Source organism: Salinarimonas chemoclinalis, assembly GCF_041514305.1.
In the GTDB taxonomy this organism is placed as follows: Bacteria; Pseudomonadota; Alphaproteobacteria; order Rhizobiales; family Beijerinckiaceae; genus Salinarimonas; species Salinarimonas chemoclinalis.
On sequence record NZ_JBGMWH010000001.1, the window covers coordinates 673,991 to 784,782 of the forward strand.

The 110,792-nt window shown below is 71.1% G+C and carries 107 protein-coding genes, 2 tRNA genes and 1 pseudogene (1 of these 110 cut by a window edge); 72 read left to right on the forward strand and 38 right to left on the reverse strand.

What is annotated here, in order from left to right; genetic code table 11:
* Positions 1-122 precede the first annotated feature (122 nt).
* Positions 123-293, forward strand: a complete 171-nt coding sequence (locus tag AB9M23_RS03050; protein ID WP_372422352.1) for a hypothetical protein — start codon at positions 123-125, stop codon at positions 291-293.
* Positions 294-417: 124 nt separating this feature from the next.
* Here AB9M23_RS03050 and AB9M23_RS03055 read toward each other — a convergent pair whose 3' ends face one another.
* The 5 genes from AB9M23_RS03055 to AB9M23_RS03075 form a co-directional block, all read right to left on the reverse strand.
* On the reverse strand, positions 418-627 hold the full coding sequence (locus tag AB9M23_RS03055; RefSeq protein ID WP_029029258.1) for a cold-shock protein: 210 nt from the start codon (positions 625-627) through the stop codon (positions 418-420).
* A gap of 269 nt (positions 628-896) precedes the next feature.
* Complete coding sequence (locus AB9M23_RS03060; RefSeq protein ID WP_372422354.1) at positions 897-2,114, reverse strand: NADP-dependent isocitrate dehydrogenase; 1,218 nt, start codon at positions 2,112-2,114, stop codon at positions 897-899.
* Positions 2,115-2,233: 119 nt separating this feature from the next.
* Positions 2,234-2,929, reverse strand: a complete 696-nt coding sequence (locus AB9M23_RS03065) for a retropepsin-like aspartic protease family protein (protein ID WP_372422356.1) — start codon at positions 2,927-2,929, stop codon at positions 2,234-2,236.
* Entirely contained in the window at positions 2,929-3,153 is a 225-nt protein-coding gene (locus AB9M23_RS03070; protein WP_372422358.1) for a DUF1289 domain-containing protein, read from the reverse strand. Before AB9M23_RS03070 ends, AB9M23_RS03065 begins: the two co-directional genes overlap by 1 nt.
* A gap of 14 nt (positions 3,154-3,167) precedes the next feature.
* Positions 3,168-4,007, reverse strand: a complete 840-nt coding sequence (locus tag AB9M23_RS03075) for an adenosylcobinamide-GDP ribazoletransferase (protein ID WP_372422360.1) — start codon at positions 4,005-4,007, stop codon at positions 3,168-3,170.
* A 156-nt stretch (positions 4,008-4,163) separates the two neighbouring features.
* Between AB9M23_RS03075 and cobT the strand changes: the two genes are divergently transcribed.
* From cobT to AB9M23_RS03110, 7 genes are all read left to right on the forward strand, one after another.
* Positions 4,164-5,201, forward strand: coding sequence for a nicotinate-nucleotide--dimethylbenzimidazole phosphoribosyltransferase (cobT, locus tag AB9M23_RS03080; RefSeq protein ID WP_372422361.1), 1,038 nt, complete (start codon positions 4,164-4,166; stop codon positions 5,199-5,201).
* A gap of 269 nt (positions 5,202-5,470) precedes the next feature.
* Positions 5,471-5,905, forward strand: a complete 435-nt coding sequence (locus AB9M23_RS03085; RefSeq protein ID WP_372422363.1) for a hypothetical protein — start codon at positions 5,471-5,473, stop codon at positions 5,903-5,905.
* A gap of 101 nt (positions 5,906-6,006) precedes the next feature.
* On the forward strand, positions 6,007-8,010 hold the full coding sequence (locus AB9M23_RS03090; RefSeq protein ID WP_372422364.1) for an acetyl-CoA carboxylase biotin carboxylase subunit: 2,004 nt from the start codon (positions 6,007-6,009) through the stop codon (positions 8,008-8,010).
* A gap of 17 nt (positions 8,011-8,027) precedes the next feature.
* Positions 8,028-8,471 (forward strand): gamma-glutamylcyclotransferase family protein, encoded by a 444-nt coding sequence (locus AB9M23_RS03095; RefSeq protein ID WP_372422366.1) that lies wholly within the window; start codon positions 8,028-8,030, stop codon positions 8,469-8,471.
* Positions 8,472-8,589: 118 nt separating this feature from the next.
* On the forward strand, positions 8,590-9,444 hold the full coding sequence (locus AB9M23_RS03100; protein ID WP_372422368.1) for a beta-keto acid cleavage family enzyme: 855 nt from the start codon (positions 8,590-8,592) through the stop codon (positions 9,442-9,444).
* A 266-nt stretch (positions 9,445-9,710) separates the two neighbouring features.
* Positions 9,711-10,787, forward strand: a complete 1,077-nt coding sequence (locus tag AB9M23_RS03105; protein WP_372422370.1) for an AAA family ATPase — start codon at positions 9,711-9,713, stop codon at positions 10,785-10,787.
* Positions 10,693-13,209 carry a S8 family serine peptidase gene (locus AB9M23_RS03110; protein ID WP_372422371.1) on the forward strand — a complete coding sequence of 839 codons (2,517 nt, stop codon included), beginning with the start codon at positions 10,693-10,695 and terminating at the stop codon, positions 13,207-13,209. Before AB9M23_RS03105 ends, AB9M23_RS03110 begins: the two co-directional genes overlap by 95 nt.
* A gap of 23 nt (positions 13,210-13,232) precedes the next feature.
* On the opposite strand, the gene AB9M23_RS03115 is transcribed toward AB9M23_RS03110, so the two are convergent.
* The 3 genes from AB9M23_RS03115 to dnaK all read right to left on the reverse strand — a co-directional run bounded on the left by AB9M23_RS03115 (position 13,233) and on the right by dnaK (position 17,178).
* The gene (locus tag AB9M23_RS03115; protein ID WP_372422372.1) at positions 13,233-13,844 is read right to left on the reverse strand and encodes a class I SAM-dependent methyltransferase; all 612 of its coding nucleotides are present in this window, start codon (positions 13,842-13,844) and stop codon (positions 13,233-13,235) included.
* 70 nt (positions 13,845-13,914) lie between these two features.
* Entirely contained in the window at positions 13,915-15,069 is a 1,155-nt protein-coding gene (dnaJ, locus tag AB9M23_RS03120) for a molecular chaperone DnaJ (protein WP_372422374.1), read from the reverse strand.
* Between the two features lie 186 nt (positions 15,070-15,255).
* Positions 15,256-17,178 carry a molecular chaperone DnaK gene (dnaK, locus tag AB9M23_RS03125; RefSeq protein WP_372422376.1) on the reverse strand — a complete coding sequence of 641 codons (1,923 nt, stop codon included), beginning with the start codon at positions 17,176-17,178 and terminating at the stop codon, positions 15,256-15,258.
* 318 nt (positions 17,179-17,496) lie between these two features.
* Between dnaK and AB9M23_RS03130 the strand changes: the two genes are divergently transcribed.
* The gene (locus tag AB9M23_RS03130) at positions 17,497-18,441 is read left to right on the forward strand and encodes a hypothetical protein (RefSeq protein WP_372422378.1); all 945 of its coding nucleotides are present in this window, start codon (positions 17,497-17,499) and stop codon (positions 18,439-18,441) included.
* 9 nt (positions 18,442-18,450) lie between these two features.
* On the opposite strand, the gene AB9M23_RS03135 is transcribed toward AB9M23_RS03130, so the two are convergent.
* On the reverse strand, positions 18,451-18,948 hold the full coding sequence (locus tag AB9M23_RS03135) for a peptide deformylase (RefSeq protein WP_372422380.1): 498 nt from the start codon (positions 18,946-18,948) through the stop codon (positions 18,451-18,453).
* Positions 18,948-19,499, reverse strand: a complete 552-nt coding sequence (locus AB9M23_RS03140) for a hypothetical protein (protein ID WP_372422382.1) — start codon at positions 19,497-19,499, stop codon at positions 18,948-18,950. Before AB9M23_RS03140 ends, AB9M23_RS03135 begins: the two co-directional genes overlap by 1 nt.
* 85 nt (positions 19,500-19,584) lie before the next feature.
* On the opposite strand from AB9M23_RS03140, the gene AB9M23_RS03145 reads away from it, so the two are divergent.
* The 7 genes from AB9M23_RS03145 (at position 19,585) to AB9M23_RS03175 (ending at position 24,284) form a co-directional block, all read left to right on the forward strand.
* Positions 19,585-20,337, forward strand: a complete 753-nt coding sequence (locus AB9M23_RS03145; RefSeq protein WP_372422384.1) for an SOS response-associated peptidase — start codon at positions 19,585-19,587, stop codon at positions 20,335-20,337.
* 161 nt (positions 20,338-20,498) lie between these two features.
* Entirely contained in the window at positions 20,499-20,729 is a 231-nt protein-coding gene (locus AB9M23_RS03150; protein ID WP_372422386.1) for a hypothetical protein, read from the forward strand.
* A gap of 186 nt (positions 20,730-20,915) precedes the next feature.
* On the forward strand, positions 20,916-21,050 hold the full coding sequence (locus AB9M23_RS03155; RefSeq protein WP_372422388.1) for a hypothetical protein: 135 nt from the start codon (positions 20,916-20,918) through the stop codon (positions 21,048-21,050).
* Positions 21,051-21,134: 84 nt separating this feature from the next.
* Positions 21,135-21,944: a 4-hydroxy-tetrahydrodipicolinate reductase gene (dapB, locus tag AB9M23_RS03160; protein WP_372422390.1), complete on the forward strand. Its 810-nt coding sequence runs from the start codon at positions 21,135-21,137 to the stop codon at positions 21,942-21,944.
* Positions 21,945-21,991: 47 nt separating this feature from the next.
* Positions 21,992-22,612 (forward strand): 2,3-bisphosphoglycerate-dependent phosphoglycerate mutase, encoded by a 621-nt coding sequence (locus tag AB9M23_RS03165; protein ID WP_372422392.1) that lies wholly within the window; start codon positions 21,992-21,994, stop codon positions 22,610-22,612.
* Entirely contained in the window at positions 22,609-23,265 is a 657-nt protein-coding gene (locus AB9M23_RS03170; RefSeq protein WP_372422394.1) for an alpha-ketoglutarate-dependent dioxygenase AlkB family protein, read from the forward strand. The genes AB9M23_RS03165 and AB9M23_RS03170 overlap by 4 nt, the downstream gene beginning before the upstream one ends.
* Entirely contained in the window at positions 23,262-24,284 is a 1,023-nt protein-coding gene (locus tag AB9M23_RS03175) for a hypothetical protein (RefSeq protein WP_372422396.1), read from the forward strand. The genes AB9M23_RS03170 and AB9M23_RS03175 overlap by 4 nt, the downstream gene beginning before the upstream one ends.
* Before the next feature lie 10 nt (positions 24,285-24,294).
* On the opposite strand, the gene AB9M23_RS03180 is transcribed toward AB9M23_RS03175, so the two are convergent.
* Both AB9M23_RS03180 and map read right to left on the reverse strand, forming a co-directional pair.
* The gene (locus AB9M23_RS03180) at positions 24,295-25,014 is read right to left on the reverse strand and encodes a phosphatase PAP2 family protein (RefSeq protein WP_372422398.1); all 720 of its coding nucleotides are present in this window, start codon (positions 25,012-25,014) and stop codon (positions 24,295-24,297) included.
* A 52-nt stretch (positions 25,015-25,066) separates the two neighbouring features.
* The gene (map, locus tag AB9M23_RS03185; RefSeq protein ID WP_372422400.1) at positions 25,067-25,894 is read right to left on the reverse strand and encodes a type I methionyl aminopeptidase; all 828 of its coding nucleotides are present in this window, start codon (positions 25,892-25,894) and stop codon (positions 25,067-25,069) included.
* Between the two features lie 167 nt (positions 25,895-26,061).
* On the opposite strand from map, the gene AB9M23_RS03190 reads away from it, so the two are divergent.
* The gene (locus AB9M23_RS03190) at positions 26,062-26,898 is read left to right on the forward strand and encodes an FkbM family methyltransferase (protein WP_372422401.1); all 837 of its coding nucleotides are present in this window, start codon (positions 26,062-26,064) and stop codon (positions 26,896-26,898) included.
* Positions 26,899-26,955: 57 nt separating this feature from the next.
* Here the strand turns inward: AB9M23_RS03190 and mfd are convergent, their stop codons facing one another.
* From mfd to AB9M23_RS03225, 7 genes are all read right to left on the reverse strand, one after another.
* Positions 26,956-30,510, reverse strand: a complete 3,555-nt coding sequence (mfd, locus tag AB9M23_RS03195) for a transcription-repair coupling factor (protein ID WP_372422403.1) — start codon at positions 30,508-30,510, stop codon at positions 26,956-26,958.
* An 85-nt stretch (positions 30,511-30,595) separates the two neighbouring features.
* The gene (locus AB9M23_RS03200) at positions 30,596-30,892 is read right to left on the reverse strand and encodes an FAD assembly factor SdhE (RefSeq protein WP_372422404.1); all 297 of its coding nucleotides are present in this window, start codon (positions 30,890-30,892) and stop codon (positions 30,596-30,598) included.
* A gap of 251 nt (positions 30,893-31,143) precedes the next feature.
* The gene (locus AB9M23_RS03205; RefSeq protein ID WP_372422406.1) at positions 31,144-31,380 is read right to left on the reverse strand and encodes an Lrp/AsnC ligand binding domain-containing protein; all 237 of its coding nucleotides are present in this window, start codon (positions 31,378-31,380) and stop codon (positions 31,144-31,146) included.
* Positions 31,381-31,476: 96 nt separating this feature from the next.
* Positions 31,477-33,024, reverse strand: coding sequence for an alkaline phosphatase family protein (locus tag AB9M23_RS03210; RefSeq protein ID WP_372422408.1), 1,548 nt, complete (start codon positions 33,022-33,024; stop codon positions 31,477-31,479).
* A 44-nt stretch (positions 33,025-33,068) separates the two neighbouring features.
* Positions 33,069-34,337 carry a multidrug effflux MFS transporter gene (locus tag AB9M23_RS03215; protein WP_372422409.1) on the reverse strand — a complete coding sequence of 423 codons (1,269 nt, stop codon included), beginning with the start codon at positions 34,335-34,337 and terminating at the stop codon, positions 33,069-33,071.
* Between the two features lie 94 nt (positions 34,338-34,431).
* A complete protein-coding gene (locus AB9M23_RS03220; protein WP_372422411.1) occupies positions 34,432-35,289 on the reverse strand; it encodes a rhomboid family intramembrane serine protease in 858 nt (285 codons plus the stop codon).
* A 179-nt stretch (positions 35,290-35,468) separates the two neighbouring features.
* Entirely contained in the window at positions 35,469-36,746 is a 1,278-nt protein-coding gene (locus AB9M23_RS03225) for an O-acetylhomoserine aminocarboxypropyltransferase (protein WP_372422413.1), read from the reverse strand.
* A 296-nt stretch (positions 36,747-37,042) separates the two neighbouring features.
* Here AB9M23_RS03225 and AB9M23_RS03230 point away from each other — a divergent pair, with 296 nt between their 5' ends.
* The 3 genes from AB9M23_RS03230 (at position 37,043) to AB9M23_RS03240 (ending at position 41,490) form a co-directional block, all read left to right on the forward strand.
* The gene (locus AB9M23_RS03230) at positions 37,043-38,362 is read left to right on the forward strand and encodes a homoserine dehydrogenase (protein ID WP_372422416.1); all 1,320 of its coding nucleotides are present in this window, start codon (positions 37,043-37,045) and stop codon (positions 38,360-38,362) included.
* Between the two features lie 64 nt (positions 38,363-38,426).
* Positions 38,427-39,425: a class II fructose-bisphosphatase gene (gene glpX, locus AB9M23_RS03235; protein ID WP_372422417.1), complete on the forward strand. Its 999-nt coding sequence runs from the start codon at positions 38,427-38,429 to the stop codon at positions 39,423-39,425.
* Between the two features lie 379 nt (positions 39,426-39,804).
* Positions 39,805-41,490, forward strand: coding sequence for a lysine--tRNA ligase (locus AB9M23_RS03240; RefSeq protein WP_372422419.1), 1,686 nt, complete (start codon positions 39,805-39,807; stop codon positions 41,488-41,490).
* Positions 41,491-41,502: 12 nt separating this feature from the next.
* Here AB9M23_RS03240 and AB9M23_RS03245 read toward each other — a convergent pair whose 3' ends face one another.
* A complete protein-coding gene (locus tag AB9M23_RS03245; RefSeq protein ID WP_372422420.1) occupies positions 41,503-41,700 on the reverse strand; it encodes a hypothetical protein in 198 nt (65 codons plus the stop codon).
* A 159-nt stretch (positions 41,701-41,859) separates the two neighbouring features.
* On the opposite strand from AB9M23_RS03245, the gene AB9M23_RS03250 reads away from it, so the two are divergent.
* Positions 41,860-42,789, forward strand: a complete 930-nt coding sequence (locus tag AB9M23_RS03250) for a LysR substrate-binding domain-containing protein (RefSeq protein ID WP_372422422.1) — start codon at positions 41,860-41,862, stop codon at positions 42,787-42,789.
* A gap of 40 nt (positions 42,790-42,829) precedes the next feature.
* Here the strand turns inward: AB9M23_RS03250 and AB9M23_RS03255 are convergent, their stop codons facing one another.
* From AB9M23_RS03255 to AB9M23_RS03270, 4 genes are all read right to left on the reverse strand, one after another.
* On the reverse strand, positions 42,830-43,543 hold the full coding sequence (locus tag AB9M23_RS03255) for a DUF1013 domain-containing protein (protein ID WP_372422623.1): 714 nt from the start codon (positions 43,541-43,543) through the stop codon (positions 42,830-42,832).
* A 226-nt stretch (positions 43,544-43,769) separates the two neighbouring features.
* Positions 43,770-44,069 (reverse strand): type II toxin-antitoxin system RelE/ParE family toxin, encoded by a 300-nt coding sequence (locus AB9M23_RS03260; protein WP_372422424.1) that lies wholly within the window; start codon positions 44,067-44,069, stop codon positions 43,770-43,772.
* Positions 44,066-44,356, reverse strand: a complete 291-nt coding sequence (locus tag AB9M23_RS03265; protein ID WP_372422425.1) for a ribbon-helix-helix domain-containing protein — start codon at positions 44,354-44,356, stop codon at positions 44,066-44,068. The genes AB9M23_RS03260 and AB9M23_RS03265 overlap by 4 nt, the downstream gene beginning before the upstream one ends.
* Positions 44,357-44,419: 63 nt before the next feature.
* Positions 44,420-45,397 (reverse strand): NAD(P)H-quinone oxidoreductase, encoded by a 978-nt coding sequence (locus tag AB9M23_RS03270; protein ID WP_372422625.1) that lies wholly within the window; start codon positions 45,395-45,397, stop codon positions 44,420-44,422.
* A 186-nt stretch (positions 45,398-45,583) separates the two neighbouring features.
* Here AB9M23_RS03270 and AB9M23_RS03275 point away from each other — a divergent pair, with 186 nt between their 5' ends.
* The 3 genes from AB9M23_RS03275 (at position 45,584) to AB9M23_RS03285 (ending at position 47,137) form a co-directional block, all read left to right on the forward strand.
* Positions 45,584-45,790 carry a DUF1192 domain-containing protein gene (locus AB9M23_RS03275; RefSeq protein WP_372422427.1) on the forward strand — a complete coding sequence of 69 codons (207 nt, stop codon included), beginning with the start codon at positions 45,584-45,586 and terminating at the stop codon, positions 45,788-45,790.
* Positions 45,791-46,198: 408 nt separating this feature from the next.
* The gene (gene rcdA / locus AB9M23_RS03280) at positions 46,199-46,726 is read left to right on the forward strand and encodes a protease adaptor protein RcdA (protein WP_372422429.1); all 528 of its coding nucleotides are present in this window, start codon (positions 46,199-46,201) and stop codon (positions 46,724-46,726) included.
* A gap of 96 nt (positions 46,727-46,822) precedes the next feature.
* Positions 46,823-47,137, forward strand: coding sequence for a hypothetical protein (locus AB9M23_RS03285; protein ID WP_372422431.1), 315 nt, complete (start codon positions 46,823-46,825; stop codon positions 47,135-47,137).
* 12 nt (positions 47,138-47,149) lie between these two features.
* Here the strand turns inward: AB9M23_RS03285 and AB9M23_RS03290 are convergent, their stop codons facing one another.
* Positions 47,150-47,989 (reverse strand): TrmH family RNA methyltransferase, encoded by an 840-nt coding sequence (locus AB9M23_RS03290; protein ID WP_372422432.1) that lies wholly within the window; start codon positions 47,987-47,989, stop codon positions 47,150-47,152.
* Positions 47,990-48,201: 212 nt separating this feature from the next.
* Between AB9M23_RS03290 and AB9M23_RS03295 the strand changes: the two genes are divergently transcribed.
* The 3 genes from AB9M23_RS03295 (at position 48,202) to AB9M23_RS03305 (ending at position 49,192) form a co-directional block, all read left to right on the forward strand.
* Positions 48,202-48,287, forward strand: a tRNA-Tyr gene (locus AB9M23_RS03295).
* Between the two features lie 30 nt (positions 48,288-48,317).
* Positions 48,318-48,391, forward strand: a tRNA-Gly gene (locus tag AB9M23_RS03300).
* Positions 48,392-48,826: 435 nt separating this feature from the next.
* Complete coding sequence (locus tag AB9M23_RS03305; protein ID WP_372422434.1) at positions 48,827-49,192, forward strand: ArsR/SmtB family transcription factor; 366 nt, start codon at positions 48,827-48,829, stop codon at positions 49,190-49,192.
* Between the two features lie 40 nt (positions 49,193-49,232).
* Here AB9M23_RS03305 and AB9M23_RS03310 read toward each other — a convergent pair whose 3' ends face one another.
* Both AB9M23_RS03310 and AB9M23_RS03315 read right to left on the reverse strand, forming a co-directional pair.
* Positions 49,233-50,135 carry an EamA family transporter gene (locus AB9M23_RS03310; protein WP_372422436.1) on the reverse strand — a complete coding sequence of 301 codons (903 nt, stop codon included), beginning with the start codon at positions 50,133-50,135 and terminating at the stop codon, positions 49,233-49,235.
* A gap of 1 nt (position 50,136) precedes the next feature.
* Complete coding sequence (locus AB9M23_RS03315; RefSeq protein ID WP_372422438.1) at positions 50,137-50,577, reverse strand: hypothetical protein; 441 nt, start codon at positions 50,575-50,577, stop codon at positions 50,137-50,139.
* A gap of 512 nt (positions 50,578-51,089) precedes the next feature.
* On the opposite strand from AB9M23_RS03315, the gene AB9M23_RS03320 reads away from it, so the two are divergent.
* The 7 genes and pseudogenes from AB9M23_RS03320 (at position 51,090) to AB9M23_RS03350 (ending at position 59,246) form a co-directional block, all read left to right on the forward strand.
* The gene (locus AB9M23_RS03320; protein ID WP_372422440.1) at positions 51,090-52,994 is read left to right on the forward strand and encodes an amino acid adenylation domain-containing protein; all 1,905 of its coding nucleotides are present in this window, start codon (positions 51,090-51,092) and stop codon (positions 52,992-52,994) included.
* Positions 52,995-53,035: 41 nt separating this feature from the next.
* Positions 53,036-54,490, forward strand: a pseudogene (locus AB9M23_RS03325) (beta-ketoacyl synthase N-terminal-like domain-containing protein); the annotation flags it as partial.
* Positions 54,491-54,899: 409 nt separating this feature from the next.
* Positions 54,900-55,928: a glycine betaine ABC transporter substrate-binding protein gene (locus tag AB9M23_RS03330; protein WP_372422626.1), complete on the forward strand. Its 1,029-nt coding sequence runs from the start codon at positions 54,900-54,902 to the stop codon at positions 55,926-55,928.
* A gap of 158 nt (positions 55,929-56,086) precedes the next feature.
* Positions 56,087-56,950 (forward strand): EamA family transporter, encoded by an 864-nt coding sequence (locus AB9M23_RS03335; protein WP_372422442.1) that lies wholly within the window; start codon positions 56,087-56,089, stop codon positions 56,948-56,950.
* Positions 56,951-56,974: 24 nt separating this feature from the next.
* Complete coding sequence (locus tag AB9M23_RS03340; protein WP_372422444.1) at positions 56,975-57,619, forward strand: class I SAM-dependent DNA methyltransferase; 645 nt, start codon at positions 56,975-56,977, stop codon at positions 57,617-57,619.
* 342 nt (positions 57,620-57,961) lie between these two features.
* On the forward strand, positions 57,962-58,279 hold the full coding sequence (locus AB9M23_RS03345; RefSeq protein WP_372422445.1) for a GNAT family N-acetyltransferase: 318 nt from the start codon (positions 57,962-57,964) through the stop codon (positions 58,277-58,279).
* 28 nt (positions 58,280-58,307) lie between these two features.
* The gene (locus tag AB9M23_RS03350) at positions 58,308-59,246 is read left to right on the forward strand and encodes a DUF5996 family protein (RefSeq protein WP_372422446.1); all 939 of its coding nucleotides are present in this window, start codon (positions 58,308-58,310) and stop codon (positions 59,244-59,246) included.
* 27 nt (positions 59,247-59,273) lie between these two features.
* Here the strand turns inward: AB9M23_RS03350 and AB9M23_RS03355 are convergent, their stop codons facing one another.
* From AB9M23_RS03355 to AB9M23_RS03370, 4 genes are all read right to left on the reverse strand, one after another.
* Positions 59,274-60,026 carry an anti-sigma factor gene (locus tag AB9M23_RS03355; protein ID WP_372422447.1) on the reverse strand — a complete coding sequence of 251 codons (753 nt, stop codon included), beginning with the start codon at positions 60,024-60,026 and terminating at the stop codon, positions 59,274-59,276.
* Positions 60,023-60,592 (reverse strand): sigma-70 family RNA polymerase sigma factor, encoded by a 570-nt coding sequence (locus AB9M23_RS03360; RefSeq protein WP_372422449.1) that lies wholly within the window; start codon positions 60,590-60,592, stop codon positions 60,023-60,025. The genes AB9M23_RS03355 and AB9M23_RS03360 overlap by 4 nt, the downstream gene beginning before the upstream one ends.
* A 107-nt stretch (positions 60,593-60,699) precedes the next feature.
* A complete protein-coding gene (locus AB9M23_RS03365; protein ID WP_372422451.1) occupies positions 60,700-61,932 on the reverse strand; it encodes an RNA polymerase sigma factor in 1,233 nt (410 codons plus the stop codon).
* Positions 61,929-62,426: a YciI family protein gene (locus AB9M23_RS03370; protein ID WP_372422452.1), complete on the reverse strand. Its 498-nt coding sequence runs from the start codon at positions 62,424-62,426 to the stop codon at positions 61,929-61,931. The genes AB9M23_RS03365 and AB9M23_RS03370 overlap by 4 nt, the downstream gene beginning before the upstream one ends.
* Before the next feature lie 113 nt (positions 62,427-62,539).
* On the opposite strand from AB9M23_RS03370, the gene AB9M23_RS03375 reads away from it, so the two are divergent.
* On the forward strand, positions 62,540-63,121 hold the full coding sequence (locus AB9M23_RS03375; RefSeq protein ID WP_372422453.1) for a fasciclin domain-containing protein: 582 nt from the start codon (positions 62,540-62,542) through the stop codon (positions 63,119-63,121).
* A 43-nt stretch (positions 63,122-63,164) separates the two neighbouring features.
* Here the strand turns inward: AB9M23_RS03375 and AB9M23_RS03380 are convergent, their stop codons facing one another.
* Positions 63,165-63,521, reverse strand: coding sequence for a DUF190 domain-containing protein (locus tag AB9M23_RS03380; RefSeq protein ID WP_372422455.1), 357 nt, complete (start codon positions 63,519-63,521; stop codon positions 63,165-63,167).
* A complete protein-coding gene (locus AB9M23_RS03385) occupies positions 63,518-64,507 on the reverse strand; it encodes a sodium-dependent bicarbonate transport family permease (RefSeq protein WP_372422457.1) in 990 nt (329 codons plus the stop codon). The genes AB9M23_RS03380 and AB9M23_RS03385 overlap by 4 nt, the downstream gene beginning before the upstream one ends.
* A 186-nt stretch (positions 64,508-64,693) precedes the next feature.
* Between AB9M23_RS03385 and ppc the strand changes: the two genes are divergently transcribed.
* The 5 genes from ppc to AB9M23_RS03410 all read left to right on the forward strand — a co-directional run bounded on the left by ppc (position 64,694) and on the right by AB9M23_RS03410 (position 71,055).
* Positions 64,694-67,474 carry a phosphoenolpyruvate carboxylase gene (ppc, locus tag AB9M23_RS03390; protein ID WP_372422459.1) on the forward strand — a complete coding sequence of 927 codons (2,781 nt, stop codon included), beginning with the start codon at positions 64,694-64,696 and terminating at the stop codon, positions 67,472-67,474.
* 53 nt (positions 67,475-67,527) lie between these two features.
* A complete protein-coding gene (locus AB9M23_RS03395) occupies positions 67,528-67,929 on the forward strand; it encodes a carboxymuconolactone decarboxylase family protein (RefSeq protein WP_372422461.1) in 402 nt (133 codons plus the stop codon).
* 115 nt (positions 67,930-68,044) lie between these two features.
* Positions 68,045-69,106 (forward strand): TRAP transporter substrate-binding protein, encoded by a 1,062-nt coding sequence (locus AB9M23_RS03400; RefSeq protein WP_372422462.1) that lies wholly within the window; start codon positions 68,045-68,047, stop codon positions 69,104-69,106.
* 10 nt (positions 69,107-69,116) lie between these two features.
* Entirely contained in the window at positions 69,117-69,710 is a 594-nt protein-coding gene (locus tag AB9M23_RS03405) for a TRAP transporter small permease (RefSeq protein WP_372422464.1), read from the forward strand.
* 16 nt (positions 69,711-69,726) lie between these two features.
* Positions 69,727-71,055 carry a TRAP transporter large permease gene (locus AB9M23_RS03410; protein WP_372422466.1) on the forward strand — a complete coding sequence of 443 codons (1,329 nt, stop codon included), beginning with the start codon at positions 69,727-69,729 and terminating at the stop codon, positions 71,053-71,055.
* Positions 71,056-71,535: 480 nt separating this feature from the next.
* On the opposite strand, the gene AB9M23_RS03415 is transcribed toward AB9M23_RS03410, so the two are convergent.
* Entirely contained in the window at positions 71,536-72,318 is a 783-nt protein-coding gene (locus AB9M23_RS03415; protein WP_372422468.1) for a crotonase/enoyl-CoA hydratase family protein, read from the reverse strand.
* Between the two features lie 179 nt (positions 72,319-72,497).
* On the opposite strand from AB9M23_RS03415, the gene AB9M23_RS03420 reads away from it, so the two are divergent.
* The 13 genes from AB9M23_RS03420 (at position 72,498) to AB9M23_RS03480 (ending at position 86,265) form a co-directional block, all read left to right on the forward strand.
* Positions 72,498-73,712, forward strand: coding sequence for a thiolase family protein (locus AB9M23_RS03420; protein ID WP_372422470.1), 1,215 nt, complete (start codon positions 72,498-72,500; stop codon positions 73,710-73,712).
* Positions 73,709-75,229, forward strand: coding sequence for an AMP-binding protein (locus AB9M23_RS03425; RefSeq protein WP_372422472.1), 1,521 nt, complete (start codon positions 73,709-73,711; stop codon positions 75,227-75,229). Before AB9M23_RS03420 ends, AB9M23_RS03425 begins: the two co-directional genes overlap by 4 nt.
* A gap of 77 nt (positions 75,230-75,306) precedes the next feature.
* A complete protein-coding gene (gene dctP / locus AB9M23_RS03430) occupies positions 75,307-76,272 on the forward strand; it encodes a TRAP transporter substrate-binding protein DctP (protein ID WP_372422473.1) in 966 nt (321 codons plus the stop codon).
* A gap of 31 nt (positions 76,273-76,303) precedes the next feature.
* The gene (locus AB9M23_RS03435; RefSeq protein WP_372422475.1) at positions 76,304-76,834 is read left to right on the forward strand and encodes a TRAP transporter small permease; all 531 of its coding nucleotides are present in this window, start codon (positions 76,304-76,306) and stop codon (positions 76,832-76,834) included.
* Positions 76,831-78,153, forward strand: a complete 1,323-nt coding sequence (locus tag AB9M23_RS03440) for a TRAP transporter large permease (protein ID WP_372422476.1) — start codon at positions 76,831-76,833, stop codon at positions 78,151-78,153. The genes AB9M23_RS03435 and AB9M23_RS03440 overlap by 4 nt, the downstream gene beginning before the upstream one ends.
* A gap of 361 nt (positions 78,154-78,514) precedes the next feature.
* Positions 78,515-79,198 carry a TetR/AcrR family transcriptional regulator gene (locus AB9M23_RS03445; protein WP_372422478.1) on the forward strand — a complete coding sequence of 228 codons (684 nt, stop codon included), beginning with the start codon at positions 78,515-78,517 and terminating at the stop codon, positions 79,196-79,198.
* A gap of 253 nt (positions 79,199-79,451) precedes the next feature.
* Positions 79,452-79,961 (forward strand): OsmC family protein, encoded by a 510-nt coding sequence (locus AB9M23_RS03450; protein WP_372422480.1) that lies wholly within the window; start codon positions 79,452-79,454, stop codon positions 79,959-79,961.
* Positions 79,962-80,055: 94 nt separating this feature from the next.
* Positions 80,056-80,709 carry an MBL fold metallo-hydrolase gene (locus tag AB9M23_RS03455; RefSeq protein WP_372422482.1) on the forward strand — a complete coding sequence of 218 codons (654 nt, stop codon included), beginning with the start codon at positions 80,056-80,058 and terminating at the stop codon, positions 80,707-80,709.
* The gene (locus AB9M23_RS03460; RefSeq protein WP_372422484.1) at positions 80,709-81,947 is read left to right on the forward strand and encodes a threonine ammonia-lyase; all 1,239 of its coding nucleotides are present in this window, start codon (positions 80,709-80,711) and stop codon (positions 81,945-81,947) included. Before AB9M23_RS03455 ends, AB9M23_RS03460 begins: the two co-directional genes overlap by 1 nt.
* Before the next feature lie 28 nt (positions 81,948-81,975).
* Positions 81,976-82,482 (forward strand): RDD family protein, encoded by a 507-nt coding sequence (locus AB9M23_RS03465; RefSeq protein WP_372422486.1) that lies wholly within the window; start codon positions 81,976-81,978, stop codon positions 82,480-82,482.
* Positions 82,483-82,610: 128 nt separating this feature from the next.
* Positions 82,611-83,360 (forward strand): arginyltransferase, encoded by a 750-nt coding sequence (locus tag AB9M23_RS03470; RefSeq protein ID WP_372422488.1) that lies wholly within the window; start codon positions 82,611-82,613, stop codon positions 83,358-83,360.
* Positions 83,361-83,539: 179 nt separating this feature from the next.
* Positions 83,540-85,213, forward strand: coding sequence for a flagellar hook-associated protein FlgK (flgK, locus tag AB9M23_RS03475; RefSeq protein WP_372422489.1), 1,674 nt, complete (start codon positions 83,540-83,542; stop codon positions 85,211-85,213).
* 14 nt (positions 85,214-85,227) lie between these two features.
* Positions 85,228-86,265 carry a flagellin family protein gene (locus AB9M23_RS03480; RefSeq protein WP_372422491.1) on the forward strand — a complete coding sequence of 346 codons (1,038 nt, stop codon included), beginning with the start codon at positions 85,228-85,230 and terminating at the stop codon, positions 86,263-86,265.
* Positions 86,266-86,317: 52 nt separating this feature from the next.
* Here the strand turns inward: AB9M23_RS03480 and AB9M23_RS03485 are convergent, their stop codons facing one another.
* Positions 86,318-86,572, reverse strand: a complete 255-nt coding sequence (locus AB9M23_RS03485) for a FitA-like ribbon-helix-helix domain-containing protein (RefSeq protein ID WP_372422492.1) — start codon at positions 86,570-86,572, stop codon at positions 86,318-86,320.
* Positions 86,573-86,805: 233 nt separating this feature from the next.
* On the opposite strand from AB9M23_RS03485, the gene AB9M23_RS03490 reads away from it, so the two are divergent.
* The 9 genes from AB9M23_RS03490 to AB9M23_RS03530 all read left to right on the forward strand — a co-directional run bounded on the left by AB9M23_RS03490 (position 86,806) and on the right by AB9M23_RS03530 (position 95,032).
* Entirely contained in the window at positions 86,806-87,966 is a 1,161-nt protein-coding gene (locus AB9M23_RS03490; RefSeq protein WP_372422494.1) for an ABC transporter ATP-binding protein, read from the forward strand.
* Positions 87,967-87,978: 12 nt separating this feature from the next.
* Positions 87,979-88,932 carry an ABC transporter permease subunit gene (locus tag AB9M23_RS03495; protein WP_372422496.1) on the forward strand — a complete coding sequence of 318 codons (954 nt, stop codon included), beginning with the start codon at positions 87,979-87,981 and terminating at the stop codon, positions 88,930-88,932.
* 13 nt (positions 88,933-88,945) lie between these two features.
* Positions 88,946-89,743, forward strand: a complete 798-nt coding sequence (locus tag AB9M23_RS03500; protein WP_372422497.1) for an ABC transporter permease — start codon at positions 88,946-88,948, stop codon at positions 89,741-89,743.
* A gap of 159 nt (positions 89,744-89,902) precedes the next feature.
* Entirely contained in the window at positions 89,903-90,172 is a 270-nt protein-coding gene (locus AB9M23_RS03505) for an SEL1-like repeat protein (RefSeq protein ID WP_372422499.1), read from the forward strand.
* Between the two features lie 76 nt (positions 90,173-90,248).
* On the forward strand, positions 90,249-90,671 hold the full coding sequence (gene ndk, locus AB9M23_RS03510; RefSeq protein ID WP_372422501.1) for a nucleoside-diphosphate kinase: 423 nt from the start codon (positions 90,249-90,251) through the stop codon (positions 90,669-90,671).
* Positions 90,672-91,164: 493 nt separating this feature from the next.
* Positions 91,165-91,887: a protocatechuate 3,4-dioxygenase subunit beta gene (gene pcaH, locus AB9M23_RS03515; protein ID WP_372422503.1), complete on the forward strand. Its 723-nt coding sequence runs from the start codon at positions 91,165-91,167 to the stop codon at positions 91,885-91,887.
* A complete protein-coding gene (gene pcaG, locus AB9M23_RS03520) occupies positions 91,880-92,476 on the forward strand; it encodes a protocatechuate 3,4-dioxygenase subunit alpha (RefSeq protein WP_372422505.1) in 597 nt (198 codons plus the stop codon). The genes pcaH and pcaG overlap by 8 nt, the downstream gene beginning before the upstream one ends.
* A gap of 10 nt (positions 92,477-92,486) precedes the next feature.
* Positions 92,487-93,680 carry a 4-hydroxybenzoate 3-monooxygenase gene (gene pobA, locus AB9M23_RS03525; protein ID WP_372422506.1) on the forward strand — a complete coding sequence of 398 codons (1,194 nt, stop codon included), beginning with the start codon at positions 92,487-92,489 and terminating at the stop codon, positions 93,678-93,680.
* Entirely contained in the window at positions 93,677-95,032 is a 1,356-nt protein-coding gene (locus AB9M23_RS03530; protein ID WP_372422507.1) for a lyase family protein, read from the forward strand. The genes pobA and AB9M23_RS03530 overlap by 4 nt, the downstream gene beginning before the upstream one ends.
* 34 nt (positions 95,033-95,066) lie before the next feature.
* On the opposite strand, the gene AB9M23_RS03535 is transcribed toward AB9M23_RS03530, so the two are convergent.
* Complete coding sequence (locus AB9M23_RS03535) at positions 95,067-95,984, reverse strand: DMT family transporter (RefSeq protein ID WP_372422508.1); 918 nt, start codon at positions 95,982-95,984, stop codon at positions 95,067-95,069.
* Between the two features lie 258 nt (positions 95,985-96,242).
* On the opposite strand from AB9M23_RS03535, the gene AB9M23_RS03540 reads away from it, so the two are divergent.
* Both AB9M23_RS03540 and AB9M23_RS03545 read left to right on the forward strand, forming a co-directional pair.
* Positions 96,243-97,154, forward strand: a complete 912-nt coding sequence (locus AB9M23_RS03540) for a UDP-2,3-diacylglucosamine diphosphatase (protein WP_372422509.1) — start codon at positions 96,243-96,245, stop codon at positions 97,152-97,154.
* On the forward strand, positions 97,154-98,197 hold the full coding sequence (locus AB9M23_RS03545) for a glycosyltransferase family 4 protein (RefSeq protein ID WP_372422511.1): 1,044 nt from the start codon (positions 97,154-97,156) through the stop codon (positions 98,195-98,197). The genes AB9M23_RS03540 and AB9M23_RS03545 overlap by 1 nt, the downstream gene beginning before the upstream one ends.
* 14 nt (positions 98,198-98,211) lie before the next feature.
* Here the strand turns inward: AB9M23_RS03545 and AB9M23_RS03550 are convergent, their stop codons facing one another.
* Positions 98,212-99,321 carry a hypothetical protein gene (locus AB9M23_RS03550; RefSeq protein ID WP_372422512.1) on the reverse strand — a complete coding sequence of 370 codons (1,110 nt, stop codon included), beginning with the start codon at positions 99,319-99,321 and terminating at the stop codon, positions 98,212-98,214.
* A 277-nt stretch (positions 99,322-99,598) separates the two neighbouring features.
* On the opposite strand from AB9M23_RS03550, the gene AB9M23_RS03555 reads away from it, so the two are divergent.
* The 5 genes from AB9M23_RS03555 (at position 99,599) to AB9M23_RS03575 (ending at position 104,217) form a co-directional block, all read left to right on the forward strand.
* Positions 99,599-100,759, forward strand: a complete 1,161-nt coding sequence (locus AB9M23_RS03555; RefSeq protein WP_372422514.1) for an MFS transporter — start codon at positions 99,599-99,601, stop codon at positions 100,757-100,759.
* Positions 100,760-100,787: 28 nt separating this feature from the next.
* Positions 100,788-101,768, forward strand: a complete 981-nt coding sequence (locus AB9M23_RS03560; protein ID WP_372422516.1) for a hypothetical protein — start codon at positions 100,788-100,790, stop codon at positions 101,766-101,768.
* Between the two features lie 45 nt (positions 101,769-101,813).
* On the forward strand, positions 101,814-102,824 hold the full coding sequence (gene dusA, locus AB9M23_RS03565; RefSeq protein ID WP_372422518.1) for a tRNA dihydrouridine(20/20a) synthase DusA: 1,011 nt from the start codon (positions 101,814-101,816) through the stop codon (positions 102,822-102,824).
* Positions 102,821-103,297, forward strand: coding sequence for a PaaI family thioesterase (locus AB9M23_RS03570; RefSeq protein WP_372422519.1), 477 nt, complete (start codon positions 102,821-102,823; stop codon positions 103,295-103,297). Before dusA ends, AB9M23_RS03570 begins: the two co-directional genes overlap by 4 nt.
* A gap of 89 nt (positions 103,298-103,386) precedes the next feature.
* On the forward strand, positions 103,387-104,217 hold the full coding sequence (locus tag AB9M23_RS03575) for a sulfite exporter TauE/SafE family protein (RefSeq protein WP_372422520.1): 831 nt from the start codon (positions 103,387-103,389) through the stop codon (positions 104,215-104,217).
* 54 nt (positions 104,218-104,271) lie between these two features.
* On the opposite strand, the gene alaS is transcribed toward AB9M23_RS03575, so the two are convergent.
* Positions 104,272-106,932 (reverse strand): alanine--tRNA ligase, encoded by a 2,661-nt coding sequence (gene alaS / locus AB9M23_RS03580; RefSeq protein WP_372422521.1) that lies wholly within the window; start codon positions 106,930-106,932, stop codon positions 104,272-104,274.
* Between the two features lie 254 nt (positions 106,933-107,186).
* Here alaS and AB9M23_RS03585 point away from each other — a divergent pair, with 254 nt between their 5' ends.
* The 3 genes from AB9M23_RS03585 to crtI all read left to right on the forward strand — a co-directional run.
* On the forward strand, positions 107,187-108,230 hold the full coding sequence (locus AB9M23_RS03585; protein ID WP_372422522.1) for a GMP reductase: 1,044 nt from the start codon (positions 107,187-107,189) through the stop codon (positions 108,228-108,230).
* 112 nt (positions 108,231-108,342) lie between these two features.
* Positions 108,343-109,392, forward strand: a complete 1,050-nt coding sequence (locus AB9M23_RS03590; protein ID WP_372422523.1) for an alpha/beta fold hydrolase — start codon at positions 108,343-108,345, stop codon at positions 109,390-109,392.
* Positions 109,393-109,572: 180 nt separating this feature from the next.
* On the forward strand, positions 109,573-110,792 hold the 5' portion of the coding sequence (gene crtI / locus AB9M23_RS03595) for a phytoene desaturase family protein (RefSeq protein WP_372422627.1). It continues 328 nt past the right edge of the window; the window shows 1,220 of its 1,548 coding nt (coding positions 1-1,220); its start codon is at positions 109,573-109,575; the stop codon falls past the right edge of the window.

The following is a 110,792-nucleotide window of genomic DNA, read 5'->3' on the forward strand; positions in this document are numbered from 1 at the left end:
ACACCCGAAGCGGTCCAGGATCGACGCGATATTCTGAGCTACGTCTCGAGAGACAACCCGAGAGCGGCCACACGGCTCGACAAAAGTTCTCCCATGCCGCCTCACAATTGGTCGATCTTCCCTTGCTGGGGCACGCCGGCCACACCCCGGGGACAGGCGAGCCGTTCCCGCATCCGAGCTACCGCCTCGCCTACGAGGTCGACGGGCGGGTCGTCTCGATCCTGGCGCTCGTCCACGCGGCACGCGAGTGGCCGCCGGCTCGGCAGGCGCGCGACGACGAGCCGCGAGACTGATTTCGAGGGTTATTCGCGGGCACGAAATCGACCCGGGCACGAGAAAGGGCGCCTGGCCTCGCGGCCGGCGCCCTTCTCGCGTCTCATGGATGGCGGGCGCGCCGCAAGGCGGCCCCGCATCGGCTCACGCCACGGCGAGCTTGTCCGCCGAGGACTTGCCGGTGCGGCGGTCGGCGACGACCTCGTAGGACACCTTCTGGCCCTCGTCGAGGCCGCGCAGGCCCGCGCGCTCCACGGCGGAGATGTGCACGAACACGTCGCCACCGCCCTCGTCGGGCTGGATGAAGCCGTAGCCCTTGGTCGCGTTGAACCACTTCACGGTACCGGTCTGCATGGCGATCTCCTGTCGAGGCATGCGTGGGTTGTCGGACACGCGCGAACGCGCGCCCACGAATATCGATGTCTCGGAGAAGGTCGTCAGCCACGCACCGGAACTCTCTTCGAGGTGGCGCGCATCCTGGCCAAGTCGTCCGGCCTAAAACTCGATGATCTTCAGATACACCGGGATCGTGTCGATTCCAAGGTCGCGCGGGGCGAAACGGAGGCGGCGCAGTGAAAAAACACCGGCCCGGCCGCGCGGGCCGGGCCGGCGGACGCCCGCGTTCAGCCGGCGGCCATCGCCTTCTTCAGATTCTCGTCGACCTTGTCGAGGAAGCCCGTCGTCGTCAGCCAGCGCTGGTCGGGGCCGACGAGGAGGGCGAGGTCCTTCGTCATGTGGCCGGCCTCGACGGTGTCGATGCAGACCTTCTCCAGCGTGTCCGCGAAACGGTCGAGTTCGGCGTTGCCGTCGAGCTTGGCGCGGTGCTTGAGGCCGCGAGTCCAGGCGAAGATCGAGGCGATGGAGTTCGTCGAGGTCTCCTTGCCCTTCTGGTGCTCGCGGTAGTGGCGCGTCACCGTGCCGTGGGCGGCCTCGGCCTCCACCGTCTTGCCGTCGGGCGTCATCAGCACCGACGTCATCAGGCCGAGCGAGCCGAAGCCCTGGGCCACCGTGTCGGACTGCACGTCGCCGTCGTAGTTCTTGCAGGCCCAGACGTAGCCGCCCGACCACTTGAGCGCCGAGGCGACCATGTCGTCGATCAGGCGATGCTCGTAGGTGATCCCGGCCGCCTTGAACGCGTCCGCGAACTCGTTCTCGTAGACCTCCTGGAACAGGTCCTTGAAGCGGCCGTCATAGGCCTTGAGGATGGTGTTCTTGGTCGACAGGTAGACCGGGTACTTGCGGTTCAGCCCGTAGTTCAGCGAGGCGCGGGCGAAGTCGCGGATCGACTCGTCGAGATTGTACATCGCCATCGCGACGCCGGCGCCCGGGAACTGGAACACCTCCTTCTCGATGACGGTGCCGTCCTCGCCCTCGAACTTGATGGTCATGCGGCCCTTGCCGGGGATCTTGAAGTCGGTGGCGCGGTACTGGTCGCCGAAGGCGTGGCGGCCGACGATGATCGGCTGCGTCCAGCCCGGCACGAGGCGCGGCACGTTCTTGGCGATGATCGGCTCGCGGAAGATCACGCCGCCGAGGATGTTGCGGATCGTGCCGTTGGGCGAGCGCCACATCTGCTTGAGGCCGAACTCCTCGACGCGCTGCTCGTCCGGCGTGATGGTGGCGCACTTCACGCCCACGCCGTGCTTCTTGATGGCGTGGGCCGCGTCGATCGTCACCTGGTCGTCGGTGGCGTCGCGGTGCTCGACGCCGAGGTCGTAGTACTCGAGGTCGATGTCGAGATAGGGGTGGATCAGCTTGTCCTTGATGTAGGCCCAGATGATCCGGGTCATCTCGTCGCCGTCGAGCTCCACCACGGGGTTCGCGACCTTGATCTTCGCCATCGTTCGACCTCTTAGGCTCTCGCGTTCGGGACGCTGCGCGCCCCCCTTCCGGGCCGCGTCTTAGCCCGCCTTCGGCGACGGGGGAAGCCCGGCTTTCGCCGGAGTGGGGGGCGTCGAGCCTACCCCCGCCCCCGCAGCACCAGCACGTCGCGCCGCACCTCGTAGGAGTCCAGCCGGTCGAGGAAGCTCATGCCGAGCAGGTTGCCCGGCAGGGCGTCGGGCCGCGCGACGAGCGCGCGCACGTCGGTCTCGACGATGTCCCCCACCGCGAGCGTGTCGAGCACGATCGGCGCCGCCAGGGTGCGGCCGTTGGCGGTGAGCACGGGGACGCGGTAGGCGAGGTCGTCCGCGCCGTAGCCGAGCCGCGCGGCGGCGTCCGCCGTGAGCACGACGACATTCGCGCCGGTGTCGAAGATGAAGTCGAGCGGCGTCTCGTTGGCGGCGCCACGCACGACGAAGGCGCCGTCGAAGCCGCGGCGCACGCTGACCTCGCCCGGCGCGACGGTCACCGCCGCGCCCGGGCGCAGCTCCGCCATGACCCGCAGCGCGACCGATTCGAGCTCGACGCGGTGGGTGTAGAGCACGATCAGGCCGATGAAGATCACCACCCACGAGACGAGGTGGCCGACGAAGGCCGCGAAGCGTCCGCGATAGCGCGAGAACAGCGAGCCGGAGATGAAGAGCACCAGCGCGGTCAGCGCGGTCAGCCGCGCGAACTCCTCCGGCGGCAGCCCCAGGATCGCGCGCTCGCCGTGCGTCCAGACCAGGGCGGCGAGCCCGAAGGCGAGGAGCGCGAGGCCGATCGCCCCGGGCATCAGCCGGCCTCGCCCCGGGCCCCGACCTCGTCCCCCGCGACGTCCTCGCCCAGGAATGCGCGGCGCATGCGCCGCTCGAGCCCGGCCATGATCGTCAGTCGCTCGTCCTCGGGCATCCGCCCCCAGGTCGCGATCTCGGCGCGGGTACGCCCGCAGCCTTCGCACAGGCCGGTCTCCTCGTCGATGAGGCAGACCTTGATGCAGGGGGAGGAGATGGTGCTCATGCCTCCATATCTCGTCAGCGCGCGAGCGCGATCAAGAGGGCGAGCGCGGCGGCGATCTCCGCGACCTGCTGGGCGGCGCCGGCGACGTCCCCGGTCTGGCCGCCGATCTTCGCCACCGACCAGCGGGTGATCGCCCATCCGGCGAGCGCGGTGGCGAGGCAGGCGCCGAGCATGCCGGCGAGCGGGAGGCCTCCGGCGAGGGCGAGGGCGAGGGCGAGGGCCGCCGCGATCGCCCCCGCCTGCGCGAGGGTCGCCCGGGGCAGCCGCCCGACGGAGGCGGAGGCGCCGTCGGCGCGGGCGGGGTCGGCCAGCGCGAGCGGCACCAGCGTCGCGGTGCGCGAGAGCGTCGACAGCGCGCACAGCGCCGTCGCGGCGCCGAGCACGCCCGCGCCCTCGACGAGCGCCGCGAGCGCGCCGACGCGCAGGATCAGCGACAGCGCCAGCGCCGTCGCGCCGAAGGCGCCGACGCGGCTGTCCTTCATGATCTCGAGCCGCCGCGCGCGGGTGGTGGCGCCGGCGAAGGCGTCGGCGACGTCGGCGAGCCCGTCCTCGTGCAGGGCGCCGGTCGTCGCCGCGAGCGCGCCGATGGCGAGCGCCGCGGCGACCAGCGGCGGCAGGCCCGCGAGGCTCGCGCCGGCGAGAACGAGCGCGCCGATGGCGCCCAGGATCGCACCGGCGACGGGCAGCATGCGCGCCATGCGGGCGAAGTCGGGCAGGGCGTGCGGGTCCGCCTCCCAGGGCAGGGCCGGGACGGGCACGCGCGAGTAGAAGCGCAGCGCCCGCGCGACGTCGGTGAGCGGGCCGGTCACCGGCCCCTCGCGTCCCGCCGCCCGATTGTCCGGCGTCCCGTGCATGGTCCTCGCCCGCTCCGTCCGTACCGGTACCCGTGCCCTCGCGCCGCCTTCAAAGATGCGGCCCGCTCCTCTATACGTCGCGGCGCGACTCGTTTCACCCGGCGCGTGCGGCTCTCCCCGTCCTCCGCGCCCGTTTCCCGGGCCACGGAGGCCACCATGACCGACACGTCCGCTCCGAAGGACGGCACGCCCTTCGACGACATCCGCGCGCTCGTCGCCGCCATGCCGGGGCCGGACGAGGCGGCGGTCGCCGCCGTGCGCGCCCGCGACGCGGAGCTGACGAAGCCGGCTGGCTCGCTCGGGCGTCTGGAATGGCTCGCCGAGTGGCTCGCGGCCTGGCAGGGCAAGCCGAAGCCGACCGTGGCGCGCCCGCTCGTCGCCGTCTTCGCCGGCGCCCACGGCGTCACCGCCCGCGGCGTCTCGGCCTTCCCGGACGCGGTGAACCGGCAGATGCTGGAGAACTTCGCCGCCGGCGGGGCGGCGATCAACCAGATCTGCGCCGCCTACGGCATCGGCTTCAAGGTCTTCGACCTCGCGATCGACATCCCGACGAAGGACTTCACGGTCGAGCCGGCGATGGGCGAGAAGGACGCGGTGGCCACCATGGCCTTCGGCATGGAGGCGATCGCCGGCGGCACGGACCTGCTCGGCATCGGCGAGATGGGCATCGGCAACACGACGGCGGCTGCCGCGATCTACTGCGCGCTGTGGGGCGGCGAGCCCGCGCACTGGGTCGGCCGCGGCACGGGCGTCGACGACGCGGGTCTCGCGCGCAAGGTCTCCGCGATCGAGGACGCGCTCGCGCTGCACGGCGCGGCGCTCGCCGATCCGCTCGAGGTGCTGCGCCGGCTCGGCGGGCGCGAGATCTGCGCCATGGCCGGCGCCATCCTCGCGGCGCGCGCCGAGCGCGTCCCGGTCGTCGTCGACGGCTACGTCGCCACCGCCGCCGCCGCCGTGCTCCACGCGCTCGATCCGCGCACGCTCGAGCACTGCGTCGCCGGCCACCTCTCCGCGGAGGGCGCCCACCGCGAGGCGCTCGAGCGCATCGGCAAGACGCCGCTCCTCGCCCTGAACATGCGCCTGGGCGAGGGCTCCGGCGCGGCGCTGGCGATGGGCGTGATCAAGGCGGCCTGCGCCTGCCACGTCGACATGGCGACCTTCGACCAGGCGAACGTCTCGAAGAAGCAGGGCTGAAGGGGGACGTTCCGCGCCGGGTCGATCCGTTCCGCGTCGAGCCGGCGGACACCGCCCCCGCGCGCGGCAAGCATCGCTAAACCATCGTCGCGCACGCACGCTTAACCTGAACGCGTGTTGACGCTTTCGGATTAAGACTCCTCCAAGCCGAATCGATCAGGGTCATCGTACGAACCAACACACCGGTCACGACCACGAAGACCGGGGAGGCGTCGAACATGATCGATCAAGCTTTGCGCGAATTCGCCGATAATCTCTGCGAGAGGGGTATGATGACCATCGAGGACGTGGCGTGCCTGCGCGCCATCGCTCTCGAGGACGGCATCTCCACGCGGGAGGAGGCGGACGTCCTCATCGCGCTCGACCGCACCGTGAAACGGGCGGACGAGGCGGCCGCTCGAGCCTGGTCGGAGCTGTTCGCATCCCTGCTCGTCGACTTCGTCGTGTGGGGCGCGCGCCCCACCGGCGTCGTCGATCCCGGGCTCGCCCGCTGGCTCGTCACCTCGGTGAACGCCTGCGGCGGCCCCAGCGACAACGCCCGGCGCGCCATCGCGCAGATCGTGCGCGAGGCCCATCGGGTCGACGAGACGCTGCTCGTCTTCGTCATGCGCGGCGGCGTCATGCGCATGCGCGACGTCCTCGACGCGCCGGAGGTGCCCAAGCGCCTGAAGGACGCCGCGCGCAAGGCCGAGCGCGCGGCCTGAGGCACGCATCGCCGTCTCAGTCGAAAGAGGCGTGGACGAGACCGGGCGCGGGTCGCTAGAACCTCGAGGCGTCTCACCGACGACCAGCGAGGCCCGCGTTCATGTTCGACAAGATCCTCATCGCCAATCGGGGCGAGATCGCCTGCCGCGTGATCAAGACCGCGCGCAAGATGGGCATCGCCACGGTCGCCGTCTTCTCCGACGCCGATCGCGACGCGGTGCACGTCGACATGGCGGACGAGGCGGTGCACATCGGGCCCGCAGCCGCCTCCGAGAGCTACCTCGTCATCGACAAGATCGTCGAGGCCTGCAAGCGCACCGGCGCGCAGGCGGTGCATCCGGGCTACGGCTTCCTGTCCGAGCGCGAGGCCTTCCCGAAGGCGCTCGCCGCGGCGGGGATCGTGTTCATCGGCCCCAATCCCGGCGCCATCGCCGCGATGGGCGACAAGATCGAATCGAAGAAGGCGGCCGCAGCCGCGCAGGTCTCGACGGTGCCGGGCTACCTCGGCGTGATCGAGAGCCCCGAGCACGCGGTCGCCATCGCCGAGGAGATCGGCTTTCCCGTGATGCTCAAGGCGTCGGCCGGCGGCGGCGGCAAGGGCATGCGGATCGCCTGGTCGAAGGACGAGGTGGCCGAGGGCTTCGCGCGGGCGCGCTCGGAGGCGGCGAGTTCCTTCGGCGACGACCGCGTCTTCGTCGAGAAGTTCATCACCCAGCCGCGCCACATCGAGATCCAGGTGCTCGGCGACAAGCACGGCAACTGCATCTGGGTGTCCGAGCGCGAATGCTCGATCCAGCGCCGCAACCAGAAGGTCGTCGAGGAGGCGCCCTCGCCCCTGCTCGACCCGCAGACCCGCCGCCTCATGGGCGAGCAGGCGGTCGCGCTCGCGCGTGCGGTGGGCTACGACTCCGCCGGCACGGTCGAGTTCGTGGCGGGGCAGGACAAGTCCTTCTACTTCCTCGAGATGAACACCCGCCTCCAGGTCGAGCACCCGGTCACCGAGATGATCACCGGCATCGACCTCGTCGAGGAGATGATCCGCGTCGCCGCCGGCGAGCGGCTGCGCTACCGCCAGGACGACATCCGCCTCGACGGCTGGTCGATCGAGAGCCGCATCTACGCCGAGGACCCGACGCGCGGCTTCCTGCCCTCGACGGGTCGGCTGACCATCTACCGCCCGCCGGCGGAGGGCAGCGCGGACGGCGTCACCGTACGCAACGACACCGGCGTCGAGGAAGGCGGCGAGATCTCGATCTGGTACGATCCGATGATCGCCAAGCTCGTCACCCACGCGCCGACCCGCGAGGCGGCGATCGACGCGCAGTCGCGGGCCCTCGACGCATTCGCCATCGACGGCATCCGCCACAACATCCCCTTCCTCACCGCGATCATGCAGAATCCGCGCTGGCGCGAGGGGGCGCTGTCGACGGCCTTCATCGCCGAGGAATTCCCCGACGGCTTCCAGGCGCCGGAGCCCGCGGGCGTGGTCGCGACCCGCATGGCCGCCGTGGCCGCCTGGATCGACTACCTCGAGGCCAAGCGCAAGCGCACGATCTCCGGCCAGATGCTCGGGCGCGCGCTCCACGTCTCGCGCGAGCGCGTCGTGATGCTGGAGAAGCAGCGCTTCGACGTCACGGTGGACGAGCGGCCCGACGGTGTCGTGCTGATCGGTTTCTCGGACGGCGGCGCCGTGCCGGTGGCGAGCGACTGGCGGCCTGGCGAGCCGGTCTGGGGGGGCACCGTCGCGGACGTCGTGATCGCGGTGCAGGTTCGCCCGATCGTCAACGGCGTCTTCCTGCAGCACCAGGGCGCCTCGGCGAAGGCCAAGGCGTTCACGGCGGCGGAGGCGCGCTTCGTCGAGCTGATGCCCGAGAAGGTGCCGGCGGACACGTCCAAGCAGCTGCTGTGCCCGATGCCGGGCCTCGTCAAGGCGCTGATGGCCGGGGTCGGCCAGGAGGTGAAGGCCGGCGAGCCGCTCGCCATCGTCGAGGCCATGAAGATGGAGAACGTGCTGCGCGCCGAGCGCGACGGCACGGTGAAGGCGATCCACGCCGAGGAGGGCGACAGCCTCGCCGTCGACTCCGTGATCCTCGAGTTCGCCTGACCGCGCCCGGGACCGAGATGCCGCTCTACTTCGCCTACGGATCCAACATGGACCGCGCCCAGATGGCCGTGCGCTGCCCCGCCTCGCGGCCGGTCGGCCCCGCGCGGCTGATGCGCCATCGCATCGTCATCATGCGCGAGGGCTGGGCGAGCGTCGCGCGCGCCCAGGGGGGCGCGGTCTGGGGCGTCCTTTGGGACCTCGCGCTGCGCGACGTCCCGGCGCTCGATCGCTGGGAGAGCCTCCACACCGGCCTCTACGCGAAGCTCGTCCAGCCGGTGCTGACGCAGAGGGGCGCGCGCCGCGCCATCGTCTACGTGGGGCGCGCGAGCGAGGGCGGCACGCCCCAGCCGGGCTACCTCGAATCGGTCGTCGCCGCCGCGGAGCACGCCGGCCTGCCGCCGAGCTGGATCTCGACGCTGCGCGCGCTGCATCCGGACGCGGCGCAGAGGCGCAATTCGTGACGGGGATGCCGCCGAGCGGCGTTCCCGGGGGAACGAAGTCGCCTTTCTGTAACCAATGCCCTTCCGTGAAGGCGCGGCTTCGCGCATACTTCGGAAAAACACGGATGCGGGACCCGGGATGACCGAGAACGACCGACGCGGCGCCCTCTATGCGCCGACCTTCATCGCGGTGGCTCCGAACGGGGGCCGGCGCACGAAGGCGGACCATCCGGCCCTTCCGTTGACAGCCGGCGAGTGCGCCGCCGTCGCGCGGGCGGCGCAGAGCGTCGGCGCCGCCATGATCCACCTCCACGTACGCGACCGCGAGGGCCGCCACAGCCTCGACCCCGGCCTCTACCGCGAGGCGATCGCCGCCGTGCGCGACGCCGCCGGGCCGCGGATGGTGGTTCAGATCACGACGGAGTCGATCGGCCGGTACGCGCCGGACGAGCAGGTCGCGGTGGTCAAGGCGGTGAAGCCGGAGGCCGTCTCCATGGCGTTGCGCGAGATCGCGCCCGCCGAATCGGACGCCAAGCGCCTCTCCGACCTGCTCGCCTTCTGCGAGGCGGAGCGCATCGCGCCGCAGATCATCGCCTACGACCGAACGGACGCCGACCGGTTGGCCCGCTGGGCGCATGCGCGGGTGATCGATTCGCGACAGGTCTCGGTGCTCTTCGTCGGCGGGCGCTACGACCCGCCGACGCAGGCGCGGCCGACCGACTTCGTCCCGATGGTGGAGAGCTGCGCCGACATCTACCGCGACTTCATGGTCTGCGCCTTCGGCCCGCGGGAAGCCGGCTGCGGCGTGCTCGCGGGCCTGCTCGGCGGCCACGTCCGCTGCGGCTTCGAGAACAACCTCTCGCTCCCCGACGGCTCGCCCGCCGCCGACAACGCCGCCGTGGTGGCGGCCCAGGCGAAGGCGCTCACCGCGGCGGGGCTGACGATCGGGGATGCGATCGCGCTGCGCTCGCTGTGGGGGATCGAGGGGCGCTGAGGGTCGGCGCGCTGGGCGGGGCCTGCGCGAACGCCCGGGCCGGAAGCAGGCACGGGATCAGCGTGGCCCCCGCGGCCAGCACGAAGACGCCCTCGCGCCCGAGCGCCGGGGAGAGCACGCCGCCCAGGAGCGGCCCGATCATCGCGCCGAAGGTGAAGACGAGGAAGGCGATTTGGTGTTACGATCCATCGACGCGAGGGACACGAAACGTCACCACGGTCTCACCATTCTAGCGCTCGGGTCAGCGACGTATCGAAGGCATTTAGATGGCAAGAAGCGACCTACTGGTCTCTCTTGTGCGAGCGGCCGCGGCGGGTGATCGAACGGCGCTTCGGTCGACCACCGAAGCCCTTGCGGCGGACGAGCGTGCAAAAAAACACCACATCCTCGCCGATCGTCTCCAGCGCGCACTCGCTGCTGTTCCGGTGACGCCCCCGACGCTGACCTCCTCTGCCGCGCCGAGCAACTCCTCGGGGCGCGAAGCGATCATCGAGCTGGAGGCTCGGACACGGCTCGATGATCTTCTGCTGCCGTTACCCGCGCAGGAAAGCGGACGTCAACTCGTCGAGGAGCACAGACGCGCGGATGTCCTGAGAGCGCACGGATATGAGCCGCGCCATCGCGTCCTGCTGTCGGGTCCGCCTGGCAATGGGAAGACATCCTATGCAGAAGGTGTAGCCGAGGCGCTCGGACTGCCCTTCTTCGTGGTCCGATATGATGCGTTGATTGGCAGCTACCTCGGAGAGACCAACACGCGCCTGCGTCGCCTGTTCGACTACGTTCGTACACAGCCGAGCGTCCTGTTCTTCGACGAGTTCGACGCGATTGGAAAGGAGCGTGGTGACACACACGAAACCGGCGAAATTAAGCGAGTCGTTTCATTTCTCTTGATGCAGCTTGATCAGCTGCCGAGTTACGTTATTGTCATAGCCGCAACGAATCATGCCGAATTGCTCGACCGTGCAGTTTGGCGGCGATTTCAGCTGCGTCTTTCGTTTCCAGCCCCAGATCGAAGTCAGATTGAAGTTTTCCTAGATCGGCTGATGTCGAACTGGCCGAACACTCCAAAGATTTCGATGAAGGATCTGGCACGACGGCTCGGAGCGGCAAGTTATGCGGAAGTGCTTGAGTTGTGCAGGAATGTGCGCCGGCGAGAAATCCTGGGACTCGGAGAGGTGTCAGTTGATGATGCCCTCGACAAAGAGCTGTTCCTCTGGAAGTCTCGCGCGTCACCAGAGGCAGTATTGAATGGCCAGCGACCCGGACAAACCTCTTCTTCGACTGACGCCTCGCGCCGAACAAGACCGGCCGGTCGGAAGACAGGCGAACATACCTCGTCCTGAACCGTTCCCGGTTGATCGTCAGACGGGTGCCTTTTCGCCCAAGTTCGAGCGCTTGAATGAAGTACTATCTCGCGATCCAAGCGGCCTAGAACTCCGGAGAGATCCGACGGCGCTAGCTCCTGAGCGCCTTCTCGTTTTTGAGGTCCGAGGAACGCTGTCGTCATTTGCCGATGCGGTTCGCCGAGTGGATGGTCTGGAATTGATTGACGAGGAACAGCTTGTCGGCGATGATCTCGATAAAGATCCGGTTGCATACTTGATGGTGCCGGACCACCGCGCTCTCAAGAGCATCCAGGGTTTATGGCGGCAATGGCTCCGAAATGAACTTGGGCGGGGGTACGCACCCTGGCGGAATCTTTTCGCTACTCTTCGTGATATGCGCCCATGGGGGCCAGAAGACCGTGTGCATCAGAACGACGCATCGATCTTGCAACTTGCAGTTGAGGAGCGGGACGATGACGAACTATTCCGTTTGGAGATCGAACTTGTTTACCGAGCATCCAAGCAGAAGGTGATTGAAAGCGAACGAGAATTGACAGGTGTTGTTAGGGCGCTCGGAGGCGATGTACTGTCTCGCTCCCGCATTGAAGATATAGGTTATCACGGACTGTTAGTCGATTTGCCGGTTCATGCTGTCCGGCAGATCGCGTCTCGTGAACCTTCTGCGGTGTCAGCCCTTGATAGCGTGATGTATATTCGCGCGCAGAGTATTGCGAGTGATCTCGAAGTGGGAGATATAAGTGCCAGCTCGGTCGAGACTGTGCCGAGGCCATTGGGAGAGCCGATCCTCGCGTTGCTCGATGGTCCTGCAATTGCCGCGCACGCTCTTCTGTCGAATCATCTTGTTGTCGACGATCAGTTCGATTTGGAGCGGATTACGCCCGTCGGCTCGCGCGTGCACGGCACGGCGATGGCTTCGTTGCTGGTTCATGGAGATCGCAACAAGACCAGCACTGCGTTAGCGCGGCGCATCATTTTGGTCCCTGTGTTGGATGAAACAGGTCACTTTCCTGCCGATCGACTCATAATTGATCTGGTCTATTCGGCCGTCATGCGGATGAAGCAGGGGGCGGATGCTACCGCCGAGGGCGTCGTGATCATCAACCTTTCCCTGGGCAACCCGAGGCGACCATTTCACGGCCAACTCTCACCATGGGCACGGCTAATCGACCGACTGGCTTATCGTTTTGGAATTCTATTCATCGTAAGCGCTGGAAACGTCACAGATGGGTTCAGCCTCGATAGCTTTTCGACACGGACAAGCTTCGAAGACGCCGTTCCCGAGATCCGCGCGAAAGAGACGTTACGTTCGATAGGTAAAATCGTGGCCGAACGCCGGCTCTTCTCGCCTGCGGAGACCGTGAATGGTCTCACCGTAGGTGCGGTCAACGATGATGCCGTTTCCGCAACGGATCGGACGCTAGCGCGAACGGTCGTCGACCCTTACGGCGAACTTCGAATGACCAACCCCTCCTGTACTCTCGGACCCGGTTTTGCGCAGTCCACGAAGCCAGATATCTGCTTACCCGGCGCCAGAGAGCACCTCCTCGTCGTCGGCGGCAGCACGTCCATCGAAGTGCAGCCAGCCAAACCGGGGCGCGCAGCCGGGCTCAGGGTGGCCGCGCCTCCTCGGGACGGTCGGGAAAATTCGGAGGGATTCACCAACGGTACGAGCGCAGCCGCCGCGCTTGCCTCGCGAACCGCTCACCGCATCCATGATGCTCTCGAAGCGACCTATGGCGAGCGCTTTCTGGGCATTCCGCCGGCACAAAGGGCGGTGCTTTTGAAGGCGCTTGTTGCACACAGCGCAAGATGGCCGAACGAGGCTGCTGCACTAATTCGCGAGATCATCGGGCCGTCCGACGCGAAACAGCACGTTCGACAAAAGGACAATATTAGGCGGTTCTTCGGCTTCGGAATAGTCGATCAGGATGAAGCCGTGGCGTGCGCCGCTGACAGAGCAACGTTCTGGGCTGTCGGCCGCCTCGCAGCGAACAGAGTGGCGGCGATCGAGGTTCCGGTTCCAGCAGCTATCGGCGGCCGATCACAACCGCACGCGATGGCGGCAACACTTGCTTGGTTTACGCCAACCGCACCCGGGCGGAAGAGCTACCGATCCGTACGGTTAAAGCTCTTAGACCCTGATGGACTGGAGGCGCTGAGGGTGAAGTCACATGGCGATCAGCCCGACACCAACCAAGCGCGCCGCGGAACACTGATCCACCGGAGCTGGCGCGGTGACCGGGCACCCGTTGTCGGGCCGGATATGACTATCTCGCTCACTGCTCAGCGCGACCCTGATCAAGGCGCCGACATCGATGACCCAATCGATTTCGGCATCGCCGTGACGCTGTCGATGCCGGGAGTTGTTGAGCTTTACGACGAGGTCCGACAAAGGCTCGGCATCCCGCTTCCAGCATGATCGGCGCAATGCGCCCACCCCCCTCAAGCCTCCGGCCGGCGGTACACCCACACCCGTGCCGGCGGCAGGTTCAGCCAGATGCGCTGGGAGGGGGTCGCCGTGTACTCGCTCGGGTGCTTGGGGATCGGCGGCACCACGGCGTAGGTGAATTGGATGAAGGGCGCGCCCGGACGCGACAGGTCGTGCGCGGCGCGCAGGAGGGCGAGGCGCTGCTCGACGGGTTTGGTGAACAGCGGCAGCGAGGAGATCGTCGCCACCGCCGGCTCGGCGAGGAGCTCGCTCACGGTGGTGCGGATGTCGTAGGCGTCGCCCTGGATCACCGTCGCGCGCGGGAAGCGGTGGCGCAGCAGACGGCAGAAGTCCGGATTGAACTCGACGAGGACGAGCCGCTCCTGCTCGATGCCGCGGTCGACGAGCGCATCGGTCACGGGACCCGTGCCGGGCCCGAGCTCGATCACGGGGCCGGGGGCGTGGGCGTCGACGTAGGCGGCCATGGTGCGGGCGAGCAGCTTGCCCGAGGGGGTGACGGCGCCGGTGACGAGGGGCCGCTCGATCCAGGAGCGCAGGAACCGGGCCTCGTCGTCGAGATCGACCGGGACCTTCTTCTGCGTTTGCCGATGGGAGCTTGGCAGCACGCCTGATTCCTTTCCTGGCGGCGGCCCGAACGCGCGGGCGAGCCGTATAGACCAACCGTACCGACGCGCGTCAAGCCCGTCCGGTTCCGCCGAAGAACTCGCGAACCCTGTTCAGGAAGCCATGGCTCTCGGGATGCGTGTCCCGCGAGCATTCCGCCTCGAACTCCTGGAGGAGCTCCTTCTGCCTTTTCGTGAGATTCTGTGGCGTCTCGATGACGACCTGGATGTGGAGGTCGCCCACGTCGCGCGAACGCAGCACCGGCATGCCCTTGCCGCGCAGGCGGAACTGCTTGCCCGTCTGCGTCCCGGCGGGGACCGTCACGCGCGCGTCCGAGCCGTCGATCGTCGGCACCGTGACCTCGCCCCCGAGCGCCGCCTTGACCATCGGGATCGGCACGCGGGCGAACAGGTCGGCCCCGTCGCGCTGGAAGAAGGAGTGCGGAGCGATCGACAGGAATATGTACAGGTCGCCCGCAGGGCCGCCGCGCAGGCCGGCCTCGCCCTCGCCGGCGAGGCGGATGCGGGTGCCTTCCTCGACGCCCGCCGGGATGTTGACCGACAGCGTGCGCTCGCGGGTGACGCGGCCGGCGCCCTGGCAGATCTCGCAGGGGTCGTCGATCACCTCGCCGCGGCCCATGCAGGTGGGGCAGGTGCGCTCGATCGTGAAGAACCCCTGCGTCGCGCGCACGCGGCCGTAGCCGTTGCAGGTGCCGCAGGTCTTGGGCTTCGAGCCGGGCTTGGCGCCGGAGCCGCCGCAGGCCTCGCAGGCGATGGCGGTGGGGATCTTCAGGTCCTCGGTGCGGCCCTTGAAGGCGTCCTCGAGCGTGATCTCGAGGTTGTAGCGCAGGTCCGCCCCGCGCTCGCGACCCGCGCCGCCGGCACCGCCGCGCGCGCCACGGCGTGGTCCGCCTTCGCCGAAGAAGTTCTCGAAGATGTCCGACATGAAGTCGGAGAAGTCCGGCCCGAAGCCGGGACCGCCGGCCGGGCCGCCGCCCGCGCCTTGAAAGGCACCGTGGCCGAAGCGGTCGTAGGCCGCGCGCTTCTGCGGGTCGGAGAGGACCTGGTAGGCCTCGTTGAGCTCCTTGAACTTGAGCTCGGCCTCGGCGTTGCCGGGATTACGATCCGGGTGCCATTGCATGGCGAGCTTTCGGAAGGCGCTCTTGAGCACCTTCTCGTCCGCCGTCTTCTCGACGCCTAGGATCTCGTAATAGTCGCGCTTCGCCATCGGGGCTTCGTGCCTTCGGTGGGGACCGTGGGAGCGGTCGTCGGGTGCCCGGAGCCGGGATCCGGGCCGGTCGTCGATCGGTGTGTCTCGCTCGCGCGCGTCCCGTTCGTCGGGACACGCGGACGCCGCGCCCGCGGAGCGTTCCCGCTCCGACGGACGCGGCGCCGTCTCGTCAGCGCGTCGTCGTCACGCGCGCTTCTTCTTGTCCTCGTCGTCGACCTCCTGGAAGTCGGCGTCGATGACGTCCTCGTCGCTCTTCTGCTCGGCCCCGCCCTCGCCGGAGGCGCCGGCGTCGCCCCCCTCGGCCTGGGCCTTGTACATGGCCTCGCCGAGCTTCATCGAGGCCTGCATCAGGTCGTTGGTGCGCGACTTGATCGTCTCGACCTCCTCGCCGCCCAGCGCCTCGCGCAGCGCGTCGATCGCGGTCTGGATGCCCTGGCGGTCGTCCTCCGAGACCTTGTCGCCGTAATCCTTGAGCGACTTCTCGGTGGAGTGGACGAGCGCCTCGCCGTGGTTCCTGGCCTCGACGAGCTCGCGGCGCTTCTTGTCCTCGGCGGCGTGCGCCTCGGCGTCCTTGACCATCTTCTCGATGTCGGCGTCCGACAGCCCGCCCGAGGCCTGGATGCGGATCGCCTGCTCCTTGCCGGTCGCCTTGTCCTTGGCCTGGACGTTGACGATGCCGTTGGCGTCGATGTCGAAGGCGACCTCGATTTGCGGCACGCCGCGCGGCGCGGGCGGGATGCCGACGAGGTCGAACTGCCCGAGCAGCTTGTTGTCCGCCGCCATCTCGCGCTCGCCCTGGAAGACCCGGATCGTCACGGCGTTCTGGTTGTCCTCGGCCGTGGAGAAGACCTGCGCCTTCTTGGTCGGGATCGTGGTGTTGCGGTCGATCAGGCGCGTGAACACGCCGCCGAGCGTCTCGATGCCGAGCGACAGCGGGGTCACGTCGAGGAGCAGCACGTCCTTGACGTCGCCCTGGAGCACGCCGGCCTGGACCGCGGCGCCGATGGCGACGACCTCGTCGGGGTTGACGCCCTTGTGCGGCTCCTTGCCGAAGAAGGACTTCACCGTCTCCTGCACCTTGGGCATGCGGGTCATGCCGCCCACGAGCACGACCTCGTCGATCTGCCCGGCGTTGAGGCCCGCGTCCTTGAGCGCCTTCTTGCAGGGCTCGACGGTGCGCTGGATCAGGTCGTCGACGAGGCTCTCGAACTTGGCGCGCGAGAGCTTGAGCGCGAGGTGCTTCGGTCCCGACGCGTCGGCGGTGATGTAGGGCAGGTTGATCTCGGTCTGCGTCGTGGACGAGAGCTCGATCTTCGCCTTCTCGGCCGCCTCCTTGAGGCGCTGGAGCGCGAGCTTGTCCTTGGTCAGGTCGATGCCCTGCTCCTTCTTGAACTCCGCCGCGAGGTACTCGACCACGCGCATGTCGAAGTCCTCGCCGCCGAGGAAGGTGTCGCCGTTGGTCGACTTCACCTCGAACACGCCGTCGCCGATCTCGAGGATCGAGATGTCGAACGTACCGCCGCCGAGATCGTAGACCGCGATCGTGCCGGTCTGCTTCTTGTCGAGGCCGTAGGCGAGCGCGGCCGCCGTCGGCTCGTTGATGATGCGCAGCACCTCGAGTCCGGCGATCTTGCCGGCGTCCTTCGTCGCCTGACGCTGGGCGTCGTTGAAGTAGGCGGGGACGGTGATCACGGCCTGGGTGACCGGCTGCCCGAGATAGCTCTCGGCGGTCTCCTTCATCTTCTGCAGCGTGAAGGCGGAGATCTGCGAGGGCGAATACTGCTTGCCGTCCGACTCGACCCAGGCGTCGCCGTTGCCGCCGCGAACGATCTTGTAGGGGACGAGCTCCTGGTCCTTCTTCGTCGTCGGATCGTCGAAGGTGCGCCCGATCAGGCGCTTGATCGCGAAGAAGGTGCGCTCCGGATTGGTGACGGCCTGGCGCTTGGCCGGCTGGCCGACGAGGCGCTCGCCCTCGTCGGTGAACGCGACGATCGAGGGCGTGGTGCGCGCGCCCTCCGCGTTCTCGACGACCTTGGGCGTCGTGCCCTCCATCACCGCGACGCAGGAGTTCGTCGTGCCCAGATCGATACCGATGACCTTACCCATGGCGGGATCCCTCACTTTCAAGCAGACCGCCGAGCCCCGAGGCGACTCGGCCCATGGCTGACTTAACGTGCCTAGCAGGTTGCTTTCGCTTGCGATGTCGAGCCGTCCGCCCCCCAGGCATTCGGCCCCTCCGTGAACGCGGCTGATATAGGCGTGCCCAAATCACGCCGCAAGGCGGGACATGGGCGGGCGGGCGCGGCGGTTCAAGGGTGCTGGTGGTTTCGACGTCGTTCGTGCACGTCGTTATCGGACCGGCGATGGACACACGAACCCGCGTCGCCTAGGGTCGCGCCATCGCAACCGTCCGGGTGCCGGTACTTGCCTTCCAGAGCCCTCCGCGTCCTCGCGTTCCAGCTGCTCGTCGGCCCGATGGCGCTCTGCGCGGCGGCGCCCGCCGGGGCGCAGCCGCTGGAGCTGCCGGGCGCGCAGTTCTCGCAGCCGCCGGCGTCCGTGCCGCAGCCGGCGGCCCCGACCGTCCCGAGCCTGCCCACCGTCCCCGACCTGTCGATCGTCCCGGCCCCGGCCGCGCCGACGGGCGTCGCCGGCGATCGGGTGCCGTCGGCCCCGCCGCCGCCGGCGGCGGACGTCACCGAGCTGACGCTCCACCGCGACGCCCGCGAGGGCGCCCTCGACATCGCCCGAGCGGCGCAGGGCCTCGCCGCGACGCTGACGTTGGAGGGCCGCGGCGTCTCCGATCCGCAGGAGGCCTGCGCGGTCACCATCGCCGAGGGCGAGGGCGGCGTCGCGCTCTCCCCCCTGGCGCCGCTCGGGCGCTACGCCCGCTACCGCCTCGCGGCCTCCGCCTGCCCTGTCGTGGTGACGCTCTTCGCGGACGCCGCGCTCCTGTGGCACGAGGGCCTCTGCACGTTCGAGGCGGCCGATTGCCGGGTCGATCCCGCCGGCGTCTGGGGGCCGCGGCCGGACGCGCTGCCGACGGACCCCGCCCGGCTCGAGCGCGACCTCGTGGAGGCCGACGAGGCCGTGCGGGCCGCCTACCGCACGCTCGCCGAGCGCAGCGCGGGTGACGCGCTGCGCGCCGTGCTCGCGGAGCAGGCGGGCTTCTCCGCCGAGCGCGTCACGGCCTGCGCCCGCTACGAGGGCGAGGAGCGCCAGGGCCTGTGCGCGGCGCGCTGGACGCAGGCCCGTGCGGCGGGGCTACAGGAGCGCCTCGGCGCGACGCCGGCGCCCGCGCCTCGGGCCGACGCGCCTGCGGCCGCGCCGGCGGGGCCGGCGCCGCTGTCGATCCTGCCCACCGACAACTGAGCGACGGCGTCAGCCGCGCCGCGCCTTCTCCCAGCGCTTCACCGCCCGCTCGCGCCGCAGGCGCGTCAGGCGGCGCAGCCAGAAGATCCCGTCGAGCTGGTCGATCTCGTGCTGCAGGCAGGCGGCGCGGAAGCCCCCCGCCGTTTCCTCGCGGGCCGTGCCGTCGAGGCCGACGTATGCGACGCGAACGGATGCGGGGCGCTCCACCTCGTCGGTGATGCCGGGCATCGACACCGAACCCTCGGTGTAGCGCGCCGTCTCGGGCGAGGCCCACGCCACCCGCGGATCGCAGTAGACCGCGGGCGACGCGTCGCCGGGCAGCTCGAGCACGACGACGCGCAGCATGGCGCCGACATGCGGGCCGGTGATGCCGACGCCCGGGGCGGCGCGCATCGTCTCGAGGAGGTCGTCGGCGAGCGCGCGGGTCTCGGCGTCGGGCGTGCCGACGGGTGCGGCGGGCGTCGCGAGCAGCGGATCGGGCCAGCGCAGGATCGCGCGTACCGGCATCAGCCCGCCTCGGAGGGCGTGCGGTCGAGCAGGCGGTCGATCGCCTGCTGGGCGGCCTCGACCTCGGCCTCGTCGGGCAGCTCGCGGCCGCCGGAATTGAGGAAGGCGCTCGCCCGGGCGATCAGGCGCCTCAGCGCCGGGCCGGTCACGTCTGCGACGTGGGCGGCGTCCTGCGGCTCGCAGGGCGGGCGCAGCGCACGGATGGCGGTCGTCGCGAGCCGGTCCATGGCGCGGGTGAGGGTCTCGAACGCCTCCCGACGGTCCTCGGGGAGCGCCTCGTAGGCCGCCCGCGCGGCGGGCGCGCGGCGCAGGTGCGAGGCGGCGAAGTAGGCGGGGTAGTCCACCGGCCGCCAGGCGGCGAGATCGTCGAACGCGCCTTCGTCCTCGGCCGCCAGCTCGACGAGCATGAGGACCTCGCTGAAGTGATTGAGATAGTCGTTCGAGAGACCGCCCGCCGTCGCGTCGGCGCCCTCGGGCGCCGGCGCCGCTCGCGTCTCGTCGATCGGGCCGTGCATGGATGGTGCGCCGTCGGGATCGGGAAGGAGACGCATCCTCGCGCACGCGACCGAATAAAGTATTACCTTCGTTCCCGACACGGGCTCCCGGACCCCGGTTCCCGCGACCACGAGGTGCGACATGTGCGGCCGGTTCATCATCACCTCGACGCCGGAGGTTTTTCGCGACGGGTTCGGCTATGCGCAGACGCCGAACTTCCCCGCGCGCTACAACGTCGCGCCGACCCAGCCCGTGCCCATCGTCGTGCACGAGAACGGCGCGCCGCAGTTCCGGCTGGTGCGCTGGGGCTTCCTGCCCTCCTGGACGAAGGACCCGAAGGACTTCCCCCTCGTCATCAACGCCCGCGCGGAGACGCTGCTCGAGAAGCCGACCTTCAAGGCGGCGATGAAGCGTCGGCGCTGCGTCTTCCTCGCCGACGGCTTCTACGAGTGGCGCCGCGAGGGCCGCGTCAAGGCGCCCTACCTCGTCCGCATGGCATCCGGCGGGCCGATGCCGATGGCCGGCCTCTGGGAGACCTACAGCGATCCGAGCGGGGGCGAGATCGACACCGCCGCCATCGTCACCACCGACGCCAACGGCACGCTCTCGGCGATCCACCACCGCATGCCGGTGATCCTCTCGCGCGAGGACGTGCCGCGCTGGCTCGACGCGACCGGCACGAGCGACGTCGAGGCCCGAGCCCTCGCGCGCCCCTGCCCGGACCCGTGGATCGCCATGGTCCCGGTCTCGCCGCGGGTGAACAAGGTGGCGAACGACGACGCGCGGAACATCGTGCCGCTCGACGGGGAAGCCCCGGCCCCGGAGGAGCCCCGCGCGGCGCGCGGGCGTGCGACGCGGAACACGGACGAGGACGGGCAGGGGCGGTTGCTGTAGGGGTCGAGGAAGCTCGGGATGGCAACGAGCGTCCTCTTGATTGACAAGTTGTCGAAGCGTCGGTAGGCATACTCAGAAGGGCGGCGGATCGCCACGTATCCCCAAGCCCGGCGGAAACACCTCCCGGCTGCGTGCATTCAGCTGCCGGGCGACTGACGAGGATGGCGATGGTCACTCGGTTTCTGCACCGCGGCCCCGAGCAGCCGACGTCCGAAAGCCCTGCCGAGCGCGACGCACGTATCCAGCGCGAGCGCGAGCTGATCGAAGAGGCGCGGCGGGAGATCGCTGACGGTCTCGCGATCGAGGGCGAGGACGCCCGCGAGCTCCTCCGGGCGTTGAGAGAGGGGCGTCCTGTCTCCATCCCGGACACCTCTTCGCCGCGGCTGCGCTGACGACTGATGCCGGCACGACTGTCGCTCGCGCCCGCGGCGGCGCGCGATCTCGATTCCATTCGCGGATGGCGAACGCAGCCTGGTGCAGGGCGGGCAGCGGCGGAGGTGCTCTTCCAGGTACTCGACGCCGTCGACGACATTGCTCTCGCACCGGTCCGGTGGGCTCCGAGCAGGAACCATCAGGGCATGCGGGTGCGCTACGTGCGGGGACACGCGATCATCTACGAAGTCGAGCCGGACCTGCCAGGCACGCCGATCGAGAATATGGACGTGCTCTTCCTGCGCGTCTTCCAGCCGGGCCAGAACCGCACCGACCTGTGATGCCTCGGCAGCGCCGCGGTCCCCGCCACTTTCCTCCCGCGCCCGGCCGTCCTATACCCCCATGGCACGCGGGAGGAGAGCGGGATGAGCGACATGCGGCTCGCGGTGGTCGGCGCGTCCGGGCGGATGGGCCGGACACTGGTGCGGACGATCGCCGAGACGCCGGGCTGCGTCCTCTCCGGCGCCTTCGAGCGCCCGGGGGCGGACGGGGTCGGCGCGGACGCCGGCGTGCTCGCCGGGCTGCCGCCGCTCGGCGTCGCCGTCGGCGACGATCCCGAGCGCGCGCTCGAGGGCGCCGAAGCGGTGATCGACTTCACCGCCCCCGCCGCCACGACGGCGCTCGCCGGCCTGTGCGCCGCGCGCGGGATCGCGCACGTCGTCGGCACCACGGGCCTCTCCGCCGACGATCTTTCCGCCCTGCGCGAGGCCGCGCGGCGCTGCTGCGTCGTCCAGTCCGGCAACATGTCGCTCGGCGTGAACCTGCTCGCGAGCCTGGTGCGGCGGGCCGCGCGCGCGCTCGGGCCGGAGTTCGACGTCGAGATCGTCGAGATGCACCATCGCCACAAGGTCGACGCCCCCTCCGGCACCGCGCTGCTGCTGGGCTCGGCCGCGGCGGAGGGCCGCGGCGTGTCGCTCGACGAGAAGGCCGTGCGCAGCCGCGACGGGCACGTCGGCCCCCGGCGCGAGGGCGACATCGGTTTCGCCACCCTCCGCGGCGGCTCCGTCGTCGGCGAGCATGCAGTGATCCTCGCAGGGTCCGGCGAGCGCATCGAGCTGCGCCACGTCGCCGAGGACCGCGGCCTGTTCGCCCGCGGCGCGGTGCAGGCGGCGCTATGGGCGCGGGGACGCACGCCCGGCTTCCATTCCATGGCCGACGTGCTCGGCCTCGATTGACGACGTCCCCCTCACATCCCCTCACGAACGAGAAGGACCAGTCCCCCATGGAGCGTCTCCTCGTGCTCGCCCGCCACGGGCAGAGCGACTGGAACAAGAAGAACCTCTTCACCGGCTGGAAGGACCCCGACCTCACCGAGCTCGGCGTCGAGGAGGCCGAGCTCGGCGGGCGGCGGCTGAAGGAGCGCGGCTACGCGTTCGACGTCGCCTTCACCTCCGCGCTGTCGCGCGCGCAGCGCACCTGCGCGATCATGCTCGGCGAACTCGGCCAGCCGGGCCTCGAGACCATCGCCGACGCCGCCATCAACGAGCGCGACTACGGCGACCTCGCGGGCCTGAACAAGGACGACGCCCGCGCCAGGTGGGGCGAGGAGCAGGTCTTCCTGTGGCGGCGCTCCTACGACGTCCAGCCGCCGGGCGGGGAGAGCCTCAAGGACACGGTCGCGCGCGTGCTGCCCTACTACATCCGCGAGATCCTCCCCCGCGTGATGCGTGGGCAGAGGGTGCTCGTCGCAGCCCACGGCAATTCCCTGCGCGCGCTGATGATGGTGCTCGACGGGATGACGACGGAGGAGGTCTCCAAGCTCGAGCTGCCCACGGGCATCCCCTTCGTCTACCGCCTCGGGGAGGACACGCGCGTCGTCTCCAAGGAGACGATCGACACGTGAGCGCCCCGCGGCTCGCGCTGGCGCCGGGGCTGCTCCACGTCCCCGGCTACCTCGATCGGGACGCGCAGGCGCGCCTGCGCGACGCCGTGCGCGCCGTGGTGCGCGCCGCGCCGCTGTTCACGCCGCGCATGCCGCGCACGGGAAAGCCCTTCTCCGTGCGCATGACGAACTGCGGCGACCTCGGCTGGGTGTCCGACGAGGCGGGCTATCGCTACCAGCCGTTCCATCCGGCGACCGGCGCGCCCTGGCCGGCGATGCCCGACATCGTCCGCGAGGCCTGGGAGGCGCTCGCCGGCCATCCCCATCCGCCGCAGGCCTGCCTGATCAACTGGTACGAGCCGAGCGCGCGCATGGGCCTGCACCAGGATCGCGACGAGGCCGATCTCGAGGCGCCGGTGGTCTCGCTCTCGCTCGGCGACACGGCGGTGTTCCGGTTCGGCGGCACCGAGCGCAAGGCGCCCACGCGCTCGATCCGGCTGGCGTCGGGCGACGCGGTCGTGATCGGCGGCGCCTCGCGGCTCGCCTTCCACGGCGTCGACCGCATCCTGCCCGGCACCGCGACGCTGCTCGACGCGCCCGGGCGCATCAACCTCACCCTGCGCCGCGTGACCCCGCCCGGCCGCCCCGACGCCCCGATCGGAGGACCCCCATGACAGCACGCCCCCGCCGCATTCGCCGCGGCCTGCGCTCCGCCACCGCCGCCGTTCTCGCGCTCGCGACGCTCGCGAGCGGACCGGCCCTCTCCCAGCAGGGCGAGGCGTCCGCGGCGGCGCCGTCCGACACGCGTCCCGTGGACCGGCTCACCTTCCTCCCCGGAGCCTCGATCGGCGTCGCGCCGCTCCCGGGCATGCGGCCTTCGACGCGCTTCCTCGGTTTCGAGAACCCGCAGGACGGCACCTTCATCGCGCTCGTCACCGCGCCCCCCGAGGAGTGGGACGCGATCTCGCGGCGCTACGCGCTCGAGAACCTGCCTCCACAGGGCTACTCCGATCCGCAGCGCCAGGAGATCACGATCGAAGGCGCGTCCGAGGCGTTCCTGGTCTCGGGCGAGCAGCGGCTCCAGCAGAGCCTCTCGGTCGACAAGTGGGTCGTCGCGGCGCGCACGCCCGAGCAGGTCGCCCTCGTGATCGCCCAGCGGGTCCCGCTCCAGCCGGCCTACACCCGCCAGGCGATCGAGGCGGCGCTCGCGACGATCACGCTGCGCGCGCCGCCCGGGCTCGACGAGCAGATCGCCGCGCTCCCCTTCGCCATCGGGGATCGCGCGGGCTTCCGTCCGGTGCGCGTGACGGGCGGCAACTCCATCCTCCTCACCGAAGGCGAGAACAACGTCGTGGAGGCCGCGAACCAGCCGATCGTGATCGTCGCCGCCTCGCAGGAGATGTCGCCGCCGGAGGATCGCCGCGACGATTTCGCACGCCGCGCCGTCTTGGGCCTCGCCGGCCTCTCGGACGTGCGGATCGAGCGCTCGCAGGGCTTTCGCCAGGACAATTCCGATTGGCACGAGATCCAGGCGACGGCCACCGAGCGCTCCGGCGTGCCGGTCGTCGTGCAGCAGACCCTGCGCTTCACCGACGGGGGCTTCATCCGCGTGCTGGGCGTGGCGAAGGACGCCGAGCGCGAGACCTGGACGCCACGCTTCCGCGCCCTCGCCGATTCCCTGGCGCCGCGCTGAGGCGCCGTCGCTACTCGATCCGCGCCGCATCGGGCCGCTCGACGGCGCGGGTAACCTGCAGCCGAAGCATGATCACCGACGCGCCGAGCGCCCAGACCGCACCGATCGTCCAGCCGGCGAGGACGTCGGTCGGCCAGTGGACGCCGAGGTAGACCCGGCTCGCCCCGACGAGGAGCGTCAGAAGCACGGCCACCGTGACGAGGTAGATCCGCAGCCGCCGCCGCGTCAGCACCCGCGAGACCAGCGCCGACAGCGTCAGGTAGACCGTCGCCGACATCATCGAGTGCCCCGAGGGAAAACTCGCCGTGTAGACGATGCTGCCGTGGGGCACGAGGTCGGGCCGCGGCCGGTCGAAGCCGGACTTGAGCAGCGTCGAGAGCAGGATGCCCCCGCCGATCGCCAGCGCGACCGCGAGCGCGGCGCGCGGCAGCTTCGCCACGAGCAGGAACACGACGGCGATCGCGGTCAGGAGCGTCAGCACGCCGGTTCCGCCGAGCGCGGTGAAGTCGCGCATCATCTCCTCGAACCAGCCGGGGCCGATCGGGTCGGAGAGGTCGCCGGGCACGCGCAGAGCGACGAGGATCGCCTCGTCGATCGCATGCGTCTCGCCCTCCAGCACCTCGTCGGCCAGCGCGATGAAGCCCCACACGCCCCCGGCGAGGAGTGCGAGGACCAGGAGCGTCGCGCGGTTCTCGAGGACGGTGGCGAGGAGGAGGCGGCCATGCTTCATCGCCGTCGCAACGCGAAGCCCCCGCCGATCGATCCCGTCGCCGCTCATCGCCTCAGCCGCGGTAGGGCGGCTTGTCCCAGCCGCTGGGCGAGAGGGTGAAGATCTCGCAGCCCGTCTCGGTCACGCCGACCGTGTGCTCGAATTGTGCCGAGAGCGAGCGGTCCCGGGTCACCGCGGTCCAGCCGTCGCCCAGCACCTTCACGTGGGGGCGGCCGAGGTTGATCATGGGCTCGATCGTGAAGAGCATGCCGGGCTCGAGCGGCACGTCGTAGGCGGGCTCGACGAAGTGCAGGATCGTCGGCGCGTCGTGGAAGACGCGGCCGAGCCCGTGGCCGCAGAAGTCGCGCACGACCGAGCAGCGCTCGCCCTCGGCATAGGCCTGGATCGCCGCGCCGATGGCGTTCGTCGTGGCGCCGGGCTTCACCGCGGCGATGCCGCGCATCAGCGCTTCCCAGGTGATCTCGCACAGCCGCTCGGCCCTGCGTGGAACCGCGCCGACGTAGAACATCCGGCTCGAATCGCCGTGCCAGCCGTCGACGATGAGGGTGATGTCGATGTTGACGATGTCGCCGTCGCGCAGCGGCTTGTCGTTGGGGATGCCGTGGCAGACCACGTGGTTGATCGAGGTGCAGATCGCCTTCGGATAGCCGCGGTAGAACAGCGGCGCCGGATAGGCGCCGTGGTCCATGGCGAACTCGAAGGCGAGCTTGTCGAGCGCGTCGGTGGTGACGCCCGGCGCGACGTGCTCGACCATCAGATCGAGCGCCTTGGCCGTGAGCTGCCCGGCGCGGCGCATCGCCTCGAAGGCCTCCGGCCCGTGGATCGGCGGCGTCTTGCCGCCGGCGCGGCGTTCGATCTCGTCGGTCTCGTCGAGGGTCATCGCATCCTGTTCCTGTCGGGGGAGACCATAAGCCCCGCGGCCGCCCCGCGCAAAGGGCGGCGTGCCGTCACGCTTGCCCCGTCGCGCCGGGGATGGCAGGAAGGCGCGCCTCCGGTGCGCCGCCCCCGCTCGCGCCATCCGCCCGGCGGCAGACGAGGTCGAGATCCGTGACGAACGAGCCCGCGCCCTACGGCGCCCATTCCCCCGACGGCCTGGTGCGCTGGCTCATCGAGCGGACCCGCGCGGCCGGCGACGGCTGGCTGTCGAAGCGCGTCTCCTTCCTCCTGCGGCGTCTCGCCGTCAAGCGGCTGGCGGGACGTCCCGTCGACATCGAGACGCTGGGGGCGAAGTTCCGGCTCTGGCCCTACAACAATGTCTGCGAGAAGCGAATCCTGTTCACGCCGCAGTATTTCGACGGGCTGGAGCGGGAGATCCTGGCCGCGCGCATCGGGCCGGGGTTCACGTTCATCGACATCGGCGCGAACATCGGCGCCTACGCGCTCTTCGTCGCCGCCCGCGCCGGGCGGGACGCGCGCATCCTGTGCGTCGAGCCGCAGCCCGACGTGTTCGACCGGCTCGTCTACAACGTGCGCCTCAATCCCTTCGCCACGGTCAAGGCGATCGACTGCGCCGTGGCGGACAAGGCGGGCGAACTCACGCTCTTCCTCGAGCCGTCGAACTCCGGCGAGACCTCGATGAAGATCGTCGGCTCCGGCGGCGCGAGCGCCATCCGCGTGCCGGCGACGACACTGCTCGACCTCGTGCGGCGCGAGGGCTTCGAGCGCGTCGACGCGATCAAGCTCGACGTCGAGGGCGCCGAGGACGTGATCCTCGAGCCCTTCCTGCGCGAGGCGCCCCGCGACCTCTGGCCGAGCCTGATGATCGTCGAGGACGGCTCCGGCCGCTGGCAGGTCGACCTCGCCCGCATCGTCCAGGACGCGGGCTACCGCATCGTGGCGAAGACGAAGCTGAACTTCGTCTTCGAACGCGTCGGCTCCCCGTAGGAGCGGGCCGCCGCGCCCGTCCGGCCCGGGGCCGCGCGACGGAGCACCGCGGGAGGATCACGCAGCCGCCTTCCCCTCCGCGATCTTCACCAGGTTGCGCAGGATCGACTTCGTCACCTTCAGCCGTCGGTCGACCTCCTCGACGTCGCGGGAGAAGACGATCTTCATGTCCGGGCGCACCTTCGCCGCCGGGCCCTGCTCGGCGACATAGGCCACGAGCCCCTGCGGGTTCGCGAAGGAGTTGTCGCGGAAGGCGACGACGATGCCCTTCGCTCCCGCATCGATCTTCTCGATGTTGGCGCGCCGGCAGAGCAGCTTGATCGCCATCACCTCGAGCAATTGGTCCACCTCCGGCGGGCGCGCGCCGAAGCGGTCGACGAGCTCGGCGCCGAAGGCCTCGATGTCCTCCAGGACGTCGAGGGAGGCGAGCCGGCGGTAGAGGTTGAGGCGCACCTGCAGGTCGGCGATGTAGCTCTCCGGGATCATCACCGGCGCGCCCAGCGCGATGTTGGGCGACCACTGGTCCTCGACCGGCTCGTCCGCGCCCTCCTTGAGCTGGGCGACGGCGTCCTCCAGCATCTGCTGGTAGAGCTCGTAGCCCACTTCCTTGATGTGGCCGGACTGCTCGTCGCCCAGGAGGTTGCCCGCGCCGCGGATGTCGAGGTCGTGCGAGGCGAGCTGGAAGCCCGCGCCCAGCGTCTCCAGCGATTGCAGCACCTTGAGCCGACGCTCGGCCTGCACCGTGAGCGTGCGGTTCGCCGGCACGGTGAAGAGCGCGTAGGCGCGGGTCTTGGCGCGCCCGACGCGCCCGCGCAGCTGGTAGAGCTGGGCGAGCCCGAACATGTCGGCGCGGTGGACGATCAGCGTGTTGGCGGTGGGGATGTCGAGGCCCGATTCGACGATCGTGGTCGAGAGCAGGATGTCGAACTTGCCCTCGTAGAACGCCGTCATCACGTCCTCGAGCTGGGTCGCCGCCATCTGGCCGTGGGCGACCGCGACCTTCGCCTCCGGCATCTCGCGGTCGAGGAACTCCTTCACCTCGGCGATGTCCTCGATGCGCGGCACGACGTAGAAGGACTGCCCGCCGCGGTAGCGCTCGCGCAGCAGAGCCTCGCGCACCAGCAGCGGGTCGAAGGGCGTCACGAAGGTGCGCACGGCGAGGCGATCCACGGGGGGCGTCGCGATGATCGAGAGCTCGCGCACGCCCGTCAGAGCCAGCTGGAGCGTGCGCGGGATCGGCGTCGCCGACAAGGTCAGCATGTGCACCTCGGCGCGCAGCTCCTTCAGGCGCTCCTTGTGGACGACGCCGAAATGCTGCTCCTCGTCCACGACGACGAGGCCGAGATCGCGGAAGCTCACCGTCTTCCCGAGCAGCGCGTGGGTGCCGACCACGATGTCCATCGTGCCGTCGGCGAGGCCCTCCTTCACCCGCTTCGTCTCCGCCGTGCCGACGAAGCGCGAGGCGTGGCCGACCTGGACGGGCAGGCCCTTGAAGCGCTCGGAGAAGGTCTTGAAGTGCTGGCGCGCGAGCAGCGTGGTGGGTGCCACGACGGCCACCTGTTTGCCCGCCATGGCGCAGGCGAAGGCGGCGCGCAGCGCCACCTCCGTCTTGCCGAAGCCGACGTCGCCGCACACGAGCCGGTCCATCGGGCGGCCCGAGGCCATGTCGGTCAGCACCGCGTCGATGGCGGCGAGCTGGTCCTCGGTCTCCTCGAAGGGGAAGCGTGCGGCGAACTCGTCGTAGAGCCCCTCCGCGGGGGCGAGCTTCGGGGCCTCCTTGAGGATGCGGGCGGCCGCGATCTGGATGAGCTGCCCCGCCATCTCGCGGATGCGCTTCTTCATCTTGGCCTTGCGGGCCTGCCAGGCGCCGCCGCCGAGCTTGTCGAGCTGGACCTCGGTGTCCTCCGACCCGTAGCGGGTCAGGAGCTCGATGTTCTCCACGGGCAGGAACAGCCGGTCGCCGCCGGCATAGTGCAGCTCCAGGCAGTCGTGCGGCGCGCCCGCGGCCTCGATGGTCTTCAGCCCCACGAAGCGGCCGATGCCGTGGTCGGCATGGACCACGACATCGCCCATGGTGAGCGCGGAGACCTCCGAGAGCACGTCCTGCGGGCGCTTGGACCGCCGGCGCGGGCGCACCAGGCGGTCGCCCAGGATGTCCTGCTCGCCGATGACGGCGAGCCCGTCCGTCTCGAAGCCCGCCTCGATGCCGAGGACGGCGAGCGCCACCTCGTCGCGGGCGAGCTCCATCGTCTCGGCGAGGCGCCGCACCGGCTTCGTGCGGCCGATGCCGTGGTCGGCCACGACATGGCCGAGGCGCTCGCGCGAGCCCTCCGACCAGGCGGCGAGCACGACGATCTTGCCGGCCTGCTGGAGCGCGCGCACGTGCGCGGCGGCGGCCTCGAACACGTTCGTGCCCTCCGCCTCCCGCTCGGCGGTGAAGGCGCGCCCGCGCCGGGCGCCGCAATCGACGACGAGCCGGGTGTCGGTCGGCGGCAGCGCGAAGGGCGTGACACGCACGGTCGACCCGCCCTCGAGCCGCGCGGCCCATTCGGCGGGCGAGAGGTAGAGCGCGTCCGCGGCGAGCGGGTTGTAGGGCGCGACGCCGGGCTGGCGCTCGTGCGCCTGCTGCCGGCGCGCGTCGTGATAATCGCGGATCGTGGCGAGCCGCTCGGCGGCGGCGTCCTCGGCCTGGTGGTCGAGCACGATCGGCGCGCCCTCGACATAGGCGAACAGCGTGTCGAGCCGCTCGTAGAACAGCGGCATCCAGTGCTCGAGCCCGGCATAGCGCCGCCCTTCCGAGATCGCCTCGTAGAGCAGGTCGTCGCGCCCGGGCGCGCCGAACGCCGCCGCGTAGCCCTGGCGGAAGCGCTTGATGGAGGCCGAGGTGAGCTGCACCTCGGACATCGGCACGAAGTCGAGGCCGCGCATCGTCGTCGTGGTGCGCTGCGTCTCCGGGTCGAAGGCGCGGATCGACTCGAGTGAGTCCCCGAAGAAGTCGAGCCGCACCGGTGCCGCGAGGCCCGGCGCCCACAGGTCGATGATGCCCCCGCGCACGGCGTACTCGCCGGTCTCCTGCACCGTGCCGGTGCGCAGGAAGCCGTTGACCTCGAGCCATTGCACGATGGAGTCCATGGCGATGACGTTGCCGGGCTGGGCCGAGAACGTGTCCGCCAGGATGCGCGCCTTGGGCACGGTGCGCTGGAGGAGCGCGTTCACCGTCGTCGAGAGGATGCGCGGCCGCTCGGGGCTCGACTTCGTGCGCGCGAGCCGCGCCAGCGTCGTCATGCGCTGGGCGGAGACGGCGCCGGCGGGCGAGACGCGGTCGTAGGGCTGGCAATCCCAGGCGGGGAAGGAGAGCACCTCGAGGCGCGGCGCCACGAAGGCCAGCGCCCGCTCCAGCGCCTGCGCCCGCTGCCCGTCCCGCGCCACGTGGACGAGGATGGCCGAGCGCTCCGCCTTCTCCTTGAGCCCCAGCGCCAACGCGCCGAGCGCCATGGCGTCGAATCCGTCGGGCGCGCTCGCGAGCGTGAGGCTCTCCCCCGCGGCGACGAGTTCGACCGCGCGCTTGGGCAGGAGGGACAGGGACGCGCGGGGCGCGGGCGCTTTTGCCATGGGTCTCGGGTGTCGTAGCGGTGCGAGAACGCCCGCGCGCCCGCCGCGGGTTCCGGCGGGCGCCCGGGGGAGGAGAGGGCCGGGATCAGGCGTGGATCGGCGCGCCGTGGGTGTGGAAGTCCTTCAGCCGCCGGAACAGCGGCGTGTCGTAGTTCGCCGGCGTCTCGTCCTCGCCGGTGATCCAGCGGAACAGGTCGCGGTCGGGCACCTCGATCAGCGCCTCGAACGTGTCGAGCTCGGCCTCGGTGAAGCCCCCGATCTCGGCGTCGGCGAAGCGGCCCATGATCAGGTCCATCTCGCGGATGCCGCGATGCCAGGAGCGGAACAGGATCTTGCGCCTCCGCGGATCGAGGTCGGCGCTCGTGCGCATGGTGCCGGTCATGGGGGCGCTCCGGAGGTTCGGGTGGTCCGGGGCGGTATATAGCCGGTGGGGCGGGGATTGGAAGCGCGGTGGGGGTGGGGCAGGGCGATCGGGTGAAAGAACCACGGAGGTTCGTTCAGCGTGCGCGGGAGCGCGCGCGTCCTCGAAACGCCGATCGAGCCGTCTCACGCCGCGGCGTTCCACGCCGCGCGACGAGCACCTGTGGTTCCGGATCCCGGACTTGGCTATCGCAATCCGGGATGACAGCCCCCTCAGAACGCCTTGAACGTGATCACCGTCTTCGTATCGTCGATCTCGGGGATCGTCTGCACCTTCTGCGCCACGAAGTGGCCGATGTCGAGGTCGCGGTCGATGTGGAATTTGGCGATGATGTCGTAGTCGCCGGCGGTGGAGTAGATCTCGGACGCGATCTCGCGGTCGGCCAGCTCGCGGGCGACGTCGTAGGTCTTGCCGAGCTTGCACTTGATCTCGACGAAGAAGGTCTGCACGGCGCGGGCTCCCGGGGCTGTCGGACGACACGCCCTTGGTACGGCGGAGCGCGCGCCCGCGCAAGGCCGGACGATCCCCCGCCCGCCCGCGACGCCTCAGCGCGGCGCGCCGAGCGGCCCTCGCTCCGTCAGCAGCATGCCCGTGTAGCGCCGCTCCAGGTGGCGGGCGCGCCAGGAGAGGAGCGCCTCGGCCATGCGCAGGCGGATTCCGGCGCAGGCGGGGTCGTCGGCGCGGTCGATGGTCTCGTGCGGGTCCCCCGCGAGGTCGAACAGGAGCGGCGGCAGGCCGGCGAAGTGGACGTACTTCCAGTCCCGCTCCCGGCGCACGGCGAGCGAGCAGGCGTCGCGGTCGAGGCCCATCGGAGGCTCGGGCTCCTCGAGCGTGCGGAAGTCGTATTCCCAATGCACGGCGTCGCGCCATCCCTCGGGCGTCTCGCCCGCGAGGAAGGGGGTGAGCGCCCGCCCGTCGGCGCCGGGCAGCGCTTCGCCCAGGGCCTCGGCGATCGTCGGCATCACGTCGACGGCTTCGGTGAAGGCCTCGACGCGGCGGCCGTGCCCGGCGGGCCGGCGCGGGTCGCGCACGACGAGCGGCACGTGGAAGGCCGCATCGAAGAAGCCGAACTTGCCGAAGGCGTGGTGGTCGCCCAGCATCTCGCCGTGGTCGGCGGTGAAGACGATCAGCGTGCGCTCGTAGCGCCCGCGCCGCTTCAGGTCGGCGACGATCCGCCCGATCGCGGCGTCGACCTCCGCGACGAGGCCCCAGTAGGTCGCGCGCAGCACGCGGCGCTCGCGCTCGCCCCAGTCCGAGATCGGACCGCGCGCGCCGGCGACGAGGCTGCCCTTGCCGATGCGCGGCAGGTGCCACGCGAGGAAGGGGTGCAGCGCCGCCTCCGCCTGCGCGCTCTCGCGCCCGACGAAGGGCCCGCCTTCCGCCGGATCGTGCATCGAGGCATAGGGCTCGGGCGCGATCAGCGGCGGATGCGGACGCAGGAAGCTCACGTGGGCGAAGTACGGCGCCTCGCGTGGGATCTCGTCGAGCCAGCGCAGGTAGGCGTCCGCGACGAAGGCGGTCTCGGCCTCATCGGCCGCATAGACCGTCGGCGCGCCGGTCGGCGGGTCGGTGCGCCCGTCGCGGGGCAGGTGGACCGTGCGGATGTCGGCCGCCTGGGCGTAGCCCTTGGCGATGAGCGCCGCGCGCCAGGCGCCGGCGTCCTCCGGCATCGCGAGGCGCGGGAAGAAGCCGGGGAGGACGCCCTCGTAGCTGTGCAGCCGCGGGTCGGCGGGGGCGAGGCCCGCCGGGTCCTCCGCCTGGTCGGTGTAGCCGAACAGGGTGGGGCGGTAGCCATGGCGCAGCGCCAGCCTGGCGATCGTGTCGTGATGCGCCGCGAGCGGCGCGCCGTTGGCCACGACGCGGTTGCGCATCTGGTAGAGGCCCGTGTAGAGCGCCGCGCGCGCCGGCCCGCAGGGCGCGGCCTGCCCCCAATGTGCGAGGAACGCCGTCCCCTCCGCCGCGAGCGCGTCGAGGTGCGGCGTGCGCACGTGCGGATGGCCGGCATGGCCGAGGCAGTCGCCGCGCAGCTGGTCTGCGGTGATCAGGAGGACGTCGAGATCGGGCGCGGCGGAGGAGGAGGGGGCGAGCGTCATGCGGGGTTCCTGAGGCGCGACCGTGACGGACCGATGACGCGGGCTCAGGTCCCTCGGCCGTAGAGCCGCCCCTTCTCCGTCACGGCGATGGTGACGATCGCGACGAGACCCAGCAAGAGCCACGCGGCGAACAGCGGCACGACGGTCCCGTCGAAGGCGCGGCCCACCGCGCCGCCGATGATCGCCGCGAGCAGCGTCGTCACCGAGCCGAACACCGAGGAGGCCGTCCCCGCCATGTGCCCCATCGGCTCCATGGCGAGCGCGTTGAAGTTGGCGAAGATCAGCCCCACCAGCAGCATCGCGCCCGCGAGCAGCACGAGGAGCGGCCAGAGGGTCAGCAGGTCCGCGAGCGCGAGCGCGAGCGCGGTCGCCGCGATCAGCGCGAACAGCGTCACGCCGGCGTGCGAGAGCCGCCGCGCGCCCATGCGGCCCACGAGCCGCGCGTTGACGAGCGAGGAGACCGCCATGCCGCCCGCCATCACCGCGAAGGCGACGGGGAAGAGCGGCCCGAGCCCGTAGAGGTCGGCGAGGATCTGCTCGGCGCTGACGATGAAGCTGAACATCGCCCCGAACATCGTCCCCGCCGCGATGGCGTAGCCCAGCGTCTGGCGCGTGGTGAAGACCTCGCGGAACGCGGCCGCCAGCGCGCGCGGGCCGATGCCGCGGCGCCGCTCCGGCGCGAGCGTCTCGGGCAGGCGCAGGCCCGTCCACAGCATCATCGCGACGCCGTAGACGGCGAGCAGCACGAAGATCGCCCGCCAGGGCGCGACGAGCAGGATCGCCTGGCCGATGGAGGGCGCCACCACGGGAACCGCCATGAAGATCGTCATGGCGAGCGAGAGCACGCTCGCCATCCGCCGCCCGCCGTAGCAGTCGCGCACGATCGAGGCGGTGACGACCCGCGGTGCCGCCGAGGCGAGGCCCTGGACGACGCGTCCCACGATCAGCGCCGCGAAGGTCGGCGCGAAGGCGCACAGGATCGCCGCCGCGACGTAGAACACGAGCCCCGCGAGCAGCACCGGCCGGCGGCCGAAGCGATCGGACACCGAGCCCACCAGCAGCTGCCCCACCCCGAAGCCGGCGAGGTAGGCCGGCAGGATCGCCTGGCGCTCGTTCGGGTCGGCGACGGCGAGCGCCGCGCCGATGTCCTGGATCGCCGGCAACATGATGTCGATCGCGAGCGCGTTGAGCGCCATCAGCGCGGCCACCATCGCGACGAACTCGCGGAACGTCATCGGCGCGTGGCGGTGGGACTCGTCGACGGGCGGCGCGGGGGCGGCGGCGCGCGCGTCGAGGGGGCGCGGGTCGTTCATCGGGAGATCCTCGGGGTCCGCGTTGTGCGCCCGATCCCACGCCGGGGCAACCGGCGGGCACGCATGGCAGCCATCCCGCGCAAAGCCACGAGGATCAGGGGACGAAGAGCTCGACGACGAGCATGATCACGATGAAGAACACGAGCGCCTTCACCACCGCGACGACCCGCTCGCCCAGCGAGCGGCGCAGCCCCGTCGGCAGACCCCTGGGCGCCTTCGGCGTCAGGTCGATGACGAAGCGCCGCGCGAAGGCGAAGCGCCCGGTGCGCTCGGGGACGTCGTGGGCGGGCTGGAACAGCGCGACGTCGCGGTGGCGCAGCGGCACGACGAGGATCATGCCCGCCGCGAAGCCGCCGACGTGCGCCCACCACGCGACCATCGAGGCGGTATCGCCCGACAGCGCCATGGCGAGGTTGAGCGCGATGAGGAAGCCCACGAAGATCCCCGCCGGCAGCGCCACGGGGACGCGGTAGCCGACGAGCACGAAGATCTTCGCGCTCGGGTGCAGGAGGAGGTAGGCCCCCATCACCCCCGACACCGCGCCGCTGGCGCCGACCACGGGCAGGTCCGGGTTGCCGGTCAGGGCCGCCTCCGCGAGCCCGCCCGCCGCACCGGCGAGGAGGAAGAAGAGCGCGTAGCGCCAGTGGCCGAGCGCGTCCTCGACGTTGTCGCCGAACACCCACAGCGTGATCATGTTGCCCGCGAGGTGCAGGAACCCCGCGTGCAGGAACGTGTAGGTGACGAGCGTCGCCCACCCCGGCACGCCCGTCGCACCCGGCGCCGCCACCCCGACGCCGCCGGCATCGCCGACGAGCTGCGCCGGCAGCAGCGCGTACTCGATCGCGGTCTCCGGGACGAGGAAGAAGGCGACGACGCAGATCGCGATCAGCGCATGGTTCACATGGGCGCCGCGGATGTGCCGCAGCGGATTGTCGTCGCCGATGGCGAGCATGGGGGAGGAGCTCCGGAGGGCGGGCGTGACGCTGCGGAGCTTGGCGGACGACGCGGCGGAAGGGAAGGGGGGCGGCGATCGGCGGACGCGTCGCCGCGGGACCCCGCCCCTGATCCGCTTCGCGGATCGTCCCCGCCCCGAGGGGGCGGGAGCGTCTCCGCCCCGCCACGCCCGTCTCGTCAGCCCAGCGCCTGCGCGAGGTCGGCGATCAGGTCCTCCGGATCCTCGATCCCGATCGACAGGCGCACCACGTCCGGGCCGGCGCCGGCGGCGATGCGCTCGGCGTCGGTGAGCTGGCGGTGGGTCGTCGAGGCCGGGTGGATGATCAGCGAGCGGGTGTCGCCGATGTTGGCGAGGTGCGAGAACAGCTCGAGCTTCGAGACCAGCGCCACGCCCGCGTCGAAGCCGCCCTTCAGGCCGAAGGTGAAGACCGCGCCCGCGCCCTTGGGGCAATAGCGCTCGGCGAGCGCGTTGTAGGGGTTGCCCGGCAGTCCCGGGTAGGACACCCACTCCACGGCCGGGTGCTCGGAGAGGAAGCGCGCCACGACGAGCGCGTTGTCGCAATGGCGCTGCATGCGCAGCGGCAGCGTCTCGATGCCCTGCAGGATCATGAATGCGTTGAAGGGGGAGAGCGCCGGGCCGAGGTCGCGCAGGCCGAGCACGCGCGTCGCGATCGCGAAGGCGAAGTTGCCGAAGGTCTCGCCGAGCACCATGCCGCCGTATTCCGGGCGCGGCTTGGAGAGCATCGGGTAGCGCTCGTCGCCCGCCCAGTCGAACGTGCCGCCGTCGACGAGCACGCCGGCGATGGAGGTGCCGTGACCGCCCAGGAACTTCGTCGCGGAGTGGATGACGATGTCCGCCCCGTGCTCGATCGGCCGGCACAGGTACGGCGAGGCCATGGTGTTGTCGACGATGAGCGGCAGCCTGTGGCGCTTGGCGATGGCCGAGATGCCGGCGATGTCGACGATCACGCCGCCGGGATTGGCGATCGATTCGATGAAGATCGCCTTGGTGCGCTCGTTGATCGCCGCCTCGAAGGTGGAGAGATCCTCCGTGTCGGCCCAGCGCACCGTCCAGCCGAAGTTCTTGTAGGAATGGTTGAACTGGTTGATCGAGCCGCCGTAGAGCTTCTTGGCCGCCACGAACTCGTCGCCCGGCTGCATCAGCGCGTGCATGGTCAGGAACTCGGCCGCATGGCCCGAGGCCACGGCGAGAGCCGCGGTGCCGCCCTCGAGCGCGGCGACGCGCTCCTCGAGCACGGCGCAGGTCGGGTTGCCGATGCGCGAGTAGATGTTGCCGAAGGCCTGCAGGCCGAAGAGCGAGGCGGCGTGGTCGACGTCGTCGAAGACGAACGACGTCGTCTGGTAGATCGGCGTCGCACGCGCCCCGGTCGTCGGGTCCGGCGTCGCGCCGGCGTGGATGGCGAGCGTGCTGAACCCTGGGGTGCGTTCGGTCATGGGCGCGTCCTCTGTAGGCGTCTTGACGAAAGAACGATCGTTCTTTTAAGAGAACGCGACCGGGCCGTCAACGGCCCGTCCGCTGTCGCAAATCGTGCGGCGAGGCGTTGTGCACCCGAGGCTCCGTGGAGTCGGGACCGCGCGCGAGGACATATTCGGTTTGCCGAACGCGAGCGTCTCGGACGACCGTGGCCGTCCCGGCGCGACCTTCCTTGAATGCGGCCGGGAAAGGGTGCAATACCGTCGCGCCGCTCACCGGCCGGCCCGCGGGCCGGCGCCGAGGAGGGATCGGGTCGATGAGGGAACCGTTGCGGGTCGGTATCGCGGGGCTGGGCACCGTGGGCGCGAGCGTCGCGCGGCTCATGGCGCGCAACGCCGAGGGCCTCGCCTTGCGGGCGGGGCGGCCGATGATTCTCGGCGCGGTCTGCGCCCGGGACCGGTCGCGCGACCGCGGCGTCGATCTCTCCCGCGCCACCTGGCACGCGGATCCGCTGGCGCTGGCGCGCGACCCGAACGTCGACTGCGTCGTCGAGCTGATCGGCGGCGACGAGGGACCGGCGCGCGCCCTCGTCGAGGCGGCGCTCGGGGCCGGCAAGCACGTCGTCACCGCCAACAAGGCGCTGCTCGCCAAGCACGGGATGGCGCTCGCGCGCCTCGCCGAGGAGCGCGGCGTCGCGCTCGCCTTCGAGGCCTCGGCCGCCGGCGGCGTGCCGGTGGTCAAGGCCCTGCGCGAGGCGCTCGCCGGCAATCGCGTCTCGCGCGTGTCGGGCATCCTCAACGGAACCTGCAACTACATCCTCTCGCGCATGGAGGCCGAGGGGCTCTCCTTCGCCGCGTGTCTCGCCGACGCCCAGCGCCTCGGCTACGCGGAGGCCGACCCGACCTTCGACGTCGAGGGTTTCGACACGGCCCACAAGCTGGCGATCCTCACGGCGCTCGCCTTCGGCGTCGCGCTCGACCCGGACGCGATCTACGTCGAGGGCATCTCCAAGATCACGCCGCTCGACCTGCGCATGGCGGCCGAGCTCGGCTACCGCATCAAGCTGCTCGGCGTCGCCGAGCGCACGCCGACCGGGATCGAGCAGCGCGTCCATCCCACCATGGTGCCGCGCACCTCCTCGCTGGCGCAGGTGATGGGCGTCACGAACGCCGTCACCATCGACGCCGACGCGGTGGGCGAGCTCAGCCTCATCGGCCCCGGCGCCGGTGGCGACGCCACGGCGTCCGCAGTGATCGCGGACATCTGCGACGTCGCCGCCGACGTCGTGCGCCCGGCCTTCGGCATCCCGGCGGACCGCCTCGCCGCGCCGGAGCGCGCGCCGATGCAGCGCCACGAGGGCGGCTACTACATCCGCCTGTCGGTCTTCGACCGGCCGGGATCGGCGGCGGGGATCGCGACGCGCATGGCCCAGGCCGACATCTCGCTCGAGAGCATCATCCAGCACCGCGCCCGTACCGCCGACGTCGACCCGACGGGGCGCTCGGGCGCGCCGGTGCCGGTGGTGCTCATCACCTACGCCACCACCGAGGCCGCGATCCGCGAGGCGCTCGCGCGCATCGACGCGGACGGCCACGTGGCCGAGCCGCCGCAGGTGATCCGGATCGAGCGCGAGTGAGCGCCGTTGTCGTCATGGCCGGGCGCCCGACGCGCGCCACGTGGCCGTAAAGGAGGTCCGGTACATGAAGCCGCCGTCACACATCGTCCCGAACGTGTTCATCGAGCGCATCCTGACGCTGGAGCTCGTGCGCGTCACCGAGCGTGCCGCCGTCTCCGCGGCGCGCCTGCGCGGGCGCGGCGACGAGAAGGCCGCGGACCAGGCGGCGGTGGACGCCATGCGCCGCGAGCTCAACCGTCTCGGCATCGACGGCACCGTCGTCATCGGCGAGGGCGAGCGCGACAAGGCGCCGATGCTGTTCATCGGAGAGCGCGTGGGCAACGGCAAGGGCCCGAAGGTCGACATCGCGGTCGACCCGCTCGAGGGTACGACGCTGTGCGCCAAGGACATGCCGGGCTCGATCGCCGTGATGGCGATGGCGGAGGGTGGCACGCTGCTCGCCGCGCCCGACGTCTACATGCAGAAGATCGCGGTGGGGCCGGGCTATCCCACGGGCGTCGTCGACCTCGACGCGTCGGCGACCGACAACATCCACGCGCTCGCCAAGGCCAAGGGCGTCGCGCCTTCCGAGATCACCACGCTGATCCTCGACCGGCCGCGCCACCACGACCTGATCGCCGAGGTGCGCGCCACCGGGGCCGCCGTGCGGCTGATTTCCGACGGCGACATCGCCGGCGTGATCTACACGACCGACCCGGCGAAGACCGGCATCGACCTCTATCTCGGCATCGGCGCGGCGCCCGAGGGCGTGATCGCGGCCGGCGCGCTGCGCTGCATCGGCGGCCAGATGCAGGGGCGCCTCATCCTCGACACCGAGGAGAAGCGCGAGCGCGCCCTCGGTATGGGCGTGAAGGATCCCAACAAGAAGTACGACGTGACCGAGCTCGCCTCCGGCGACGTCATCGTCGCCGCCACCGGCGTGACCGACTCGGCGCTGACCATGGGCGTGAAGTTCGGCCCGGACGTGATCGAGACCGAGACGGTGGTGTACCGCTCCGCCACCGGGACCGTGCGCAAGATCTCCGCCGAGCACCGGGAATGGGCCAAGTTCCATCTGGATTGAGGGTGTGCGACCGTGACGCCTCCTCCGCCGATCGGATCTCGCAGGAGTGGCGTTGCAGTGACTGCTCGAGGGCTGCGGCATCCTCGTCCTTCCCCGTAGGGGAAGGTGTCACCGGCGGAGCCGGTGACGGATGGGGCGCGGCGCGCGAGCGGCGCGTTCCGCGAAGCGGAAGCCGACGTGTCAGCGGCCACCGTCGCATTTCGGCTTCGCCGAACGCGCGTCCCGCGCGCCCCATCCGTCTCGGCTGCGCGGAGACACCTTGCCCTAGGGGAAGGAGGACGGGTGCATCGGCACACGGGGGCGCCGCAGCCTGTTGACGCCCCGCACCGCCGGGGCTTAAGCCTCGGCGCCCGTTCCCACAGCTTGGAAGCCGCCCACGATGATCGACCCGGACGCGCTGCGCTCCGCCAACGCCTGGCCCTTCGAGGAGGCGCGCAAGCTCGTCGCGCGCCTGGAGCGTACGGGCAAGAAAGAGGTCGTCTTCGAGACGGGCTACGGCCCGTCGGGCCTGCCGCACATCGGCACGTTCGGCGAGGTGGCGCGCACGACCATGGTGCGCAACGCCTTCCGCGCGCTCACGAACGACGCGATCCCGACGCGCCTCGTCGCCTTCTCGGACGACATGGACGGCCTGCGCAAGGTGCCGGACAACCTGCCCAACCCCGAGCTCCTGCGCGGCGCGCTCGGCCTGCCGCTGACGAAGGTGCCCGACCCGTTCGGAACCCACGAGAGCTTCGGCCACCACAACAACGCGCGCCTGCGCGCCTTCCTCGACGCGTTCGGCTTCGACTACACTTTCCTGTCCTCGACGGAGTGCTACCGCTCGGGGCGCTTCGACGACACGCTGCGGCTCGTGCTGGAGCGCTACGAGGCGGTGCTCGCCATCATGCTGCCGACGCTGGGCGAGGAGCGGCGGGCGACCTACTCGCCCTTCCTGCCGATCCACCCGAAGACCGGCGTGGTGATGCAGGTGCCGACGCAGGAGCGCGACCTCGCCGCCGGCACCATCGTCTGGAGCGATCCCGACACGGGCGAGCGCTTCGAGACGCCGGTGACGGGCGGCCACGCCAAGCTGCAGTGGAAGCCCGACTGGGCGATGCGCTGGGTGGCGCTCGGCGTCGACTACGAGATGGCCGGCAAGGACCTGATCGATTCCGTCAAGGTCTCGGGCGCGATCGCCCGCGCGCTCGGCGCCGACCCGCCGGAGGGCTTCAACTACGAGCTCTTCCTCGACCAGAACGGCCAGAAGATCTCCAAGTCCAAGGGCAACGGGCTGACCATCGACGAGTGGCTGACCTACGGCACGCCCGAGAGCCTGTCGCTCTACATGTACAACCGCCCGCGCGAGGCGAAGCGGCTGTTCTTCGACGTCATCCCCAAGCACGTCGACGAGTATCTCGGATTTCTCGAGCGCTACCAGCGCCAGGACGACAAGAACCGGCTCGGCAACCCCGTCTGGCACATCCACGGCGGCGCGCCGCCGGAGCCCGAGACGGTGCAGAGCGAGGGCGGCAACGCGGCGGCGGCGCAGATCACCTTCGGCATGCTGCTCAACCTCGTCGCGGTGGCGAACGCGGAGGAGCCGGGGCTGCTCTGGGCCTTCATCCGCCGCTACGCGCCGACCGCCTCGCCGCGGACGCACCCGCGGCTCGACGCGCTCGTCGGCCTCGCGGTGCGCTACTACCGCGACTTCGTGCGCCCGGCCAAGACCTACCGCGCCCCGACGCCCGAGGAGCGCGCCGCGCTCGAGGACCTCGACCGGGCGCTCGCGCCGATGGCGGGCTCGACGGACGCCGCCGCGCTCCAGGACGTGGTCTACGAGGTCGGCCGCACGCATTTCCCCGACACGTCCGGCAAGTCGAAGAGCCCGGACGGGCGCCCGGGCGTCTCGCAGACCTGGTTCGCCACCCTCTACCAGGTGCTGCTGGGCGAGGAGCGCGGGCCGCGCTTCGGGTCGTTCGTGGCGCTCTACGGGGTGGCCGAGACGCGGGCGCTGATCGAGAAGGCGCTCTCGGGTGCGCTGGAGCGCGAACACGCGGCGTTCCTCGACGGCCGGCGAGGCTGATCGCCGCGCGCGTCACCAGAAATCCGGCATTCGCGCTGGCGGCGGCATCGGTGCGCGGCTCGCGTCGGTGAGCCCGACGTCGCGGGCGAGGCGCTGGGGCATCTCCGCGAGGGTCGCGCGGTCTCGTGCCCGCCGCCGCGCGGCTCCCATCAGCGCGGCGAGCCGCGCGAGCAGGCGCACCGGGCTCAGCGCGCGAATGCGCGCACGCACGGGGCCGCCGTCCCCGGTGCCCGCCGTTCTGTAAGCTGCATCCGTTTTCGCGATCATGGTCCAGGCTCCGGCTTCCGGTGATGCCGAGCCCGATCGATGCCGCTATGCTGGGCCGGTTGCGAGTCAGCGTTTCTCGCACGCCGTAAGCAGGGCTTTCAGATGAACTGGTCCGACCTGCCGCCCCTGTCGATGCTGCGCGCTTTCGAGGCGGCGGCCCGCCACCGCGGCTTTTCGGCCGCAGGCCGCGAGCTCAACGTGACCCATTCCGCGATCGCCCAGCAGGTGCGTGGGCTGGAGGAGCGTCTCGGCGTGGCGCTGATGCGGCGCGAGGGCAGGGGGCTCGCGCTCACGCCCGACGGCGCGCGCCTCGCGGGCACGCTGCGCGAGGCGCTCGACCTGATGCGCGAGGGCGTCGGCGCGCTCGTCGCCGGCGCGGCGGAGCGGCCGGTGCAGGTGACGACGACGACCGGCTTCGCGGCGGGCTTCCTCGCGCCCCGCCTCGGCGCGTTTCGCTACGAGCACCCCGAGATCGAGCTGATGATCAACCCGAGCGCGAAGACCATCGACCTCGCCCGCTCGGATTTCGACCTCGCGGTGCGCTACGGCGACGGCGGCTGGGAGGGCGTCGAGTCCGAGCCGCTGCTGGAGTCGGCCAAGGTCGTCGTCGCCGCGCCCGCGCTCATCGAGGCCGGCGCGGTCCGCGAGCCGCGGGATCTGCTGCGCTACCCTTGGATCCAGGAGCTGGGGCTCGGCGAATGGCAGGCCTGGCTCGCGGCGCAGGGCATCGCCATCGGCCAGAAGCGCGACATCCACCACCTGCCCGGCCACATGGCCATCGCCGCCCTGCGCGACGGGCAGGGCATCGGCCTCACGGCGCGCATGCTGGTGGAGGCGGATCTCGCCGCGGGGCGGCTCGTCGTGCTGTTCGACGACGTCTCGGTGACGCGCGAGGCCGGCTACTGGCTGGTGCGCCGCCCGGGCCGCCTGCGCCCGAGCGCCGCCGCCTTCGCGGACTGGCTGCGGCGGGAGGCGCATGCGCAGGCGGCGAAGACCAGCGGGGAGCGGAACACGGGCGGGGGGCAGTCGTAGGCCTGCGCCCGGACGCAGGCCCGATACCACGCGCCGCGGATCACTCCTCCTCCTCGTCCTCCGGCCCCTTCAGGTTCTTGAGCTTGGCGAAGACCGTGTCGGCCTCCGCGCGCTCCTCCACCTCGCGGCGGCGCTGGGCGCCGTAGCCGCCGTACTCCTCCTCCTCCGGGGGCTGGTAGCCCGGATCGGTGGAGACGTCCGCCGGCAGCAGCGTCTGGCCGCCCTCGCCGACGGGCGCGGGCGGGCGATCCTTGGCGGCGCGCTGGACCTCGAGATCGAGGTCGATCTGCGAGCACAGGCCCAGCGTGACCGGGTCGAGCGGCGAGAGCGAGGCGGAGTTCCAGTGGGTGCGCTCGCGGATCTGCTGGATCGTCGTCTTGGTGGTCCCGACGAGGCGCATGATCTGCGCGTCCTTCAGCTCCGGATGGTTGCGCAGGAGCCAGAGGATGGCATTGGGCCGGTCCTGGCGACGCGAGACCGGCGTGTAGCGCGGGCCGCGCTTGGCCTTGATCTCGGGCAGGCGCACCTTCGGCGGCGCGATCTTGAGCCGGTATTCCGGGTGCTTCTGCGCCTTCTCGATCTCCTCGTGCGTCAGCTGGCCGCTCGTGATCGGGTTGGCGCCCTTGATGCCCGCCGCCACCTCGCCGTCGGCGATGCCCTTCACCTCGAGCGGGTGGAGCTTGCAGAAGTCGGCGATCTGATCGAACGTCAGCGACGTGTTCTCGACGAGCCAGACGGCAGTCGCCTTCGGCATCAAGGGAACGGCAGCGGACACGGGACTTCCTCCTGGAAACGAGCGCGGGACCGCGGATCTCCCGCGATGCGCCGGCGCGCGGCAAACCTTCTCCGTGCTCCGACCCGGCCTGCGGCCGGAGCGACGACGTACCCGATTGTGAGGGGACGGGGAGAATATAGGCGCTTCGCGCGCGGGGCGCAACGAGGATGGCGGGTGCGGACGCGGGCGCGGATCTCGGCGGCGGTCACGACAGGTCGGGCGGCAGATTCCTTCCGCCGTACAAGACGCGCAGCACGACGACGTCACCGCCATCCACCGTGAACACAACGCTTACACGACGCTCGAACCCGATGACGCGCATTTTCGGCCGATGCTTGGAGCGGCGTGTGCCCCGCTCGGGAAAGTCGACGAGACCCTGCAGGAAACGCTCGACGCGCGATACGTAACCGCTCGCGACCTCGTACCCCGCCCGCTGCTCGAGCCCACGCAGCAAAGAATCGAGGTCGCGACGGGCAGTCGCGGCAAGGATGAGCCTGCGCGTCATCGGCCGCCGCTGTTGCGATCGGCCCTGGCAGCGATCCTTGCCCGTAGCTCCGCGAAGACCTGATCCGCTGGAAAGAGTTCCTCCTCACCAGCGAGAACGCGATCATACACTGCGCCCGCTTCGCGTTCGATCCAATCCTCGTCCCAAATGTCGGGGACCAAGACGGACTCGAGACCTTGACGAAGTGCTTCGCTCTCGGAGCTGATCTCGCCGGCAGCGACCCTCTCGCGCAATTCGCGGACGAGTTCTGCCGGCAGGTCTACGATCACACGCTCGGTCGCACTCATGCTCATCCCTCCTTGCAGCGCTGACGGTAACACATGGTGCACGCGACGCATATGCAGTTTCTGCTATATGGTCAGCACGATCTTCCCCACATGCGCGCTCGAATCCATCCGCGCGTGCGCCGCGCGCACCTCCGCCAGCGCGAACGTCGAATCGATCACCGGCCGGCAGCGGCCCTGGGCGATGAGCGGCACGACCTCGCGGGCGAGCGCGGCGGCGATCTCGGCCTTCTGGGCGACCGTGCGCGGGCGCAGGGTCGAGCCGGTGTGGGTGAGGCGCTTCATCATCAGGCGGCGGAAGTCGACCTCGACCTTGGGGCTCTTCAGGAAGGCGATCTGCACGATCCGGCCGTCCACTGCGGCCGCCTCGTAGTTGCGCGGGATGTAGTCGCCCCCCACCATGTCGAGGATGAGGTCGGCGCCGCGCCCGTCGGTGAAGGCCTTCACAGCGGCGACGAAGTCCTCCTCGCGGTAGTTCACCGCGCGGTCGGCGCCGAGGTCGAGGCAGCGCGCGCATTTCTCGTCCGAGCCGGCGGTGACGATCACCCGCGCGCCGAAGGCCTTGGCGAGCTGGATCGCGGTCGTGCCGATGCCCGACGAGCCGCCGTGGACGAGGAGCGTCTCGCCCGCGGCGAGGCGACCGCGGTCGAAGACGTTCGTCCAGACCGTGAAATACGTCTCGGGGATCGCGCCGGCCTCCACCATGGAGAGGCCTGTCGGCACCGCGAGCGTGTTGTCCTCGTGGGCGAGGCAGTATTCCGCATAGCCGCCGCCCGGCACCAGCGCCATCACCGCATCGCCCTCGCGCCAGCGCTGCGCGCCCGCGCCGCGGGCGACGACGGTGCCGGCGATCTCGAGCCCGAGCACGTCCGGCGCGCCCGGGGGAGGGGGGTAGTTCCCCTCGCGCTGGATCACGTCCGGCCGATTGATGCCCGCCGCAGCGACCCGCACCAGGATCTCCCCGGGACCCGGCTCCGGCACGGGGCGATCCACGAAGGTCAGCACCTCCGGCCCGCCGCCGCCCTGCGCGATCACGGCGCGCATGGTTCGCGGGATGGTGTCGCTCTTCGTCTCGGCCACGGCTCGGCTCCCTCGTCGTCCGCCTCGTCGGGGCGAGGTGACACGCGCCCGCGCGGATTGGCAAGCCGTGCGATCGCCGCCGCGGGATTGGCCATCTGGGATGCGCCGCGTTATCATGAAGCCTCGACGTTCGGCGCGGAGGAGACGGACATGTCCATCGATCCCTTCGGCGAGGAGCTGCCCCGGCCCCGCCCCGACACGCACCTGATCGGGCAGGACCTCGCGCACCTCTCGATCGAGGAGCTCGACGAGCGTATCGCCGCGATGGAGACCGAGATCGGACGCCTGCGCGAGGCGAAGGCGAAGAAGCAGGTGTCGCGCACGGCCGCGGACGCGTTCTTCAAGCCGGCGACCTGAGCCGGGCCGGGCGCGCAGCGCCCGCGTGCATCGGCGCATGTGCCGAAATCGGTCAGGTCGCTCGCGTTTCTCGCCGCGCGTTAACCGGTCGTTAAGCTTCCTGCTTCATGAATATGGGCATCCAGTCCTTCTGGATGCGAGTGGCTCCTGTCCACTCTGTTTGACGCCTCCCTGTTGACGACTTCAGAGCCGCCTCACGGCGGCTCTTTTTTGTGCGCGCCGCTCCGCCGCCGCCCCGCGGGCTGTGGACATGCCGTCGCGGTGCCGTTCTGCCCCCGTTAACGTTAACCACATCCTAACGGGGCGCGCGGGCGCGTTCGGCGCTAGCCTTGCTCCGACGACTCGGGAAAGCCGCGCGCCGTATCGCGCCGGCACAATTCGAGACAAATTTTCGTCAGGAGGCGGCACATGAACGCGGACTTCACATTCCGGGACACCCGCGATCCCGTCGATTTCGGGCGGACCTTCGTGCACTCCGACGCGTTCCGCGCGCTGTTCCGGGACGGGATGGCGCTCGTGGAGGAGACGGCCGCCTATCTCGACGGGCAGGGGCGCGAGGAATCGCGCACCCTGCCGCGCCAGGCGGCGCTCACCTACGCCAGTGAGAGCATGCGGCTGACCACCCGCCTGATGCAGATCGCCTCGTGGCTCCTCGTCCAGCGCGCCGTCGCCGAGGGCGAGATCACGGCGGAGGAAGCGCTCAAGGAGAAGACCCGCGTGCGCCTCACCCGCCAGGAGAGCGCGAGCCCGGTCTTCGACGCCGCCGCGTTGCCGGAGCGGCTCAAGGAGCTGATCGGCACGAGCGTGCGCCTGCATGCCCGCATCGTCCATCTCGACGGCGTCATGTCCGAGGCGATCGCCGCGCCGAAGCCGGCTGCCGACAGCCCCGTCGCCATGCAGCAATGGCTGATCCGCTCGGCCTTCGGCGGCGGCTGAGGCGCGACGGCCGGGCTGCGGCGAAAGGCAGCGGAGGACGCGCGACGAAGTTCGGGTTAACCTCTCCTTCACCAAAACGAAGAGGGAGCGGTCGTCATGCGTGCATCCATCACCGTCAAGGCTTCTGCCGCCGGCGCGCTCGCGCTCGGCCTCCTCGCCGGCGGCCCCGCCGCCGCGCAGTGCATGTGGAATTCGGCCGAGCGCGACCGGACCATCGCGTCGACCGTCGACGCGCCGGTCCTGCGCACCGAGGAGGGCCGCGTCGTGCTCGCGCCGCGCACCCCCGCGCCGCGCGAGATCGTCGTCACCCGCGGCGTGCCGACGGTGACCGGCATCCGCCCGGCGCCGGTCGAGCCGCCGGCGATCTACGTGATCGAGGCGGCCGGGACCGTCCTCGTCGACCCCTCCTGACGCGCATCCGCCTCACAGCCGCCGCGTCAGCGCGTAGAGCGCGATCGCGGCGGCGTTCGAGACGTTGAGGCTCTTGATCGCGCCGGCCATGTCGAGCCGCGCGACCACGTCGCACAGCGAGCGCGTGCGCGCCCTCAGGCCCCTGCCCTCCGCGCCCAGCACGAGCAGGGCCGGCCGGCGCGCGGGCAGGCTCTCGAAGGTCGCATCGCCCTCCGAGTCGAGGCCGATGCGCAGGAAGCCGCGCGCGCCGAGCCGGTCGAGCGCGTCGCCGAGGTTCTTCACGACGACGAAGGGCACGTGCTCGAGCCCGCCCGATGCCGATTTCGCCAGGACGCCCGTCGCCGCCGGCGAATGCCGCGCCGTCGTCAGGATCGCCGTGACGCCGAAGGCGGCGGCCGTGCGCACGATGGCGCCGACGTTGTGCGGGTCCGTGATCTGGTCGAGGGCGAGCACCAGCGCGTCGTCGGGGAGCGTGTCGAGGTCGTAGCCCTCGAGCGGCTCGGCCTCGGCGTAGAGCCCCTGATGCACGGCGTCGGGGGCGACGAGCGCGTCGATCTCGGAGGGGCGCACGATCCGAGGGCTCGCGGCGACGCCCGGCAGCTCCTCGGCGAGCCGCCGCGCGGCGTTCTCCGTGGCGAGCAGGCGGTGGATCGTCCGCTTGCCGTTGCGCAGCGCCTCGGCGACGGGATGCCAGCCGTAGAGCACGACGGCGTCGTCGAGCTCGGGACGCGCCGGACGCGCGCGGGGGCCGCGGGAGCGCGCCCGTGCGCCGGCGCCGATGCGGCCGTTCGCGGCACGCGCGTGCGGCGGCTTGCCGGGGGGCTTACGGGGCGGCTTGCGATCGTCTGGCACGGCGGCGGCTCCGGTCGGGTCGTCGCCAGGGCATGCGCGCCGGGCGCGCCCGGGTCAAGGCCGCGGGGCGCGCAGAGCGTCGCCGAATGGGGCGTGCGCGCGCGATTTCGCCGTTGACACGCCTCGCCCGGGTCACCATAAGAGCCCCCACGCCACGGCCGAGGCGTCGGGCGCGGCCCGGCGCGCCGAGAGATCGGCAGCCGGAGCGAGACGGGGGAATGTCCCGAGCGGCAAAGGGGGCGGACTGTAAATCCGCTGGCTTACGCCTTCGTAGGTTCGAGTCCTACTTCCCCCACCATCGCCACGGCGCTATGATCCGAGCAGCCGGGCGGGTGTAGCTCAATGGTAGAGCAACAGCCTTCCAAGCTGATGACGAGGGTTCGATTCCCTTCACCCGCTCCAGCACTCCCAAGCCTCGCGCAACAACGGTTCCGGGCTCCCGCGAGGGGGCTCTGCGCGGTTTGCGCGGGCCGGGATACGACGTGCGAGACTACCGGGACAGCGCGCCGGCGAAGCGCGTTCGCGACTCGCCTTTCGTCGAACTCGCGGCTTTTCGTGCCGCGCGCCACCGGCGAGAACCATCGGCGAGGCCACGTTCAGAGGGGCCGCCGCATTTCTCGAGATCATCGCGTGCAGCCCTCTGCCGCCCTCTGCCGCCCTCTGCCGCCCTCTGCCGCCGTCGCACGAGGCACCCGGATGCCGAGTGATGTAGCGAATGCGCTATGCGGCTTCATGGCTCATGCGTATTGTCCTTTCGCCTCGATCGTGTTTTCGTGCGACGATTGTCGCGCGACTGGCCGGAGCCGGAATCGGTCCCGCGGGTGTTCGGGGGCGGAAATGACGACAGACGAAATTACGACAGACGAGATTACGACAGACGAGATCGCGACCGGGAAAATCGACGAGTACCGTCTCGAGCAGCTCAAGTCGCTCTCGAGCGACGTGCGGCTTCAGATCATGGATTGGTTGAGGGAGCCGTCGGTGCACTTCTCCGATCAGGTCACCGGAGATCCCGACGAGATGGGCGTTTGCGTGTCGCTCGTCGCGAAGAAGCTCGGGTTCAGCCAACCGACGACGAGCCGCCACCTACAGTTGCTCCTGCGCGCCGGTTTGGTGAAGGTCAACCGCTATCACTCCTGGTCCTTCTACTATCGGGACGAAGCCGAGATCGCGCGTTTCAGGCGGTGGATCTCGACGATCTGATCCCGTCGCCCTCGCCCGCCCGGCGCGCCGGTCCGACCCGCTAGGAGGAGCGGCGACAGGCGCTCCTCCTCGCGAAAACGCGGCCCTCGAAGAGGGTGAGCGCGACGAGCGCCATCCAGATCACGCCGAAGCAGACATAGGTCGCCACCGCTGCGACCTGGCCGTAATAGGCGTAGGACACGAGAAGCTGCGTCGTCGGGAGCACGAACTGCAGCGCGCCCATGTCGAAGGCGCCGAGCGTGCGCGCCGCGAACGCGAACATCACCAGCGGCGCGACGGAGACGAGCCCTGCCGCCGCCAGCCAGGGGAACGCGAGAACCTGGGACGCCGCCGGGGCGTGAGGGCCGAAGTCGACCCATGCGGACGCCAGCACGAGCAGGATCGACAAGGTCGTGGTCTCGACGAAGAGCCCCTCGATGGGCGACAGGGGCGTGCGCTTCTTCAGCAGCGTGTAGGCGCCCCAGGTCGCCCCGATGGTCCAGTAGACCCAGTGCTCCAGGTCCCCCGACGCCGTCACGAGGGTGACGAGGGCGAGCAGGATGACCGCGATGCAGGCGAGCCGTGGCGAGGATCGCGACTCGGAGAGGAAGAGCAGTCCCACGATCATCACGAAGACCGGGGCGAGGAGATAGCCGAGGCCGCTTTCGAGCACGGAGCCTCGCAGCGACGCCCAGATGAAGGCGCCCCAGTTGATCGCCACCAGGATCGCCGCGGCCACGTGGAGGGCCACGACGCGTCCCGTCATGCGCCGGAGCGCATCGCTCCCTCGCGAGGCGAGCCAGCCGACGAGCAGGCCGAGCAGGACCAGCGAGAAGGCGATCCGGTAGATGACGAGAGCGACGGGAGAGAGGCCGACGAACAGGTGCCAGTAGATCGACGAGGCGCACAGGATGAAGTTCGCGAGGAAGGCCATCCCGAAGGGGAGGAGATTGCGCTCCGTCATCTCAGACCCGCCGGTTCCGACCGGCCACGATCTCGCGGGAGTCGAGATGCGTCCGGCCGCCGGTCACCGAGCCGTCGAAGCGCGATAGACCGAAACAGGCGAGGTGATCGGGGATGCGGCCGCTCGCCGCCGCTTCCACGAGCCCCGCGCCCAGAGCCGGCGCGAACCCGAAGCCGTGGCCCGAGAGCCCGCCCGCGACGAACTCGTTCGGCCCGGTCCAGTCGAGGACGTCGTTCTCGTCCGTCGAGTTGGTGAAGTAGCAGCCTTTGCTGCGGATGTGGGTCAGCCGCGTACAGGTCGTCGCGCTCAGCGCCTCTCGCATATCGTCCACGAAATCCCGAGGGCTGCCGTCCTGCGCATGGCCCGGCTCGAGCGGCAGGACAGGGAAGCTGTGCCAGCCGACCTTGATCTCCCGATCTCTGGTACGCGACCCGTGGAGCACCGACTCGTCCCGGCCCGGCAGCAGGAAGACCTCGTCGAAGAGGCGCCAAGGCCCAGGAAGTAGCGGTGCGTCGCCTCGAAGACCGGCCGGCCCATGTGCGCGAGGCCGATATAGGCGCACGAAGTGTTCGATCGTTCGTCGTGCATGCCCACCTCCGATGCTAAAAAAGCTAATGCGCTAAACTATGATACTTTGCAATAGTTGTGTTCGACGCCGGTTCGACGTAGGCTGTCGTGGATCGCCGCCGCGCCTCGCCGGTCGGCTCGGTCCATACCGGCGGCCCCGGCCGCGGTGATCCTGGCCGGGTCGGGCCGGCCTCGCGGCCGCGGCCGCCGTGTCCGGCGCCGGACGCCTCCAGCGACGGTCCACCCGTCTGTTGTGCCATCTCCAAAGAGCCGGCGTTCCTCGTACGCATCCGAGAGTTGGTCGAAATCGCTTGACAGGCTGCATAATATATTGTCGTTTAGCTATATCGCTCATGAGCGTATCACATATATGCGGAGGACTTGGCCATGCCCGAGGCGTCCCCAGCCGGCGGCATCTGCCTCACCGACCGGATCGAGCGGTTCGCCGCGGACGATCCCGATCTCGTCGCCATTCGCGGTGTGGATCGCATAACATATTCTGAGTTGTGTATGGACGTGCGCCGTCTGTCCGCTGCGATGTCCGAAGCTCTGTCCGGGACCCCGGGCTCGGCGCGGCCGCGCCGCGTCGCGTTGCTGATGCCCCGCGGCGCGCGGATCTGCGCGGCCATCGTCGCCGCTCAGCGGATCGGGGCGGACTACGTGCCACTCGACCCGTCCTACCCTCGCGCGCGGCTCGCCCAGATGCTGCAGGGCTCGCAGGCGAGCGTGCTCGTCGGGACCGGGCCGGAGCTGGGCGCGTTCGGCGACATGCCGGACCATGTTCGCCCGCTGAATCTCGAGGCGCTTCCCGCCGACCTCCCCGCCCTCCCCGACGCCCAGCCCGCGCCCCGGCCCGGCGGCTACGTGATGTTCACCTCGGGCTCGACGGGTGCGCCGAAAGGCGTCCTGCAGACCGCCGCGGCGCTCGAGAACCTGGTCCTGTGGCAGGACGGACTCGGCCGCTGCGCCCGCGGCGACGTGACCGCGCAGTTCGCACCCCTGAGCTTCGACGTCTCGTTCCAGGAGATCGCGGCAACCCTGTGCTTCGGCGGCACGCTCGTGATCGTATCGGAGAGCGCGCGGCGCGACCCGCTCGAGCTGATCGCCCGTCTCGACGACCTGCGGGTCCGCCGCCTCTTCCTGCCCTTCATCGCGCTCCGGCAACTCGCCCACGCCAGCCTCCACAGGCCTAGCGCGCTGACGGCTCTGCGGGAGGTGCACACCGCAGGCGAGCAACTCGTGATCGGGGACGAGATCCGCACCATGTTCGCGCGGCTGCCGGAATGCCGCCTCTTCAACCAGTACGGGCCGACCGAGACGCATGTCGTGTCCTGCCACCGGCTGCCGGACGACCCGGCGGAGTGGGAGGCGCTTCCGCCGATCGGCACGGCGCTGCCGCGGGTGGGGCTCCACGTGCTCGGCGCGGACGGCGCACCTGCGCCGGACGGCGAGGAGGGCGAGCTCTTCGTGTCGGGGATCGCTCTGGCGGACGGATACGTGGGCCGGCCCGACCTGACGCGCGAGCGCTTCCCGGTCCTGTCGCCCGGCGGCGTCGAGACCCGCTGCTACCGAACCGGCGACATCGTCCGCAAGGACGCGGACGGCATGCTGCGCTACGTCGGGCGCGCCGACTCGCAGGTGAAGATCGACGGCTATCGCGTCGAACTCGCCGAGGTCGAGTCGGTTCTGAACGACTGCCGGGGCGTCACCGGCGCGGTGGTCCTCTACGACGCCGCCGGCGGCGCCGGTGGCGGGATCGTCGCCGCGATCACCCTCGATGTGAGCGCGGGCGACGCCTCCCCCGGCGCGGTGCTCGCCCGTGTCCGCGCCACCCTGCCGGCCTTCATGGTGCCGTCTCGCATCGAGCCGCTGAAAACTCTGCCGCTCACGCCCAGCGGGAAGGTGGATCGCAAGGCGGTGGAGCGAATCCTGCTCGAGCCGCGCGCCGCGGAGCCGGAGCCGACGGGCCGGCTCGATCACGACGTCCTGATGTTGTGGCGCCACCTGCTCGGGCGTCGGGACCTGCGCCCTCAGGACAACGTCTTCGATCACGGGGCGAAGTCGATCGACGTGATCCAGTTCCAGTTCAAGGCGCTCTCGCGGCTCGCGAGGACGGTGCCGGCCGCGCTCGTCTACGAGCACCCCCGCGCCGGCGACCTCGCACGCGCGCTCGATCCGACCCATGCGGATCGTCGGGTCGTGGCGGTCGCGCCGCCGCCGCACGTGGCGCGCACCGGCATGGCGCGCAGCAACATCGCCCGCATCCGTGCCCGCCGCGCGAGCGGCGCCTGAAAGGCGCGGCCTTCGCTCGATCGAAACGAGAAGGACTCGACATGAACCAGCACGTACCCGTCGCAGGCTGCCAGCCTGCCTCCGGAGACGAGACCGGGCTCGAGATCGCGATCGTCGGCATGGCCGGGCGCTTTCCCGGTGCAGACACCCTCGACGCGTTCTGGAGGAACATCGAAGCCGGACGCGAGAGCGTTCGGCCCCTCACGGACCTCGAGCTCGCCGAATGCGGCCGCGACGCTGCTGCGGGTCTGCACGAGAACTTCGTGCCGGCCGCCGCGCGGCTCGAGGGGATGGACCGCTTCGACGCCGATTTCTTCGACATCACGGCTCGCGAAGCGCGGCTGATGGATCCGCAGCAGCGTCTGTTCCTCGAATGCGCCTGGGAGGCGCTGGAGGACGCGGGCTACGCCGGGCGCCTCGTCGAGACGCCGACCGGCGTCGTGGCCGGCGCCGGCCCGAACATGTACTTCGCCAACAACGTGGTGACGGATCACGACTTCCGCGCCGAGGGGCTGCTCGACTCGATGGGCGGCTTCCAGGCGATGCTGGGCAACGACAAGGACTACCTGCCCACCCGCGCGGCGTTCAAGCTCGGTCTCCACGGTCCCGCGCTCAACGTGCAGACCGCCTGCTCGACGTCGCTGGTGGCCCTGCACCTCGCCTGCCGGATGCTGCAGACCGGCGAATGTGACCTCGCGCTCACCGGCGCGGCGTCGCTCGTCGTTCCAGATGGCGGCTACTTCCACCAGGACGCCATGATCCTGTCTCCCGACGGCCACTGCCGGCCGTTCGCCGCGGATGCCAACGGCACGGTCTTCGGCAGCGGCGTCGGCGTGCTGGCGTTGCGCCGGCTGGACGATGCGTGGCGCAGCGGCGACCGGATCCTGGCCGTGATCAAGGGCTCGGCGATCAACAACGACGGCGCGCAGAAGGCGAGCTTCTCGGCGCCCAGCGTTCGGGGCCAGGCCGCCGTCATCCGCAAGGCGCTCGCCGAAGCCGCGGTGCCGCTTGAGAGCATCGGCCTCATCGAGGCCCACGGCACCGGCACGAAGCTCGGCGATCCGATCGAGATCGAGGCGCTGCGCCAGGCCTTCGCCGGCCGCGACGGCGCCGCGCCGCCGATCGCGATCGGCTCGCTGAAGGCCAATGTCGGCCATCTCATCGCGGCTGCCGGCGTCGCCGGGGTGATCAAGAGCGTGCTGGCCATGCGTCATCGCACGCTGCCGCCCGCGATCAACGTCTCGCGGGTCAATCCCGAGATCGACTTCACGACGACGCCCTTCTCGCTCGACCCCCGGGCACGGCCATGGGACGGCCATCTGCCCCGGCGCGCCTGCGTTTCCTCCTTCGGGATCGGCGGGACCAACGCGCATGTCGTCCTGGAGGAAGCGCCGGGCGCCCCCACGGCGCGGCTCGACGCCGGCGCGGCGCCGCGCCGGCATACGATGACCCTCTCGGCGCGCTCGCCCGCCGCGCTCGACGCCATGATCGAGGCAACGTCACGGGTCGGCTCGCCGGCTCCGAGATGGCGACCCCGGACTACTGGGTCGACCACGTCCGCCGGCCGGTCCTGTTCCATGCCGGCCTCGAGGCGGCGGTCGAGCTGGGCGGCGACGTCTTCCTCGAGATCGGCCCGCATCCCGTGCTCGCGGGGATGGGCCGGGCCGCGCTCCAGGAGAAGGTCGCGTCTTCCGCTTGGGTCGCCAGCGCCAGGCGGCATACGTCGCGGCGAACGCGGCGATGAACAGGATCGTCGAGGCGCGCGCGGCCGAGGGCCTTCCCGCGCTCGCGGTCGCGTGGGGTCCCTGGAGCGAAGCCGGCATGGCCGCCGCCCTCGGTGACGACCTGAAGGCGCGCCTGCGCGCGCTTTGTTCGAGGACGAAGACACGAGACGGAGAACCAGACATGGCAAGACGCATCACGGCAGCCCTCTCGATTCTCGCCGCGAGCATCGTGGCTCCCGCTGCGAGCGCGCAGGAGGTCGTGCGCATCTACGACGGCGGCTGGGAAAACATCCAGATCAACGCCGCCATCGCGTCCTACGTCCTCGAGAACGCGCTGGACATCCGGACCGAGATCGTTCCGTCCGACGTCCCGGACATGCAGGAGCAGATGGCCGCGGGCACGATGCATCTCAACATGGAGATGTGGCGCTCGCTGATGAATCCCTGGGTCACGGCGCGCCTCGAGGAGGGCGAGATCCTCGATCTCGGCCCGACCTACGAGAAGGCGGTGCAGGCCTTCTTCGTGCCGACCTACGTGGTCGAGGGTGACGCCGCGCGCAATATCGAGCCGCTCGCCCCCGAGCTCCGGCGGGTCGACCAGCTCGGCGAGCTGGCGTCCGCCTTCGCGCTCGGCGAGGGTGGAGGCGAGTGGCTGAACTGTATCGAAGGCTGGGCCTGCCGCGAGCCCAATCGCGTCAAGATGGTGACCTACGGTGCCAGCGGGCATTTCGACGTCGTAGAGCCGGCGTCCGAGGCCGAGCTCAATGCCGAGATCTCGCGGCGCTACGCGAACGGCGAGCCGTTCGTCACCTACGACTGGGATCCGAGCCCGCTGCTCGGTCGGCTCGACATGACGCAGCTCGAGGAGCCCGCCTACACGCCGGCGTGCCAGGCCGCGATCGATGCCGCCGTCGAGGAATGGGAGCCGGGGCGCGGCGCCGTGCAGGCCTGTGCCTACGAGACCGTGCCGATCTCCAAGTTCGTCACGGACGAGTTCGCGCAGGCTCACCCGCGCGCTGTGGAGGTTCTGCGGCGCATGACCGTCGGCACCGAAACGGTGCGCCGGCTCGCAGGCTACATGGTCGAGAACGACCTCTCGCCGCGAGCCACCGCGCTGCACTTCTTCCAGACCCGGCCGGACCTGTGGACGTCTTGGCTCGACGATGCCGAAGTCGCGTCAATGAAGAACAGCCTCACGCCAGCAGACTGAGAGAGCCCGCAGCGAGGGAGGGGTGAACGCGCAGACGATCGGCGCCACCCCCCGGCCGCCGCGGATGCAACCCGAAAACGAGTGCTGCGCCTCGCCCGCCTGCGTGCCGAGGCGACGGCCTCGTGCGCACCCGATCTCGAGAACGCGAAGGATTGGCGATGGAGATCTCGCTCGTCTGTGGCCTCATCGGCATGTTCGGCTGGGGTATCGCCGATTTCATCCAGGCGCACGGTATTCGCTCGATCGGCACGCCGCAGGCGATGATGATTCGCAACCTGATGACCCTGATCCTGAGCCTCGCGGTCGGCGCGGTGCTGCTCGCGACCGGGGACGTCTTCTGGCCGATGGGCAACGTCGCCCTGATCTTCCTGAGCTCGGCGGTCTACGTCGTCGGCTACACCTTCTACATGCGCGGGATCGAGTTCGGGCGTCTGTCGATCGTCGAGCCCATCTCGTCCTCCTACGCGTTGATCACGCTTTTCCTCATGACGACGCTAGCCGACGAGATCGTCACCGAGGTCCAGGTCCTCGGCATATTCGTCACCGTCTTCGGAATCGTGTTCGTCGCGGGCGATCCGAGGAAGATCGTCTCCAGCGGGGATAGGACGAGCATCGTCAACGGCGGCATCGCGCTGGCCCTCTTCGGCGTCGCGTTCGCCGCCCTCGGCGCCGGGTCGCGGGGCCTGGGAGGCGTGGACGCCTTCCTGCTCTCCGCGTTCTCGCAGTCGATCCTCTTCCTGACGATGTCCTTGATGATCGGTGCCCGCTTCCGGCAGGTGCGCAAGGCGCCGTCGGGCATGCTTCGGATCTTCCTGTATCATTCCGTCATCCTGAACATCGCCTGGGTCGGATACATCTACGGCGCGGCCTACGGCAACATCTCGATCGTCACGGCGGTCAGCTCCGCCTTCGGCGGCGTCGGTGCGCTGCTCGGCATTCTGCTGTTCCGGGAGCGCCTCAGGCTCTCGCAGTACTTCGGCATCGCGATGATCGTCGCCGGCGTCGTCGTCGTCAGCGGATGAAACAGCTCTCCAGCACGAGGACCGATGATGACCAAGGAACATCGAGCGGGGACCGAGCTTCGCGACCTCCGGCAGGCGACGCCGCGCGATCGGGAGGCCTATTTCGATCGCTGGGCGTCGACCTACGACGACGACCTCGTCGCGAGGGGGTATCGCGCCCCCTGGATCGCGGCGGACGCGCTGGCCCAGCTCCTTTGCGATCGGGATCGCCCGATCCTGGACGCGGGCTGCGGCACGGGGCTCGTCGGCGAGCGCTTGAGCCGGCGAGGCTTCACGGCTCTCGTCGGGCTCGACGTGTCGCTCGACTCGCTCGCCGTCGCACAGCAGAAGGCCTGCTACGAGAGGCTGATACGCGGCGACCTCGATCGGCGCCTGGATTTCGACGATGGCGCCTTCGCGGCCGTCGTCTGCGTCGGGACACTCACGTACGTCACCGATCTCGAGGCACTGCTGCGCGAGTTCTGCCGGCTCGTGTGCGCCGACGGCTACGTCTCCTTCACCCACCGGACGGATCTCTATCACGACGGCTTCATCGCCCTCGTCGCGCGCCTCGAGGCGGAGGGGCTGTGGACCCGGATCTCGCATTCCGACCCGCAGCCCTACGTGCCCGAGCACGATTCCTTCGCCGAGGAGATCGGTATCCATTACGACGTCTATCGGGTTGGTTGAGCCGGTGCGGCCGGCGGCTTCTACGCGCCCGTGGTCGGCATCGTCTCTTTCGGGATTGGACAGCGATACAACGGCCGTTGCCGTTGCGGGGGCAACGCTCCGCCGCAACGCGTATCCGAAATTCACGAAGAACCACATGTTCTTGGTAAGCGATCCGTCACGGTGGTGACGGGCGAAACGAGACCAGCCTCAGCGTTCCCGCTGACGACGAGAATTCGATTCCCTTCACCCGCTTCGGCGGCGTGCGCTCCCAGCCTCGCCGACACGCGACGGGCCGCTTGCCCCCTCGGCCGCCTCCTGTAGTCTCGCTCCCAGGGGCGAGGCCGGCACGATGGTGAGCGCATGTCCGACGCAGGTGAAGTGACGGCCTCCGGCGAGCCGCCGGTTCGGCACGAGGACAGGGGCTCCAAGGGCCGCTACGTCGTCGTTCTCGACGGCCACGAGGCCGAGATGACCTACACGCGCGCCGGTGAGAGTCTCGTCATCATCGACCACACCGGGGTCCCCGACGCCTTGCGCGGCCGCGGGCTCGGCCTCGTCCTCGTGCGGCGCGCGGTCGAGGACGCTCGGGCGGCCGGCAGGCGGATCATCCCGCTGTGCCCGTTCGCCAAGGCGACCATCGAGCGGCATCCGGAATTCTGGGACGTGGTCGGGCGGTGACGTCGGTCATGGCTCGTCGGGGGTGATCATGGACGAACGCTGGCCGCCGCTCCCTCACGAAGCCTGGGGCGAGACCTGCACGGCGCTGCACCTCTGGTGCCAGGTGCTCGGCAAGTATCGTCTCGCGCATGCGCCTTGGGTCAATCACTCCTGGCATGCGACCCTCTACGTCACGCCCCGAGGCCTCACGACCGGAGCGGTGCCGGATCCGGCGGGTGCGATCGCATTGACGCTCGACCTGCACGATCATCTCCTCATCGCGGAGCGAGCGGGCGGCGGGCGCGAGACGATGCCGCTCGGGCCCACCAGCGTCGCGGCGTTCCTGGCCCGAACCGGCGAGATGGTGGCCGCCCTGGGCGGCCGATTTGCGATCCACGGGCGTCCGAACGAGATCCCGGACGCGGTGCCCTTCGCCGACGATCACGCGCAGCGGCCGTACGATGCCCGGGCGGTGGAGCGCTTCCACAGGGCGCTCGTGTCGATCGAGGGCGTCTTCCAGCTCTTCCGCACGGGCTTCCTCGGCAAGGTCTCGCCCGTCCATCTGTTCTGGGGCTCGTTCGATCTCGCCGTGACCCGCTTCTCCGGCCGGCGCGCGCCCGCGCATCCCGGCGGCATTCCCAACCTGCCGGACTCCGTCACGCGGGAGGCCTACAGCCACGAGGTCTGCTCCGCGGGCTTCTGGCCGGGCGGCAACGGCATGGACGCGGCGTTCTACGCCTACGCCTACCCGACGCCCGAGGGCTTCGCGCGCGCGGCGGTCGTGCCGGACGGAGCGACCTGGAACGCGACGCTCGGCGAGTTCGTCCTGCCCTACGAGGCGGTACGCGGCGCAGACGACCCGCATGCCGCACTTCTCGCCTTCCTCGACAGCACGTACGTCGCTGCCGCGCGGATCGGCGGCTGGGATCGCACGGCATTGGAGTGCGCGCGCGGGGTGCCGCGCGTTCCCCGTGCGGTCCCCGCCTGAAGCCGGGACGCCCCGACGCCCCTCGCGTCACTGCGGGATCAGCACTCCCGTGTAGACCACCGGCCCCGTCGGCGCGCCCGTGGGCGAGCCGCCGGGCGGCTCGACGCTCACCGCGAGGGTGGCGCCGGGGGTGGCGCGGGCGACGGCCGGCTCCAGGCGGATGTCGGCGGCGTCGCGCACGAGGCCCAGCGAGCGCGGGTCGTCGTCGGCGGCGACAAGCCAGAGCTCGAGCGCCCGGTCGGGCGGCGCCTCGGCTGCGGGGGCTCGCACGCGCACGAGGCCCTGCGCCACGTCGACCTGGACGATGAGCGCGGGCAACCCCCCGCCGCGGTCGACGACCGCGACGTAGCGCTCACCCTCGGGCGGCGGCGGCAGGAACGCGCCGGGGAACAGGATCGCGAGCGCCACCAGCGCCGCCGCCAGCGCCCCGAGCGAGCCCGCCGCGACGCGCCAGCGCCCGAGCGCGCGGCGCAGCCGCCGGACCTCGTCGAGGGAGACGACGTCGGCGGGGGAGGCCGTCGAGGCGGTCGCCGCGGGCGTCTCGTCCAGCCGCGCCTCGATGCGCGCGAGCAGGTCCGGCGGCGGCGCCACCGGCGCCACGGCGTCGGCGAGCGGCGCGAGCCGCTCCTGCCAGGCCGCGACCGCGGCGGCGAGCGTCGGCTCGCGGGCGAGGCGCGCCTCGAAGGCCGCGCGCTCCCCGCCGTCGAGCGTGCCCAGCGCGTACTCGCCGGCGAGCGCGTCGTCGTCGTCCCCTTCGTACATGTCCGTCCCGGCGCTCATGACGACAGGCACCCCCGGAGCGCGGCGAGGCCGCGGTGCAGCCAGGTCTTGATCGTGTTGACGTTCTTGCCCGTTCGGGCGGCGAGCTCCTCGCGAGACCAACCTTCGCAGTAAGCGAGGAGAATGCAATGCCTCTGCGTCTCCTCCAGCCGGTCGAGGCAGCGCGTCAGCGCGTCGCGATCGGCGAAGCTCGCGGCGGCGTCGAACGGGTCGGGGATCGCGGCGAAGGGGTCCTCGCCGTCCTCGCCGGGATCGAGCAGGACCTCGCGGCGGACGCGCACGGCGTCGATCGCGCGGTTGCGCGCGATGGTGATCATCCAGGTCATCGGCCGCGCCTTTTCCGCCGCATAGGACGAGGCGCCGCGCCAGATGCCGAGGAAGACCTCCTGCAGCACCTCCTCGGCCATGCCCCGATCCTTGACGATACGGAGCACCACGCCGAAGAGTTTCGCGCTGGTTCGCGCGTAGAGCCGCGCATAGGCACCGCGATCGGCGCGCGCGACCGCCGCGAGGAGAGCCTCCAACGGCTCGTCCACGGGCTCCTGCGGATCGGGGGGATGACGCACGCGGACCTCGTCGCTCGACGCAAGGCGCCTAGAGATAGCGCATCGCGCGCCAAAGTCACGCGCTCGGCGGGCGTCGCGCACGCGCGGGAGGCGGGCGTGGACGAGGGTCAGGAGAGCGCTGCGCGGCGTTGCGCGAGATGCGCGCGCACGGCGGCGTCGCCCGTCAGGGCCAGCGCCGCATCGTAGGCGGCGCGCGCGTCGTCGGCGCGACCCGCGGCGGCGAGGAGATGAGCGCGGCAGGCGTGAAAGGGCTGATAGGCCTCGACCCGCGCCGGCGGCAGCGTGGCGAGGAGCGCGAGCCCGGCGTCGGGACCCCTGGCCTCCCCGTGCGCCGCCGCGCGCGCGACGGCGACCCCGACAGCCGACGTCTGGCCCGACAGGTGATCGTAGAGCGTGCACAGGGCGCGCGCCTCGCGCCGGCCCGTCATGCGCGATTGGGCGTGCACCGCCTGGATCGCGGCCTCGGTCTGGAATCGCCCCGGCCGGCGCAGGCGGGCGGCGCGCGTGAGCGCATCCTCCGCCTCGACGATCGCCGCGCGCGACCACAGCCGGGGGTCCTGCTCGGAGAGCGGGACGTAGGCCCCGCGCGCATTGCGCCGCGCGGGTGCACGCGCGTCGACGTGGAGCATGAGCGCGAGGAGCCCGAGCGGCTCGGGCTCGTGCGGCAGGAGCGACGAAAGCAGGCGCGCGAGATGGATCGCCTCGCCGGCGAGCCCGTCGCCCGCCGCGTGGCCGGCGATTCCGGGCGTCTCGTCGTAGGCCGTGCCGAAGGCCGCGTAGACGGCGGCGAGGACGGCTTCGAGCCGCGCGGGCAGTTCCGCGGGCTCCGGCGTCTCGAAGGGAATGCCCGCGTCGCGGATCTTGCCCTTGGCGCGCACGAGCCGCTGGGCCATCGCGGTCGGTGCGACGAGGAAGGCCTGCGCGATGCGCGCCGCATCCAGGCCCAGCACCGTCTGGAGCATCAGCGGCGTACGGATGCCCTCGTCGATCGCGGGATGCGCGCACACGAAGAGGAGCGCGAGCCGCGCGTCGGGGATCGTCCCCACGTCGCGCTCGCGGACCTCCTCGGCGAGGATCGCGAGCGTCGCCGCCGCGTCCCCGCGCACGGCGGCGTGGCGCGCCGCGTGCCCGAGCCCGCGGCGCGCGACGGTGAGCAGCCAAGCCTCCGGGCGATCCGGGATGCCCCGTAGGGGCCAGGTCTCGAGCGCCGCGGCGAAGGCGTCGGAGAGGGCGTCCTGCGCCGCGGCGATGTCTCGGCTGCGGCCCGCGAGAATCGCGACGAGCCGGCCGTAGGACGTGCGCGCGGCGGCCTCCGCGGCCCGGCGCACGTCGGCGCTCATGCGGGGGGCGCCATCGGAGGGAGCACGGGGCGGACCTCGACGCTGCCCGCTGATGCCGCGGGAGCGCGCGCCGCCCAGTCGATCGCGGCGTCGAGCGTCGGCACGTCGACGACGAGGTAGCCGCCGAGCTGCTCCTTCGTGTCCGCGTAGGGGCCGTCCTGGACCTCGCGGCGGCCGTCGCGCAGGCGCACCGTCGTCGCCGTGTGCGGCGGCTGCAGGCCGTCGCCCTTCACCACGACGCCGGCCTCGTTGATTGCGGCGATGTAGGCGCCCCACGCGCCCCAGTACGCGCTGGAGCGCTCCGGGTCGGTGCGGGCCGAGAGGAACTCTTCCTCCTCGCGAAAGACGAGCATGTACTGCATGGGTCCGGTCTCCTGTCGAAGCTTCTCACGGCGCGCGGCGGCGCGCCAGGGCCGGCGCACGGCGGCGCGCCAGGGCCGGCGCACCGCGGTGCGCTCGACCGGATGAGCCGCGGGCTCGTGAGCGATCGACATGGGCCGCATAGAAATATTCCGAGAGCCTCGCGGCGGGCGTGAAACCTCGGCCGTCGACGCTCCGTAGCTGGCCTCGATCCCGATGCGGATCGCCACGTCACAGGGAGCCAGCCATGAAGACCACGCTTCGACGCCTCGCCCGCCACCTCGTTCTCGGCGCCGCGGTCTGCGTACCCCTCGCGCTCGGCGCCGGGCTCGCCTCCGCCCAGGCGGTCAAGACCGTCGGCGGCGCGCCGATGCTGCCCTCGCGCACCATCGTCGAGAACGCCGTGAACTCCGCCGACCACACGACTCTCGTCGCCGCCGTCCAGGCCGCGGGGCTCGTCGACACGCTCTCGGGACCCGGCCCGTTCACGGTCTTCGCGCCGACGAACCGCGCCTTCTCCCGACTGCCGGCGGGTACGGTCGACACGCTCCTCGAGCCGGCGAACAGGGGCCAGCTCACGGACGTGCTGACCTTCCACGTCGTGCCGGGCACCTATACGGCGTCCGAGCTCCTGGCGCTCGCCCAGCGCGAGGGCGGGCAGGCGGAGCTGCGCACGGTCGAGGGCGGGACGCTCGCCGTGCTGCTCGACCGCAACGGCAACGGCCCCTACATCGCCGACAACCAGGGCAACACCGCGCGCGTGCCGATCTCGGACGTGATGCAGTCGAACGGCGTCATCCACGTCATCGACAAGGTCCTGCTGCCGTGAGGCCGGCGGCGCCGGGCGGGGCCTCGGGCCGCGCCCGGCGCGCTCAGAAATGCTCGCGCCGGATCACGGACACGTCCGACACCGTGACGACGCCGATCTGGCGCGAGAGGAGCTTGTAGACGGGCTCGAGCACGTCCGGCACGCGGCTCTCGTCGAGGACGCAGATGACGAGCACCATCTGGCCGGCGTCGGAGACGAGCCCGGCGCGGCGCCAGGAGCCCTCGCGGCCGCGCCCGGCGAGCGCCGGGACCACGGTGTAGCCGGTCACCGCCAGGCGATCGAGCAGGTCGAGCAGGCGGTTCATGATCGGCGCCTCGACGATGATGTCCAGGCGCTTCTTGGCGTGGGTCTCGAGCCGCGGCCTGGGGGCTGCGGGCGCGGGCGTCTCGTCGTTGGTCATGACAGCGCCTCCGCGAGCGCGATGTAGAGCGGGATGCCGAGCGTCAGGTTGAAGGGAAAGGTCACGCCGAGCGAGAGCGTGAGGTAGATCGCCGGGCGTGCCTCGGGGAGCGCGAGGCGCATCGCGGCGGGAACGGCGATGTAGGACGCCGACGCCGAGAGCGTGATCAGCAGCGCCGTCCCGCCGGCGGAGAGCCCGAGCGGCAGGGAGACGAGCGCGGCCAGCGTCGCGCCGACGAGGGGCATGTAGAGCCCGAAGGCGAGCACCGGCCCCTTCAGCTCGCGCCAGCCCGAGCGCAGGCCGCGCCCGGCGACGAGGCCCATGTCGAGCAGGAACAGGCACAGGACGCCCTGGAAGGGCGCGACCAGGAAGGGCGAGACGACCTCGAGACCGCGATCCCCCGTGGCCCAGCCGATCGCGAAGGCGCCGGCCAGCAGAACGATCGAGCCGTTGAGCAGGATCTCGCGGATCAGCGCGCCCTGCGGCTCGGCGTCCTCCGAGTCGGCGCCGCGCCCGGCCCCCTTGCGCACGCGCTGGGCGAGCCACAGGGCGGTGAGGATGGCGGGAGCCTCCATCACGGCGGCGACGGCGACGAGATAGCCCTCCGCCACGAGACCGGAGAGGCGCACCGATTCCGAGGCGGCGACGAAGGTGACGATGGAGATCGAGCCGTAGTGCGCCGCCACCGCCGCGGCGTCGAGCGCCGGCAGCTTCGTGGTGCGCCGCAGGATCTGGAAGGCGATCCAGGGAATGGAGAAGCTGAGCAGCGCACCGGCGATCACGGCGCCGACGAGCCGCGCATCGACGCCGTGCCCGGCGACGCTCGCCCCGCCCTTGAAGCCGATCGCCATCATCAGGTAGAGCGCGAGCGCCTTGGCCACCGCCTCCGGCACCGCGAGATCCGAGCGCGCGAGCGCCGCCGCGAGCCCGAGCGCGAAGAACAGGACGATGGGCGAGGTGAGATTGGCGAGGACGAGATCCAGCACGCGCGTGACACCCGGGGGCTCGAGGCGGGAGCCCGGTCGTAGCGGAGGACGGCGCGCCTGAGAAGGGCGCCTCGGGGTGGCGGCGGGCCGAACCGCCACGGCGCGAAGGAAGATGCCCCACCCCCCGCTTGAATGCAGCGCAAAAATCGTCACCCTGTCCTCGTGGAAACCGCGGGGAGAAGCCTCATGGCTGTCGGGCACGGCGTCGCGATCGGTGCGGCCGAGCGGGCGGAGGAGAAGGACAAGCCGCTGTGGGAGGACATCCGCCTTCTCGGCCGCATCCTCGGCGACACGGTGCGCGCGCAGGAGGGCGAGGCGACCTTCGACCTCGTCGAGCGCATCCGCCAGACGAGCCTGCGCTTCCACCGCGACGAGGACGTCGCCGCCCGCGGCGAGCTGCAGACCATCCTCGACGCGCTCTCGCGCGACTCGAGCCTGCAGATCATCCGCGCCTTCTCGTACTTCTCCCATCTCGCCAACCTGGCCGAGGACCAGCACCGCCAGCGGCGCTCGCGGGCGCACGCGAAAGCGCGCTCCGAGCCGCGCGAGGGGACGCTCGCGCGCACCATCGCCCTGTGCAAGGCGGCCGGCATCGCCCGGGGCGACCTCGAGGCCTTCTTCCAGGGCGCGGAAATCTCGCCGGTGCTCACCGCACATCCCACCGAGGTGCGCCGCAAGTCGACGATCGACCGCGAGATGGAGGTCGCGCGCCTGCTCAAGGCCCGCGACACGGGCCTGCTCACCCCCGAGGAACTCGCCGAGAACGAGGAGGCGATGCGTCGCAACGTGCTCGCGCTGTGGCAGACCTCCATCCTGCGCGGCGTGCGCCTGCGGGTCGTCGACGAGGTGATCAACGCGCTCTCCTACTACGACGACACGTTCCTGCCCGCCCTGCCGCGCCTCTACGCGGCGCTGGAGGACGCGCTCGGCGCGGAGGGGCTCGGCGGGGCGGAGCTGCCGCCCTTCCTGCGGATGGGCTCCTGGATCGGCGGCGACCGCGACGGCAATCCCTTCGTCACCGCCGACGTGCTGCGCGAGGCGTTGCACCTGCACAGCCGCAAGGCGCTCGCGCATCATCTCGCCGAGATCGAGGCGCTCTCGGCCGAGCTGCCGCTCGACGAGCGGCTGGTGGGCGTCTCCGACGAGGTGCGCGCGCTCGCCGACGCCTCTCCCGAGCGCTCCGTCTTCCGCCGGGCCGAGCCCTACCGCCGCGCGCTCGCGCACGTCCATGCGCGTCTGTGCGCCACCGCGGCCGCGCTCGGCCACGCCGACCTGTGCCGCGAGGCCTCCGCCGAGGGAATCGAGGCGTACGCGACGGTCGATGCGCTGGCGCAGGACCTCGACGCCATCCAGCGATCCCTCGTCGCCAACGGCTCGGGGGCGCTGGCGCGGGGCCGACTGCGGCTGCTGCGCCGGGCGGTGTCGGTGTTCGGCTTCCACCTCGCCACGATCGACCTGCGCCAGAACTCCGATGTCCACGAGCGCACGATCGCCGAGCTGCTCGCGGTGGCGACGCCGGGCGTCGACTACCTCGCGCTGCCGGAGGAAGCCCGCATCGCGCGGCTCGTCGAGGAGCTGCGGACGCCGCGCCCGCTGTTCTCGCCCCACGTCGCCTATTCGGACGAGACCGCCGGCGAGCTCGCCATCGTGCGCGAGGCGGCGGCCGCGCGCCGTCGCTACGGGCCTGCGGCGCTGCGCCACTACGTGATCTCCAAGGCCGACTCGGTCTCGGACGTGCTCGAGGTCGCTGTCCTCCTCAAGGAGGCCGGGCTCCTGCGCCCGCTCGAGGGCACGCTCGACGTCGACATCGTGCCGCTGTTCGAGACGATCGGCGACCTCCAGGCCTCGGCGCGGATCATGGCGGAGCTGTTCTCCGTCTTCGAGTACCGCGCGCTGCTGGAGACGCGCGGCAAGACCCAGGAGGTCATGCTCGGCTACTCGGACTCGAACAAGGACGGCGGCTTCCTCACCTCGAACTGGGAGCTCTACAAGGCCGAGATCGCGCTCGTGCGCGTCTTCCGCGAGACCGGCGTGCGGCTGCGGCTCTTCCACGGGCGCGGCGGGACGGTGGGCCGCGGCGGCGGGCCCTCCTACCAGGCGATCCTCGCCCAGCCCGGCGGCGCCGTGCAGGGCTCGATCCGCATCACCGAGCAGGGCGAGGTGATCGCGGCGAAATACGCCACCCCCGAGCTCGGCAGGCGCAACCTCGAGATCATCGCCGCCGCCACGATGGAGGCGAGCCTGCTGCACGGCGACGATCCGGCGCCGCGCGACGCCTATCTCAAGGTGATGGAGGACCTCTCCGCCCGCGCCTTCCAGGCCTACCGCGCGCTCGTCTACGAGACGCCCGGATTCGAGGACTATTTCTGGGAATCGACCGTCATCGGCGAGATCGCCAACCTCAACATCGGCTCGCGCCCCGCCTCGCGGAAGAAGTCGCGCTCGATCGAGGACCTGCGTGCCATCCCCTGGGTGTTCGGCTGGTCGCAGTCGCGGCTGATGCTGCCGGGCTGGTACGGCTTCGGCACGGCGGTGGAGGGCTTCCTCGCCGAGGATCCCGGCCGCATCGAGATGCTGCGGGAGATGCACCGCGACTGGCCGTTCTTCCAGGCGCTGCTCTCGAACATGGACATGGTGCTGGCGAAGTCGAACATCGCCATCGCCTCGCGCTACGCGGGCCTCGTCTCCGACCGGGCGCTGGCCGAGCGCATCTTCCCGCGCCTGCGGGAGGAATGGACCCGCTCGATCGAGACGCTGCTTTCGATCTCCGGACAGGCGACGCTGCTCGAGACGAATCCGCTGCTCGCCCGCTCCATCCGCAACCGATTCCCCTATCTCGACCCGCTCAACCACCTGCAGGTCGAGCTCCTGCGCCGCCACCGCGCCGGCGACGCCGACGCGCGGGTGACGCAGGGCATCCACATGACGATCAACGGCGTCGCCGCCGGCTTGCGCAATTCCGGCTGATCGCGTCTCCTCCGGATGCCGCCGCACGGGCGGCGGCGGAGGGGAGACGCACGGTGCACGACGAGAGGTACGAGAAGGGGCTTTCCAACCGAAAGGCGGTACTCGGCGAGGCGCACGTCGAGCGCTCCCTCGCAGGCGCCGGAGCCTTCGCGGGTCCGTGGCAGGAGTTCGTCACGCGCACCGCCTGGCACGACGTGTGGAACGACGAGACGCTGCCCTGGAAGACGCGCTCCATGATCGTTCTCACGATCACCACCGCGCTCCACCGCGAGGAGGAGTTCAAGCTCCACCTGCGGCCGGCGCTGAAGAACGGGGTCAGCATCGCCGAGCTGCGGGCGCTCCTGATCCAGTGCGCGGTCTATGCCGGCGTGCCGGCGTCGAACGCCGCCTTCCGCTGGGTCCGCGAGGTCCTCGGCGACGAGGCCGACGACCTCGCGGCGCCGGGAGACGGTTGACGACGCAACTAATATCATGCTGACTTGAAGGCGAGGTCGTATGCGCACGAATGATCGTCGTCGCGCGCGCCGCGAAGCCCGGGAAACGGGCCGACAAGAGGGAGAGACCGAGATCATGCCCAGGACTGCCGATTCCCGTCTCGCGCTCGCCGCCGTCGCGGCCGCGCTCGCGTTCTCGACCGCGCCGACGAGCCCGGCCGCCGCGCAGGAGGTGACGCTGCGCGTCCACCACTTCCTGCCCGCCGCCTCGCAGGCGCACCAGAACTGGCTCGTGCCCTGGGCCGAGGCGGTCCAGGCCGATTCGGAGGGCCGCATCGCCGTCGAGATCTTCCCGGCGATGCAGCTCGGCGGGCGCCCGCCGCAGCTCTACGACCAGGCCCGCGACGGCATCGTCGACGTGGTCTGGACGCTCGCGGGCAACACGCCCGGCCGCTTCCCCTCGCTCGAGGCGATGGAGCTGCCCTTCGTCCCGCACGCCACCGGCGCGGTGACGAGCGCCGCCGCGCACGAGTTCTACGAGGCGAACGCCACGGCCGAGCTCGACGACGTCCACGTGCTCGCGGTCTTCGGCCACGGCCACGGCAATTTCTACACCCGTGAGAAGACGATCGTGCGTCCCGAGGACGTCGAGGGCATGACGATCCGCGTGCCCAACCGCGTGATCAACCAGACGCTCGCCAATCTCGGCGCCAACCCGCAGGGCATCCCGGCGCCGGGCGTGCCCGAGGCGCTCTCGCGCGGCGTCGTCCAGGGCGTGGTCTTCCCCTACGAGGTGGTGCCCGCGCTCAAGGTGAACGAGCTCACCGACAAGGTCGGCGCCTTCACCGGCGACCGCTCGCTCTACACGGCGATCTTCCTGTTCGTCATGAACAAGGGTGTCTACGAGGGCATGTCGGACGAGAACAAGGCGGTGATCGACGCCAATTCCGGTCTCGAGCTCGCCCGGCAGACCGGCGCCAAGTGGGACGAGTGGGACCTCGTCGGCAAGGCGGCGATCGAGGAGACCGGCAACGAGATCACGCTGATCGAGGGCGAGGCGCTGGAGGCCTGGAAGGCCGCCGGCGAGGCGGTGATCGAGGCCTGGATCGCGGAGCAGGACGCGGCGGGCCGCGACGGCGCCGCCCTCGTCCAGTCCGCGCGCGACCTCGTCTCCAAGCACGAAGCCGCGGCCAACTGAGGCGACGTACGTGACGACGACGGCGACACGACGGCCGACGGCGGCGCTCGCCGCCGTCGGCGCACTCCTGGAGCGCGTCTGCGGCGCCGTCGCGGTTCTCGGCGGCATCGCGCTGCTCGGCATGATCGTCGTCTCGGTCGTCTCGATCACCGGGCGCTCGATCCTGCCGGGGCTCGCGGGACTCGTCGGCCTCGAGTTCCGGGCCGCCTCCATCCCCGGCGACATCGAGCTCGTGCAGATCGGCACGGGCATCGCCGTGTTCTCGTTCCTGCCGTTCTGCCAGCTCCGGCGCGGCAACGTGCTCGTGGATTTCTTCACCTCGGGTGCGCGGCTCCGCGTGCGCGCGGCGCTCGACCTCGTCGGCAACCTGATCTTCACGGTGCTCGCCGGCGTGATCGCCTGGCGGCTCGTGCTCGGCCTCCAGGACAAGCTCGCCTACAACGACACGACCATGGTGCTGCGCCTGCCGGAGGCGTATCCCTTCGCCTTCGGCGTCGCCTGCGCCTGGCTGCTCGCGATCGTGTGCGCCTACACGGTCTGGCGCTCGGCGGAGGAGATCCGCTCGAACAGGCCGATCGGCCCCCACGACGTCGCCGAGCACTGAGAGAGGCGCCCCTTCCATGTCCAACGTCGCGCTGGGCGTCCTCTCCTTCGGGATCCTGCTCGGGCTCCTCGTCGTGCGCATCCCGATCGGCGTGGCGATGGCGGCGGTGGGCGGCATCGGTTTCGTGTACCTGTCGGGGCTCAACCCCTTCCTCGCCTACCTGAAGCAGACGCCCTGGGAGGTCTTCGCCAACTACTCGCTCTCGGTGATCCCGCTCTTCCTGCTGATGGGGAACTTCGCGGCGCGCTCGGGGCTCTCGGCGAACCTGTACCGGGCGGCGAACGGTTTCCTCGGGCACTACAAGGGCGGGCTCGCGATGTCGTCGGTGGGCGCCTGCGCCGCCTTCGGCACGATCTGCGGCTCCTCGCTCGCGACCGCGGCCACGATGGGCCGCGTGGCCCTGCCCGAGATGCGCAAGTACGGCTACTCGGGCGCGCTCGCCACGGGCTCGATCGCGGCGGGCGGCACGCTCGGCATCCTGATCCCGCCCTCCGTCGTGCTGGTGATCTACGCGATCCTCACCCAGCAGAACATCGCCAAGATGTTCCTCGCCGCCGCCGTGCCGGCGCTGCTGGCCGTGATCGGCTTCATGATCGCCGTGCGCGTCTACCTCGCGCTCTCGCCCGAGTCCGGCCCGCCGTCGCCGGCGATTCCCTGGCGCGAGCGCATCGCGCGGCTCGGGAGCGTGTGGCCCGTCGTCGTGATCTTCCTCGCGGTCTTCGTCGGCATGAACGGCGAGACCCTGTTCGGGCGCGCGCTGTTCACCCCCACCGAGGGGGCGGCGGTGGGCGCCTTCGGCACCTGCCTCGCTGCGCTCACCTACGGGCAGCTGCGCCCGCGCGAGATCGTGGAGGTGCTCAAGGACACCGCGGTCCAGACGGCGATGATCTTCCTCATCCTGCTCGGCGCGGACTTCTACAACGCCTTCCTCGCCCGCACGCAGATGCCCATGGCGGCCGGCGAATGGATCTCCGCGCTCGGGTTGGCGCCGATCGTGGTGCTGATCGTCATCGTCGCGCTCTACCTCGCGCTCGGCGCGATGATGGATTCGCTGTCGATGATCCTGCTCACCATCCCGATCTTCTTCCCCATCGTGATGGCGCTCGATTTCGGGCTGACGCCGGAGGAGACCGCGATCTGGTTCGGGATCATCATCCTGATCGTGGTGGAGCTGGGGCTGATCACCCCGCCCGTCGGGCTCAACGTCTACATCATCAACGGCTTGGCCAAGGACGTCCCGATGTGGGAGACGTTCAAGGGCGCCTCCGTCTTCCTCGCCGCCGAGATCGTGCGCGTGTCGTTGCTGATCGCGTTTCCCGCGCTGACGCTGTGGCTCGTGACGTAGGGGTGAATCGGCACCTGAACAGTCGATGCCGGCGTTCCGCTTCCCTGTAGGGCTGGTCGATTCACACATCTGCGGCACGTCGCGTCGAACGACGAGCCCCGGGAGGCAGGGCGCAGGTCTTCTCCTTCCCTGTAGGGGAAGGTGGCGCGCAGCCGAAGGCTGCGTGACGGATGGGGCGCGGCGCGCGAGCGATGCGTTCCGCGAAGCGGAAGCCGCCGCGTGCGCCATCCGCCGTCGCATGTCGGCTTCGCCGAACGCGCGTGCCGCGCGCCCCATCCGTCTCGTCGCCTTCGGCGCCGATCCACCTTCCCCTACAGGGAAGGACAGAATCGGCCGGCATCCCCGGGCCACCTCCCCGGCACGGGTCATCCAGAGCCGAGAGAGGCCCAGGAGACGTGTGCATAGGCTCGCCCCATAGGGGAAGGATGAGAGACGACGCTCGACCCGTGCACGACCCGCTCCGACCCGCTCCGCCCACGATCAGCCCGCGCCGTCGCCGCTCCCCTTGCGCCCGAGGAACGCCTCCATCCGCGCCTTCGCCTCGCCGTCCGTCTGGACGTAGGCGGCCGCCAGCGACTCCGTGTAGAGCCCCGCCGACTGGGGCATATCGGCGATCTCCTCGAGGGCGCCGATGATCATCTGGTTGGAGAGCGGCGCGTTCGTCGCGATCTCGGCGGCGAGCGCCAGCGCCTCGGCGAGGCTCTCGCCCGGGGCGCTGAGGCGGTGGACGAGGCCGATGCGCAGGGCCTCCTCGGCCTCCACCTCGCGCCCGGTGAGCATCATCTCCGCGAGCCGGCTCGCGCCGACGAGGCGCCCGACCCGCACGGACGCGCCCCCGCCGACGAAGATGCCGCGGCGCGCCTCGGGCAGGCTGAAGCGGGCGGCGGGATCGCATATGCGCACGTGCGCCACCGCCGCGAGCTCGAGCCCCGCGCCGATCACCGAGCCCTGGAGCGCGGCGACGACGGGCAGGCGCCCGGCGCGCACCGCCTGCGTCGCGCGGTGCCACAGCCGCGAGACGCCCATCACGTCCTCGGGTGCGCGCTCGCGGTGCTCGGCGAGATCGAGCCCCGCGCTGAAATGGTCGCCCTCGGCGGCCAGGACCGCCGCGCGCCACGCCGCCGGAGGGTCCGCGAAGAGCGCGCCGATCCGGTGGATCATCTCGGTGCAGATGGCGTTGCGCTTGGCCGGCCGCGACAGCGTCACCACCCCGACGACACCCTGCGCCGCGATCCCGATCTCGGGGCTTCGAGAGCCCGTCATGCGCTTCCCCCTTCGCTACACGAGCTGTGAAGTAACGTGCCGGAGACCGCCGCTGTCAACGCGGTCTCGATTGGGCGCACGGCCAACGTGCCATTGGCCGTTGACGCATGCGCGGCGCTGCGCGAAATTTCAACATCCATGTAAGTAAGCCCGATCGCGACCGGCACCGGAGACGTCGCATGGCCCAACCCACCCCGGCCATCCCCCATGGCGGGTACTGGTCCAGCCCTTTCGTGAAGTGGCAGGGCGCTCTGGCCGGGCACCACGCGCTGCGGCTCGCCGCCCACACCGCCCGCGCGGTGCTCGCCGCGCGGGGCGTCCCGCTCGAGGCGATCGACCACGGCGTGCTCGGCACCACGGTGCCGCAGCGCGGTGCCTTCTACGGGCTGCCCTGGCTGATGGGGATGATCGGCGCCGAGCGCGTCGCCGGCCCCACGTTGGCGCAGGCCTGCGCCACGGGGGTGCGCATCCTCGCGTCGGCCTCCGACGAGATCGCGGCGGGTCGCGCGACCTGCGCGCTGGCGATCGCCGCGGACCGTGTCTCCAACGGCCCGCATCTCCTCTATCCCGATCCGCGCGGCCCCGGCGGCGCGGGCGCGCACGAGCACTGGGTGCTCGACAATTTCGAGCGCGACCCCTTCGCCGGCTGCGCCATGGTCGATACCGCCGAGAACGTGGCGCGGCGCCTCGGGGCGACGCGGGAGGAGCAGCACGAGGTCGTCCTCGTGCGGGCCGAGCAGTACGCCCAGGCGCTCGCCGACGATCGCGCCTTCCAGCGCCGCTTCATGCCGCTGCCCTTCGCCGTGCCGGACGGCCGCTTCGAGGGCGTCGCCGAGACGCTGGAGGGGGATGCGGGCATCTACCCGACGAGCGCGGAGAAGCTCGCGCGGCTCGCTCCCGTGCGCGAGGGCGGGACGGTGACGCTCGGCGCCCAGACGCATCCCGCCGACGGCAACGCCGGCATGATCGTCACGACGCCCGAACGGGCGCGGGACCTCTCGCGCCGCCCGGAGATCGCCATCACGCCTCTCGCCTTCGGCCAGGCGCGCGAGGAGCGCGGCTTCATGCCGGCCGCTCCGATCGCCGCCGCGCGGCGGGCGCTGGAGCGGGCGGGCCTTCGGATCGAGCAGGTGGATGCGATCAAGTCTCACAACCCGTTCGCGATAAACGATCTCGCCTTCGCCCGCGCTTTCGGCATAGACTGGCGTCGCATGAACGCGTTCGGCTCCTCGCTGATCTACGGCCATCCCCAGGCGCCCACGGCGCTGCGGGGCGTGATCGAGCTGATCGAGGAGCTCGTCGAGCGGGGAGGGGGCATGGGCCTGTTCCAGGGATGTGCCGCGGGCGACAGCGCGATGGCGGTCGTCCTGCGCGTGGAGGACCGCCGGGCATGACGCTGCCGCGGATCCACCCGACCGTCGTGCACATGCTCGCCGACGCGGCGGCGGTGGCGCCGGGGCGCGAGGCGCTGGCCTGCGGCGACGAGCGGGTCTCCTACGCCGCCTATGCCGGCGCCGCCGAAGGCTTCGCGCGCGAGCTGCGGGATGCGGGCGTCGAAGGCGAGCGCGTGGCGATCCTGATGCCGAACAGCGTCGATTTTCCCGTGGCGCTGATGGCCGCCTTCGCCGCCGGCGCGCAGGCGACGCCGCTCAACCCCGCCTACACGGTCCACGAGCTGCGCCCGGTGCTCGCCGACGCCGCGCCGCGCCTGATCCTCGCCGCGCCCGATGTCGCGGAGCGGATCGCGCCGCTGTGCGCCGAACTCGGCCTGCCGGTGCCGACCCCCGTCGGGCCGGGTGCGCGGCGGCTCCACGTGATCGCGGGCGACCCCGCGCGGCTGCCGTTGCCGGACCCCGACACGCTCGGCCTCCTGCAATACACCGGCGGCACGACGGGCATTCCGAAGGGCGTCGACCTCGTTCACCGCGCTCTCGCGGTCAACGTCTCCCAGCGCGAGGCGATCGTGCCCACGACGCCGGACGCCGAGCGGGCGCTCGTGATCACCCCGCTCTACCACGCCTACGCCATGGCGATGGGGCTGATGCTCGCGCTCTGGGCGCGGGGCACGATGGTTCTCATGCCGCGCTATTCGCCGGAAGCCGCGCTCGCGCTGATCGAGGCGGAGCGCATCACCTTCCTCGCCGGCAGCCCGACGATATACCACGGGCTGCTCGCCGCGCCGCGGGCGGCGCGCACCGACTTCTCGACGCTGTCGCTCTGCTTCTGCGGCGCCTCGGCGCTGCCTGAGGCGACGCTGACGCGGTGGATGGCGCTCACCGGCGCCTCGCTGTGCGAGGGCTACGGGCAGACGGAGGCCGGCCCCGTGCTCGCGGCCAACCCGCGGGCGGGACCGCACGTCGCCGGATCGGTCGGCGTGCCGCTGCCCGAGACCGAGATCGAGATCGTCGACCCGGTGACGGGGGAGGGGCCGCTCGCGCCCGGCGAGCCCGGCGAGATCCGCGCCCGCGGCCCGCAGATCATGCGCGGCTACCGCAATCGCCGCGAGGAGACCGCCGAGGCCCTGCGGGACGGCTGGCTGCACACCGGCGACATCGGCGTGATCCGTCCAGACGGCATCCTCGAGATCCGCGACCGCAAGAAGGACATGGCGATCGTCTCGGGCTTCAACGTCTACCCGCGGGAGATCGAGGAAGCGCTCCTCGCCCATCCCGCGGTGGCGGAGGCCGCGGCCTTCGCCGTGCCGGACGCGCGCAAGGGCGAGGTCATCCACGCCCGGGTCGTGGCATCGGGCACCGACCTCGCCACCCTCGAGGCGCATCTCGCGGAGCGCCTCGCCCGCTACAAGCTGCCGGCCGTGCTCGCGCTCGTGCCGGCGATCCCCAAGACGGCGATCGGCAAGATCGACAAGGCCACGCTGAAGGCCGACGCCACGGCCCGACGCGCCTCGTGACCCCCGGGGCTCGCGCACGGGGCCCCCCGGGACGAGCTCGCCGGTACCAGTCGAGAAACACGGAAAGGGACAAGGGAATGCACCGTCGCTCGCTCCTCCTCGCGGCCACGCTCGCCGCGCTCGCCGCCGCCGCCCCGACCGCCGCGCAGGAGACGACCCTGCGGGTCGGGACCTTCCTCGCGCCGCAGGGCGTCTGGCACGGGCCGATCGCGCACCTGATCGAGACGGTCAACGCCAAGGACGCGGGGCTCACGCTCGAGCTCGTGGCCGATCCGTCCTCGGTCAGCCCCTTCCAGCTCGGCAACGCCGTGCAGGGCGGCGTCGTCGACATGGCCTACATCTCGGGCTCGTTCTACACCTCGCTGGTGCCGGAGGCGGACGCCAACAAGCTGTTCAACATCCCCGTCCAGGAGTTGCGCGAGAACGGCGCCATGGAGCTGATGGACCAGATCCACCGCGAGCGGATGGGCGCCGTCTTCCTCGGCAAGCTCGGCGACGGCATCCAGTACCATCTCTACACGGCCAGACCCCTCGAGGCGCCGGACCTGTCCGGCTGGAACATGCGCGGCACGCCGCTCTACAGGCCCTTCCTCGCCGCGCTCGGCGCCAACGTCGTGCAGATGCAGGGCTCGGAGGTCTACCCGGCCATGGAGGGCGGGGTCATCGACGGGTATCCCTGGCCGCTTTGGGGCATCGGCGACATCGGCCTGCTCGAGGTGACGAAGCATCGCATCGAGCCCGGCTTCTACAACGCCGAGATCAGCGTGCTCGTGAACGAGAACTCCTGGAATCGTCTCACCGACGCGCAGCGCGCGGCGCTCACCGAGGCGATGATCGAGACCGAGGCGTGGTTCATCGACTACCGCGACGAGGTCGACGCGGCGCAGCGCGCGCTCCAGGACGAGGCCGGCATCGAGGCGATCACCTTCTCCGAGGAGGAGAACGCCCGCATGATCCAGATGGCGGACGACGCGGCCTGGGCCGTCGTCATGGAGAACTCGCCGCAATACGGCGAGCGCATCAAGGAACTGACCTACCGCTGACGACGGCACGATCGAGGATGGGGCGAACGGGATGACGGCGCTCAGGCTGCTCGATCGCGGGGTGGGGCTCGTGATCGAGGCGTTCGGCCTCCTCTCGGGCGCCGTCATCGCCTTGATGGCGCTCGCGATCGGCGCCGAGGTGCTGGTGCGGGCGCTCGGGCTGCCGGCCTTCGGCTGGACGCTGGAACTCTCCGAGTACGGCCTCCTCGTCGTCGGCTTCCTCGGCGCTCCGTGGGTGCTGCGCCATTCCGAGCACATCCGCGTCGACGTGGTGTTGCGCTCGGTCCCGCCGCGGACCCGGCACTGGATGCTGCTGCTCGCGAACGGGATCTCGGCGCTCGCCTGCTTCGTGCTGGCCTGGTATGCGGCGATCGCGGCGGCGGAGGCCTATGCGCGCGGCGCGCTCCTGTTCAAGCACCTCGTCGTCCCGCAATGGTGGATCCTCGCGATCCTGCCGGTGGGGGTCGCCCTGCTCGGCTTCGAGTTCACCGCACGGATCGCGCGGCGCCTCGCCGGGCGCCCGCCGCCGCAGGAGGACGAGCTGGGGGAGGCCGTGCTGTGAGCGGGCTCTCCTGGGAGATCGTGCTCGGGCTGATGGGCGGCGGGCTCGTCGCGCTGATGGGGCTCGGCGTGCCGGTCGCCTTCGCCTTCCTGGCGATCAATCTCGTCGGCGCCTGGTTCATCCTGGGCGGCGAGGCGGGGATGAAGCTGCTCGCCATGAACGCGACGGAGGCGGTGGGCTCCTTCGCGCTCGTGCCGATCCCGCTCTTCATCCTGATGGGCGAACTCCTGCTCCACACCGGCCTCGCCACCCGCGCCATCGCCGCGATCGAGAAGCTGATCGCGGGCGTGCCCGGGCGGCTCTCCCTCGTCGCGGTGACGAGCGGGGCGGTCTTCGCCTCGCTCTCCGGCTCGACCATCGCCAACACGGCGGTGCTCGGCCGGGTGCTGCTGCCGGACATGCACCGCATGGGGTACCACCCGATGCTCTCGATCGGGCCGATCCTCGCGGTGGGCGGCATCGCCATGCTGATCCCGCCCTCGGCGCTGGCCGTCCTGTTCGGCTCGCTCGCGGGGATCTCGATCTCCGGGCTGCTGCTCGCGGGCATCGTGCCCGGGCTGATGCTGGCCGCGCTCTACTTCCTCTTCATCGTGACCGCCGTGCGCGTCTCGCCCGGCCTCGCGCCGCCGGACCCGGTCGAGCGGCTGCCGCTGCGTGCGCGGGTGCGGCCGTTCCTGATCTACGTCCTGCCGCTGATGGGCATCGTCGTCGTCGTCGTCGGCTCGATCCTGGCGGGCGTGGCGACGCCCACCGAATCGGCGGCGCTCGGCTCGATCGCGACCCTCGTCGCGGCGGCGGCCTACCGCGCGCTCGACTGGCGCTCCCTGCGCGCGGCGCTGCTGGGGACGGCGCGGACATCGGCGCTGATCCTGATCATCATCTCGGGCTCGATCACCTTCTCGCAGATCCTCTCGTTCTCCGGCGCGAGCCGGCAGCTGATCGGGATCGTCACGGGCATGGGGCTCGAGCCCTTCGTGCTCGTCGCGGCGATGCTGGTGCTCGCGCTCCTGCTCGGCATGCTGATGGACCAGGTCAGCATCATGCTGATCACGCTGCCGTTCTTCATGCCGCTCGTGAACCAGGCGGGCGTCGACCCGATCTGGTTCGGCGTGATGATGCTCGTCGCCCTCGAGATCGGCCTGATCACCCCGCCCTTCGGGCTGCTCCTCTACATCATGCAGTCCGTCGCCCCCAAGGGGATCGGCATGCGCGCGATCCTGGGGGGAATCATGCCCTATCTCGGGCTCGAGCTCGTGGGCCTCGCGCTGCTCTTCGCCTTCCCGGCGATCGCCCTGTGGCTGCCCGGGCTGCTGAGATGACGGGGGCATGCATCTCACGGGCGTGGCGAGACCACCGCCGTTCCACCGTGGCGCGGGCCGCGGCTCCCGGTCTCGCGCTTGGCGGGTGCGCGCGTCGGTTGCCGCCCGGCGTGTCGGCGGCGACGCGGAGGCACCGGTTGCGATCGCCACCGGCGCGCTCTACAAATCCAGGGCCTACACGACGGGATGCGACGACGCGCGGCCACGGGCTCGACCGTGCCGTCGCATGCCCGATTCCGGAGGAATTCGACGGCGTGACGTGGATCGTGCATCACCTCGGCCGGCCCGGGCCGGCGAGTCGGGTCGCGGCGGTACGGAGCCGTGCGGCCGTCGCGGCTCCCGACGCGACGGAGGCCGCTCGATGAGCACCGGGAAGCCCCGCACCACCCGCACGCGTCTCAAGCCGCCGCGGCGCGACGGCGAGCGGCGTACCGCCATCGTCCGGCGTACGACCGAGATCTTCAAGGCCAAGGGCTTCGCCCACACCACGATCGAGGACATCGCCGAGGCCGTGGGCGTCACCCGGGAGGCGATCTACTACTACTTCCGCGACAAGGCGGAGATCCTCATCGAGATCATCAAGCCCGAGAGCGACTATCTCGTCTGGGGACTGGAGCGCATCCTCGCGCAGGACGTCTGCTCCCGCGAGAAGCTCGTCATGGCGGTGGAGAGCCACATGATGCGCTTCAACCCCAACTACCTCGAGATGGCCATCGCCGTGCGCGAGCTCAACGGCACCACGCGCGACCCGCGGATCTCCGCCCTCCGCCAGACCTGGCGGCGCTACACCGCGCTGTGGGTCTCGCTGATCGAGGAGGGCCAGCGCACCGGCACGCTGGAGGCCGACCTCGACCCCAAGCTCGTCGCCTTCGCGGTGCTCGGCATGCTCAACTCGGCTTCCGGCTGGTTCGACCCGTCGCGCGGCTCGAGCGCCGAGCTGACGCGCACCTTCGTGCGGATCGCAGCCACCGGCGTGCTCTCGGACCCCAATCGCGCCCGCCGCGACATGGACGAGGCGCAGGCGCGCACGGAAGCCGACGCCTGACGCGCCGAGCCCTCCCGTGCGCGGGTGCGCGACCGGGGCGTGCGGATCCGCGTGTCCGGCTCCGCGGGCAAGCAAGACCCGCGCCGGACGTCTCCCGATCCGCGCACGTTCCGGAGCCCAAGCGCGGCGATGGTCGCGTGACGGTCCGCGACCTATCCTCATGGTTCGACACGCTGCACGACGCACAGCCGGGGATGGCGCGTGCGTCGCGCGCGAGCGCGACGACCCTGAAGACGAACCTTCGGAGACGACCATGGACGCTGCCGCACTGCGCGCCCTCCAAGCCCCGATCAAGCAGAAGTACCGTGAAGCGCCGCAATCATCGATCGTCACCATGAAGGCGCAGGGAACGCTCGATTCGGAAGCCGTCGCCTGCAAGGTCGAAACGGCCCGCGCCGTCGCCGTCGCCGGCCTGCACAAGGCCGCCGGCGGCACGGGGGCGGACCTGTGCTCGGGCGACATGCTGCTCGAGGCGCTCGTCGCCTGTGCCGGCGTCACGCTCAAGGCGGTGGCGACCGCCCTCGAGATCCCGGTGCGCTCGGGCATCGTGCACGCCGAGGGCGATCTCGACTTCCGCGGCACGCTCGGCGTCGACCGGGAGGCGCCGGTGGGGTTCAAGGCGATCCGCCTGTCCTTCGAGATCGACGCGGACGCGAGCGAGGAGCAGCTCGAGCGCCTGCTCTCGCTGACGGAGCGCTACTGCGTGGTGTTCCAGACCCTCAACGCCAAGCCGGACCTCTCGGCGACCCTCGCGCGCGCCTGATCGCCCGGCGCCGGGGCGCACGGCGCGCGGGCCGGGGGTGGAAACGCCCGGCCCGTCGTGCGAGAAAGCGGCGTTGCGGGAGCGAGGAACCATCATGGCCGAACAGGAACCGAGGCTCGGCGCGGCGATCGTGCCGGTGACGCCGTTCCAGCAGAACTGCTCCGTGCTCTTCGCCCGCGACACGATGCGCGGCGTCGTGGTCGATCCCGGCGGGGACGTGCCGAACATCCTCGAGGCGATCCGCCAGACCGGCGCGACCATCGAGGCGATCCTGATCACACACGGCCACGTCGACCACGTCAGCGGCGTCGAGGACCTGCGCGACGCGCTGAAGGTGCCGGTGATCGGCCCTCACCCGGCGGACGCGATGTTCATGGACGAATCGCTCCCGGCGACCGCGCAGGCCTACGGCCTGCCGCCGGCGCGGCCGGTGCGCGTCGACCGCTGGCTCGACGAGGGCGACACGGTGGACGTCGGCGGGATCGTCTTCGATGTGCTGCACACGCCCGGGCATTCGCCCGGCAGCGTGACCTACGTCTCGAAGGCCGACCGCTTCGCGCTCGTGGGCGACGTCGTCTTCGCCGGCTCGATCGGCCGCACCGACCTGCCCGGCGGCGACCACGAGCAGCTGATCGAGACGATCCGCACGAAGCTCCTGCCGCTGGGCGACGACGTCGCCTTCCTGTGCGGCCACGGGCCGATGTCGACGCTCGGGCGGGAGCGGGAGACGAACCCGTTCCTCGTCTGATGAGCTACGCCGTCACCCTGGAGGACATCCACGCGGCCGCGGCGACGATCGCGCCGCACGTGGTGCGCACGCCGCTCGTCGCCGCGCCGCGGCTCTCCGAGCGGCTCGGCGCGCGGCTGTGGCTCAAGCTCGAGACGATGCAGCCCACCGGCGCCTTCAAGGAGCGCGGCGCGGCGAACCGCCTCGCCGCGCTCGACGCCGACGAGCGCGCCCGCGGCGTCGTCGCGATGTCGGCGGGCAACCACGCGCAGGCGGTGGCCTATCACGCGGCCCGGCTCGGCGTGCCCGCGACCATCGTCATGCCCGAGGGCACCCCGCTGGTGAAGGTCGAGAACACCCGCTCCCACGGTGCGCGGGTGATTCTCTCGGGCGAGACCGTCGCGGAGGCCGAGACCGAGGCGCGGCGGCTCGCCGACGAGGAGAGCCTCGTCTTCGTCCACCCCTACGACGACGCCCGCGTCATCGCCGGGCAGGGCACGATCGCGCTCGAGATGCTCGCGGACGCGCCCGATCTCGAGATGCTCGTCGTGCCGATCGGCGGCGGCGGGCTCGCCGCGGGCATGGCGATCGCGGCGAAGGCGCTGTCTCCCTCCATCCGCATCGTCGGCGTGGAGACGCGGCTCTACCCGTCCTTCCGCAACGCCATACACGGCGAGACGCTGCCGGTGGGCGGCGCGACGCTCGCCGAGGGCATCGCCGTCAAGAGGCCGGGCGGGCTGACGCTGCCCATCGTGCGCGACCTCGTCGACGAGATCGTGCTCGTCGACGAGCCCGAGATCGAGCGCGCGGTGAACCTGTGCGCCACGAGCCAGCGGATCATGGCGGAAGGGGCGGGGGCGGCGGGCATCGCCGCCATTCTGGCGCGTCCCGAGCTGTTCCACGGGCGCGCGGCGGGCGTCGTCATCTGCGGCGGCAACATCGACCCACGCATCCTCGCCTCGGTGATGGTGCGCGAACTCGAGCGCGACGAGCGCATCGTCTCCTTCCGCATCTGGTCGAACGATCACCCGGGCCTGCTCGGCCGCATCGCAACCCGATTGGGGGCGCTGGGCGCCAACATCCTGGAAGTTTCCCACGGGCGTCTCTATCTGGATGTTCCCGCCAAGGGCGTGACGGTCGACGTCACGATCGAGACGCGGGGCGCGGCGCACACCTCCGAGGTGCTCGCCACGTTGGCGCGGGAGGGCTTCGCCCCCACACGCATCGACCCCCGGGGGCTCTCGCACCTCGGGTCCTGAGCACCGACCGCGAGGAGACCGCAGAACCATGAGCACGATCGACCGCCGTACCGACGTTCCCCACCCGGACGTTCCGGCCCCGCGGCCGAGCTACGAGATCCGCATCGCGACGGACGGTGTCCTCGCGCGCCGGCTCTTCGCCTTCTGCCTCGACCTGATCGTGATCGGGGCGCTGGTGATCCTGTTCTCGCTCGCGATCCTGGTGCTCGGCGTGCTGACGCTCGGCCTCGCCTGGCTGCTCTTCGCCGTCCTCGTTCCCGCGGTCGGCCTGCTCTACAGCGCCCTGACCGTCGGCGGGCCGAGCCAGGCGACGATCGGCATGCGGATGATGGGGTTGCGCGTCTCGCGGGTGCAGTCGACGGCGCGCGTCGACGGCATCACGGCGGCGGTGCACGCGCTGCTGTTCTGGCTCGCGACCTCGACCTTCTTCCTGTGGCTCCTCGACGTCGTCGTCGGCGTCGCGCGCGACGACCGCAGGATGGGGCACGATCTCCTCGTCGACGTCATCGTCATCCGTATGGACGCGACGCCCTGAAGCGCCGATACCGTGTTCCAATCGCGTGAACAGCGGCGCGTGCGGCGTCGAAAGCCCTTGTTGGCGCGTGCGGGAATGGTATCGTCGACCAAAGCCGTTCGGGCGCGCTTCGCCGAGGTCAGACCCGCGTGACGAGCCATTCCCGCGAGACGCCGCAGTTCTTCCTGACGGCACCCTCCGCCTGCCCCTACCTTCCGGGGCAGGAGGAGCGCAAGGTCTTCACCCACCTCGTCGGGCGCCGGGCGGGCGAGCTCAACGACATCCTCACCCACGGCGGCTTCCGGCGCTCGCAGACGATCGCCTACCGTCCCGCCTGCGAGACCTGCCGTGCCTGCATCTCCGTGCGCGTGCCGGTGGACACCTTCGAGCCCTCGCGCAACCTGCGCCGGATCGCCCGCTCGAACCGCGACCTCGTCGGCACCGGCGTCGCCAACCAGGCGACGAGCGAGCAGTACTCGCTCTTCCGCCGCTATCTCGACAGCCGCCACGCCGACGGCGGCATGATCGACATGACCGTGCTCGACTACGCCATGATGGTCGAGGACAGCCACATCGAGACGAAGCTCGTCGAGTACCGCCGCCGTGGTCCCGACACCGCGATCAACGGGCGCGGGGAGGGGCCGCTCGTGGCCATGTGCCTCACCGACGTCCTCGCCGACGGTCTCTCGATGGTCTACTCGTTCTACGACCCCGAGATGAGCGCCCGTTCGCTCGGCACCTGGGTGATCCTCGATCACATCGGCCGCGCCAGGGCCATGGGCCTTCCCTACGTCTATCTCGGCTACTGGGTCGAGGGCTCCCGCAAGATGGCCTACAAGGCCCGCTTCATGCCCCAGGAGCGCCTGCTCTCGCAGGGCTGGACGCGGGTGGAGGAGTAGACCCGCTCGTCCGCCGTCCGGCAGATTCTTCCGCCCGGCCGGGCAGAATCTGCCGGATAGCGCCGTTTCTCGACGATCGAATCAAGGCGAACGCAAGACTTCTGCGTTGGCATCACCCTTGCTGGCAGAACGCCGCCCGGGGTCTCGCCTCCCGGGCATCGAGCGAGCGAGGTCGCGCCATGACGCTGATGTCCGCGTTGAGCACTGCCGTTTCCGGCCTGCGTACCACGCAGGCGGGCATCTCGCTCGTCTCCCAGAACGTCGCGAACGCCGATTCCGCGGGCTACACCAAGCGCCGGCTCCAGCCCGTCGAGGCCGTGGCGGGGGATCGCTCCGCCGGCGTGCGGACGGGCGAGATCCAGCGCGTGCTCGATCGCGTCGTGCAGCGTACGCTCTGGCAGGAGACGTCCGGAGCCGGCTACACTGGTCAGCGCGCCATGATGGCGGGAGCGCTGGAGCGGCTCTACGGCCCCCCGGCCTCGGCCAGCGCGCTCGACACGCTGATGAACAAGTTCTCGACCGCCGTCGAGCAGCTCGCCGACGATCCCGCCAACGCCACGACGCGCTCGGGCGTGATCGAGGCGGGCCAGGCGCTCGCAGCGCGCATCGGCTCGATCGCGCAGGGCGTCCAGGCGCTGCGCACGGAGTCGGAGGGGCGGATCGCGTCCATGATCGACGAGGCGAACGGGCTCCTCGCCGGCATCGAGCGGGTCAACCGCACCATCGTCCAGAGCGGCTCCACGGCGCCCCTCGCCGACGAGCGCGACCGGTTGATCGGCGCGCTCGCGGGGATCATGGACCTGCGCGTCCAGCCCTCGGAGAACGGCAGCGTCACCCTCACCACCGGCGCCGGCCAGACCCTTTTCGACGGCGTGCGGGCACTGGAGCTGCGCTTCGACGCCCGCGCGACGCTGACCCCGAACATGCGGGTGGACACGACGCCGCCGTCGGTCGGCGTCGTCACGGTCCTCTCGGGCGCCGGCATGGAGACGAACCTCTTGGCGGCGGGGGGCATCCGCTCCGGCTCGCTGGCGGCGGCGCTCGAGATGCGCGACGAGACGCTGGTGCAGGCCCAGCGCCAGCTCGACGAGCTCGCGGCGGGCCTCTCGCGCGCCGTCTCGGATTCCCCGCTCGGGGTGACGCAGACCGGCGCGACCACGTTCGACCTCACGGCCTTCACCGGCCCCCGGACGATCGACCTCGTGGTCAACGGCCGCTTCGAGCGCGTCAGCGGCACGCAAGCCGAGATCGACACGGCGCTCGGCGCCTTCGGCGGCGGCTTCGACGGGACGACGGTGACCATCCCGGGTGGGAGCGTGATCTCCGCTTCCGGCACGGCGACCGATCCGACGACCGGCACGGGGCCGTTCCCGTTCTTCGCGGACTCGCCCGGCAACACGCCCTTCACGGGTGCGGGCGCAACCGATCCGCTCACGGGCTTCGCGCAGCGCATCCGGGTGAATTCCGACGTCGCGGCCAATCCCGCGCTCCTCGTCAATTCCGCCTTCCAAGGCGACGCGGCGCGCGCCACGGCGATGCGCGACGGGCTCGCGCGCACCCAGACCATCGCCTCGCAGGCGGGGCTGTCGGGCGCGGCGCCCTTCCGCGCCGACATATCGGCCGCGGTGCGGCGCACGATCGAGGTGCAGGGCGCGGCCTCCGCCACGGCGGCGCGGCTCGACGAGGGCCAGCGCGTCGCGCTCGCCGCCGTCGAGGGCCGCTTCGCCGACGTGGCGGGCGTGAACATCGACGAGGAGATGGCGCAGCTCGTCCAGCTCCAGACCGCCTACGGCGCGAACGCGCGCGTGCTCTCGGCGGTGCGGGAGATGATGGACGTGCTGATGCGGATCTGAGGGGAACACGAGAGATGACCAGCATCACCCCGTTCGCCGCCGGCTCCTTCGACACGCGCGAGACCACGCGCATGTTCGTGGAGATGCGCAAGGCCTCGCAGGTCCTCGAGCGCCAGATGGCCACGGGCCGCAAGGCGGAGACCTATTCCGGCTTCGGCTTCGAGCGGCGCACCGCGCTCGACCTGCGCGCGAAGCTCGGCGCCTTCGAGAGCTACGGCGAGACCATCACCAGCGCCAACCTGCGCCTGAAGGTGATGACCGGCGCCGTGCAGAGCCTGGAGAAGATCGCGTCGGACACGCGCTCGGCGGCGGCGGAGCCGCTGTCGGGCATCGTCGACGGTACCGGCCTGCCGCAGGAGCAGGCGCTCGCGCGCAACAACCTCGCCTTCGCGATCGAGATCCTCAACACGGACGTGAACGGTCGCCACGTCTTCGCCGGGCGCTCCAGCGACACGCGGCCCGTCGCTTCCTACCAGCAGATCTTCGCCGACCTGCGCGCGGCGGTCGCCGGGATCGCCGACCCGACGGACCCCAACCAGATCGTCCAGGCGGTCTCCGACTATTTCGACACCACGAACTGGCGCACCCCGGGATCCGAGACCACGACGCCGATGCCGACCACCGCGGATGCGCGGGCGAGCGTGGTCGCGCGCATCGACGAGGAGCAGAGCGTCGCCATCGGCGCGCGGGCGGACGAGCCGGGCTTCCGCAACCTCCTCGTGGCGCTCGGCTCGCTCGCCGCGGCCGACGAGACGCAGCTCTCGCAGGAGGACTTCGCCGCCCTCTCGAGCCGCGTCTCCGACCTGCTCTCGCCCTCGCGGCCCCAGCCGCGCGACATCGCCATGGACCTCGGCCGCGCCCAGGCGACGATCAACGCCACCAAGGAGCGCCAGGACGCGAGCGCCTCGCTGCTGCGCGAGGCGCTCGACGACGTCGAGCTCGTCTCCACCGAGGAGGCGGCGGTCTCGCTCCTCAACCTGCAGACCCGCCTGCAGGCGAGCTTCCAGACGACGGCGATCCTGTCGCGGCTGTCGCTGGTGAACTACCTGTGAGGTAGAATCGGGTCCGCCCAAGGGTCGACGACGACGTTCGTGTCGAGCAGGATCATTCGACGCTGATCGGCTCGGGGGGGCGCCGGTCGCGGATGCTCTCGATCATCTCGACGTCTTCGTCGGTGAGCCCGGCTTCCCGGCTCATGGTCCACAGCGTCGTCCCCAGCCGAAGCCGCCCCTCCGGAAGCGCCGCTTCCTTCAAGATGGCCCGCATCTCGGCTTCCGTGCTGCGCTTGTTGCTCGCGGCGCGGACCTTGAGGGCACGATGCGCCTCGTCGCTGAAGTTGTGAAGCGTGACGACTGCCACAGCACGACTCCCGCGGATGCATCTCAATGATGTCAGAATAGGTCGTCCGATGGTATGCGACAAGCGCGGCCATCGCGCCGAAGCACGGAGCGGCGGCACGGTCTCGCGTCCGGTCCGAGCGACGTCCATGCGGTCGATCAGACCGGCCCGGCATTGCTCTTGCCTCCCCCGGCAGGAATGCCCTATGGGGGCGCCGAGCCGAACCATCTCGCCGGGGGGCCGATGAATTGCCCGTGGTCGACAAGTCCTCCCGCGCCATCGGCGCGGTGCGCCAGTCCTTCGCGCCGTGGAACGATCCGGCGGCGCGTCCGCTCATCCGTTTCGAGGGCGTGACCAAGCGCTTCTCGGACTCGACGGCGGTCGACGACGTCACCCTCGACGTCTACGAGAACGAGTTCTTCTGCCTGCTCGGCCCGTCGGGCTGCGGCAAGTCGACCCTGATGCGCATGCTCGCCGGCTTCGAGGAGCCGAGCGGCGGGCGCATCCTGCTCGGCGGCGAGGATCTGGCCGGCGTGCCGCCCTACGAGCGGCCGGTGAACATGATGTTCCAGTCCTACGCGCTCTTCCCGCACATGAGCGTGGAGAAGAACGTCGCGTTCGGGCTCAAGCAGGAGGGGCTGCCCGGGGACGTCATCGCCGCGCGGGTGGCGGAGATGCTGAAGCTCGTGCAGATGGAGCGCTTTTCCGCGCGCAAGCCGCATCAGCTGTCGGGTGGCCAACGCCAACGCGTGGCGCTCGCCCGCGCGCTCGCCAAGCGCCCGAAGGTGCTCCTCCTCGACGAACCGCTGGCCGCGCTCGACAAGAAGCTGCGGGAGGAGACGCAGTTCGAGCTGATGGACATCCAGATCGAACTCGGCACGACCTTCATCATGGTCACCCACGACCAGGAGGAGGCCATGACCATGGCGGACCGCATCGCCGTCATGGATGCCGGGCGTCTCGTGCAGGTGGCGACGCCGGGCGAGATCTACGAGCAGCCGAAGAACCGCTTCGTCGCGGACTTCGTCGGCGACGTGAACATCCTCGAGGGCACCGTCACCGGGCGCGAGCCCTCCGGCCTGTGGCGCATCGCTGCGCCCGGCGCGCTCGGCCCGCTCGCCGTCGACGACCCCGACGAGCGGCTCGATACCGGCCAGGCGGTGGCGGTCGCCGTGCGCCCGGAGAAGATGACGGTCTCGCGCGAGCGACCGCAGGGCGAGAACGCCCTCGAGGGCGAGGTCTGGGACATCGGCTATCTCGGGGACTGGACGGTCTACCGCATCCGCCTCGACGACGGACGCATCCTGCGCGTGACGCGGGCGAACACGACGCGCTTCGTCGAGCGACCGATCGACCTCGAGGAGCGCGTCCACATCGGCTTCCTGCCGGACGCCGCCGTGATCCTCTCGAGCTGAGGAGGGGCGGGGATGGCACGCGACCAGATCCGCCGCGACGAGATCCGCCGCCGCGACGAGCCGCTCCGGCGGGGTCTCGGCCGCCGGCTCGTGATCGGCGCGCCCTACCTGTGGCTGGGCGCCTTCTTCGCACTGCCGGTGCTGATCGTCTTCAAGATCGCGCTCTCCTACCCCGAGCTGGCGCAGCCGCCCTACGGCCCGACGCTGGACCTCGCGGGCGGTTGGGACGGCTTCGTCTCCTTCCTCGGCGAGCTGTCGTTCGACAACTTCGTCTTCATCACCTCCGACGACCTCTACGTCGCCGCGCTCGGCTCGTCCCTGCGCATCGCCGCGTCCTCGACGCTGATCCTGCTCCTCGTCGGCTACCCCATCGCCTACGCCATGGCGAAGGCCTCGCCGTCACTGCGCGGCATCCTCGTCGCGGCGGTGATCCTGCCGTTCTGGACGAGCTTCCTCATCCGCGTCTACGCCTGGATCGGCATCCTGCGGCCAGAGGGGCTGCTCAACGGCGCCCTCATGGCGATCGGCGTGATCGACCAGCCGTTGCAGATCCTCAACACCGAGATCGCCGTCCACATCGGCATCGTCTACACCTACCTGCCCTTCATGGTGCTCCCGCTCTACGCCACGCTGGAGCGCATGGACGACACGCTGATCGAGGCGGCGCAGGACCTCGGCTCGACGCCGCTGAAGGCCTTCTGGACGATCACCGTGCCGCTGTCCTGGCCGGGCATCGTCGCCGGCGCGCTCCTGTGCTTCATCCCGGCGGTGGGGGAGTTCGTCATCCCCGACCTCCTCGGCGGCTCGGACACGCTGATGATCGGGCGCATCCTGTGGAGCGAGTTCTTCTCGAACCGCGACTGGCCGCTCGCCTCGGCGGTGGCGATCGTGATGCTGGTCGTGCTCGTCGTGCCGATCGTGCTGTTCCGGGAGGCGGAGGCGCGGCGCCTGGAGGAAGGCCGATGAAGGAGAAGAGCCGATGAGGGGCCGCCTGTCCGCCTTCAACGTCGTCTCGCTGACGCTGGGCTTCGCCTTCCTCTACATTCCGATCCTGATCCTGATCCTCTACTCCTTCAACGCCTCGCGGCTCGTGTCGGTGTGGGGCGGGTTCTCGACGCAATGGTACTTCGCGCTCCTCCAGAACCAGCCGCTGATCGACGCCGCCTGGGTGACGGTGCGCGTCGCCTTCGTCACGGCGATCCTCGCCACCGTGCTCGGCACGATGGCGGCGATCTCGCTCACCCGCTACGGCCGCTTCCGCGGACGGGCCCTGTTCACCGGCATGGTCTACGCCCCGATGGTGATGCCCGAGGTGATCACGGGCCTGTCGCTCCTCCTGCTGTTCGTCTCGATAGACCTCGACCGCGGCTTCTGGACGGTGACGCTCGCCCACGTGACCTTCACCATGTGCTTCGTGACGGTGGTGGTGCAGGCCCGCCTCGTCGCCTTCGACCGCTCCCTCGAGGAGGCGGCGATGGACCTCGGCGCGACGCCGTGGCGGACCTTCGTCTCGGTGACGCTGCCGGTCATCGCGCCGGCGGTGCTCGCGGGCTTCCTCCTCGCCTTCACGCTATCGCTCGACGACCTCGTCATCGCGAGCTTCACCTCCGGCCCCGGCGCGACGACGCTGCCGATGCGGATCTACTCGTCGGTGCGGCTGGGCGTGACGCCCGAGATCAACGCCGCCTCGACGATCCTCATCGCGCTCGTGACGATCGGGGTGATCGTCGCGGCGCTGGTGACGAAGCGCTCGGTGATGATGCGCCGGGCGGGGTGAGAAACCTCCACGCAGGGCAGGACTCGGCTTCACCCCCGATTCACCTTTACACGCGGTCATCTAGGTTACGCACCGATTCACCGACAATTTTAGACGAGATTTCACTCGCTCCCGGCAAGCTTCCCTTCAACAACGCAAGTGGAACAGGGGAGCAGGACCATGGCTCGTCTCGATCTCGGTGCCGCCGACATCGCCGCCCTCGTGCCGGATCTCGATGCCGGCGAGGCCTACCTGGAACTCGGACTCATGCATGCGGTCGGCCGCTCGGTGCCGCTCGATCTCGTCGCCGCACACAAGTGGCTCAACATCGCCGTCTCCAAGGGCTGCCGGGCCGCGGTCTCGCGCCGCGCCGAGCTCGCGCAGGAGATGAGCGCCGAAGAGATCGCCGCCGCCCAGCGCGCCGCGCGGATGTTTCTCGCCGCCGCCTGATCGGGCCGCTTGAGGGTGCGGGGCGGCGCGGCTATAAGCCCGCCATCTTCCACGCATCCCGAGAGCGGATACCGACATGGCCACCGAGCGCACCTTCTCGATCATCAAGCCCGACGCGACCAAGCGCAACCTCACCGGCGCCGTGAACGCCGTGATCGAGGAGGCGGGGCTCAGGATCGTCGCGCAGAAGCGCATCCTGATGACCCGCGCCCAGGCGGAGACCTTCTACGCCGTGCATTCCGAGCGTCCGTTCTTCGGCGAGCTCGTCGACTTCATGATCTCCGCCCCCGTCGTGGTGCAGGTTCTCGAGGGCGAGAACGCCATCGCCAAGTACCGCGAAGTGATGGGCGCCACGAACCCGGCCAACGCCGCCGAGGGCACGATCCGCAAGAAGTTCGCCCTGTCGGTGGGCGAGAACAGCGTCCACGGCTCGGACTCCGCCGAGAACGCCCGGATCGAGATCGCGCAGTTCTTCGCCGGCAACGAGATCGTCGGCTGACTGAGGCGATCGTCCGAGCCCGGGCGACGACTGGTCGCTACGCTCATGCCGCGCACGACGCGCTCCCCTCTCCCTCGTGGAGAGGGGCCGGGGGTGTGGGGCGGTCAGGATGGTCGCTGCGGCCGATGCCGTCCCACCCGCGCGCGTTCCCGACCATCCGATTGCCGGCGCCGCGCCGCTGCCTCCCCCATCGGGCCACGAGGGTCGGTCGTCTCGCGGGATCAGTCGCCCGATCGAGGTGCCCTGCATTCGCCCCGGGCAACTCCTGCGCGCCCCCCACCCCCGCCCCTCCCCACGAGGGGGAGGGGAGACCCGCGACGCAGCCGAGACGGCGAAGTCTCTCATCGCGCTGCGGCCACGTGATCACGCCCTCGCGCGGACGCGCGAGGGCGTTCTCGTTTTGACAAGAAGGCCGTCTCGCGCCAAGATCATTCGCACACGAATGACCGCGCCCGGCAGCGCCGCCGGAGCGCGGCGCGAGGAGGGACGGGAGATGTCGCAGCCGCCCGGGCGGGTGTACCCGCGCACGAGCCTCGCCGCCCATCCGCCCAACGACGCGCCGGCCTATGCCTCGACGCGCCTGCGCGCGCCCCGCCGGCCGCTGGTGATCCTGCCGCACACGCTCACGGAGACGACCGGCCCGGTCTACGGCCGGGAGAGCGTCGCGCCCGGCGAGAACGACCTCACCGCCGGGCATGCGGGTGCGCCGATCGGCGAACGCATCGTGGTGACGGGCCGTGTTCTCGACGAGGACGGGCGGCCCGTGCCGCACACGCTGATCGAGATCTGGCAGGCCAATTCCGCCGGGCGCTACGTCCACGTGAACGACCGCCACGACGCGCCGATCGACCCGAACTTCACAGGCGCCGGCCGCGTCGTCACCGACGAGCGCGGCGCCTATGCGTTCACCACGATCAAGCCCGGCGCCTATCCCTGGCGCAATCACCCCAACGCCTGGCGCCCGGCGCACATCCACTTCTCGCTCTTCGGCCCGAGCTTCGTCACGCGGCTCGTGACGCAGATGTACTTCCCCGGCGACCCGCTGCTCGCCCTCGACCCGATCTGGCGGTCCGTTCCCGACCCGGGCGCCCGCGCGCGGCTGGTCTCGTCCTTCGACATCGAGACGACGACGCCCGAATGGGCGCTCGGCTACCGCTTCGACATCGTGCTGCGCGGCCGCGCCGCGACGCCGATGGAGGACCCGCACCATGACTGAGCGCGGGGTCGTGCCACCCGGGATCACCCCCTCCCAGACCGTGGGGCCCTTCTTCGCCTATTGCCTCACGCCCGAGGAATACGACGCGCGCGGCATCGCCGGCCACGCGGTCGCGTCTCCGGACGCCGCGGGTGTCCGGATCCATGTCGAGGGGCGTGTTCTCGACGGCGCGGGCGAGCCGGTGCCCGACGCCATGCTGGAGATCTGGCAGGCGGACGGGGAGGGGCGCTACCCCGGCGATGCCGCCAACGCGGCCTTCCGCGGCTTCGGCCGTGCGCAGACGGACGCCGACGGCCGCTTCGTCTTCGTCACGGTGAAGCCCGGCGCGGTCCCGGCACCGGGCGGGGGAATGCAGGCGCCCCACATCGCGGTGTCCGTCTTCGCGCGCGGGCTCCTGAACCGGCTCGCGACGCGGATCTATTTCGACGACGAGCCGGCCAACGCCGCCGACCCCGTCCTCTCCCTCGTACCGCCCGAGCGGCGCGGCACGCTGATCGCCCGCCGCGCGGCGGATGGCGTCTACGCCTTCGACGTCCGCCTCCAGGGCGACGGCGACGGCGCAGGCGAGACCGTCTTCTTCGAGATCTGAGGAGGCCGCCATGGCCGAGCGACGCGTTCAGGTCGGCATCGTCGGCGCGGGACCCGCGGGCCTGCTGCTGTCCCACCTCCTCCATCTGGCGGGGATCTCCTCCGTCGTGGTCGAGGCGAAGAGTCGCGCGCACATCGAGGGGCGCATCCGCGCGGGGGTGCTCGAGCAGGGCACGGTCGACGTCCTGCGCGACACCGGCATGGGCGCGCGCATGGATCGCGAGGGGCTCCTGCACCACGGCACGATCCTCAAGGTCGCGGGCGAGGCGCGGCGCATCGACTTCCAGGACCTCGTCGGCAAGTCGGTGATGGTCTACGGCCAGCACGAGGTGGTGAAGGACCTCGTCGCCGCCCGGCTGGAGGCCGGCGGCGAGATCGTCTTCGAGGCCTCGCAGGCGCGCATCGACGGCGTCGACGGCGACGCGCCGACGCTCTCCTGGTGCGCGGACGGCGCGCGCCGGACGATCGCTTGCGACTTCGTCGCCGGCTGCGACGGCTTCCACGGGATCTCCCGTTCGGCGCTCCCCGCCGACGTGCTGCGGGTCTACGAGCGGGTCTATCCCTTCGGCTGGCTCGGCATCCTGGCGAGGACGCCGCCGGCCTCGGAGGAGCTGATCTACGCGCACCACGATCGCGGCTTCGCGCTCCTCTCCATGCGCTCGCCCGAGATCAGCCGCCTCTACCTGCAATGCCCGCCCGACGAGGACATCGCCGGGTGGACCGACGCGCGGATCTGGGAGGAGCTCCAGGTCCGCCTCGCCGGGGGCGAAGAGTGGCGGCTCGACGAGGGCGAGATCGTCCAGAAGGGCGTCACCGCCATGCGCAGCTTCGTCGCCGAGCCGATGCGCCACGGCCGGCTGTTCCTGGCGGGCGACGCCGCCCACATCGTGCCGCCGACGGGGGCGAAGGGGATGAATCTCGCGGTGGGCGACGTACGCGTCCTCGCCCGGGCGCTCGAGAGCTACTATTCTCGCGGACGCGAGGAGGCGCTCGCGGCCTATTCGGACACCTGCCTGCGCCGGATCTGGGCCGTGCAGCGCTTCTCCTGGTGGATGACGCAGATGCTCCATACCTTCGACGACGCGTCCCCATTCGACCGCCGCCGGCAGCTGGCGGAGCTCGACTACGTCACCACCTCGCGCGCGGCGATGATCACGCTCGCGGAGAACTACGTCGGCCTGCCGATGGACTGGGGGCCGGCATGACCTTCTCCGCGCTCGATTCCGCGCTGACCGGCCCGCTCTTCGCGAGCGACGCCATGCGCGCGGTCTTCGAGGATCGGGCGCGGATCGCCGACATGCTGGCGGTGGAGGCGGCGCTGGCGCGGGCGCAGGCGCGGCTCGGCCTCGCGACGGAGGGGCTCGCCGACACGATCGCGGCGATCGCGCCCGAGGTCTTCGACCTCGCGGCGATCGGGCGCGAGACGGCGGTCGCCGGCGTGCCCTCGATCCCCTTCCTGAAGGCGCTGCGGGCGCTTCTGCCGGGCGAGCTCGCGGGAGACCTCCACAAGGGCGCGACGACGCAGGACCTGATCGACACCGGCCTCGCCCTGGCGATGCGCCGGGCCTTCGCCCTCGTCGCCGCGGATCTCGACGCGATCCTCGCCGGACTCGCGCGGCTCGCCGAGGCGCATGCCCGCACGCCCTGCGCGGGACGCACCTACGGCCAGCACGCGACGCCGGTGACGTTCGGATTCGAGGCGGCGGTGTGGGCGGCGGGGATCGCTGAGGTCGCGGCCGAGCTGCCGGCGGTGCGCGAGGGCGCCTGCGTCGCCTCCCTCGGCGGCCCGGCGGGGACGCTCCCCGCCTTCGGCGCGCGCGCGCCGGAGGTCGCCGACGCCTTCGCCCGCGAGATCGGCCTCCCCGGCGCGCCGATCGCCGTCCACGCACGCCGGGCGGGCGTCGCGCGGGCGGGGACGTGGCTCGCCCTGCTCCTCGGCGCCCTCGCCAAGATGGCGGGTGACGTCGCGCATCTCGCCTCGACGGAGGTGGGGGAGGTCGCCGAGCCCCACGTGCCGGGCCGCGGCGGCTCCTCGGCCATGCCGCACAAGCGCAACCCGGTCTCCTGCACCGTGATCCTCGCCGCCGCCGGCGCCGCGCGCGGACACGCGACGACGTTGCTCGATTCGATGGTCGCCGCGCACGAGCGGCCGGCGGGCGCCTGGCACGCCGAATGGCATGCGCTGCCGAGCCTCTTCGGCCTCGCGTCGGGCGCGCTCGCAGAGGCACGGCGGCTGGCGGAGGGGCTCGTCGTCGATCCGCGGGCGATGGCGCGCAATCTGGAGGCGACGCGCGGCCTCCTCTTCGCGGACGCCGCCGCCGCGGCACTGGTCCCGATCCTTGGAGGGCAGGCGGCGCATGCACGCGTGGCCGCGGCGGCGGATGCGGTACGCGCCGACGGGGTCTCCCTGCGCGAGGCGCTCGCCGCGCCGGGCGACCTCCCGTCGGACACGCTGGCGCGCGCCTTCGACCACGCGCCCTCCGTCGACGCCGCCGCCGCCTTCGTGCCGCGCGCCCTCGACGCGATCACCACCGCGCGCCGCCGCCTCGCCGGCTGACCGTCGCCCGCCCGGAGCAGGGAGGAGCGGGGCGTCACCCCGGTCGTTGCGAGGACATCTCCAGCTCCTTGCGGCGCTGGAGCCCGAGCTTGCGCTCCCGGTAGATCACGAAGATGCCCGACGCCGTCACCAGCACGGCGCCGGCGATCACCGCCTGCTCGGGCCATTGCCCGAACACGAACCAGCCGAGCAGCGTCGCCCAGATCATCGTCGTGTACTCGAAGGGCGCGACCAGCGACGCGTCCGCCCAGCGATAGCTCTCGGTGAGCAGGATCTGGCCGATGCCCCCGAGGATGCCGATGGCGACGAGCATGCCGAGCTGGGCGAGCGTCGGCGTCACCCACCCGAAGAACACCGTCGACAGGCCGATCAGCGTCGTCACGGCGCTGAAGTAGAACACGATCGCGCCGGTGCGCTCGGTCGCCGTGAGGCGGCGCACCTGGATCGTCGCGCCGGCGGTGCAGAAGGCCGCGCCGATGCCGAAGAGCGCCCCCAGCGACGCGCCCTGCGCCAGCGCCTCGCTGCCGAGCCGCGGCGAGAGCATCACGAGGACGCCCACGAAGCCCACCGCGACCGCGCTCCAGCGGTAGGCCCGCACCGTCTCGTGCAGCAGGAGCGCCGCGAGAACGACGACGATGAGCGGCGCGGCGTAGCCGATCGCCACGGCCTCCGTCAGCGGCAGGTAGGCGAGCGCCGAGAAGCCGAGCACCATGCCGGTCGCGCCGATGATGCTGCGCAGGAAGTGACCCTTGAGATTGTGCGTGCGCACGGCGTTGACCACCGTGTCGGTCAGCGCGAGCCAGACGAGGAGCGGCACCAGCGCGAAGGCGGAGCGGAAGAAGATCAGCTGGCCGGTGGGGAACTGCGCCGAGGCGAGCTTGATCGTCGCCGCCATCAGGGTGAAGGCGAGGGCGGAGAGGATCTTGAGGCTGACGCCGAGGGCGGGCTTCACGGCTTTCGGGTCCGGGGGAGCGGACGTCCATCCTCGCATGCGCGAGGCGGCCGCGAGAAGCGCCGCCGGCGTCGCCGCCGCTGCGCGCTCCACGCATGGAACTCCGGGAAGCGTTTCATTTTTGCAATCCGGACGGGTTTCGAATCCACCGCCGCCGCTTCGAATCTCCCGCTCCGGGCAGGGGAACGCGCCGGCGTCATCAAAGTGCAATGGAGAATCGGTTCTTGTCGCCCAAACATCCGGACCGGAGCTGGAAGAGTGACTGACGACGATCAAGCGATCCGCGTTCGGACGTTGTTCCTCTCGGATTTTCATCTGGGGACGCGGGACTGCCAGGCCGACCTGCTGCTCGGCTTCCTGCGGCGCTACGATGCCGACGTGATCTACCTCGTGGGCGACATCATCGACGGCTGGAAGCTGCGGGGCGGCTGGTTCTGGCCGCAGTCGCACAACGACGTGGTGCAGAAGCTGCTCCGCAAGGTGCGCAAGGGCACCCGGCTCATCTACGTGCCGGGCAACCACGACGAGTTCCTGCGGGACTATATCGGCGCGCATTTCGGCGGCATCGAAGTCTGCGAGCGCGCGCTGCACGAGACTGCCGCGGGCGAGCGGCTGCTCGTCATCCACGGCGACCAGTTCGACGTCGTGGTCAAGCACGCCAAGTGGCTGGCGCACCTGGGCGATTGGGCCTATTCTCTGGCCCTGTTGTCGAACACCTACGTCAACGTGATTCGTCGGCGGCTGGGCCTGACCTACTGGTCGCTCTCGGCCTGGGCCAAGCTCAAGGTGAAGAACGCGGTGAACTTCATCTCCAAGTTCGAGGAGTTCCTGGTGGAGGAGGCCCGCAGCTCCGGCGCGACCGGCGTCGTGTGCGGCCACATCCACCACGCGGCCCAGCGCGAGATCGAGGGCATACGCTATCTCAATTGCGGCGACTGGGTGGAGAGCTGCACCGCGATCGTCGAGCACTACGACGGGCGGCTCGAGCTCGTGCGCTGGGTCGAGGCGATGGCGGCGCTCGCCGCCGAGGAGGGAGCGCCCGCATCGCCGCCCCTGCCCGAGCCCGCGCGCCCCGCACGCCTGGGGCGGCGCGGAGACGGCGGCGCCCCGGCGCCCGCGGCGATGGCGTCGGCGGCCGGCTCGGCATCGGGCTCGCGAGCCGTCGCCTGATGCGCCTCCTCGTCGCGACGGACGCCTGGCGTCCGCAAATCAACGGTGTCGTGCGCTCGATCGAGCAGATGATCGCGCACGCCCCCGCCTTCGACGCCGAGATCGTGCTCCTCACGCCGCTCGATTTCCGCTCCCTGCCGATGCCGACCTACCCGGAGATCCGCCTCGCTCTGGCGCGCCCGCGCGCCGTGGCGCGCAGGATCGCCGCGCTCGCGCCGACGCACATCCACATCGCCACCGAAGGGCCGATCGGCCTCGCCACGCGCCGCATCTGCCTGACGCACGGCTTCGCCTACACGACGAGCTACCACACGCGGTTTCCCGAATACGTCTCCGCCCGCGCGCCGGTGCCGGAGCGCTGGGTCTACCGGGCGATCCGCCGCTTCCACAACGCCGGCAGCGGCATCATGGTGGCGACGGATTCGCTGGAGGCGGAACTCGTCGCGCGAGGGTTCGTCAACGTGCTGCGCTGGGGCCGCGGCGTCGACACGACGCTGTTTCGCCCGCGCGAGACCCGGGTCGTCGACGCGCCCGGCCCGATCTTCCTCTACGTCGGACGCGTCGCGGTGGAGAAGAACCTCGAGGCCTTCCTCGCGCTCGACCTGCCCGGCACCAAGGTCGTCGTCGGCGACGGGCCGGCCCGCGCGGATCTCGAGCGTCGCTACCGAGGCGTGCGCTTCCTCGGTGCGCGCACCGGCGAGGCGCTGGCCGAGGTCTACGCTTCGGCGGACGTCTTCGTCTTCCCGAGCCTCACCGACACCTTCGGCATCGTGCTGCTCGAGGCCCTCGCCTCGGGCCTGCCGATCGCGGCCTACCCGGTGACCGGCCCCCTCGACGTCGTCGGCACCAGCGGCTGCGGCGTGCTCGACCGCGACCTGAGCAAGGCTGCGCTCGCCGCCCTGGAGATCCCCCGCGACCGCTGCCGCGCCTACGGCGAGAGCTTCACCTGGCACGAGAGCGCCCGGCAGTTCTTCGGCAACATCCGCGAGGCCGCGGGGGACGAGCCGGTGGTGGATTTGGCGCGACTCGTCCGCTCGGCCTGACGCGGCGGTTCTTCTCAGCTGAAGCGGGCGAGCTTCTCGCGGGTGCCGAGACCGTCGATCTCGGCGAAGGCCTCGGCGGAGAAGGCCGGGCCCGCCGCCGCGACGGCGCTCTCGTCCTCGTCCGCCTCGTCCGAAACGTCCGACGCATCGAGCGCGAGCTCCGCCGGCTCCGGGTCGGCGGCGAGCGGGTCGGTCACCTCGACCGCGTCCTCGATCTCGAACGCGTCCGCCGCCTCCGATTCGACCTCGGCACTCTCGGCCTGCGCGAACGCCGTCTCCTCGGCCTCGTTCCAGGCCACGTCGTCGGCGACGGGCTCCATGCCGGGCGGGCTCACATCGACCACAGGCTCGAGCACGGTGACGACCTGCCCCTCGACGATGACGTCGTCGATCTCGGTCTGGCCGAGGCCCTGGAAGACGTCGAGCTTCGAGCCGAGGTCCTGGTGGCGTGTCTGCGGGCGATCGTCGTCGGCCGTGCCGGCGTCCGCGTCGTCGAGGCTCGCGCCCCAGATGTCCATCATCGCGTTGATGCGTCCCTCCAGGAACCGCAGCGTTTCGATGATGCGCTTCGTGCGCTGGGCGGTGAGGTCCTGGAAGGAGCAGTGGGTGTAGATGTCGGTGGCGCGCCGGTCGAGCTCGTCGCACAGGTCCTCCCGCGCGCCGTCCTCGCGCAGTGTCCAGGCCGCTTCCTGCACGTGCTCGGCGGCGTCGAGGATGTCGGACGTCGCGCGCTCGGTGGTGCGCACGATGCCGTCGAGCGCCTCGGAGGCGACCTCGAGGTCGGAGGGTGTCCCCTCGCCGGGGCGGATCGCGGCGATCTCGCGCTTCGTCGAGGTGATGGCGCGGGCCATCTCCACGAGGTCGAAGCGCAAGCGGTCCATCCGCTGCGTCTCGCGCTCGGCCGAGACGGCGTTCTCGAGCCGGTCGATGGCCGCGAGCAGCACTGTCGTGTCGGCGTTGCGGTTGCGCCGGGCGTACTCGGCGAGGAACCAGCGGCCGCGCTGGGTCTCCATGACGGCGGATTCGATCGCCCCGTAGTCCGCCTCGCCGATCGGGGCCAGCGCGTTCGAGGAGCCGGGACGCGAGGAGGTGATGCCGGAGGGGCTCGTGCGGGAGGAGCTCATGCAGGAGTGACCTCGAAGGCTCGAATCGTCTGGACCAGCATGCCCGCGGGAGCGCCCCGGCGGCAAGCGCGCGTATGGATCGCCGATCCTGGCGCGACAGGGGTTAGGACGGGGTTACCGCAGGCCGGGGAACCCCGCCCCCGGCGCCGCGCGGTGAACGAACTCTCATCCGAGCCGGTCGAATGGGAGCGAACGCGCACGACCGGGTCGTGCTATCAGGCTCCCCGTCGCCCTCCGCGCCGCCCCGACACGCCGATTCCCGTTCCCCGATTCGAGAATGCCGCGATCCCTCTCAGTCCGCCTCGGCGCGCTCAGCGCCGTCGCCTTCGTCGGCGTCGGCGTGCAGGCGCCGTTCCTGCCGGTGTGGCTCGAGGGGAGGGGGCTCGATGCGACCACGATCGGTCTCGTCGTGGCACTGCCGGTGTGCGTGCGCATGCTGGCGAGCACGCCGCTCGTCGCGACGACGGACCGCGGCGTCTCGCCGAGGACGCTGCTCACGCTCGCGCATCTGGCGCTCGGCGTGGCCTTCGTCTTCCTGCTCGGGGCGCCCGGCGCCTGGGCGATCGCGCTCGTCGTCGCGCTCGCGGCGCTCGCGCAGGCGCCGATCGTGCCGGCGACGGACCTCGTGCTCACCGACGCCGTGCGCGAGAATCCCGGGCTCGACTACGGACGCCTGCGCGTCTTCGGCTCGCTCGCCTTCCTCGCCAGCTCCGTGGCGATGGGCTACCTGCTGGAGATCGCGCCGCTCGACGCGGTGGTCTGGGCCCTGGTGGCAGCCGGCCTCCTCGGCGCGCTCGTCGCCGCGACGGCGACGCCGCCGCTGGCCGTGGAGCGCGAGCCGCCGCCCGCCGGCGCGCGGCGCCCGACGCTGCCGGCCGCGCTCCTCCTGGCGATCGCCGGTGCGGCCTGCGTTCAGGCGAGCCACGCCGGGGTCTACGCCTTCGGCTCGATCCACTGGCGCGCGCTCGGCTTTCCCGGCTCGATCGTCGGCTGGCTCTGGGCGATCGGGGTCGTGACCGAGGTCGCGCTCTTCGTTTTCGCCGGCCGGCTCGTCGGGCGCGGCAGCGGCCTGCCGCTGATCGCGCTCGGCGCCGGCGCGGCGGCGGTGCGCTTCACCGGCCTCGCGCTGGAGCCGGGGCCGCTCGCGACCTTCGCGCTCCAGAGCCTGCACGGCCTCTCCTTCGGTGCGACCCACCTCGGCGCGATGGCCGTCTTGACGGCGCTCGCGCCGCCGGGCGCGCGGGGTCGCGCGCAGGGCCTCTTCGCGGCGGCCCAGGCGGTTGGCATGGCGTCGGCGACGGTGCTCGGCGGCATCGTCTACCAGCATGCCGGCGGGCTCGTGTTCCTGGCGATGGTGCCGCTCCCGCTCGCCGGGCTCGCCTGCCTCGCCCTGGCCCGCAGGGTGCGGCTTAGGGGAATCGTAAGCGGGCCGCGCTAGCCTCGTCGGCGACGACAGGAGTGCCCCAATGCCCGGTTCCATACCCGGTCCCGCGGACGGCTTCGCCACGCTCGAGCGGCTGCCCCTCACGCCCGAGGGCGTGCGCGCCCTGCGCCGGCGCGTCTACGGCGACGACGACGCGATCTCGCTCGTCGAGGGCGAGATGCTGTTCGACCTGGCGCGCACCGTGGGCGAGAGCGGCTGCCGGGAGTGGCGCGACTTCTTCTGCGAGGCGATCGCCGATCTCCTCGTCCACCAGGTCCAGCCCCGCGGCTATCTCGGCGAGGCCGAGGCCGCCTGGCTGATCGCACGGCTGGACGGCCACCCGGTGCTCTCCAGCGAGTTCGCCGCGCTCATCAGGGTGATGGAGCTCTCGCGAAGCGTGCCCGACCGGCTCGCCGCCTTCGCGCTCGGCCTCGTGAAGCAGGTCGTGCTCACCGGCGAGGGCGAGGCGATCACGGGCTTGCGCCACGAGCCGGGACGCGTCACCCACGCGGACGTCGACGCGCTGCGGCGCGTGCTCTTCGTCGCCTCCAGCGAGGGGTTCGGCCACGTGACGCGCGCGGAGGCGAACGTCCTGTTCGACATCGCCGACGCGACGGCAAACGCCGCCAACGACCCGAGCTTCGCGGATCTCTTCGCCCGCGCGATCGGCAACCACCTCCTCGCCGGCCCCGGCCGCCATGCGCCGACGCGGCTCCAGGTGATGCGCCGCGAGGAATGGCTCGACCAGCGCCGCACGCTGGGATCGGGCATCGCCGCCACCTTCAAGACCATGGCGGCCAACGCCTTCGGCGTGCGCACCCGAGACGTCTCGCCGGAGCCGAACCCGCTCGGCGACGGGCTGACGCCGGCGCGGGTCGACGACGAGGAGCTCGCCTGGCTCGTCGCCCGCATCGAGGCCCGACCCGGGCTCAGCGCAGCCGAGCGCGCGCTGCTGCGCTTCCTCGGCCGCGAATGCGACGACCTCGCGCCGTCGCTGCGCGAGCTGGTGGCGCGGGCGGCCTGAGCGGCGCGACTTGCTCCGCGCGCCGCGCCGCTTTATTTCCGAGGCATGACCCCGCAGACCATCCGCTTCTCCGTGGCACCCATGATGGACTGGACGACCCGCGATTGCCGGGCGTTCCATCGCGTGCTGTCGCGGCGCGCACGGCTCTACACCGAGATGGTGACCACCGGCGCGGTGATCCACGGCGACCGGGAGCGGCTGCTCGGCTTCTCGGAGGCGGAGCATCCCGTCGCCGTCCAGCTCGGCGGGTCCGATCCCGCGGAGCTGGCGCGGGCGGCGCGGATCTGCGCGGATCTCGGCTACGACGAGGTGAACCTAAACGTCGGCTGCCCCTCGGACCGGGTGCAGGATGGGCGCTTCGGCGCCTGCCTGATGCGCGAGCCCGCCCTCGTGGCGGATTGCGTCGCGGCGATGAAGGCGGCGGTGGCCGTGCCGGTGACGGTGAAGTGCCGCATCGGCGTCGACGACCAGGACCCGGAGGCCGCGCTCGACACGCTCGCCGACGCTGTCGTCGCCGCCGGCGTCGACGCGCTCGTGGTCCATGCGCGAAAAGCCTGGCTGCAGGGGCTCTCGCCCAAGGAGAACCGGGACGTGCCGCCGCTCGACTACGGCCGGGTGCATCGCCTGAAGGCGCGGCTGCCGGACCTGCCGATCGCGCTGAACGGCGGCCTCGTTTCGCTCGAGGCGTGCCGGGCCGAACTCGGCCATGTCGACGGCGTCATGCTCGGGCGCGCCGCCTATCACGATCCCGAGCTGCTGCTGCGCGTCGACCCGGAGCTTTTCGACGCGCAGGCGCCGGTCGCCGACCCGTTCGAGGCGGTGGCGGCGTTCGAGCCCTACGTCGCCCGGCGGCTCGCCGAGGGCGTACGGCTCTCGTCGATCACCCGCCACATGCTCGGCCTCTTCGCCGGCCGCCCCGGCGCGCGGACCTGGCGGCGCCATCTGGCGATGGAGGCGGTGAAGCCGGGCGCGGGGCTCGAGACCCTGCGCGCCGCGCTGGAGCACGTACGCCGCTCCGACGCCGGCGCCGACGAGACGCGGGAGCACGCGGCGTGAGCGACGCGCCGGCCGATCCCGCCGATCCCGCCGCGATCGTGCGGCGCGTCGAGGCGAGCTTCGCCAAGCAGGCGATCATGGGCACGATCGGGGCCGAACTCCTGCACGTGGAGCCGGGTCTGGTGGAGATCGCGCTCGCGGTGACGCCCGCGGTGTTCCAGCAGCACGGCTTCGTGCACGCCGGCGCCGTGGCGACCATCGCCGACTCGGCCGCCGGCTACGCGGCGCTGACGCGCATGCCGGAGGGGCGCGGCGTGCTCACGGCGGAGTTCAAGATCAACCTGCTGGCCCCGGCCGCCGGCGCGCGGCTCGTGGCGATCGGCACGGTGGTCAAGGCCGGGCGCCTGCTCTCGGTCGCGGAAGCGCGGGTCTTCGCGGAACGGATCGCGGGCGACGACGGCACGCGCAAGCTGTGCGCGCAGCTCACCGCCACCCTCGTCGCGGTGGAGAATCGCCAAGGCGTTGTGGACTGAACCGCGGGCGCTCCCGGCTTGCCGGAGAGGGGGCGAGCTTCTAACCCGAGAGCCGGCTCATCTCGAGCGAACCACGGGCGATCCTCTCCATGTTCATGGGCATTCCCTATGGCGACCTGGCCGTGCTCGCCGCCGGCCTCCTGGCGGCGGGCGCGCTCGCCGGCGTGCTCGCGGGGCTTTTCGGCGTCGGCGGCGGCGCCATCATCGTGCCGATCCTGTTCGAGGCCTTCCGGCTGCTCGGCGTCGACGAGGAGGTGCGCATGCCGCTCGCGGTGGGCACGTCGCTCGCGATCATCATCCCGACCTCGATCCGCTCGTTCCGGGGCCACTGGAAGAAGGGCGCCGTCGACATGGCGCTGCTCAGGTCCTGGGCCGTGCCGGTGGTCGTCGGCGTCCTCGTGGGCTCGGCGGTGGCGCGCTTCGCCGACCCGTGGGTGTTCAAGCTCGTCTTCATCCTGGTGGCGGGACTCAACGCCATCAAGCTCTTGTTCGGCAACGACACCTGGCGGCTGGCGACCGACCTGCCGAAGGGCTGGCTGCTGCGCGCGTACGGCTCCTTCATCGGGCTCGCCTCGGCGCTGATGGGCATCGGCGGCGGGCAGATCTCGAACATGCTGATGACGCTGCACGGGCGCGGCATCCACCAGGCGGTGGCGACCTCGGCGGGGCTGGGGCTCATCATCTCGATCCCCGGCGCGATCGGCTACGTGCTCGCCGGCTGGGGCAGGGAGGGCCTGCCGCCGGACGCGATCGGATTCGTCTCGGTGCTGGGCTTCCTGCTCGTCGTGCCGACGACGCTGCTCACGGCGCAGATCGGCGTGAACCTCGCCCACGCCTGGCCCAAGCGCAAGCTCGAGGTCGCCTTCGGCATCTTCCTCGCGATCGTGTGCCTGCGCTTCGTCGTCTCGATCTTCGAGTAGCGGCGCCTCGGCGGCCGGGCGGTTCGCCCGCCCGTGCGCGCCGGAACGCCGCCCTCAGTCGAGCGCGGCGGCGATCGCGTCGAGTGCCGCCTGCGCCTTCGTGCCGTCCGGGCCGCCGGCCTGGGCCATGTCGCGGCGACCGCCGCCGCCCTTGCCGCCGAGCGCCTCGGAGGCCGCGCGCACCAGCGCCACCGCGTCGTAGCGCTCCGTCAGGTCCTCGGTCACGCCGACGACGACGCCGGCCTTGCCGTCGTCGGAGACACCGACGATGGCGACGATCCCCGACTCGAGCCGGCGCTTGCCCTCGTCGACGAGGCTCTTGAGGTCCTTGGGCGCGACGCCCTCGACCGCGCGGGCCATCAGCTTCACGCCGGCGACCTCGCGCACGTCCGAGGCGCCGTCGCCGGAGCCGCCGCCGCCCATGGCGAGCTTCTTGCGGGCCTCGGCGAGTTCGCGCTCGAGCCGGCGGCGCTCCTCGACCAGAGCGGCCACGCGGCCGGGCACCTCGTCGACGGTCGTCTTGAGCAGGCCCGCGACGCCGTGCAGCGCCTTCGATTCCTCCGCCAGATGCCGGCGCGCGGCCTCGCCGGTGAGCGCCTCGATGCGGCGCACGCCGGCGGCGACCGCGCTCTCGCCGACGATGGAGACCATGCCGATCTCGCCGGTGCGCGCCACGTGCGTGCCGCCGCACAGCTCGACCGAGTATGGCTTGCCGGCGAGCGCGCCCTCGGGGTTCGTGCCCATGGACACGACGCGGACCTCCTCGCCGTACTTCTCGCCGAAGAGGGCGCGGGCGCCCGAGGCGATGGCGTCGTCGACGCTCATCAGCTTGGTCACCACGGGCTCGTTCTGCAGGACGAGGGCGTTGGTCAGCGCCTCTACGCGGCCGAGCTCCTCCTCCGAGATCGGCTTCTGGTGGGAGATGTCGAAGCGCAGGCGATCGGGCGCGACGAGCGAGCCTTTCTGCGCGACGTGGTCGCCGAGCACCTGGCGTAGCGCCTCGTGGAGCAGGTGGGTCGCCGAATGGTGTGCGCGGATCGTCGCGCGCCGCGCGCGGTCGACCACGAACTCCGCCGGATGCCCGACGACGAGGTGCCCGTCCTCCACCGTGACGTGGTGGACCCACAGATCGCCGAGCTTCTTCTCGACGTTCGTCACGCGCGCGCGGAAGCCCGCGCCGGAGACGGTGCCGGTGTCGCCGACCTGGCCGCCGCTCTCGGCGTAGAAGGGCGTCTGGTTGGCGACGAGGAGGCCGGTGTCGCCGACGCCGATCGTGTCGACCCGCGCGCCGTCGCGGACGAGCGCGGCGACGACGCCCTCCGCCTTCTCGGTCTCGTAGCCGAGGAACTCGCTCGCGCCGACCGCCTCGCGGATGGCGTACCAGACGGTCTCGGTGGCGGCCTCGCCGGAGCCGGCCCACGCCGCCCGGGCCATCTCGCGCTGGCGCTGCATGGCCGCGTCGAAGGCGGCCTTGTCGACGCCGATGCCGCGGGCGCGAAGCGCGTCCTGCGTCAGGTCGAGGGGGAAGCCGTAGGTGTCGTAGAGGGTGAAGGCCGTCTCGCCGGAGAGCTCTTCGCCGCGGCCGAGCGTCTTCGTCTCCTCGTCGAGGATCGAGAGCCCGCGCTCCAGCGTCTTGCGGAAGCGCCGCTCCTCGAGCTCGAGGGTCTCGCGGATCAGCGGCTCGGCGCGGCTCAACTCGGGATAAGCCTCGCCCATCTCGCGCACGAGGGTGTGCACGAGGCGATGCATCAGCGGATCGCGGGCGCCGAGGATCTGGGCGTGGCGCATGGCCCGGCGCATGATGCGGCGCAGGACGTAGCCGCGTCCCTCCTTGGCCGGCAGGACGCCGTCGGCGACGAGGAAGGCCGAGGCGCGCAGGTGATCGGCGATCACCCGGTGCGAGGCCTTGTGCGGCCCGTTGGCGTCGACGCCGGTGAGGGTCTCGACCGCGCCGGTGAGCAGGCGCATCGTGTCGATCTCGTAGTTGTCGTGCGTGCCCTGGAGCACCGCCGCGATGCGCTCCAGACCCATGCCGGTGTCGATCGACGGCCGCGGCAGGTTCACGCGCTCCTCCGGCGAGAGCTGCTCGTACTGCATGAACACGAGGTTCCAGATCTCGATGAACCGGTCGCCGTCCTCGTCGGGCGAGCCGGGCGGGCCGCCGGGAATGTGCGCGCCGTGATCGTAGAAGATCTCCGAGCAGGGACCGCAGGGGCCGGTGTCGCCCATCTGCCAGAAGTTGTCGGAGGTCGGGATGCGGATGATCCGGCCGTCGGGGAGCCCGGCGATCTTGCGCCAGAGCGCCGCCGCCTCCTCGTCCTCGGAATAGACCGTGACCAGCAGCTTCTCGGCGGGAAGGTCGTACTCCTTGGTGATCAGGTTCCAGGCGAGCTCGATCGCGCGATCCTTGAAATAGTCGCCGAAGGAGAAGTTGCCGAGCATCTCGAAGAAGGTGTGGTGGCGCGCCGTGTAGCCGACGTTGTCGAGGTCGTTGTGCTTCCCGCCCGCGCGGACGACCTTCTGCGCCGTCGTCGCGGTCGTGTAGGGCCGCTTCTCGACGCCGGTGAAGACGTTCTTGAACTGCACCATGCCGGCGTTGGTGAACATCAGGGTCGGGTCGTTGCGCGGCACGAGCGGGGACGAGGGGACGATCTCGTGCCCGTTCCGCGCGAAGTAGTTCAGGAAGGCCGACCGGATCTGGTTGACGCCGCTCATGGAGACACTCTGCGAAAGGGGAGGCGGTGGGACGCCGCCGAAAAGCGTTGCGCCGTTCTAGAGTTGGGCGTTCGGCTTGTCGAGGGGAAGGGCTCGCGCGGGCGCCCGGCCGGGCGCCCGGCATTGTCCGCCCGCCCCCGAGCGGCTAGTCTGCGGCGAAATCCCCACGGACCGCGGCGTGCGTCGCGCGGGTTTCGACCGCCCGCGCGTACCGCGTGCGGGGTTCGAGCAGAGGCCTCGGGAGGCCCCACGGAATGCGCATCGAGAACGACCCCAAGCTCGACTTCAAGGACGTGCTGATCCGGCCCAAGCGCTCGACGCTGGCCTCGCGGGCCGCCGTCGACATCACGCGCACGCTGCGCTTCATGCATACGGGGCGCACCTGGACGGGCTTCCCCTTGATCGCCGCCAACATGGACGTCACCGGCACGATCGGCATGGCCGCCGCGCTCGCCCGCCACGGCGCCATGGTGGCGCTGCACAAGCATTACCCGGCGGAGATGCTGGTCGACTTCTTCGACGGTCCGGAGGCCGCGAACGCCTTCTACACGCTCGGCACCGCCGAGGCGGACTGGGAGAAGTTCGCCGCCGTCAAGCGCCGGGCGCCGGTGCCTCTCCTGTGCATCGACGTCGCCAACGGCTACACCGAGAAGTTCGTCGAGATCGTCGAGAGGGCCCGCGCGGAGAACCCGGAGGCGGTGATCATGGCCGGCAACGTCGTCACCGGCGACATGACGGAGGCGCTGATCCTGGCGGGGGCCGACATCGTCAAGGTCGGGATCGGGCCGGGCTCGGTGTGCACCACCCGCAAGATGACGGGCGTCGGCTACCCGCAGCTCTCCGCCGTGATCGAATGCGCCGACGCCGCGCACGGACTCAAGGGTCTCGTCTGCGCCGACGGCGGCTGCACCGTGCCGGGCGACGTCGCCAAGGCCTACGGGGCGGGGGCGGACTTCGTCATGCTCGGCGGCATGCTCGCCGGACACGACGAGTGCGAGGGCGAGATCGTGCGCGAGACGGTGGACGGGGTCGCACAGCCGGCCAAGATGATCTTCTACGGCATGTCCTCGGACACCGCGATGAAGAAGTATGCCGGCGGCGTCGCCGCCTACCGCGCCTCCGAGGGCAAGACGGTCGAGGTGCCCTATCGCGGCCCGGTGGACGGCACGATGCAGGAGATCATGGGCGGCGTGCGCTCGATGATGACCTACATCGGCGCGATGTCGCTCAAGGAGGTGCCCAAGCGCACCACCTTCGTGATGGTGGGCGCGCAGCTCAACACGGTGTTCGGGAGCTGAGGGGAGACACGCGCGGGGGCTGGCGCGCGGTCCGGTCGCAGCCGGAACGGATGGGCGTGGCCGTCGGTTGCCGCTAGGCTCATCCTCGATCCGACCCGGAGACGCAACGCCCATGGCAGAGATCGACCCTCCCCGCATCGCGGGTGCCGCGCTGGGGGCGATCGCGCTCGCCGCCGGCGGCTCGGCGCTCCACGCCTGGCTCAACGCCCGGAAGGTCTCGCGCGAGACGCACCCGCCGATCGGGCGCTTCGTCGCCGTGGAGGGCGTGCGTCTCCACTACGTCGACATCGGACCGACCGACGGCGATCCCGGCGACGCGCCCGTGCTGCTGTTCGTGCACGGCAACGGAGCCTGCCTCGAGGACATGCTCGTCTCGGGCCTCGTCGACGCCTGCGCGACCCGCTATCGCTGCATCGTGCTCGACAGGCCGGGCTACGGCCATTCGTCGCGCCCCTCGGGCCGATCGTACGACCCGCGCGACCAGGCTGTGCTCCTGCGCGCCTTCCTCGCGGAGATCGGCGTGACGCGGCCGCTCCTCGTCGGCCATTCCTGGGGTTCGCTCGTGTCGCTCGCCATGGCGCTCGATCATCCCGATGCGGTCGCGGGCGCGGTGCTGATGTCGGGCTTCTACTATCCGCAGGAACGCAGCGACGTGGCGGCGATGGGCCTGCCGGCGACGCCGGTCGTCGGGCCCGCGCTCGTCTGGACGCTCGGCCCGCAGACGATGCGGCGGCTCGCGCCCAGGCTCTACCCGCGCCTGTTCGACCCGCACCCGATTCCGCCGCGCATGCTCGAGAACTACCCCTTCGCCTACGGGGAGCGCCCGGAGCAGATCCGGGCGGCCGCCGCCGAGCTCGCGGTGATGCAATCGGCCGCAGCGGCGCTGATGCCGCGCTACGGCGCGTGCGCGGTGCCGCTGGCGCTCCTCCACGGCGCGGAGGACAAGGTCATCCCCGGCGCGCTCCACACGCGGCGCCTCGCCGCCGAGATCGCGAGCGCACGCGTTGCGCTCCTCCCTGGTCTCGGGCACATGGTCCACTACTTCGCCCGGGACGTCATCCTCGCCGCGATCGACGAGACGATGGCGAGGGCGAGCGGCGCGGCGCACGATCCGGCGCGGGGCCCCGTCCAGGGGGATGCGGCGGAGCGCGGGCTCGTGTGATCCTGCGGGTGCGCCGCAGCGTAGGTGTTGAGGAGACGGCGAACATGCCGCACATTCGAGCGCGCGTTGGTGTCGGGGGTTAGAGCGACGATGAGGAACCCGGAGGGTTTGGCGTCCGATTTCGGGCACGCCGAGAACGCGGCGGCGGAGCTCGCCGATTTGCGCGACGCGTCCGCGGGGATGGAGGAGGCCAAGGGCGCGCGCGTCGCGATCGTCGGCGCCGGCCCCGGCGGACTCGCGGCGGCGCTGCTGCTGGCCAAGCAGGGCGCCCACGTCACGATCTACGAGAAGGACGCGCAGGTCGGCGGCCGGACCAAGACGGTGACGGCGCCCGGCGGCTACAAGTTCGACATCGGGCCGACGTTCTTCCTCTACCCGCGCATCCTCGCCGAGATCTTCGAGGCCTGCGGCGAGAGCCTCGCCGACCACGTGGACCTCGTGCGTCTCGACCCGCAGTACCACGTGGTGTTCGAGGGCGGCGGGGACATCAGGGCGACGCCGGACATCGCCCGCATGGCGGCCGAGATCGCCACGATCGCGCCGGAGGACGCCGAGAACGTCGCGCGCTTCATGCAGGAGAACCGCAAGAAGCTCGCGCTCTTCCGCCCGATCCTGGAGCGGCCGTTCGACAGCCCGCTCGACGTCGTCTCCCCGGCGATGCTCCAGGCGCTGCCGATGATGCGCCCCTTCTCCAGCGTGGACGGCGACCTGAAGCGCTACTTCCAGGATCCGCGGGTGCGGCTCGCCTTCTCGTTCCAGACGAAGTACCTGGGCATGTCGCCGTTCCAGTGCCCGAGCCTGTTCACGATCCTCTCGTTCCTCGAGTACGAGCACGGCGTCTTCCATCCGATCGGCGGCTGCGGCGCCGTCTCGGACGCGATGGCGAAGCTCGCCGAGAAGATGGGCGTGACGATCGCGCTCGACACGCCCGTCGACGAGATCCTCTACGAGGGCGACCGGGCGGTGGGGCTCGTCGTGAACGGCGAGCGCAAGCCGGCGGACGCGGTCGTCGTCAACGGCGACTTCGCCCACGCCGCGCGCCGGCTGATCCCGCAGGCGCACCGCCCGCGCTGGACCGACCGCAAGCTCGAGCGGGCGCGCATATCGTGCTCGACCTTCATGCTCTATCTCGGCATCGAGGGCGATCTGGGCGACCTCGAGCACCACACGATCCTCCTGTCGGACGACTACGCCAACAACATCGAGGAAATCTCGAGCTGCAGGCTGCCGACGAAGCCCTCGTTCTACGTCCAGAACGCCGCGCGCACCGATCCCTCGATGGCGCCGAAGGGCCATTCGAGCCTCTACGTGCTCGTGCCGGTGCCGAACCTGCGCTCGGGCACCGACTGGGCGAGCGAGACGGCGGCGTTCCGGGCCAAGGTCCTGGATCGGCTGAAGGT

What these genes read in the sequence shown, in the direction of transcription:
- mfd (WP_372422403.1), bottom strand. Translation starts at nt 30,510, where the DNA reads ATGGCAAAAGCGCCCGCGCCCCGCGCGTCCCTGTCCCTCCTGCCCAAG.
- glpX (WP_372422417.1), top strand. Translation starts at nt 38,427, where the DNA reads ATGAAGCCGCCGTCACACATCGTCCCGAACGTGTTCATCGAGCGCATC.
- AB9M23_RS03175 (WP_372422396.1), top strand. Translation starts at nt 23,262, where the DNA reads ATGACAGCACGCCCCCGCCGCATTCGCCGCGGCCTGCGCTCCGCCACC.
- AB9M23_RS03560 (WP_372422516.1), top strand. Translation starts at nt 100,788, where the DNA reads ATGCCCGGTTCCATACCCGGTCCCGCGGACGGCTTCGCCACGCTCGAG.
- AB9M23_RS03305 (WP_372422434.1), top strand. Translation starts at nt 48,827, where the DNA reads ATGACGACAGACGAAATTACGACAGACGAGATTACGACAGACGAGATC.
- AB9M23_RS03410 (WP_372422466.1), top strand. Translation starts at nt 69,727, where the DNA reads ATGTCCAACGTCGCGCTGGGCGTCCTCTCCTTCGGGATCCTGCTCGGG.
- AB9M23_RS03075 (WP_372422360.1), bottom strand. Translation starts at nt 4,007, where the DNA reads ATGCACGGGACGCCGGACAATCGGGCGGCGGGACGCGAGGGGCCGGTG.
- dapB (WP_372422390.1), top strand. Translation starts at nt 21,135, where the DNA reads ATGAGCGACATGCGGCTCGCGGTGGTCGGCGCGTCCGGGCGGATGGGC.
- AB9M23_RS03575 (WP_372422520.1), top strand. Translation starts at nt 103,387, where the DNA reads ATGTTCATGGGCATTCCCTATGGCGACCTGGCCGTGCTCGCCGCCGGC.
- AB9M23_RS03585 (WP_372422522.1), top strand. Translation starts at nt 107,187, where the DNA reads ATGCGCATCGAGAACGACCCCAAGCTCGACTTCAAGGACGTGCTGATC.
- AB9M23_RS03465 (WP_372422486.1), top strand. Translation starts at nt 81,976, where the DNA reads ATGAGCACGATCGACCGCCGTACCGACGTTCCCCACCCGGACGTTCCG.
- map (WP_372422400.1), bottom strand. Translation starts at nt 25,894, where the DNA reads ATGACCCTCGACGAGACCGACGAGATCGAACGCCGCGCCGGCGGCAAG.
- AB9M23_RS03500 (WP_372422497.1), top strand. Translation starts at nt 88,946, where the DNA reads ATGAGGGGCCGCCTGTCCGCCTTCAACGTCGTCTCGCTGACGCTGGGC.
- alaS (WP_372422521.1), bottom strand. Translation starts at nt 106,932, where the DNA reads ATGAGCGGCGTCAACCAGATCCGGTCGGCCTTCCTGAACTACTTCGCG.
- AB9M23_RS03105 (WP_372422370.1), top strand. Translation starts at nt 9,711, where the DNA reads ATGGCAAGAAGCGACCTACTGGTCTCTCTTGTGCGAGCGGCCGCGGCG.
- AB9M23_RS03215 (WP_372422409.1), bottom strand. Translation starts at nt 34,337, where the DNA reads ATGAACGACCCGCGCCCCCTCGACGCGCGCGCCGCCGCCCCCGCGCCG.
- AB9M23_RS03400 (WP_372422462.1), top strand. Translation starts at nt 68,045, where the DNA reads ATGCCCAGGACTGCCGATTCCCGTCTCGCGCTCGCCGCCGTCGCGGCC.
- dctP (WP_372422473.1), top strand. Translation starts at nt 75,307, where the DNA reads ATGCACCGTCGCTCGCTCCTCCTCGCGGCCACGCTCGCCGCGCTCGCC.
- AB9M23_RS03255 (WP_372422623.1), bottom strand. Translation starts at nt 43,543, where the DNA reads ATGCCGAAGGCGACTGCCGTCTGGCTCGTCGAGAACACGTCGCTGACG.
- AB9M23_RS03530 (WP_372422507.1), top strand. Translation starts at nt 93,677, where the DNA reads ATGACCTTCTCCGCGCTCGATTCCGCGCTGACCGGCCCGCTCTTCGCG.
- AB9M23_RS03150 (WP_372422386.1), top strand. Translation starts at nt 20,499, where the DNA reads ATGGCGATGGTCACTCGGTTTCTGCACCGCGGCCCCGAGCAGCCGACG.
- flgK (WP_372422489.1), top strand. Translation starts at nt 83,540, where the DNA reads ATGACGCTGATGTCCGCGTTGAGCACTGCCGTTTCCGGCCTGCGTACC.
- AB9M23_RS03260 (WP_372422424.1), bottom strand. Translation starts at nt 44,069, where the DNA reads ATGACGCGCAGGCTCATCCTTGCCGCGACTGCCCGTCGCGACCTCGAT.
- AB9M23_RS03545 (WP_372422511.1), top strand. Translation starts at nt 97,154, where the DNA reads ATGCGCCTCCTCGTCGCGACGGACGCCTGGCGTCCGCAAATCAACGGT.
- AB9M23_RS03550 (WP_372422512.1), bottom strand. Translation starts at nt 99,321, where the DNA reads ATGAGCTCCTCCCGCACGAGCCCCTCCGGCATCACCTCCTCGCGTCCC.
- ppc (WP_372422459.1), top strand. Translation starts at nt 64,694, where the DNA reads ATGGCTGTCGGGCACGGCGTCGCGATCGGTGCGGCCGAGCGGGCGGAG.
- AB9M23_RS03065 (WP_372422356.1), bottom strand. Translation starts at nt 2,929, where the DNA reads ATGCCCGGGGCGATCGGCCTCGCGCTCCTCGCCTTCGGGCTCGCCGCC.
- pcaG (WP_372422505.1), top strand. Translation starts at nt 91,880, where the DNA reads ATGACTGAGCGCGGGGTCGTGCCACCCGGGATCACCCCCTCCCAGACC.
- AB9M23_RS03200 (WP_372422404.1), bottom strand. Translation starts at nt 30,892, where the DNA reads ATGACCGGCACCATGCGCACGAGCGCCGACCTCGATCCGCGGAGGCGC.
- AB9M23_RS03110 (WP_372422371.1), top strand. Translation starts at nt 10,693, where the DNA reads ATGGCCAGCGACCCGGACAAACCTCTTCTTCGACTGACGCCTCGCGCC.
- AB9M23_RS03240 (WP_372422419.1), top strand. Translation starts at nt 39,805, where the DNA reads ATGATCGACCCGGACGCGCTGCGCTCCGCCAACGCCTGGCCCTTCGAG.
- AB9M23_RS03210 (WP_372422408.1), bottom strand. Translation starts at nt 33,024, where the DNA reads ATGACGCTCGCCCCCTCCTCCTCCGCCGCGCCCGATCTCGACGTCCTC.
- AB9M23_RS03355 (WP_372422447.1), bottom strand. Translation starts at nt 60,026, where the DNA reads ATGAGCGCCGGGACGGACATGTACGAAGGGGACGACGACGACGCGCTC.
- AB9M23_RS03320 (WP_372422440.1), top strand. Translation starts at nt 51,090, where the DNA reads ATGCCCGAGGCGTCCCCAGCCGGCGGCATCTGCCTCACCGACCGGATC.
- AB9M23_RS03140 (WP_372422382.1), bottom strand. Translation starts at nt 19,499, where the DNA reads ATGCGTCTCCTTCCCGATCCCGACGGCGCACCATCCATGCACGGCCCG.
- AB9M23_RS03435 (WP_372422475.1), top strand. Translation starts at nt 76,304, where the DNA reads ATGACGGCGCTCAGGCTGCTCGATCGCGGGGTGGGGCTCGTGATCGAG.
- cobT (WP_372422361.1), top strand. Translation starts at nt 4,164, where the DNA reads ATGACCGACACGTCCGCTCCGAAGGACGGCACGCCCTTCGACGACATC.
- ndk (WP_372422501.1), top strand. Translation starts at nt 90,249, where the DNA reads ATGGCCACCGAGCGCACCTTCTCGATCATCAAGCCCGACGCGACCAAG.
- AB9M23_RS03310 (WP_372422436.1), bottom strand. Translation starts at nt 50,135, where the DNA reads ATGACGGAGCGCAATCTCCTCCCCTTCGGGATGGCCTTCCTCGCGAAC.
- AB9M23_RS03275 (WP_372422427.1), top strand. Translation starts at nt 45,584, where the DNA reads ATGTCCATCGATCCCTTCGGCGAGGAGCTGCCCCGGCCCCGCCCCGAC.
- AB9M23_RS03270 (WP_372422625.1), bottom strand. Translation starts at nt 45,397, where the DNA reads ATGCGCGCCGTGATCGCGCAGGGCGGCGGCGGGCCGGAGGTGCTGACC.
- AB9M23_RS03415 (WP_372422468.1), bottom strand. Translation starts at nt 72,318, where the DNA reads ATGACGGGCTCTCGAAGCCCCGAGATCGGGATCGCGGCGCAGGGTGTC.
- AB9M23_RS03285 (WP_372422431.1), top strand. Translation starts at nt 46,823, where the DNA reads ATGCGTGCATCCATCACCGTCAAGGCTTCTGCCGCCGGCGCGCTCGCG.
- AB9M23_RS03335 (WP_372422442.1), top strand. Translation starts at nt 56,087, where the DNA reads ATGGAGATCTCGCTCGTCTGTGGCCTCATCGGCATGTTCGGCTGGGGT.
- AB9M23_RS03055 (WP_029029258.1), bottom strand. Translation starts at nt 627, where the DNA reads ATGCAGACCGGTACCGTGAAGTGGTTCAACGCGACCAAGGGCTACGGC.
- AB9M23_RS03070 (WP_372422358.1), bottom strand. Translation starts at nt 3,153, where the DNA reads ATGAGCACCATCTCCTCCCCCTGCATCAAGGTCTGCCTCATCGACGAG.
- AB9M23_RS03365 (WP_372422451.1), bottom strand. Translation starts at nt 61,932, where the DNA reads ATGAGCGCCGACGTGCGCCGGGCCGCGGAGGCCGCCGCGCGCACGTCC.
- AB9M23_RS03370 (WP_372422452.1), bottom strand. Translation starts at nt 62,426, where the DNA reads ATGTCGATCGCTCACGAGCCCGCGGCTCATCCGGTCGAGCGCACCGCG.
- AB9M23_RS03350 (WP_372422446.1), top strand. Translation starts at nt 58,308, where the DNA reads ATGGACGAACGCTGGCCGCCGCTCCCTCACGAAGCCTGGGGCGAGACC.
- AB9M23_RS03330 (WP_372422626.1), top strand. Translation starts at nt 54,900, where the DNA reads ATGGCAAGACGCATCACGGCAGCCCTCTCGATTCTCGCCGCGAGCATC.
- AB9M23_RS03090 (WP_372422364.1), top strand. Translation starts at nt 6,007, where the DNA reads ATGTTCGACAAGATCCTCATCGCCAATCGGGGCGAGATCGCCTGCCGC.
- AB9M23_RS03220 (WP_372422411.1), bottom strand. Translation starts at nt 35,289, where the DNA reads ATGCTCGCCATCGGCGACGACAATCCGCTGCGGCACATCCGCGGCGCC.
- AB9M23_RS03425 (WP_372422472.1), top strand. Translation starts at nt 73,709, where the DNA reads ATGACGCTGCCGCGGATCCACCCGACCGTCGTGCACATGCTCGCCGAC.
- dnaJ (WP_372422374.1), bottom strand. Translation starts at nt 15,069, where the DNA reads ATGGCGAAGCGCGACTATTACGAGATCCTAGGCGTCGAGAAGACGGCG.
- AB9M23_RS03225 (WP_372422413.1), bottom strand. Translation starts at nt 36,746, where the DNA reads ATGACCGAACGCACCCCAGGGTTCAGCACGCTCGCCATCCACGCCGGC.
- AB9M23_RS03480 (WP_372422491.1), top strand. Translation starts at nt 85,228, where the DNA reads ATGACCAGCATCACCCCGTTCGCCGCCGGCTCCTTCGACACGCGCGAG.
- AB9M23_RS03100 (WP_372422368.1), top strand. Translation starts at nt 8,590, where the DNA reads ATGACCGAGAACGACCGACGCGGCGCCCTCTATGCGCCGACCTTCATC.
- AB9M23_RS03590 (WP_372422523.1), top strand. Translation starts at nt 108,343, where the DNA reads ATGGCAGAGATCGACCCTCCCCGCATCGCGGGTGCCGCGCTGGGGGCG.
- AB9M23_RS03180 (WP_372422398.1), bottom strand. Translation starts at nt 25,014, where the DNA reads ATGAAGCATGGCCGCCTCCTCCTCGCCACCGTCCTCGAGAACCGCGCG.
- AB9M23_RS03445 (WP_372422478.1), top strand. Translation starts at nt 78,515, where the DNA reads ATGAGCACCGGGAAGCCCCGCACCACCCGCACGCGTCTCAAGCCGCCG.
- AB9M23_RS03165 (WP_372422392.1), top strand. Translation starts at nt 21,992, where the DNA reads ATGGAGCGTCTCCTCGTGCTCGCCCGCCACGGGCAGAGCGACTGGAAC.
- AB9M23_RS03375 (WP_372422453.1), top strand. Translation starts at nt 62,540, where the DNA reads ATGAAGACCACGCTTCGACGCCTCGCCCGCCACCTCGTTCTCGGCGCC.
- AB9M23_RS03155 (WP_372422388.1), top strand. Translation starts at nt 20,916, where the DNA reads ATGCGGGTGCGCTACGTGCGGGGACACGCGATCATCTACGAAGTCGAG.
- AB9M23_RS03145 (WP_372422384.1), top strand. Translation starts at nt 19,585, where the DNA reads ATGTGCGGCCGGTTCATCATCACCTCGACGCCGGAGGTTTTTCGCGAC.
- AB9M23_RS03250 (WP_372422422.1), top strand. Translation starts at nt 41,860, where the DNA reads ATGAACTGGTCCGACCTGCCGCCCCTGTCGATGCTGCGCGCTTTCGAG.
- dnaK (WP_372422376.1), bottom strand. Translation starts at nt 17,178, where the DNA reads ATGGGTAAGGTCATCGGTATCGATCTGGGCACGACGAACTCCTGCGTC.
- AB9M23_RS03450 (WP_372422480.1), top strand. Translation starts at nt 79,452, where the DNA reads ATGGACGCTGCCGCACTGCGCGCCCTCCAAGCCCCGATCAAGCAGAAG.
- rcdA (WP_372422429.1), top strand. Translation starts at nt 46,199, where the DNA reads ATGAACGCGGACTTCACATTCCGGGACACCCGCGATCCCGTCGATTTC.
- AB9M23_RS03135 (WP_372422380.1), bottom strand. Translation starts at nt 18,948, where the DNA reads ATGCCGGTACGCGCGATCCTGCGCTGGCCCGATCCGCTGCTCGCGACG.
- AB9M23_RS03460 (WP_372422484.1), top strand. Translation starts at nt 80,709, where the DNA reads ATGAGCTACGCCGTCACCCTGGAGGACATCCACGCGGCCGCGGCGACG.
- AB9M23_RS03060 (WP_372422354.1), bottom strand. Translation starts at nt 2,114, where the DNA reads ATGGCGAAGATCAAGGTCGCGAACCCCGTGGTGGAGCTCGACGGCGAC.
- AB9M23_RS03095 (WP_372422366.1), top strand. Translation starts at nt 8,028, where the DNA reads ATGCCGCTCTACTTCGCCTACGGATCCAACATGGACCGCGCCCAGATG.
- AB9M23_RS03455 (WP_372422482.1), top strand. Translation starts at nt 80,056, where the DNA reads ATGGCCGAACAGGAACCGAGGCTCGGCGCGGCGATCGTGCCGGTGACG.
- AB9M23_RS03495 (WP_372422496.1), top strand. Translation starts at nt 87,979, where the DNA reads ATGGCACGCGACCAGATCCGCCGCGACGAGATCCGCCGCCGCGACGAG.
- AB9M23_RS03340 (WP_372422444.1), top strand. Translation starts at nt 56,975, where the DNA reads ATGATGACCAAGGAACATCGAGCGGGGACCGAGCTTCGCGACCTCCGG.
- AB9M23_RS03265 (WP_372422425.1), bottom strand. Translation starts at nt 44,356, where the DNA reads ATGAGTGCGACCGAGCGTGTGATCGTAGACCTGCCGGCAGAACTCGTC.
- AB9M23_RS03230 (WP_372422416.1), top strand. Translation starts at nt 37,043, where the DNA reads ATGAGGGAACCGTTGCGGGTCGGTATCGCGGGGCTGGGCACCGTGGGC.
- AB9M23_RS03085 (WP_372422363.1), top strand. Translation starts at nt 5,471, where the DNA reads ATGATGACCATCGAGGACGTGGCGTGCCTGCGCGCCATCGCTCTCGAG.
- AB9M23_RS03420 (WP_372422470.1), top strand. Translation starts at nt 72,498, where the DNA reads ATGGCCCAACCCACCCCGGCCATCCCCCATGGCGGGTACTGGTCCAGC.
- pcaH (WP_372422503.1), top strand. Translation starts at nt 91,165, where the DNA reads ATGTCGCAGCCGCCCGGGCGGGTGTACCCGCGCACGAGCCTCGCCGCC.
- AB9M23_RS03505 (WP_372422499.1), top strand. Translation starts at nt 89,903, where the DNA reads ATGGCTCGTCTCGATCTCGGTGCCGCCGACATCGCCGCCCTCGTGCCG.
- AB9M23_RS03345 (WP_372422445.1), top strand. Translation starts at nt 57,962, where the DNA reads ATGTCCGACGCAGGTGAAGTGACGGCCTCCGGCGAGCCGCCGGTTCGG.
- dusA (WP_372422518.1), top strand. Translation starts at nt 101,814, where the DNA reads ATGACCCCGCAGACCATCCGCTTCTCCGTGGCACCCATGATGGACTGG.
- AB9M23_RS03555 (WP_372422514.1), top strand. Translation starts at nt 99,599, where the DNA reads ATGCCGCGATCCCTCTCAGTCCGCCTCGGCGCGCTCAGCGCCGTCGCC.
- AB9M23_RS03380 (WP_372422455.1), bottom strand. Translation starts at nt 63,521, where the DNA reads ATGACCAACGACGAGACGCCCGCGCCCGCAGCCCCCAGGCCGCGGCTC.
- pobA (WP_372422506.1), top strand. Translation starts at nt 92,487, where the DNA reads ATGGCCGAGCGACGCGTTCAGGTCGGCATCGTCGGCGCGGGACCCGCG.